The organism is Nocardia sp. NPDC041819, from assembly GCF_055590505.1.
Map to the genome: position 1 here is coordinate 837,860 of NZ_JBVJAP010000002.1, position 110,122 is coordinate 947,981.

Consider the following 110,122-nt stretch of genomic DNA (forward strand, 5'->3'; position numbering starts at 1 on the left):
GATCGGTTCGCAAGCGTAGCGGTCTGACACAACGTGAACTCGCAGATAGTTCGGGGGTATCGCTATCCTTGATTCGCAAGATCGAGCAGGGCGAACGCGACGACACCCGGATGCAGACGCTTCGGCGGCTCGCGGTGGCGATGAGCTGCCCACTCTCCGCGCTGCTCGGCCCCGACCCTCGCCTCCCTGAGAGCGGAAACGGGGAGCTTTGGCACCCGGCTCGGCAAGCGCTCGTCACCACCGCAGGGCCGCAATCGAACGATCCGCCGCCCGAGCGCAGTATGTACGAGTCTCTTGCCGCAGCGGTGAAGCTCTATCACGACAACGAGTACGAGCAGTTGGCCCGCGTGCTTCCACAGCTGATAGCCGACGGCCGCGAGGCCCCGCCGCTCATCCGCTCGCGCATCCTTCAGTTGGTCGGCTCTGTGATGGTCCAGACGCGGCAACTCCAGCCCGCAAGAACGGCACTGGAGCAGTCGCTTCGGGATGCCGAGGCGACAGGGAGTGTGCTCGATGCCGCCTCGGCGGTGATCACTCTGTGTTGGTTGCTGCTTGTCGAGCGACGGTTCGAGCAGGTCCGGACCCTGGCTGTGTCATGGGCAGACCGGATCGAGCCCCGCTTGTCGGTGGCCACGACGCGGGAACTTTCGACTTGGGGATGGTTGTTGCTGCGCGGCTCGGCCGCAGCGATCCGCGACAACCGCCCGGATGAAGCAGACGACATGATCCGCCTCGCGAACGCGGCAGCGGTGGCGGTCAAGCGGGATTCGGGTAGCTATCACCAATACTGGACGACTTTCGGGCCTGCCACGGTCGCTATGAAGCGTGTCGAAAATGCCATCGTCGACGACCGTCCCGACCTGGCATTGCGACTGGCAGGGGACGTGCCGCCGGGGCTCGGCCCGACGTCGGACAACCGCAACAGGCATCTGCTCGATGTCGCGGCAGCGCACATCGAACTTCGGGGCTATGACACCGCGTTCGACGTTCTGACTCAGCTGTCGCGGGAGGCTCGGCCTTGGCTGATCGAACAGCGATTCGCCAAAGACCTGCTCGGCCGGATCGTCACCAAGCGTCGCACCCTGACACACGAAATGCGAGAACTCGCAGACCTTATAAGGCTGGAATACTAGCTCCTTCAATGCATTACGCATTTACCGATGGCACTTTCAACCGGATGCCGCCGAGAGTGCCATTGTTGGACAGCTCCTCAGCCTGTGACGCTGACTCAGGCCCCGACGCCGGGGTGAGCGGGCCGATTCCTCATCTGCCGCGCCAGCACAGCTATGGCCGCTGGCTGGTGTATGCCCTCGGCGTCGGGTGCTTTCCAATCGGATCGCAGGGAGGCGCAGGGATATGGATGCGAGCAGTGACCAGGGGTTGTATTCGGCGGGTGTGGCCGAGTTGGAACGGATTGCGGCGTATCTGAGAGGCGAGTCCATGCCGCCGCGGGGGTTGCCGACGGTTGCGCCTGGTTTGTCGGCGATCGGGTTGCGGTGCCTATCGGTCGCGGGTGCGGAGGCGGCTAGCGATCAGGCCACCATTGAGGCGCTGGCACGTCGGCACGGCTATACGTTGTCGCACACGTATGTGGTTGCCCCGCAGACTATCTCGTTGGTCATTGTGACGGCTGTGCTGGAAATGGTGCACGTGGCGCGGGCCGGGGCGGTGATCGTTCCGGGGATGGCGCATCTGGGCGGGACGGTCCCGGCCGAGTTCGCGCGGGTGTGCAGCGTGGTTATGCCGGGGCATGTGATGCTCGGCCGCGCGCTGTATCCCACGTCCGCGCCTCCACCGCCCGGTGACCGTATCGACGGGGAGGTGCGGGAATAAGCGTGTGGAGTTTCGATCTGGCGACCCCGCACGGACGGTGCGCGTTCTACAAACTGGTCTGCCAGCTCCCGGCCGAGGCCGAACCGGTCAGGACGAGCCGATGAGCCGGCGCGGGATTGCCCACTGCGCTCGCACACGAGTTCTCGGCCATCGACGGGGCATCGGTGCCACTGTGGCGGCGGGTGTGTTGCGGGCGGCACGGTGACCGGCCCGGCTGGTTCTCCCCACCCGGAGGAGCCCGACGTTCACCTGTCGGTGTACCTGCACGACCAGCGCATGGACTTCGCCGCCTGCCTGACCGCCGCCCTGGTGTTCGTGCAGGAATGGAACGCCCATCCTCGCCCCGACGCGGTAACTGTGCTGCCCGGCGACCCGGCCGGGCTCCCGCGCTTACCCTGCGAACGGCTCTACCTCGAACCCTGAGCCAGGCGACGAACCCGGCGTCCCGCTAGGGCACGACCAGCAAGTAGACGGCGTTGCCTTTGCGGGTCTGGGTCGACGGCCAGGTGGCTCTCCACCCAACAAGCGCCACGGCTGAGCTGGCCGGACTTCGCTGGCCTTGCGGTATCCGGTAGATGCACCCGTCTGGTGCATCGGCGACATATCAGGCAAGCAGGTGTCTCGACCGGCTGCCCGTGTATGCCGGTTGATTATTTCGGCGCCGCTTCGAATTGTCCCATCTTGCGATTCAGATTTACTCGGGTGCGTAGAGTTCAGGCTCGAAGAGTGCTTTGGCGCCGGCACGGGTGTGGAGCTTCCGTTGCAGTGAGCGCAGGATCTGGATTGCTTCGGTATCGCGTATCGCGTTGACGAGTTGGAACTCCACGCCCGCGCCGAAGAGGTCACTGCCGAAGGCCGGTTCGCTCAGAAACAGCACCCTCGCGGTCTCGACCTCGGTCAGCATGGCTCCATCGCGGACCGCGCGACGGAGCCTGGCGGCTTCTTCATCGAAGCGGTCACGGTCGGCAAACCCCAGTGCGCGCACGGGGATCGGCGCGTTCGTCGATACTCCGACCCAGCTGGCCAGAGCTCCGTCCACGAAATCGCGTTCCGCGGGCGTCAGCTTCGACATATCGAATTCCAACAGTCTCTCTCCTGAAGTCGTTGTCGTTGCCTACCGATTTCCGCCGGGTTTTCCCGGGGGCGTCCCTCCGGTGCCGCCGGGGACCCTTGAAGGGTCCAGTCAGCGTGAACGATTGGCTGTGGACTCGTCGACAATGCTGGGCAATTCCGAAGCCGCGCTGCGCCGGGCGCGTTTCCCGATGCTGTGCATGCAGATGGAGCCGTGCTGGAGGTGTTCGACCGGCTGCACGAAACATCGTTGCGGGACCGCGCTGCTGCGGTACGCAGGAAATGGAATCCCGCCGCCCGCCGGATCGCGGCGGGCGGCGGGTGGTGGTTACGAGACGACGGGCAGGTAGACGGCGTTGCCTTTGCCCGCGAACTCGGCGGACTTCTCCGCCATGCCCGCTTCCAGCGCCTCGACCTCGTTCAGGCCGTGGCGCTCGGCGTATTCGCGCACGTCCGCCGAGATCCGCATCGAGCAGAACTTCGGGCCGCACATCGAGCAGAAGTGCGCGGTCTTGGCGGGTTCGGCGGGCAGCGTTTCGTCGTGGTACTCGCGGGCGGTGTCCGGGTCGAGGGACAGGGCGAACTGGTCACGCCAGCGGAATTCGAAACGGGCCTTGGACAGTTCGTCGTCCCGCTGCTGGGCGTGCGGGTGTCCCTTGGCCAGGTCGGCGGCGTGCGCGGCGATCTTGTAGGTGATCACGCCGACTTTCACGTCGTCGCGGTTGGGCAGGCCCAGGTGCTCCTTCGGGGTGACGTAGCAGAGCATGGCGGTGCCCGCCTGCGCGATGATGGCCGCGCCGATCGCCGAGGTGATGTGGTCGTAGGCCGGTGCGATGTCGGTGGCGAGCGGGCCGAGCGTGTAGAACGGCGCCTCCTCGCACCACTCCTCCTCGAGCCGGACGTTCTCCACGATCTTGTGCATCGGCACGTGACCGGGACCCTCGATCATCACCTGCACACCATGGGATTTCGCGATCTTGGTCAGTTCGCCCAGGGTGCGCAGCTCGGCGAATTGCGCCTCGTCGTTGGCGTCGGCGATGGAGCCGGGCCGCAGGCCGTCCCCGAGGGAGAAGGTGACGTCGTAGCGCGCGAGGATCTCGCAGAGTTCCTCGAAGTGCGTGTACAGGAACGATTCCTGGTGATGCGCCAGGCACCAGGCCGCCATGATCGACCCGCCGCGCGAGACGATGCCGGTCACCCGCTTGGCGGTCAGCGGGATGTAGCGCAGCAGCACGCCCGCGTGCACGGTCATGTAGTCCACGCCCTGCTCGCACTGCTCGATCACGGTGTCGCGGTAGATTTCCCAGGTGAGCGCGGTGGGGTCGCCGTTCACCTTCTCCAGCGCCTGGTAGATCGGCACGGTGCCGACCGGGACGGGGGAGTTGCGCAGGATCCACTCGCGCGTCTCGTGAATGTTCTTGCCGGTCGACAGGTCCATGATGGTGTCCGCGCCCCAGCGGGTCGCCCACACCATCTTCTCCACCTCCTCGGCGATCGAGGAGGAGACGGCCGAGTTCCCGATGTTCGCGTTGATCTTGACCAGGAATTTCTTGCCGATGATGGTCGGCTCGAGTTCCGGATGCTTATGGTTGGCCGGGATCACCGCGCGGCCCGCGGCGACCTCTTCGCGCACCAGCTCCGCCGCGACGCCTTCGCGCGCGGCGATGAAGCGCATCTCGGGCGTGACGATGCCCTCGCGGGCCCAGGCGAGCTGGGTGCGCGGGCCCGCCCCCTCGGATCTGGTCCAGGTGTCACGCAGCTTCGGTAGACCGCCTTCGAGATCGATCGTCGCCGTCTCGTCGGTGTACGGCCCCGAGGTGTCGTAGACGTCGAAGTGTTCGCCATTGGTCAGATTGATCCGGCGCACCGGTATGCGCAGGTCTTCGACTTCGAGATAGTGCTTGACGCTGCCCTCGATGGGGCCGGTGGTGACGCTGTCGACTGGTGCGGTTGCGCCATTGGACGCAGCGGCGGGTGCCATTTTTCCTCCCTACGCCGGCATTACCCGGTCAGGTTCATACGGTCGACGGCCCTGACGCCTCTCGGCTAGCCGTCCTCTCAGCCCGCTGGTGCGAGCCCCCGTTGGTTGTGAAATTTTCCCGCCCGACCATACCCGGACCGCCCGGCCGCGTGCCCGGCGATTCGCCGCGATCGAGCGAACTCCCAGGCACTGGCATCGGCGGCGAGGTGCCGAGGCGCGTGCCGGGATGAGGCGCTGCCGAATACCGGGAGACCGGTCAGGCGCTCGGGAAGGTATGGCGAAGGACTCCGCGCGACGGTCGAGATCACGAGTCTTCCGGTGTGGCCGAATGGCCGGGGGCGCCGCGGGTGCGGCGGGCTTCTTTCATCTCGGCTTCGTAGAGGTGGCGGCGACCGTCGAGCAATTCGTCTCGGGCGGCGCGTTCGATGTCGCGGAACAGGGCGTAGTAGCCGTCGTCGTATTCCTCGATGATCTGGAACGTCCAGCGTCCGGCCAGCACGTTGCGACCGATCAATTCGGTGGATATCCGGTCGGCGATGCGGGCATGGCCCGCCTCGCGGAACAGCTCCACGGCCTCGTCGAGCGCCAGGTCGGCGCCGCCGGTCAGCTGGTGGAAGGCGTACAGGTGACCGCGGGCGCGTTCGATGATCTCCAGGGCCTCCGAGAGTTTGCCGGTGGCGGCGATGGTGGCGTCGTCGACGCCGTCGGGCCTGCGGTGCGCTTCGTCCGGGCGATCGGTCATGACCTCGCTCCTTGTCTGGCGGATGCAACCGTAGCCGCGGCGTACCCGGAAGGGGACGAGCTCAAGCGCTGGAAGATTGCTGCTGCGCTCCGCCGGAGCGGGGGACTTTCGCCGCCCTCCACCCGGATCGGTGGAGAGCCTTCGGCGACGGCCGAACCGATGCCTAACGGCCGACGACACCCGCGGCACTACCGCTCGGTAGCGGGGCTCAGCGCGGATGCGCGGGACGGATGCGGCCGGTGACCTCGCCCAATCCGATGCGGGACATGCGGGGACCGGGGGCCGATGCCGTGATCGTCACTTCGTCGCCGTCTTCGAGAAAGGTGCGTTGCCCGTCGTTCACCGGAATCGGTTGAGTCCCACCCCAGGACAATTCGATGAACGACCCGCGCTGGTCCGGTTCGGGGCCGGAGATGGTGCCCGAGGCGTACAGATCACCGGGACGGGTGGAAGCTCCGTTCGCGGTGAGATGAGCGAGCATCTGCGCTGGTGACCAGTACATCCGGGCATAGGGCGGGTGCGCGACCGGTTGCCCGTTCCACGCCACGGTGAGATCGATGTCCAGGCCCCACGCCTCGCTACCCCGCAGGTAGGGCAGTGGCGCGGGCGACTGCTCGGGCAGCGGTATGCGCGCGGACTCCAGGGCGGCCAGCGGGGTGATCCACGGTGCGAGCGAGGTCGCGAACGACTTACCGAGAAAGGGCCCGAGCGGTTGATACTCCCAGGCCTGGATATCGCGTGCGGACCAATCGTTGACCAGCGCGACGCCGAAGACCCGGTCGGCGAACTCGTCGATGCCGACCGGCACGCCGAGCCGCGAGCCGACACCGATCACGAAGCCGAGTTCGGCCTCGATGTCCAGCCGCCGCGAGGGGCCGAACTCCGGCGCGCCGGATTCGGCTCGGCGCTGCCCGCACGGCCGCGCCACCTCGGTGCCCGACACCACCACGGTCCCCGCCCGTCCGTGATAGCCCACCGGCAGGTGACGCCAGTTCGGCAGCAGCGGGTCACCGTCCGGCCGGAACAGGCGGCCGAGATTCGTCGCGTGATCGATGCTCGCGTAGAAGTCCACGTAGTCGCCGATCCGTATGGGCAGCCGCAGTTCCACGTCGGACAGGGGATGGACGGCGGCGCTGTCCAGCTCGCCTTCGACCGCCTCGCGAATCCGGTCGCGGACCGCGCGCCAGCGTACGGGCCCCTGCGCCAGGAAGGCGTTCAGGCTCGGTTCGGCGAACACCGGATCATCCAGGAGCGCGAGCACATCGATGACGTGTTCGCCGAGCCGCACGCCCACCCGGTGGCTTCTTCCGCGCGGCGCGAACACCCCGTACGGCAGGTTGTCCGGACCGAACAAAGACTCCGGGGATACCTCGACCCTGGTCCTCACGCGGGGCCCCGCCCGGACCAGGTCCACGCGTAGGTCGGGTCCTCGCAGGCCAGGGCGCCTTCACCGAGTTCCAGCGGGCGGAAGGTGTCCACCATGACGGCCAGCTCGTCGAAGTAATCGATGCCGATGCTGTTCTCGTAGGCGCCGGGTTGCGGACCGTGGGCGTAACCGCCGGGGTGCACCGACACCGAGCCCTGAGTGATCCCGGAGCCCTTGCGCGCCTCGTAGTTGCCGCCGCAATAGAACATGACCTCGTCGGAATCGACGTTGGAGTGGTAGTACGGCACGGGGATCGACAGCGGGTGGTAGTCCACCTTGCGCGGTACGAAATTGCAGATGACGAAGTTGCCGCCCTCGAATGCCTGATGGACGGGCGGCGGCTGATGAATGCGCCCGGTGATCGGCTCGAAGTCGGCGATATTGAATGTGAACGGATACAGGCAGCCGTCCCAGCCGACCACGTCGAACGGGTGGGTGGCGTAGACCATCCGGGTGCCGACGACCTGCCCGCCGGCCCGGTGCTTGACCAGCACTTCCACCTCGGTGCCGGTCGCGGTGATCGTATCGGCCGGTCCGTGCAGGTCGCGCTCGCAGTACGGGGCGTGCTCGAGCAGCTGACCGAACTTCGACAGATAGCGCTTCGGCGGAGTGATGTGGCCGGCAGCCTCGATCACGTACGCCCGCAGCGGTTCCGGGCCGGTGGGCCGCCAGCGATGCGTGGTGGCTCGCGGAATGAGCACTTGATCGCCCTGCCGCGCGGGCAGTGCGCCGAACACGGTCTCGACCACCGCCGCGCCGGACTCCACGTACACCAGTTCGTCTCCGATCGCGTTGCGGTACAACGGCGATCCGCCCTTGGCGACGACGTAGGAGATGCGCACGTCGGCGTTGCCGAGCAGCAACCGCCGCCCGGTGACCGGATCGGTCTCCGACGGCGTGTCGCCGGGGAACAGGTTGTGCAGCCGCAGATGACGATGGCGCAGTGGATGATTCGGCGTGGTCCGCTGATCGGGCAACTCCCAGACCGTCGAATCGACCAGCGCGGGCGGCAGGCCGCGGTGATAGAGCAGCGAGGAGTCGCCGGAGAAGCCCTCCTCGCCCATCAGCTCCTCGTAGTAGAGCCGGCCCTGCTCATCCCGATGCTGGGTGTGCCGCTTCGGCGGTACCGCACCCACTTGCCGATAGAACGCCATGCCCGTTCCTCCGCCAGCCGGTGGTCGGATAGTTGATCACCATCGTAGTGCGGCCGCGTCGTCTATCAGGCGTTTCGCAGGGCGCGGTAGACCGCGGCCCCGACGAACGCGCCGAGATCCGCCGGTGTCCAGCCGTCCTGGTCCGCGAGCAGCGCGCGCACCGCCCCCTCGCCCGCGGAGACCCACTGCTCCACCAGCACGGGCAGCTTGCGCTCGGCGTCGGCGGTGCCCCAGGCGCGCAGCGTCGGTCGCAGAAGCTTGGCGCAGCGCTCGATGACCAGCTTGCGGCCGCGACCGAACGAGTTCGCCACGGCGGGGTCGGGGTTGCCGTAGACCAGCCGCCAGGCGTCGGGGCGGCTCGCGGCCTTCGTCAGCAGCGCGCGGAACCCCTCGACGAACACGGTCTCGTCCGCGTCCACGTCGCGCGGCTTCACCACCTCCAGCACGCCGCTGACCAGGTAGCCCTCCTCGCGTTGGATCAGCGCCTCGATCAGCTCGACCCGATCGGCGAAGCAGGCGTAGACCACCGGCCGGGTCACGTTCATCCGCTCCGCGATCGCGGCCATGGTGACCGCGGCGATGCCGTTGTCCACGGCGATGGCGAGCGCGGTGTCGAGTACCTGCGGGCGGCGGCGCTCCGGGCCGAGGTGCTGCGCCCGCTGCCGTTGCCCCATGGCCGAGTCGCTGTTCACCCCGCCCAGCCGGGCGCCGGTTGCCCGGTTCCCGCCGCGGCGGGGGAAGGGTGGCTGCGCGGGGCGGGTCACGAGGGCCCGGGATCGTCGGCGAATTCGGCGATCACCGGAGCGTGGTCGCTGGCGCCCTTGCCCTTTCGTGCCTCGCGATCGACCATCGCGTCCGTCACGGTGGCGGCGAGCGCGGGGGAGGCGAGGATGAAATCGATGCGCATCCCCTCTTTGCGCGGGAAGCGCAGCTGGGTGTAGTCCCAGTAGGTGTAGACGCCCGGCCCGGGCGCGAACGGACGCATGACGTCCGCGTACCCGGCGTCCACGACGGCCTGGAAGGCATCGCGTTCCGGTTTCGACGTGTGCGTCTTGTCGGCGAAGTACTCCACGGACCAGACATCGTCGTCGGTCGGCGCGATGTTCCAGTCGCCCACCAGCGCGATCTTGGCCTGCGGGTTCTCGGCCAGCCAGCGTGCGCCGTTGTCCCGCAGCGCGGCAAGCCATTCCAGCTTGTAGGCGTAGTGCGGGTCGGCCAAGGTGCGGCCGTTGGGCACGTACAGGCTCCACACCCGCACGCCACCGCAGGTGGCCCCGATCGCGCGGGACTCGACGACCGGCGTGCTGATCAGCGACTCGCCCGCGTCCTTGTCGAAACCGGGTTGACCGTGGAAGGCGAATTCCACGTCGGCGAGGCCGACCCGGGAGGCGATCGCCACGCCGTTCCACTGGTTGATGCCCAGGTGGGCCACTTCGTAGCCCAGTTCGTCGAAGCGCTCGAACGGGAACTGGTCGTCCCGGCACTTGGTCTCCTGAAGGGCAAGCACGTCGATGTCCTGGCGGTCGAGCCAGTCCGCGACACGGTCGAGCCGGGAGCGGATCGAGTTGACATTCCAGGTGGCGAGACGCACGGCGGCCTTCCTTCGCGCGGGTGACAGGTCTGTTCTACCGCAGGCCGCCGGGCCCGGCGAGTGGCTCCGGCGCGGCGTAGCGGTAGGCGTGGTGTTCGACGAAGCCCAGTTCGCGGTACATCGCTCGGGCCGCCTCGTTGGTGGCCTCCACCTGGAGGTAGGCGTGGGTCGCGCCGCGGTCGTGGCCCCAGCGCACCAGTGCGGCGCAGACCAGCGAGCCGAGCCCGTGCCTGCGATGCGCGGCGGCGACGGCCACACAGGTGAGGCCGACCCAGCGGCGCCCGTCCGGGGCGGTGGTGAGCGCGCCGCGGCCGATCGCGATGGGGCGCGGCAGGCCGAGCGAGGCGAAGCCGAGTTCGCCGTCGAGAACCGCGGTCAGCACCTCGGGATCCGGTGTGGCAATCGCCTGCCCGGTGTGAACTTCGCCGCCGTAACGGTGCATCTCCAGCCAGTCGGCGTCGGGGGCGCCGGCGATCCGCACCATCGAAGGACCCTGGGGCAGCACGAAATTGTCGATGTCGATGGCGAGCATGAGCGTTTCTCGCCAGCTGTGCCAGCCGGGCGGCACGGGGGCCAGCCGATCGGGCAGCGCGAGCTGCAACGGCAGGCCGTGCGCGGTGTACCACTCGCCGATACGGTGCAGCGTCTCCGCAGACACGGTGGCGGGCGCCTCGGAACTGCCCAGCGGCACAGCGGAGTTCGCCCGCCCGGTGTATCCACCGCCCGCCCGCGCCAGCCAGCCGTCGATCCACGCGTGTTCCACGCCCGGCCAGGCGTAGGCGGCCGCGGCCTCCAGCGCGCGGATCTCCTTGGTGCGAATCGGCCTTGGACCGAGCGCTTTCAGCGCCACCACGCGCTCCGGCGCCACCGAGACGACCGTGCCGTCGGCGCCGCGCACCGTCGGCGGATCCAGCGCGACGAGTTCGCCGATCACGTCGGTCAACGGTTGGGGATAACCCGCGGGCAACCGATAGCGCAGCACCACGCGGCGGCCGAGCGGAATATCGGGCAGGCCGGCGGCGGGGTCAGTCGTCATGCCCGAACGGGTCGGGATCGGTGCCGGGCAGCCAGCTCAAACCCGGTGTGCCCCAGCCGTTGCGTTTGATCGCCTTCTTGGCGGCCCGTGCGTTGCGGCCGATCAGCACGTCCACGTAGAGGAACCCGTCCAGGTGCCCGACCTCGTGCTGGAGCATGCGGGCGAAGAAACCCTTGCCCTCCACCTCGACCGGCTCGCCGTGCTCGTCGGTGCCGGTCACCTTCGCCCAGTCGGCGCGGCCGGTGGGGAACTGCTCGCCGGGCACCGACAGACAGCCCTCCTCGTCGTCGTCCGGGTCGGGCATCGACTCCGGGATCTGCGAGGTCTCCAGTACCGGGTTGACCACCACGCCGCGGCGCCGGGTCGCGGCACCGTCCGCGCCCAGGTCGGGGCAGTCGTAGACGAACAGGCGCAGCGGAACGCCGACCTGGTTGGCCGCGAGACCGACGCCGTGCGCCGCGTCGAGCGTCTCGTACATGTCCGCGATGAGCGGAGCCAATTCCTCCGGCGATCGGGTGACCCGTTCGGTCGGGTTGTGCAGAACCGGGTCGCCGACGATCACGATCGGGAGGATTGCCATGGGCCAATTATTGCCGTGGGTGCCACGTCACAGCGCTCCGGGTACCGCCGCTACCGGCAGGTAGGGAACACGCCGCGTCGTGGCCCGGGCGATTCCCGGGCTGCGTGGTTGAATGTTCCGCGACGTACAAGCACTATTTTCGTCTGGTGGTCACTCGGCGAGGGAGCGAGATGGACGGCGCAGCGGCACGGAATCTTTCCGAGAGCCAGGACGGCCCTTCCGCGAGCGAAGATGTCACGACAGGGCAGGCTCCGGCCGACCAGGCGGACGGCTCCGGGTTGAGCCGTCGCGAACTCGACATCCTGGCTTTCGAGCGGCAGTGGTGGAAGTACGCGGGGGCCAAGGAGGAGGCGATCCGCGAGCTGTTCGCCATGTCGCCGACCCGCTACTACCAAGTGCTCAACGCGGTGGTCGACCGGCCGGAGTCGCTGGCCGCCGACCCGATGCTGGTGAAGCGGCTGCGCAGGCTGCGCGCGAGCAGGCAGAAGGCGCGTGCGGCGCGGCGGCTGGGATTCCAGGTCTGACCCGGCGATGCGGACCCGGACCCGCCCCGTGCGACTAGGCTCGCGAGGGTGAGCTACCCGAATCCCACCTCCGGTGGGCCACCGTTGCGCGCCCTTGCGATGGTGCTGATCGCGTTGGCCATCGTCTTCGCCGGTCTGGGCGCGATGTCGTTGTCGAGTTCCGACGCCGACAGCGACGCCTCGGGGACCAGCGAATCGCCCACCTCGAGCGCGACGGCCGCGCCCCAGATTCCGGCGAGCACGACCACGCCCAAGGCGGCGACCTCGGTCGCGTCCTCGTCCACCGCGGTGGCGACGGTCACGCCGACCACGACCGCCGCGCCGACCACCTCCACGGCGGCCCGTTCGGTCCCGGTGCGCGTGCTGAACAACAGCATGGTGCCCGGACTCGCCGCCAAGACGGCGGGCCAGCTCTCGGCAAGCGGGTGGACGATCGCGGAAACGGGCAACTACCCCGGCGCGAGTATCTCGAAAACCACTGTGTACTACGGCACTTCGCCCGGCGACAAGGAGGCGGCGCAGGCCGTCGCGGACGAGCTCGGCGCGTCGGTGGCGCCGAAGTCGGACGGAATCGGGGACACCGGACCGGGTGTAACGGTGATCGTCACGGGTAACTGACCCGTGTGGCCGCTGTTCGCACGCTCGGACCGGCGAACGTGAGGTGAGGGCGCGCCGCCCTGTCGGGGACACGGCATGGCGGCGTGGCATCATCTTGTCCGGTAACGAACGTGTCCACCCAGCTTTACTCGTAAACTCGGTACTCGTAAAGGAGTTCCCCGATGGCCCCGTCCACAACTCGCCGCCCGTCCTGGCGGACTGTGACCCCGGTGCTCGCGGTCGCGGTGTTCGGCCTCGCCGCCTGCTCGAACAGCCAGGAGTCGAGTGACGTCCAGGGAACCACCCCGCCGATGTGGACCGGGTCCGCCGCCCCGGCCGGGCAGTCGAGCACCGAGCACGGCGCGCCGAGCGCGGAGCAGGGGGTGAACGTGCAGTTGAAAGACCCCTCGGGCGCCTCGGTCGGCACCGCGAACTTCGCCAAGGACGGCAACCACCTGCAGGTCACCGTCGAGGCGCACGGGCTGCGCCCCGGCTTCCACGGCCTGCATGTGCACCAGGTGGGCAAGTGCGAGCCGAACTCCGTCGCACCGACCGGCGGCCCGGCGGGCGATTTCCTGTCCGCCGGTGGTCATCTGCAGGTGGGCAGCGCCAACGCGCACCCGGCCAGCGGTGATCTGACCTCGCTGGAGGTGCGTGGCGACGGCGTCGCCAAGCTGGTCACCAGCACCGACGCGGTGACCCTTGACGATGTGAAGGGCAAGGCCCTGATTATCCACGCCGACGCCGACAACTTCGGCAACATCCCCAACCGTTACAACCGCGCCGATGGCGTCGCGGGTCCGGACGAGACGACCCTAGCGACGGGTGACGCGGGCGGCCGTGTCGCCTGTGGCGTGATCCAGTAGCGCGGTGGTATATGGCCGGGGCAGGAATCGAGCACGTTCCCTTCGAAGGTTCGCCCCGGCCCACGATCGGGGTCGAATGGGAGATCGCCTTGGTGGACAAGGTGACCCGCGACCTGTCGAACACCGCCGCCGCGGTGTTCGATTCACTCGGTGAGCTGCGGGCCCACGACGGCACACCGCAGGTGACCAAGGAGCTGCTGCGCAACACCGTCGAGCTCGTCACCGGCGTGCACGACACCGTGGGGGCGGCGGTGGAGGACCTGACCGGCACCATGAACACGGTGCGGCGCGCGGCCGACCCGCTCGGCGTCGACCTGTTCTGCGCGGGCACCCATCCGTTCGCGCAGTGGTCGGCCCAGCAGCTCACCCGGTCGGAGCACTACGACGAGCTGATCGAGCGCACGCAGTGGTGGGGTCGCCAGATGATGATCTGGGGCGTGCACGTGCACGTCGGAGTATCTCACCGCGACAAGGTGTTTCCGATCCTCAACTCGTTGCTGCTGTCGTATCCGCATCTGCTCGCGCTGTCGGCGGGCTCGCCGATGTGGTCCGGATCCGACACCGGCTACGCCAGCAACCGGACGCTGATGTTCCAGCAGTTGCCGACCGCGGGCCTGCCGTTCCAGTTCGAGAACTGGACCCAGTTCGAGCATTTCGTGCACGACGAGGTCAAGACCGGTGTGTTCACCCAGCTGGGCGGCATGCACTGGGACATCCGCCCGGCGCCCAAGTGGGGCACCATCGAGGTGCGGGTCTGCGACGGCATCTCCACGCGCGCCGAACTCGCCGCGCTGGCCGCGCTCATCCATTGCCTGATCGTCGACCTGGACCAGCGCGTCGAGAACGGCGAAACCCTGCCCACCCTGCCGCCGTGGCATGTGCAGGAGAACAAGTGGCGGGCCGCCCGGTACGGACTGGACGCGATCATCATCACCGATGCCGACAGCAACGAGCGCCTGGTCACCGACGACCTGGACGATCTGCTGAACCGGCTGGAGCCGACGGCGGCGCGACTGGGCTGCGCGGACGAGCTCGCGATGGTCGCCGAGATCCCCAAGCGGGGCGCGTCCTATCAACGGCAGCGCCGCGTCGCCGCGGCGTCGCAGGGCGACCTGATCGCGGTGGTGGATGCGCTGGTCGAGGAGCTGAGACAGTAACGTCCGGGCGCGGATAGGTCGGCTGTCGTTCAGCTGGCCAGGGGGATGGCGTTCATCCCCCGTTTACTATGGTCGGATGCTAGTCGAAGACCCGGGTGCCAAAGCAGGAAGCGCGGTATCGCGCCGTCCCGTACCGCGGACCCGGGTCCGGGTCACCGCGGCGGTGGCCGCGGTGCCTGTCCTGCTGATCGTATTGCAGGTCGTCGCCGTCTGGCAGGGGTTCGACGGCCCGCTGGAGAGCGTGGCGCGGGACTATATCGGCACTCCCAAGTCCATGTCGGTGCCCTGGGCCGGGCTGGTCCTTGCGCTGGTGGGCATCTCGGCCCGCCGCAGGCTGGTCGCGGTGGGCGCCGCTGTCGCCGTCGACGTGGCGTGGGCGGGCGCCCGCTTGTTGGCCGGAGAGCCGTTCGTGATCGGGAACGGACCGGTGACCGTGCTGACCGGCCTGGCATTGGTGGCCTGGCTGCGCTGGTCGGGCGCCGAACGGCGGAACGCGCTGCACGCGGCCGCGCTCGGCGCGCTGCTCATCCTGGCCACCAAGGTCGGCGATGTCTGGCTGCACGTCACCGTGATCGGCAGGCCGACGGTGCTCGACGAATACGTGATCCTGGCCGACCACGCGCTGGGCGATCCGTCGTGGGTGCTCGGCCGGGCGGTCGACGCGCTCGGGCCGGTGGTCTACGCGGTGCTGCACTGGGTCTACATCGAGCTGCCCGTAGCGGCCATCGTCGTGGCGGTGTGGCAGCTGCGCGGGGTGGTGTCGTCGGGCCGGTGGCCGTCGCACTATCTGGTGCGGACCTTCCTGGTGCTCGGATTGATCGGCCCCCTGGTGTACGTGCTGTTCCCGGTGGTCGGGCCGATGTTCGCGTTCGGACCGGACGGAAACGGGCTGCAATTGGGCAACTACTGGCCGGGTGTGGTGCCGCCGATCGACCGGAATCCGCTGCCGCTTCCGTTCGACGCGGCGATTCCGCGCAACTGCATGCCCTCGATGCACACGGCCTGGGCGCTGTCGGTGTTCCTGCACACCCGCCGCGACAGCGACGGCGAGCCGGCCCCGGCCTGGCTGCGCTGGGGCGGCGCGTTCTGGCTGCTGGCCACCCTCACCGCCACCCTCGGTTTCGGCTACCACTACGGTGTCGACCTGGTCGCGGGCGCGGTGCTGTGCCTCACCGTCGAATCGGCGCTGCGCGAGCCGGAGCGCGGCGGCTGGGGATGGTTCCGGGTCCGGCTGGTCGGCTCCGGTGTGGTCGTCCTGGCCGCGCTACTGCTGGCCTACCGCTACCTCGCGGTGCCGATGGCCGAGTACCCGGTGCTCGCGGGCACGGTGGTGCTCGGGCTGCTGGCCGGACTGGCGGCGGCGTTCCACGCGACGTGGTTCGTGACCGTGCGGCAACCGCTGCGGGCCGAACGAGAGGTCGAACCCGCCACGCCATGAGCCGCGGTCCGGCCGAGCCGGCAGGCGTGGGGTCGAGCCCGCCACGCGCTGAGCGGGGCTAATCGACGTCGTCGTCGCGCAAAGCGTTGACGCGCAACAGACCGTCACGGTAGCGCTGCTCGCGGTAGGCGGTGCGGCCGATGAGGTGGGCGATCACCGGGGCCGTGAGCAGCGTGAACAGCCCGACCAGCACCAGCGTCCAGACGTTGCCGTGCCCGCGCAGCTGGATCGCGGCGCCCGCCAGCACCAGGATCAGCCCGATGACCTGCGGTTTGGTGGCGGCGTGCATCCGGGTGAGCGTGTCGGGGAAGCGCACGATCCCGATCGCCGCAGTCAGCGCCAGCGTCGAGCCGAACAGGATCAGGGCGCCCGCGAGCGTGTGCCAGAGGTTCATTTGTCGTCCCGCACCCGGAATCGGGACACCGCGGCCGAGCCGAGGAATCCGACCAGCGCCAGCGCGACGATCGCCGGCACCACGGTGGTGTCGGCGCTGTAGGCCGCCCACACGGCCAGGCCGGAGGCGGCGATGGCCATCAGCGAGTCGACCGCGACGACCCGGTCCAGCGTGCTGGGCCCCATGACGACACGGTAGGTGGTGAGCAGCCCGGCCACGGTCAGGATGACGGCGGCGATTACGGCGACGACGGTCACGATGGCACCTCCGGGAGCGCGGCGCTCCGGGAGCGCGGCCAGCCGGTCGGACGCTCGAACGCATCGATCAGCAGGCGTTCCAGCCGCCGGGTGATCCGGTGGAACTCGTCCACGGCGGCGTCGCTGCCGACGTCGAGGACGTGGACGTAGACGACCCAGCGCCTGCGATCGATCTCCAGCACCATCGTGCCGGGGATCAGGTTGAGCACATCGGTCCACAGCACCAGCACCAGATCCGATCTCGTGCGGGCGTATACCCGCAGCACCCCGGACACCGGCATCGGAGCCGGGCGGATCGCGAACCAGGCGACCTGGAGGCTGGACTCCAGCGCGTAATACGCGCTCGACACGATCAACGCGACCAGCGGAAGCGGATTCAGCCGACCGGACACCGGCACGCGCGGCAGTGGCAGCGCAAGCATGATCAGGGCGGCGACCACCAGCCCGCCCAGCAGGTTCGCGACACTGAGATCGCCCCACAGGGCGAGCCAGACCATGGTGAGCCACGCGAGTACGCCGATCCGGACGACCGTCTCACGCCGTCGGCCGCGCCCGCTCTGCTCGACGCTCATCGCGGTTCTCCCCGATCGCCGCGCGAATCACCCAGTACCGCGCCGATGTACACGCCGGGGTCGCGCAGGTCGGCCGCGGCCCGGTCGGCGATCGTGAGAATCGGGCCGGCCAGCACGGTCAGGCACAACCCGACCGTCACGAGCGCCGCGGTGGACAACACCATCAGCGGCGGCATCCGGCCGGGGTCGGTGCGCTCGTCGTAGTGCACGTCGGTCGCATCCTCGATGAGCGTCGGAGGCTTCGCCGCCGTGAGATGGCCCTCCGGCGCGTCCGCGCGGGGCCGCCAGAACGCTTTGCTCCACACCCTGGCCACGGTATAGAGCGTGAGCAGGCTGGTGAGCACGGCGCCCCCGACCAGCACCCAGGCCAGCGCGCTGCCGCGCTCGGCGCCCGCCTGCAAGAGCGCGACCTTGCCGATGAATCCGGAGAACGGCGGTATTCCGCCGAGATTCAGCGCGGGGATGAGGAACAGCACCGCCAACAGCGGGCTGGCCGCGGCGAGCCCGCCCAGTCTGCGCAGCGAGGTCGATCCGGCTTGCCGCTCGATCAGGCCGGCCACCAGGAACAGCGCCGTTTGCACCAGAATGTGGTGCGCCACATAGAACACCGCGCCCGCCAGCCCGGACGCGGTGGCCAGCCCGACTCCGAACACCATGTATCCGATGTGGCTGACCAGCGTGAACGACAGCAGACGGCGGATGTCGCTCTGCGCGATGGCGCCGAGGATGCCCACGAGCATGGTGAGCAGGCCGCATACCAGCAGCACCGAGTCGAAGCCGCCGTCGGGGAACAGCAGCGAGTGGGTCCGGATGATCGCGTACACACCCACTTTGGTGAGCAGACCGGCGAACACGGCGGTGACCGGAGCCGGGGCGGTCGGGTAGGAATCGGGCAGCCAGTTCGACAGCGGGAAGACGGCCGCCTTGATGCCGAACGCCACCAGCAGCACCGCGAAGATCGCCGTGCGGGTGCCGTCCGGCACGGCGCCGAACCGGACGGCGAGCTGGGCGAGATTCAGCGTTCCGGTGGCCGCGTAGGTCAGCCCGATGCCGGTGAGGAAGATCAGCGACGAGACCATCGACACCATCACGTAGGCCACGCCCGCCCGGATGCGCTCGGTGGTCGCGCCCACCGTCAGCAGCACGAACGAGGCCGCGAGCAGGATTTCGAAGCCCACGAAGAGGTTGAACAGGTCACCGGCGAGGAAGGCGGCCGAGACACCGGCGGTCAGCACCAGATACGTGGGCCGGTAGATGGAGGTGGGCTGCCGTTCGTCGCCGTCGCGGATGTTCTGGCCCGCGCCGTAGAGGGCGACCGAGAGCAGCACGATGGACGAGACGACCAGCATCGCCGCCGAGAGCCGGTCCACCACCAGCGTGATGCCGATCGGGGCCGCCCAGTTGCCGACTTGCAACGCGGTGGTGCCGTCCCGGTCGGCCAGATACAGCAGCAACCCGCAGATCACCACGACGGCGGTGAGCGCGCCGAGGATGACCACGCTCTGGATGCGGGGCCTGCGGCCGAACACGAGGGTGGCGGCGGCGCCGAGCAGCGGAACGAGTACCGGCAGCGGCGCGAGGATCGGCAGCAGGCCGGGCGAGAGGTTCACGTCTCCGGATCCTCTCCGGCACGCCGCCGGGCGACATCCTCGTCTTCCTGGTCGTTGGCGACGTCGTCGCTGGTGGTGAGCATGTAGGCGCGGTAGGCGAGGGCGAGCACGAATGCCGCGATGCCCATGGTGATCACGATGGCGGTGAGCACCATCGCCTGGGCGAGCGGGTCGGCCATCTCCTCGGTCTCGGCCGCGCCGCGGATGGGCGGCTTGCCGTTGGCGCCGCCCGCGGTGAGGATCAGCAGGTTCACCGCGTTGCCGAACAGGATCAGCCCGAGCAGCATCTTCGACACCGCGCGTTCCAGGAGCAGATACACCCCGCACGCGACCAGGACGCCGATCACGATCAGCAGGGTCAGATTCGCCGTCATGCGCCGGAACCGCCCTTCGTGGCCGGGGTATCGGCGTCGGCCAGCTCGCTGTCCAGCCGCGCGCCGAGGCTGCGCAGGACGTCCAGCACCAGGCCGACCACGATGAGATAGACGCCGAGATCGAACAGCAGCGCGGTGACCACTTTGACGTGGCCGACCACCGGCAGCGAGACCTCGATGATCGCCGAGGACAGCGGCGGCGCGCCGAGTAGCAGCGACGAGACCGCGGTGCCCGCGGCCAAGGTGAGGCCCGCGCCGAGAACATGGCCCGCGTCGACGGGGAGCGCCTCGCCCAGTTCGTAGCGGCCGCCCGCGAGATACCGCAGGGTCAGCGCGAGCCCCGCGGTGAGTCCGCCCGCGAACCCGCCGCCCGGCGCGTTGTGGCCGGAGAAGAAGAAGTAGACCGACAGCACCATGACGGTCGGGAACACCAGCCGCGTGGTGATCTGCAGGACCATCGATCGATCGGCCCGGTCGACCAACCGGCCCGCAGGCAGCCAGCTCACCAGTTCCGGGTCGTAATCGGGGGAGTCCGCCGCGCGCGGGGCGCTGCCGAAACGCCTGCTGCGGAACACCAGGGAGGCCACGCCGGTGGCGGCTACGACGAGTACCGAGATCTCGCCGAGGGTATCCCACGCCCGCAGGTCTACGAGCAGGACGTTCAGGGCGTTCTTTCCACCACCGAATGTGTAGGCGGCCTCGGGAATCCGGGGCCAGACGGGTTCGGCGGTGCGTGCCGCGACGGCGAAACCGGCCAGGACCGCGACCACCGTTCCGGTCCCCGCGGCCAGAATCGCCCTGCGGATCTTGAACGCGGTCCTGCGGCGGGCCTCGATCCGCGCGGGGAATGCGCGCAGGACGAGGACGAAGATCACCAGTGTCAGCGTCTCCACCAGGAATTGGGTCAGTGCGAGGTCGGGTGCGCCGTGCAGCGCGAAGATCACGCCGCTGCCATATCCGGTCACGCCCACCACCAGCACGCTCGCCAATCGGTTGCGCAGCACTGTCGCGGCGAGCGCGGTCACCGCCATGATCACGCCGACGGCCGCTTGCAGCGGCGAATCCCACAGGCGCAGCGTGACGCCGGTGCGGGTGCCGAGGGCGAGCAGGACGGTCGGCAGGATGATCAGGGTGACCAGGATCGCCGCCTGGCTCAGCGGCAGCGATCCGCGTTGCACGGCGCCGGTCATTCGCAGCGAGAGGGTGTCCATCGCGCGCAGCGTGGCGTCGTAGGCGCGGTCGGCGTTGCCGAGGCGCGGGTGCGCCGATTCGGTGAAGCGGGCGCGCAGCCGGTACAGCCCGACACCGACCGCGACGATCAGCAGCGTCCACGCCAGCGCGGGGGTGAAGCCGTGCCACAGCGCCAGATGGGAAAGCGAGGGTCCGGCAAACGTTTCGGCATAGGGGCGCAACTGTGCGTCCAGCCAGGACGGCGCGAGACCGGCCGCGACGCTCGCGGCGGCGAGGATCACCGGTGCCGCCAGGAACAGCGCGCCCGGCGGGTGCCAGCGGAGGCGATCCTCGGATTCCCGCCCGGCGACGGGCACTTCGCTCGGATGGTGGGCCAGGGGCGCGGCGCCGGGAGGGGGGTCCGGCTCGACACCCTTGTCCGCGAACGCCCCCCAGACGAACCTGATGCTGTAGCCGACGGTCAGCATCGAGCCGAGCACCACCCCGGCGAACACCGCGCCGCGGGCGGGCGCGGCGAGTATGTCCGCGTCCAGCACGGCGCTCAGTGCGCTCTCCTTACCGACGAAGCCGAGCAGCGGCGGAATGCCCGCCATGCTGAGCGCGGCGAGGATCGCGGTGGCGCACAGCATCGGGGCCCGGCGGCCGAGACCGGACAACCGGCGTAGGTCGCGGGTTCCCGCACCGTGATCGATGATCCCGACCACCAGGAAAAGGCTCGCCTTGAACAGCGCGTGCGCGACGATCATCGTCACTCCGGCCAGCGCCGCGGCGGGCGTGCCGAGGCCGACCAGCACGATCAGGAAGCCCAGCTGGCTCACCGTGCCGAAGGCCAGCACCAATTTCAGATCCACGACCTGTAGTGCGCGCAGCCCGGCCAACAGCATCGACGCCAGGCCGAGGGTGAGCACCAGCGGGTGCCACACCGGGTTCTGCGCGAACGTCGGTGCGAGCCGGGCGATCAAGTACACACCGGCCTTCACCATGGCCGCGGCGTGCAGGTACGCGCTCACCGGCGTCGGCGCGGCCATCGCGCCGGGCAGCCAGAAATGCAAGGGCACCACGGCGGATTTGGTGAGCGCGCCCACCAGCAGCAGCGCCACCGCCACGTCGACGGCCGTCCCGCTCGGGGCGCCGGACAGCAGATCCGACAGCAGATAGCTGCCGTTCGCGGTGCCGAGCACGACGATGCCGGCCAGCATCGCCAATCCGCCGGCCCCGGTCACCAGCAGCGCCTGGATCGCGGCTCGTCTGCTGGCCGCCTGCTCGGCTTTGTGGCCGATCAGCAGGAACGACAGCACCGTGGTCGCTTCCCAGAACACGTAGAGCAGCACCATGTTGTCGCTGGTGACCAGCCCGAACATGGCCCCGGCGAACGCGACGAGCTCGGCGGCGAACACCCCCAGCCGCGGCTCGTCGTTCTCGAAGTACCTGGCGCAGTACACCAGCACCAGCGCTCCGATGCCCAGCACGAGCAGGCACAGGATGGCAGCGAGCGTGTCGAAACGCAGATCGATGTTCAGGCCGATGCTCGGCGCCCAGGTCAGCCGGACGCGCTGCGGCTCGGACCAATTCGCGATCACCCAGGCCGAACTGCCGAGCGGGACCGCGGCCAGCAGGTAGAAAGCATTGCGCCCCAGTGCCCGCACCCCCAGCGGAGCCACCAGGGCGGCTGCGGCGTGCACGAGCAGGATTGCGAGCAAACTTCACTCCGTCGAGTCGGGGCGGCGGGGTGTTCGGCACAAGCCTACGGAAAGCCTGCGTCTTTCGCGGCAGGGGTGAGTATGGCGTCCGCCATCCCCGCGAATCGGGGCTATATATCCGCTAACGATTTGCTTTCCGGTTGCCCTTTCGTTTGCGGCTTACAGCGCGGCCGCAATTTCCGCAGCATGATCAGTCCGATCGCACTGCCGATGACGATGGCCAGCGCGGTGCGCCCCGGCGTCGCGTCGTGTACCGCCACGTCCTCGCGCCAGTCCTCGACCCGGTCCGGCATCACCGACACCGCCGAAGGAAGGTAGAGCGCGGTGAGCGCGAGCACACCGCCGGGCGGGTAATGCGGCCGCACCGTCCCGCAGCAGTAACCCGCGGTCAACGCGATGATCGCGCTGATCACGGCGAAGGCGACGGTACCCGAGGACGTCGAGGTGACCTGGGCGAAGACCGTGATGCCGATGAGGAACAGGATGGCGAGAGCGGTCGAGGGCATCCGGGAGCCGATGAACAGTCCGGCGGCGGTCAACGCGATGAGTACCGCCGAGGTCCAGCCGGGCCGACCGCGTAGCCGACGGCGTCGACCGCCGCGCTGAGGCTCACGGCCAGGTACACGCCGGTGCCGTCGCGGCCGGGCAGCAGCATGGCCGCCGCTGTGGCGCTCACGATGGTCGCGGCGACGACGATCCCGATCTCGATCGCGTGACTCTCGGCGGGCAGTTTGCTGTACTGGCGGCCCAGCCATTCCGTGCCGGCCAGTACCACCAGCGCGAGCACCATGGCCGCGAGGATCGGCGTCACCGGCAGGGCGATCGCCATCCGCGGCGTCTTCGGCTCCTCGGTGCGCTTCCAGTTGTGCAAGGTGCTGATCACCAGCAGTGCCAGGGCGACGCCGATCATCCAGCGCGTCGGAGTCTCCAGCACCGCGTACGGATCCGCGTTGATGTCGAGCAGGTTCGCCAGATCGCCGAAGCCGAAGAATCCGACGCCGCCCACCGCGAACGCGGCGCCCGGCAACGGTCTGCGCAGCACAACGGCGCCCAGCGCGCCGAGCAGCACGGCGGCGCAGATCGAGTCGATGTAGTTCTGCGTGGTCAGCATCTCGGCCGTCGCCACGTGGCGTCCGGCGAAGTGATTGATCAGCTGGGCCAGCGCGGCGGCCGTCGCTGTGGCCCACCCGGTCAGCGGCCGCTTGGTCGTGGTGACCAGTACCGCGACCGCCACGGCGACGATCACTCCCAGCGCCGCGCTGCGCGGCACGCTGTTGAGCAGACCGGCGATCCGGTACGACGCGGACTGGCCTCGGGTGCTGACGGTGACCGGCAGGAACAGCGTGACACCCGCGACCGCGGCTCCCGTGAAGGCCGTGGCCGCGTCGACAATCTCGCCGACCCTGCGCACGGTTGTCGAACATACCCGTGGTGCGCGCGCGATCTAGCGATTGCCGAATATTCGCTCGAGAATGTCTCTCATAGGAAAATGGCGGATCAAACCAATTTGCCACAGATTGACTGTGGGGGGATGGCTGCTCGTTGCCTACCCGCGGCTGTCCGCATAGCGGCGCAACGTGTCGATCTGCGACGGATCCAGCGAGGGCCGGACCACCGTCTGGGCGGCCAGCACGTCCGCGGCGCTGACATCGGCGGCATGCATGTCCCGGCGCATCGCCGTGAGCGCGGACTCGCGCAGTAGCGCGGCGCAGTCGGCGGCGGAATAACCCTCCAATTCCTCCGCGAGGGCGTCGAGATCGACGTCGGCGGCCAGCGGCACCGCACGCCCCGCGGTGCGCAGGATCTCCCGTCGGGCGGCGGCGTCCGGCGGCGGTACGAAGACCAGCCGTTCGAGCCTGCCGGGGCGAAGCAGCGCCGGATCGATCAGCTCCGGCCGGTTGGTGGCGCCCAGCACCACCACGTCGCGCAGCGGCTCCACGCCGTCGAGTTCGGTGAGCAGCGCCGCGACCACCCGGTCGCCGACACCCGCGTCGGCACTTTGCCCGCGGCGTGGCGCCAGCGCGTCCACCTCGTCCAGGAAGATCAGCGACGGCGCGGAATCGCGTGCGCGCTGGAACAGTTCCCGCACCGCGCGCTCCGACGAACCCACCCACCGGTCCAGCAGTTCGGCGCCTTTGACCGCGTGCACGCTGAGCTGACCGGTACCGGCCAGCGCGCGCACCAGGAAGGTCTTGCCGCACCCGGGCGGGCCGTAGAGCAGCACCCCGCGCGGTGGCTCGATGCCGAGGCGGGCGAAGGAGTCGGGGTGCCGCAGCGGCCACAGCACCGCCTCGGTGAGCGCCTGCTTGGTTTCCGCCATGTCGCCGACGTCATCGAGGTGCAGGCTGCCGATGGCGAGTTCATCCATACCCGAGCGCGACAGCGGCCGGATGACCTCCAGCGCGCCGACCAGGTCGGGTTGGGTGAGCTGTGGATGGCCGTGCTCCCTGGCCCGCGATGCCGCGCGCAGCGCCGCCTCCCGGCACAGCGCCGCCAGATCGGACACCACGAATCCGGGTGTACGGGCCGCGATCTCCTCGAGTTTCAGATCCGCGGTCGGCACCCGGCGCAGCAGGTGCTCCAGCAGCGCCTTGCGCACGGCGGCGATGGGCAGCGGCAACGCGAGTTCGCGGTCGCACAGGTCCGGCGCCCGCAACCGCGGGTCGATGTCGGCGGGATGCGCCGTGGTGGCGATGAACGCGACGCAGGGTTCGGCGATCGCGGCCCGCAACTGGTCCAGGATGAGCGTGGCGACCGGCTCGGCGTCCGCGGGCAGCAGCGCGTCGATGTCGGTGATCAGCAGGACGCCGCCCTTGCCGCAGCCGATGTCGGCCACCGCCTCGGCGACCTCGCGCAGCCGCGCACCGCTCTCGGCGGCGCCGATGGTGGGGCCGTCCAGTTCCACTATGCGCCGCGGCGCCGCGACCGCGCGGGCCAGCGTGGCCTTGCCGACGCCGGCCGGGCCGGTGATCAGCACGCCGAGATGCGGTCGTGCGCCGAGGGTGCGCAACAGCTCCGGCTCGTCCAAGGCGAGGCTGAGCCACTCCTGGAGCTTCGCGGCCTGGGTGCGCGCGCCCGCCAGGTCTTCGACCGAGATGCTCGGTGTGACATCACCTGCCACCGCGACGCCGTCGGCACCCGTGACCACACGTGGGGCGACGGGTCCGCCCGCGCCGCGGGATGCCTCGTCCACCGTGAGCGGTGCTCCGGCCGAAGCCGGGATATCCCACCCGCCGACCGCGCCCGCACCCCAGGTCACCGAGGTATTCGGCTGCACGCTCACCGGGCCGCGCGGATCGGTGGCGGTGACGGTGAGCAGCTCTGTGGTCCAGGCGATGCCGAAGGTGCGCGACAGCGCCTGGGTGGCCGCCGCGGAGCTGATGTCGGGACCGAGGTCGCGCGGTAACAGGGAGACCGCGTCGCCGATCGTGACGACCTTCCCGAGCAACGCCTGCCGCAGCGTGGCGGCCGGAATCGTGCGGGTGGCGTGCAGCGAGCCGCTCACCGTGATCTGTTTCGCGCCGTAGACGGTCGCGGGGGAGACCACCACGGTCGCATCCTCGCGCAGCCCGGCGTTGGACAGCGTCACGTCGTCGAGCAGGGCGACTCCGGCGGGCGTTCCCTGCCGGGCGACGCCGACCACCGCGGCCGTGCGGCGGGAGCCGACCAGCATGATTCCGTCCCACTCGCGCAACCCGAGCGCGGTCAGCGCCTCCGGATGCAGCCGGACCACCCCGCGGCGGGCATCGGCGGCCGAGGGATTCAGGCGGGCGGTGAGTGCCAGTTCTGCCACTGTGCCATTCTGCCGCGCGGCCCGCGATCGGTCACGGTTCGTCGTCCCGCAATACGCGGACGGCTACTTCTTCACGATTCCGGCCGCGACCGCGACCGAGGTGTCGGCAACGCTCGGTGCCAGACAGACCAGCTTGGCGGTGCCCAGCGCGACGTTCGGGCTGCCGTCGAACGGGCCGCCGGGGTTCTCCGCCAGGATCTGCTCGATCAGCGCTTTCTCCTGGTCGGTGTCGAGCTTGCGGAACTCACCGCAGGTGGTGCTCGACGCGGGACCGAGGGAGGAATCGCGCTGCTTGGTCGTGACCGGGGCGTCGGTGTCCGACGGAGAACTCGGCGTCGCGGTGCCGGGAGCGGTCGTGGTGTGCGCGACCGAGGTGGATGTACTCGTGCTCGCGGCGCCTTTGCGCAATCCGTTCGCGTCGGCGGACTCGTCCCCTCCGCCGCAGCCTGCCAGCAGGAAACCCACCGTCCCGGCGATCAGGACGATGGCGGAAGTTCGTTTCATACCGTGCTTTCCCGGGTGGATCGTGGTGCCGGAGGCCCCGGCGTTCGCAGCAGCGTACCGGTTGCGGCGGGGTCAGTGGATGTGTGCCTGCCAATCCGCGGGAACCCGTTCGCGCGGGCCCGGCACGCCCTGATCCGCGGGATGACTGCGCGGTGGCGCCAATTCCGGTCCGCCGCTGTACATCTCTTCGGTCTCGAAGTTGTAGAACCACTCCTCGCCCGGTTCGAAACTCTGGATGAACGGATGGCCGGTGCTCTCGGCGTGCGCTGAGGCGTGCTGCGCGGGCGAGGTATCGCAGCACCCGATGTGCCCGCACTGCGCGCAGCGGCGCAGATGCACCCACCAGCCGGAGGTCTGCTCGCACTCCAGGCAACCAGGGCCGCTGGGTGGTACCGCGGGGTCGATGCCTGCGAATTGCTCGGTCATGACTGCCCTTCCGTATCGGTTGCGGCGACAGGCTCCTGTTCGGGGCGGCGCAGCGGCAGCCAGACGGTGAACCTGGTGTCGCCCGGCTCGGAGTCCACCCGGATGTCGCCGTTGTGCTTGTTGACCACGATGCGGAACGAGATGTCCAGCCCGAGGCCGGTGCCCTCGCCCATCGGCTTGGTGGTGAAGAACGGTTCGAAGATCCGGTTGCGGGCCTCCGGCGCGATGCCAGGCCCGGTGTCGCCGATCTCCACCACCGCGCAGTCGTTCTCGTGCCTGGTGCGGATGGTCAGCGTACCGGCGCCGTTCATCGCGTACACCGCGTTGTCGATCAGGTTGGTCCACACCTGGTTGAGCTCGGCCGCGTAGCACGGCACCTGCGGCAGGGCACGGTCGTATTCCTTGACCACGCGCACGCCGTCGCCGATCTTGCGGCTGAGCATCACCAGCGTGCTGTCCAGCAGGTCGTGGATGTCGACCACCTGGAACGGCGCACGGTCCATTTGCGAGTACTGCTTCGCGGCGCCGACCAGCGAGGAGATACGCGTCGTCGAGTCGGCGATCTCGTTCATCAGCAGCTCGGTCTCGATGGTGTAGTTCAGCCAGCGGATCGCCCCTTGGAACACCTGTTCCGGAGCGCCGTCCAGGGTGGCGGCCACCCGCTCGAGCCAGTCGGTGTCGAATCCGGCCTGCACGAAGTTCGGCGCGAGGTTCCAGCCGTCGGTGATCCCGTGCTCCTCGAGCCATTCGCCGAGCATGTCCTCGCGGTCGGCGGCCTCCATCGGCGTCAGTTCCGGCGCCTTCGCGACCTGGGCCGCCGCCTCCTCCTGCAGGCGCACCAAGGCGCCCAGGGACGCCGGGTCGAACTTGCCGTCCGCCATCATCGCCAGCTTGTGCCGCATGCCCGCGACCCGCTCGCGCAGGCCCGAGGTGGCGCGCACCGCGGCGGCGGCCGGGTTGTTCAGCTCGTGGGTGAGGCCCGCCGACAGCGAACCGAGCGCCAGCAGCCGTTCCCGCTCCCCGATGCGGGCGTTGGTGTTGCGGTTGCCGAAGAACACGCCCTCCAGCAGGTGCACTGCCATCGGGAACCACTCGTGCATCATCCGGGAGAAGACCTCGGCGTCGAGCACGTAGAACCGCGACGGCCGCGTCACCTGCATGGTCCCGCTATAGGTCTGGTCCACCTTCTCGCCGATATAGGACATCCAGGCGCCCGCGTAGGAACCCCGGTGCTCGGTGCGGACCAGCTCGATCTCCGCGCCGCCCGACTGTTTGGTGAGCACCACCTCGCCGTCCATCAGCACGTACAGGCAGGTGGCCGGCTCGCCCTCGCGGAAGACGAGGCCCGGTTCGATGGTCTCGATCCGCCCATCGGCGCACAGCCATGCCAGCTGCTCGTCGGTCAGCTTCTCGAACAGGAACAAACCGCGCAGCTCGGCGGGGTCGCACACCGACCGGCTGCTGCGGTCCGCGGTCTGGTTCGAAGTCATCTGCGGCCTCCTGGTTACGCGAGATAGCGGTGCACGAGCATGACGGCCATGGCGCCCTCGCCGACGGCGGAGGCGACGCGCTTGGCGGATTCGGCGTGCACGTCGCCCGCCACGAACACGCCGGGCACGCTCGTCTCGAGATGATGCGGTGACCGGGACAGCTCCCAGCCCGCGGGGCGCGCGCCGTCCACCATCAGGTCCGGCCCGGCGAGCACGTACCCGGCGCTGTCGCGGATGATCACGCCGTCGAGCCAATCGGTCTGCGGCGCGGCGCCGATGAACAGGAACAGCCGCTCCGCGTCGGCCTTCTCCTCGGCGCCGGTCTTGTTGTCGCGCAGCACGATCTGCTGCAGGTGATCGTCCCCGTCGGCGGCGATCACCTCGGTGTTGGTGTGCACCTCGATGTTCGCGATCTGCGCGATCTGCTGGATGAGGTAGTGCGACATCGACTGTTCCAGCGAATCCGCCCGGACCACCAGGTGCACCGTGCGCGCGTTGCGGGACAGGAACACCGCCGCCTGGCCCGCGGAGTTCGCGCCGCCCACGATGTAGACGTCGTGATCGGCGCACTCGGACGCCTCGGTCATCGCCGAACCGTAGTAGACGCCGCGCCCGGTGAAGTCGTCGACGCCAGGCGCCGGGTGGCGGCGGTAGTCGACACCGGTCGCGATGATCACGGTGTGCGCGCACAGGCTGCCGCCGTCGGCGAACCGCACGGTGCGCGCGGACCCGTTGACCTCCAGCCCGACCACCTCGCGCGTCGTGATCACCTCGGCGCCGAACTTCGCCGCCTGCCGCCGGGCCCGATCGGCCAGCTGCGCGCCGGACAGGCCGTCGGGGAAACCGAGGTAGTTCTCGATGCGCGAACTCTGCCCCGCCTGCCCGCCGGTGGCGGTCCGCTCGACGAGCACGGTGCGCAGACCCTCGGACGCGCCGTAGACCGCCGCGCCGAGACCGGCGGGGCCGCCGCCGACCACGATCAGGTCGTAGAACTCGCCCGCCGGATCGACGGTCAGGCCGACATTCTGGGCCAGTTCGCTGTCGGAGGGCTGGACGAGCGCCTCGCCCGCCGAAGTGATCACCACCGGACAGCGCTCGGGGTCGGCCCCCGCCGCTTCCAGCAGTCGCGCACCCTCGGGCTCGTCGGCCAGGTACCACCGGTAGGGCAGCTGGTTGCGGGCGAGGAACTCCCGCACCTGCGAGGATCGCGGCGACCAGCGATTGCCGATCACCTTGGTCTCGGTGACCGGCCGGTGCTCGCTGCTGCGCCAGGCGTCCAGCAGGCCGTCCAGCACCGGGTAGAGCTTCTCCTCCGGCGGGTCCCACGGCTTGAGCAGGTAATGGTCCAAGTCGACGACGTTGATCGCGTTGATCGCGGCGTTGGTGTCGGCATAGGCGGTCAGCAGCACGCGGCGCGCGTACGGGTGCAGGTCCATCGCCTGCTCCAAGAATTCGATGCCGTCCATGCCGGGCATCCGGTAGTCGGCGATCAGCACCGCGACGGGCTGGCCGCGCAGCTTCATCTCGCGCAGCGCGTCGAGCGCCTGAGCCCCCGATTCCGCGCGCAGAATCCGGTAATCGGCGCCGTAACGGCGGCGCAGGTCGCGGACGACCGCCCGGGAAACCCCCGGGTCGTCGTCGACGCTCAGGATGGCCGGTTTCGTAGCAGCGGGTGAAGTCACCTGACGAGTATGGAGCCTCTCGGCCCGGTCTGTCGTGGGCGTTCGCGCAGGGCTCAGAGCCGTCGACGCAAGACGAGATCCAGCTCACTCGGCGTGAGCAGACGCTCCAGGCGTTCTTCCGGGGCCGCGGCGCGAGCGCCGTGGGGGAACGCCGACCCGGCGCGCGCTGTCCGCCCGTCCTCGGGCTCGACAGCGGGAAGCAGCGGAACCTGGTCCGCGGGTTGCCGATGCAGCAGGGAGCGCAGTTTCACGGCCGATCACCTCACGTTGGTACGCCGAAATGTTGGAGGCAGTGTCTGTGCTTCGTGTATCTGTGATTGTGCGCCGTTCATTACAGCGGCCGGGGCGCGAGTAGCGGAAATGTGACGCAACTGCCCGTCCGTTTAAAATGTGCGCGACCAGTCCCACCGCGGTCGGACGGATGGCCGTCGGTCCGTCGCTCGTATCCCCGGAGGCAGCGTTGCCGAAAAACCTCGAAGCCAGCATCGACATCTCCGCACCCCCGGAGCGGGTGTGGGCGGTGGTCTCCGATCTGAAGCGGATGCCGGAGTTCAGCCCGCAGTGCGTGCGCATGCTGACGCTCGGCTCGCCCAAGGCGGGCGCCTGGACGCTCAACTTCAATCGTGACGGCAAGAAGTACTGGCCGACCACCTCGCGGATCGTGCGCTTCGAGCCGAACCGGGCGTTCGCCTTCCGGGTCAACGAGAACCGGACGGTGTGGAGCTACACCCTGGAACCGACCGAGTCCGGCACGCGGCTGATCGAGCGGCGGGACGTGCCCAACGGCACCACCTGGTTCTCCCGCAAGGCGATCGAGGCCGCGCTCGGGGGCGAGGCCCCCTTCGAGGAAGTGCTGGTGCGCGGCATGAACGAGACGCTGGGCAAGATCAAGACGGCGGTCGAAGCCGGCGCCTGAGCACGGGTCGCGCCAGGCGACCCGAATGCGCGTCACGCGGTGCTCGCCGCGATGTCACCGCGGCGAGCGCCGCGAGCGGCTCACTTCCAATGGGGCAGGTTCACGACCTGAGCCGCGTAGGACAGGCCGGCGCCGAACGCGATGAGCAGCGCGGTGTCACCCGGCTTGGACTCGCCCTTGCGCAGCAGCGCCTCCATGGCCAGCGGGATCGAGGCGGCCGAGGTGTTGCCCGCCTCCTCGATGTCGTTGGCCAGCGCGCAGTGCTCCGGCAACTTCAGCACCCGGGCCATGATCTCGATGATCCGGCCGTTGGCCTGGTGCGGGATCATCGCGTCCAGGTCCTCGGGGGACAGGCCCGCGCGGTCGATGGCGTCACGGCAGACCTTCTCCAGCGAGTGGGCGGCCCACCGGAACACCGCGGTGCCCTCCATGGCCAGATAGGGCCGCACCGCGTCCAGGCCCTTCTCGTCGATCTCGTGGAAGTACTCCATCCAGTCCTTGTCCTGCCGGATGGCGTGGTGCTGGGTGCCGTCCGAGCCCCAGACAGTGGGGCCGATGCCCGGCTCGTCGGAGGGGCCGACGATCACCGCGCCCGCGCCGTCGGCGAAGAGGAAGGCGGTGGAGCGATCGGTCGGATTGACCGTGTTCGTCAGTTTCTCCACGCCGATCACCAGCACATGCGCGGCGGTGCCCGCCCGGACCAGGTCCGACGCCAGCGCGATCGAATGGCAGAAGCCCGCGCAGCCCGCCGAGACGTCGAAGGCGGCGGCGCCGTTCATGCCGAGTTCGGTGGCGATGCGCGGGGCGGCGGCCGGCGTCAGCAGCAGATGGGTCGACGTAGCAACGATCACGCAATCGACTTGGTCCACCGCGATGCCCGACGATTCCAGCGCGCCGCGCGCGGCCGCGACGCTCATGCTCTGAATGGTCTCCGATTCGTCGGCGAACCGCCGGGTCTTGATGCCCGACCTGGTCCGGATCCACTCGTCGCTCGAGTTGATCGGACCCGCCACCTCGTCGTTGGTGACCACTCGAGCAGGGCGGTAAACGCCGAGCCCGAGGATCGCCGTGTGCTCTGCCCCGGTGGTCTGGGCGATTCGAGCAGCCATCTGCGTCTCCTATGTACCTGCGGCGGCGCCGCCGGGGATTCCCCGAAGCATCGAAATCGGTCCCTCATCAGCCACTGCCCATCAGCGGGATAGACATGAGGCTTCCTCATATTAGCTTGAAAGTCGCTCATCTGCCGCGCGTATTCCGACAATCGGTGGGTATCTCGTTCTCGCACGCCACCGCTGTACGAGGCGTGGCCCAACTAGGATGCGAGGACACCATGCTCGGTCTCGGGATTATCGGATGGATCATCATCGGCGGTCTTGCCGGATGGATCGCCAGCAAGATCATGAAGACGGACGCCCAGCAGGGCATTCTGCTCAATATCGTCGTCGGCGTGGTCGGCGGCCTGCTCGGTGGGTTCCTTCTGAAGTTGTTCGGAGTCGACGTCGAGGGCGGCGGGCTCTGGTTCAGCTTCTTCACCTGCCTGGCTGGGGCTGTCATCCTGCTGTTCCTGGTGCGACTGGTCACGGGGTCCCGGGTCAGGTCGTGACCGCGCGTGCCACAGGCTCCTTCCCGTAAGGTGTGAACGCTTGCGCCCGGCCTATCGTTGGGTAGGCGCAACCCGTTTGCATCGAGCACGAAAGAGGAGCCTGTGGCCCGCCGTCCCACCCCGCCCGGCACGCCTGAAACGACCGGAGTCGGCCATGTCGTCGACCTGGTCCGCAACGCGATCCCTCCGTTGCATCCCGCCGGGCTCCCGTTCGTCGCCGCACCTCTCGCGGTCGCCGTCGTCGGCGGCAAGCGCAAATGGGTGCGGCGTACTGGTCTGTTCGCCGCGGCGGCCTGCGCGACCTTCTTCCGGCACCCGCGTCGCGTGCCGCCGAACCGGCCGGGCGTCGTGGTCGCCCCCGCCGACGGCGAGATCGCGCTGGTCGACACCGCCGCTCCTCCCGCCGAGCTCGGTCTCGGTGACGCCCCGCTGCCGCGGGTGAGCATCTTCTTGTCCGTGCTGGACGTCCACGTGCAGCGCACGCCGGTCTCCGGCGTCGTGCGCACGGTGCTGCACCAGCCGGGCCAATTCCGTTCCGCTGACCTGCCCGAGGCGAGTTCGGTGAACGAGCGCAACAGCATGGTGCTGGAGACGCCGGAGGGCAGTCGGGTCGTGGTGGTGCAGATCGCCGGACTGCTCGCGCGCCGGATCGTCTGCGACGCCCAGGTCGGCGACGTGCTGACCATCGCGGACACCTACGGCCTGATCCGCTTCGGCTCGCGGGTCGACACCTACTTCCCGGCGGGCACCGAACTACTCGTGCAGCCCGGCCAGCGCACTATCGGCGGCGAGACCGTGCTCGCCGTGCTCGGCTCTCCCGCCGGCGCGTGATGGAAGCGGCGGTACCCACGCAGCGGCGCAGGCGGCGGAGCATCCGGCTGCTGCCCAGCATCGTCACCATCCTGGCGCTGTGCTCCGGGCTGTCCGCGGTGAAGTTCGGCCTGGACGGCAAACTCGGTATCGCGCTGGCCATGATCGGCGCGGCGGCCGTGCTGGACACCCTCGACGGCAGGCTGGCCAGGATGCTCGACGCCACCACCAAGATGGGCGCCGAGCTGGACTCGCTGTCGGACGCCATCTCCTTCGGCGTCGCTCCCGCGCTCGTCCTGTATGTGACGCTGCTCAGCAGCAACAGCGTGGGATGGATCGTCGCGCTGCTGTTCGCGGTCAGCATCGTGCTGCGCCTGGCGCGGTTCAACACCCTGATGGACGAGGACAACCGGCCGGACTGGGCGCGGGAGTACTTCGTCGGTGTGCCCGCCCCGGCGGGCGCGCTCATCGCGATGGTCCCGGTGGCGCTGTTCGTGCAGTTCGGCGACGGCTGGTGGGTCGGCTTCTACGAGGTCGCCGCGTGGACGGTGTTCGCCGCCGCGCTGGCGGTCAGCACCATCCCGACGCTGGCCATGAAATCGGTGTCGGTGGCGCCGCAGGCCGCGGCCGGGCTGCTGGTGCTGGTCGCGCTCGCCGCGGCGGCGCTGGTCACCTATCCGATCGTGCTGTTGCTGGTGCTGGTCGTGCTGTACCTGGGACATATCCCGTTCGCCTGGCATTCCCAGCGCTGGGTGGCCGCGCGTCCGGAGACGTGGACGCACAAACCCGCCGAGCGGCGTGCGCAACGGCGGGCGAGCCGGAGGCTGCCCGCGATCCGGCGTCCGGCCATCCCGCGTCCGGCGATCCGCGGCTCGGCGCGCCTGCGCCTGCGCCGCCCCGGGGCGAAGCAACGTGAGAACGGCCATCCGCCGCGGGACGCCGATTAGCCGGACGGACAATCGATCTCGTGAGCACATGGGTAACTCGCCGGGTACGCCCGAAGCCCGAGCGGCGCCGAACGCGGGACCTGCACGCGGATCTCGCGGCACCGACAGGTACGGCCTGAATACTCGGAGAGGCGGGACAGCGATGGAGTCCGACGGGTTGCGGGAATTCGAACTGCATCGGCCGCGCCTGTTCGCGCTCGCCTACCGGATGCTCGGCTCGGCGAGTGAGGCCGAGGACGCGGTGCAGGAGACCTACCTGCGCTGGGACGGCGTCGACCGAGCCGGTATCCGCTCCCCTGAGGCGTGGTTGACCACCGCGCTGGTGAATCTCTGCCGTACCTGGCTCGTTTCGGCGCGGGCGCGGCGGGAGAGCTACGTCGGGCCGTGGCTGCCCGAGCCGGTGCCGACCGCGCGCGGCGAACTCGGCCCGCTGGAGACCGTCGAGGAGCGCGAACAGGTCTCGCTCGCGCTGCTGACGGCACTGGAGCGGCTGACCCCGGTCGAGCGCGCCGTCTTCGTGCTGCGCGAGGCATTCGGATACGCGCATCGCGAGATCGCCGACATGCTCGACGTCACCGAGTCGAACTCGCAACAGATCTTCCGCCGGGCGGCCCAGCGCGTGCGAGAAGGCCGGGCCCGCTTCGGCATTCCGCCGGAGCATGCCCGCGAGCTGATCGAACGATTCCTGAAGGCGGCGCGCGACGGTGACATCGCGTCGCTGGAGCGGATGCTCGCTGCCGACGTGACCGCGACGGCCGACGGCGGCGGCAAGATCACCGCGGCGCGGCGGCCGATACACGGCGCGAATCAGGTGGCGCGGTACCTGGTGGGTCTGTCGCGCTGGGAGGTGCCGGGGACGCGGTTGCTCGTGGAAGAGGTCAACGGCGCGCCTGCCGTCGTCGCGCGGGTAAACGGTGCGCCGCTGGTCGTGCTGGGGATCGATGCGGCCGACGGCTCGGTCACGGCCCTGCGGTTGATCCTCAACCCGGACAAGCTGGCTTATTTCGCCGGCTCGGGCGGGTCGGTGGGGACGCTGCCGGACCGGCCGCGCCGTCCGCTGTGACGCGCTTCACGGCGCGGGACTGTCAGCAATCGGGGGGCCGTCCGGTCTGAAGGGTGTTGGCCGATCGAAAGGAGCCACATCATGACCGGACAGCATCGGATCGTCGTCCTCGGCGCCGGGTACGCGGGGCTGGCGGCGGCACGCAGGCTCGCTCGCACGGCGGGGGACGCCCGGATCACCGTGGTGGACGCCCACGCGTCGTTCGTCGAGCGAGTGCGACTGCACCAGCGGGCGGCCGGACAGCGGATCGCCACGTTGGACCTGCGGGAATCACTGCAACGCAGGGATATCGACTTCGTGCGCGCCCTGGCGACGGAGATCGACACGGCCGCGAAGCGCGTGGTGCTCGACGCGGGGCCCGCGGTCGAGTACGACGCCTTGGTCTACGCCCTCGGCAGCATCGCCGATGTCCAGAGCGTCCCGGGCGTCGCCGAACACGCGTATTCCATTGCGACGCAAGAAGACGTGCGCGACCTGTCCGATCTCGGCGGTCCGGTGGCGATCGTCGGTGCCGGAGCGACCGGCATTGAACTGGCGGCGGAACTCGCCGAATCCCGGCCCGGAACCCGGGTGCTGCTGCTCGGGTCGGAAGAGCCCGGCGCCTGGCTTTCGGCGCACGCGCAGGCGCACATCAGGCGGACGTTGGAGCGGCTCGGCGTCGAGATCGTGTCCGGCGCCAAGGTGATCGAAGTGACGCCCGAGGGGCCGCGCTCGGCCGACGGTTCCCTGGTCGAGGCCGCGGCGACGGTGTGGACCACGGGTTTCCGGGTGCCCGACCTGGCCGCCCGCTCCGGTCTGGCGGTCGATTCCGACGGCCGGGTGCGCACCGACGCCACCCTGCGTTCGGTGTCGCACCCGGACATCTTCGCCGCGGGTGACTCCGCCGTCGTCGCGGGGCCCGGCGGGCGAGATCTGCGCATGGCATGCGCCACGGCGTTGCCCACCGGCAAACACGCGGCCGATGCCGTCGTCGCGCGGATGCGTGGTCGCGAGCCGAAGGAGCTCCGGTTCCGCTATGTGCTCCATTGCCTCAGCCTGGGCCGCAGAGACGGAGTCGTGCAGGCCGTGCACGCCGACGACGCACCGGCTCGGACGGTGCTGACCGGGCGGACGGCGGCGTGGGTCAAGGAGCGCATCGTGCGCTTCGCGGCCGGGGCGGCGCGCCCCTGATTTCTATCGTCAACTAACGGTTGACGATAGGTCATCGTCAACTTATGGTTGACGTATGACCTCACAATTCCGCCTCGACGACCTGATCGACGGCATCAAGAAAGCCCGTCCCGACAACGTGCTCGAGCAACTGTCCGATGCCGTCGTCGTGGCGAATCACCTCGACGAAGTGGCCGACCACCTGATCGGCCACTTCGTGGACCAGGCCCGGCGCTCCGGCGCCTCGTGGACCGACATCGGCGCCAGCATGGGCGTCACCAAGCAGGCCGCCCAGAAGCGGTTCGTGCCCAAGGTGCCCGACCCGGCGGCGGCGGCGGCCATGGACCCGAACACGGGCTTCGCGCGCTTCACCCAGCGGGCACGCGCGGTCGTGATGGCGGCGCAGGAGGCGGCGCGCGCGGCGGGCAACCGCGAGATCGCGGTCGGGCACGTGGTGCTGGGGCTGCTCACTGAACCACAGGGCCTCGCGGTGCACGAACTCGTCCACCAAGGCGTCGCCGTCGACGTGATCTCCGCCGCCGCCTCCGCGTCCCTGCCACCGGCCGAGGGAGACGTCCCCGCGCTCGTGCCGTTCGGCGCGGAGGCCAAGAAGGTCCTCGAACTCACCTTCCGGGAGGCACTCCGGCTGGGGCACAACTACATCGGCACCGAGCACATCCTGCTCGCCCTGCTCGAGCAGGAGAACGGCGCCGGTCTGCTCAGCGATCTCGGCGTCGACAAGGCGAAGGCCGAAACGCATCTGAGCGAACTGCTCGCGTCCATCAGCTCCGAGAAATCCTGATCCGCGTGGGCGGTGGGAAGTTCCGTGCGCGGATCGCACTCGCCCTCGCGGTGTCCTCGCTGGTGATCGGTGTGGCCCGGCGATCGGCCAGGCACGGCATCCGCAACGTCGTCAACGGAGTGCGTGGCGCACGTGCCGCGCGGGCCCGTCATCGCCGGGCGCTGCGCACCCGGAGAGCCGGTATCGGCGGGCCGCGCCGGGCCGCGCCGGTAGAACACCACACGACCCGAGCGGCCTGATCACCCGCGCCCGGCCAGGCCGCCACCCCACCGTGGCCAGCGGGCCTGCGGTTTCGGCTCGGCGACCAGCGGCTCACGGTAGATGTCGGTGACGTAGAGGGGTAGTCGCGGTTCCAGCTCGGCGAGCAGGGGCAGTGCGCGTCCCCCTTGTGCCGCACGGTATTCCGGCATGGTCAGCCCGACGATCTGCAGGAACCGAAGGCGGCCGTTCGGGCTGTCGATGACGCCCAGTTCGGGATCGGTCGTGAAGCAGACGGCGTGACACGTGCAGTCGGGGTGGTCGGCCGCGATCGGCCCGTTCGTTTTGACGGTGTGTCCAGGTTCGAACCACTTGCCGGACTGGAAGACGTACCGGGCCAGGTCCTGCATGAAATTCGCCGGCCACGCGGGCGGTTCGGTGTCCTCGGGCCCGCGCGCCAGCCGGAAGGTGAATTCGAACCTCCAGCCGGACTCCGCCGGGTCGTCCCACTCCTTCTCGTGCAGCTCGGTCATCCCGTAGCTGATGTAATGCCAGTGCGGCACCGGGTCGGCGCGGGAGTACGCGCTGATCCCGTCGAGCGGGTCGGAACCGCCGAGGGACCACGGGTGGTCGGATGCCCAGTGGAAGGGCTCGATATCGCCGTACAGCGGCCGCAACGCATCATCGATCGCATCCCAGCCGGGTCGTTCACTCACGCAGCCACCATAGGCAGGGCGCATCCGGCCGTAGTCGGGGTGTCGAGCGCTGCGGCGCCTCAGGCATCCGGCACGTTGCGGGCGAGCTCCTCGAGCCAGGCCGCCGCGGACGCGTCGCTGGGCGCGCGCCAGTCGCCGCGCGGCGAGAGCGAACCGCCGGAGCCGACCTTCGGCGCGTTCGGCAGCGTCGAGCGCTTGAACTGGCTGGTCTGCACGAAGCGCAGCAGGAACTCACCCAGCCAGTGCTTGATCGTGGCGAGGTCGTAGGCGTTGCGCTGATCGGCGGGGACGAGGTCGGGCCAGCGGCCGGTGGCGGCATCGGACCAGGCGTGCCTGGCCAGATAGGCCACGCGGCTGGGGCGGTAGCCGAAGCGCAACAGGTAATAGAGGTGGAAATCCTGTAGTTCGTACGGGCCGACGGTGGCCTCCGAGCTCTGGCCAGGCGCGGAGGAGTCGGCGTTCGGGATCAGCTCGGGGGAGATCTCGGTGCGCAGGATCGACGAAAGCACCTCGCCCGCTTCCGCGCCGAGCTGCTCGGTGTCCACCGCCCAGGCGATCAGGTATTTGATCAGCGTCTTGGGCACCGACGCGTTGACGCTGTAGTGCGCCATATGGTCCCCGACGCCGAATGTGCACCAGCCCAGCGCCAGTTCGCTGAGGTCGCCGGTGCCCACCACCAGCGCGCCGTGCATATTGGCCAGCCGGAACAGATGCGAGGTCCGCTCACCGGCCTGCACGTTCTCGTAGGTGATGTCGTACCGCGGCGCGCCGTCGGCGGCCGGGTGGCCGAGGTCGCGCAGCATCTGCGTGGCCGAGGGGCGGATGTCGATCTCGCGCGCCGTGACGCCGAGGGCGGCCATCAGCCGGTGCGCGTCGGTCTTGGTCCTGGTACTGGTCGCGAAGCCGGGCATGGTGTAGGCCAGCACGTTCGCCCGCGGCAGGCCGAGCCGGTCCATCGTCTTGGCCGCGACGATCAGCGCCTGGGTGGAGTCCAAGCCGCCGGACACCCCGATCACCACGCGTTGCGTGCCGGTCGCGCGCAACCGCGTGCTCAGGCCCTCGACCTGGATGTGGTGCACCTCGGCGCAGCGCTCGTTGCGCAGCGCCGGGTCGGCGGGAACGTAGGGGAAGCGCTCGATCTCGCGCTCCAGCGCGACCGGATCCTCGGGGATCGGCAGCCGCACGTCGATGCGTCGCAGCGCGGCCAGCCGGTCGCGGTGGTCGTGCACGTTGTCGGCGAAGCTGGTGGTGCGCAGACGATCCGCGGCGAGGCGGCGCAGGTCCAGGTCGGCGGTGACCAGCTGGGGATGATCGCAGAACCGCTCCCCCTCCGCGAGCAGGTCGCCGTTCTCGCAGATCAGCGCCTGCCCGTCCCAGGCGAGATCGGTCGTCGACTCCCCGGTTCCTGCGGCGGAGTACAGATACGCCGCGAGGTAGCGCGCCGAATGCGAGGTGCACAGCGATCGCCGGTAGTCCGCCTTGCCGATCACGATATTGCTCGCGGACAGGTTGATCAGCACGGTCGCCCCGGCCAGCGCGGCGAAGCCGCTGGGCGGCAACGGAACCCACCCGTCCTCGCAGATCTCCAGGTGGAAGACGAAGTCGTCCAGATTGCTCGCCCGGAACAGCAGATCGGAGCCGAACGGCGCCCGGTGCCCGGCGACGGTGACGTGATCCTCCAGCACCTCCCGCGCCGCCGCGAACTGGCGTTTCTCGTAGAACTCCCGATAGTTCGGCAGGTAGCTCTTCGGTGCGACGCCCAGCACGATGCCACGGCAGATCGCGATCGCGCAGTTGAACAACCGGTGGTGAGCGCGCACCGGGGCGCCCACCACGAGCACCGTGTCGATATCCGTGCTCGCCGCGACGAGCCGGGCCAGCGCCGCCTCGACCGCGGCGTCCAGCGCGTCCTGGTGGAACAGGTCGTCGGCGGTGTACGAGGAGAGTCCCAGCTCGGGGAACACCGTCAGCACGGCACCGGCCGCCGCGGCCCGCCCGGCCAGCTCCACGGTCTGCTCGACGTTGTAGGCCGGGTCGGCCACCCGTACCCGGGGGACCGCGACCGCCACCCGCGCGAAGCCGTGCCGGTACAGCGAATCGAACGGCAGGTCGGTCACCCGCGTCCCCTTCCGGGATGAGGTCGATCATGATCCCCTCGGAATCTACGCCGCCGCGGGCGAGCGGGCGCGGCGGCGATTCTGCGGATGACCCGGCAGCGGCCTCGTGACCTGCACTTCTGCCGCTGGGGGCGGGAGGCGCGAATCGTCCGGCCGGAGATGTGAACCGCCGGCGGCTAAGCTATAGCAATGGCGGATGACACGGATTCCGACCTAATAGCGGGGGAACGGCGCGCAGATCTGCTGCGCGCGCTTTCGTATGTGTCCACCGAGTCCCAACCGGACGGCAGCTATGTGCTGAACGGCGACCTTCCGCCGGACGTCGCCCCGCCGTTCATTCGCGCCATCATGCGGGTGGAGGCGGAGTTGCTGCTGCACGATGCCGAGCTCGTCACCGTCGAGGGCGGAGAGCCCCGCACGCCGGAGGAACGGCGCACCGACGCGTTCGTCGCGCTGGTCTTTCGCGTGGACGACCGGCGCTAGCCCGGCGCGGACCTTGCACTCGCCACCCTAGAGTGCTAAGAATGCTTTTGGCACTCCCTATCGGTGAGTGCCAGGTCGGGACGGTGAGACCGGGTTCCGTAGACACCCTCGGTCGTCCGTCGCGGGCACCGAACCTGGCCAGCGTAACTGGGGCGACCCGACCAGCGGTCGTCCTGTGTGTCAGCCATCCACATGGAGGATCTCAACAACGCCATGGCCAAGACAATTGCGTATGACGAAGAGGCCCGCCGCGGCCTCGAGCGGGGCCTCAACAGCCTCGCCGACGCGGTCAAGGTGACGCTGGGCCCCAAGGGTCGCAACGTTGTCCTGGAGAAGAAGTGGGGCGCTCCCACGATCACCAACGATGGTGTGTCCATCGCCAAGGAGATCGAGCTGGAGGACCCGTACGAGAAGATCGGCGCCGAGCTGGTCAAGGAAGTCGCCAAGAAGACCGACGACGTCGCGGGCGACGGCACCACCACCGCGACCGTGCTCGCCCAGGCGCTGGTGCGCGAGGGTCTGCGCAACGTCGCGGCCGGCGCGAACCCGCTGGGCCTGAAGCGCGGGATCGAGAAGGCCGTCGAGGCCGTCACCGCCAAGCTGCTCGACACCGCCAAGGAGATCGACACCAAGGAGCAGATCGCTGCTACCGCGGGCATCTCGGCGGGCGACTCGTCCATCGGTGAGCTGATCGCCGAGGCCATGGACAAGGTCGGCAAGGAAGGCGTCATCACCGTCGAGGAGAGCAACACCTTCGGGCTCCAGTTGGAGCTCACCGAGGGTATGCGCTTCGACAAGGGCTACATCTCCGGCTACTTCGTCACCGACCCGGAGCGTCAGGAAGCGGTCCTCGAGGACCCGTACATCCTGCTGGTCGGCTCGAAGATCTCGACCGTCAAGGACCTGCTGCCGCTGCTGGAGAAGGTCATCCAGGCCGGCAAGCCGCTGCTGATCATCGCCGAGGACGTCGAGGGCGAGGCCCTGTCGACCCTGGTCGTGAACAAGATCCGCGGCACCTTCAAGTCCGTCGCCGTCAAGGCGCCCGGCTTCGGTGACCGCCGTAAGGCGCAGCTGGCCGACATCGCCATCCTGACCGGTGGCGAGGTCATCAGCGAAGAGGTCGGCCTCTCGCTGGAGAGCGCGGGCGTCGAGCTGCTCGGCCAGGCGCGCAAGGTCGTCGTCACCAAGGACGAGACCACCATCGTCGAGGGCGCGGGCGACCCGGAGGCCATCAAGGGCCGGGTTCAGCAGATCCGCACCGAGATCGAGAACTCCGACTCGGACTACGACCGCGAGAAGCTGCAGGAGCGCTTGGCCAAGCTGGCCGGCGGTGTCGCGGTGATCAAGGCGGGCGCGGCCACCGAGGTGGAGCTCAAGGAGCGCAAGCACCGCATCGAGGACGCCGTTCGCAACGCGAAGGCGGCCGTCGAGGAGGGCATCGTCGCCGGTGGTGGCGTGGCCCTGCTGCAGTCGGCTCCGGCGCTGGATGAGCTGAAGCTCACCGGCGACGAGGCCACCGGTGCGAACATCGTGCGGGTCGCGCTGTCGGCTCCGCTGAAGCAGATCGCGTTCAACGCGGGCCTCGAGCCCGGTGTGGTCGCCGAGAAGGTGTCGAACCTGCCCGCGGGTCACGGCCTGAACGCCGACTCGGGCGAGTACGAGGACCTGCTGGCCGCCGGCGTCGCCGACCCGGTCAAGGTCACCCGTTCCGCGCTGCAGAACGCGGCTTCGATCGCGGCCCTGTTCCTGACCACGGAGGCCGTTGTCGCCGACAAGCCGGAGAAGTCCGCCGCTCCCGCCGGCGACCCGACCGGTGGCATGGGCGGCATGGACTTCTGAGTCCCGCCACCCGGCAACACAGTTCGAACCGGAAGCCGGTCCACCGCGAGGTGGGCCGGCTTCCGGCGTTTTCGCGCGTCAGATTCCGTCGAGGGTGACGACCGTTGGCCGGAGATGCCGCCAGCGCCCTCGTGCAGCGGTGACTCGCCGACTCACCTTGGCACAGGCCAGAAACCAGTCTCGCCGATCGTGATCACGCAGGGCTGATTCAGCACCCCGGCCTTGTAGACGGCTTCATCGAGGTGGGTCGCCATCAGGAGCATCCATGTCTTCCACGGAGTACCCGCGCCCACCGGTTTTCCGGTATTCGCCGCGAGCCGTAGGTAGTAGTCATGGAGTTCCTGGTCGGTTACCGCGAAGGTCAGCGGGGGTTCCACAGGCGATTCATCGATTGCCGTGATCTGCAACCGACCAGTGTCATCGCGGCTGATCTGGTATCCGGACTCGGTCCCGGCACGAATAACCGACTCGGTGAGTTCTTCCACACTGGGCTCATGCTTTTCCACGACATCCTCCTCCAGGGAAGGCAGTGATCACTATCCCGCCCTCACTCACGATCACGGTGGGTTGGACGGTCTTGGCTATCGCTCCGGTAACGCGGTTGACCAGGTAGATCTGCCCCGTGTAACAGTACCGGCCGCCGCTCTGCGGGCCGTGCCAGTCGGGTGCGTCGTGAGCCTTGGCGATTGCCATATCGGCAATGTCGCGCCAGTTGCGGCCCTCGATTGCGGCGAGCCCTTCCCATTCGCTCATGTGACCGGCCTGGATATGCCGATACCCGTGGTCTTTATTCCCGCACAGCAGCTTCCATTCGCCGAAGGTTGTGACTACCTTGTCCTCGGGCGAGCTGATTCCACAAGCTCCCTACGGGAACGAGGCGTGAGCCACCGGACTCGGCATCAGGCCCATGACCGGCGCCACTGTTGCCGCTGTAGCTATTACAAGTGCCGATATCTTCAACTCGACCCCCCACGTCGCGCACCAATTGGTGCTTCTACCTATAACTTTGCTGCATCCGCCAATGAGGGCTTCGTCGTCAGCCAGGCGCACCCCGAGCCTCGAGCGGGATGGAGGAGCGCAATCCACGCCAACCGACCTCATTGCCTTACACCTGAATTCGACGCGTGCGGTGCGCTCCCGGTTCCATACCAACGGAGATCTTCTCGTTGCATCCGGCTTCCGGCGTTTTCGCGCGTCAGATTCCGTCGAGGGTGACGACGGCGAACGGCGTCCTCGGGTTGCCGGGCCCCATCGGGCCGCCCTTGTCGAATTGGGAGGAGACGATCAGGGTTCGGTCACCGGCGCGGGCCAGCGTCGTCGGGATGGACAGCGCCTCGTCGGTGCGCTGCTGTGCCAGCGTCACGGTGGAGCCGTCGTCGGAGACGGTCCAGCGGCTGATCGTGTTGGTCGTGTTGTGGACGGCCCACAGGGTGCCCTCGCGCAGTTCCAGTCCGTCGCCCTGCCGGAGATCGCCGCCGCGCAGGGCGACCTTGCTGATCGGATTCGCTTCCGGCGTCAACGCGATGCGGTACAGGTCACCGCGCGGCATGTCGACCGTGAGCAGGTAACGGCCCGCCGGATCGGCGACGATGCCGTTGAGGCTGAAGCCGCCCGGCTCGATCGGCGGCAGGATGGAGCGCAGGTCGAACTGCGGAGTCAGTTCCCCGCGCCCGCCCTGTGCTCTGGCGAGGGCCAGTTGATCGGGAGTGACGCGATAGACCACCGCCCGCGTGCTGTCGGTCAGATACGCCGTGCCATCCGGGGTGATGGCGAGATCGTTCACGAAGCGGGGATCGCTTCCGGGCACGGTGAAGTCTGCGAGCAGGGCGCGGGTCGCGACGTCGTACACCGCGACGCCCGTGGTCGAGTCCGTCACCCACAGCCGCCCGGCCGGGTCGACTTTCAGGCCGTTGGCGGTCTTGTGGTTGTTGGCGCCTTCGGGCAGGAAGACCTCGGCGCGATGGGCATCCGGTGTCGCGCGGTAGACGGCGCCGGTGGTGTAGGACCCGACGTAACTGTCTCCGGTGCGTGCGTCGACCGCGATCCCCTCCGGGTAGACGTGGTCGCCCGGCAGTTCGTAGGCGGTGTGGACGGGGCCGCTCGGCGTATCGCCGGTGCCGCAGGCCATGAGAGTGACGCAGGCGCTTCCTGCGGCCAGGCTCGACAGCAGGCGGGACAGGGCATGGGACATCGGTCTACCTCTTAGGGTTCGCTCTAACGAATTTGTTCACACTTGAGAATGAGCACAAATTTAAGTTAGAACTCTAATGATCGTCAAGGCTAGAACGATAAGTTGTGCGGATACCATGCGTTTATGACGTCCTTGCCCGCCGCCGAACGGATCGGTTCGTATCTCAAACGTGCCGAGCAGTCCCTCAACACGGCGAAGAACGCCGCGTTGAAGCCGGCGGGCGTCACCGTGCCGCAGTACGCCGCACTGCTGTTCCTCGCGGAGAACCCCGGCATCTCGGCCGCCGCCCTGGCCCGGCTCTGCGGCGTCACCCCGCCCTCGATGAACACCGTGCTGAGCAACCTCCAAGACCGCGGGCTGATCGAGCGCACGCAGCACCCGTGGCACAAGAACGTCTTGGAGACCACACTGACCGAGAAGGGCGCGGCGGTGATGCGCGACGCGGACGCCCGCGCGGTCCGCGTCGAACGAGCCCTGGCCGAGGCATTCACCGACGCCGAACGAGCTGCCTTGCAGGACTTGCTGATTCGATGCGCCGATCGGCTCGACTCGATCCGGCCCGATCCGGCCGCTTAGCCATCCACGGACAGAAATCGGGCGCACCCGCGACCGGATCGGCCGCTCACGGCCACGGAGTCGCCGAACGACGATGTTCGGCGCCCTCCGGTCGGTGGTGCGATGGGGCGACCGGCCGCTGTGGTGGAACCGTGGGAGTGGAGCGGATCGACTCACCGGCGGCGCGAGTCGTGGTCGCATCGCTGCTGGACAGGGCTATGCGGGAACCGGAGTTCGGACGGCGGGCCGAGCCTTCCGGAGCGCGAGGACGAGCGCCAGGCACGCGATGAGCGCGGATGTCCACGGCAACCACTGGCTACCGGAGGAATCCAGCACGGTCGCACCGACGATGGACCCGATGCCCGCGCCGAGGTAGATGGCCGATCCGTTCAGGCCGAGGGCGACGGTGGGCGCGTCGTGGGCGATGCCGAACAGGCGATGCTGCTGCGGTACCAGGATCGCCGCACCGAACAACCCGGTGACGGCGAGCACGACGAACACCGCCCAAGCGGCATGGACGGCCACGCCGAGCAGGGCCAGACCCGCCAGTGCGCCGAGCAGCCCCACCGTCAGCGTGCGCTGCGGGCCGTACCGGTCGACCGCGCGCCCGGCCTGCGCGTTGCCGATCACCTGGCCGATGCCCATCGCCAGCAGCAACCAGGCGAGCATGCTCTGCGGCACCGAGGTCGCGACCACCACCGGCAGGTAGACGATGGTGGTGTAGACGGCGGTGATCTGTGTGGTCGTCACGATCAGCACGCGCAGCACCGCCGGACGGGTCAGCACGCCGATCCGGTCGCGCAGGCCGGTGCTCGGCAGCGTCACCCGGGGCAGCAGGAGGACCAGCGCCGCCGCGACGGCTCCGCCGACCGCGATTCCCCACAGCACACCGCGCCAGCCGATCCAGCGCTCGGCGAAGATGCCGATCGGCACGCCCGCGACGCTGGACAGCGTGATGCCCGCGGTCACGATCGACAGCGCCCGTCCTCTATGGGCGTCATCGGCGACGACGCCCGCGACGGCGAACGCGTTGGCCTGGAAGGCCGCCGCTCCGATGGCCGCAACCACACGCGCCGCCGCCATGACACCGAAGCTCTCCGCGGCGGCCTGCCCGATCATGCCGAGCACGAAAAGCGCGGCGCCGCCGCCGAGTAGCCGTCGGCGATCCCAGGAGCCGGTCGCGGCGGCGATCAGGGGAGAGGCGATGGCGTAGGTCCAGGCGAACATCGTGGTCAGCTGGCCCGCGGTGGACACAGAGACGTGCAGGTCGGCGGCGATCAGCGGGAGCAGTCCGCTGAGCACGAAGCCGTCGGTGCCGAGCACGAAAGTGCCCACGGCGAGCGGTAGGAGCGATCGATACAGATTGTTAGATGATTGTCGAAGCATCATAGGATGAGGGTGGGATATGATTCGATTGTTGTCAAATGATCGGAGAATGGAGATGCGCCCGCTGCCGCAGCCGAGTACCGCCGACATCGACCTGGTCCGGGTGCTCAGCGCCCTCGCCGACCCGGTCCGGCTCGAACTGGTGCGCGCGCTCGCCGGCGAGCGCGAACCGCTGAGCTGCAATGTCCGGGAGTTCGACGTGGAGATCACGGCGGCGACCGCCTCGCACCACTGGAAGGTGCTGCGGGACGCGGGCATTACGACGACCTTCGTCTCCGGCCGCAACCGGCTGGTCGAATTACGGCGCGACGATCTGGAGCAGCGCTTCCCGGGCCTGCTGGACGCGGTCATCACCGGCGCCCAGCGCTGAACCGGCCGCGGCGCCTTCGGCGTGGATCACCCTGAGTCCGTGTGCCCGGCGGGCGGGCCGGTCGTACGCTGAACCCATGCCTGACCGCGGTCGGATCCGAGGCGTGCTCTACGACATCGACGGCGTCCTGGTGACCTCCTGGCGAGAGATCGAGGGCGCCGCCGCCGCGGTGCGCCGGATCGGTGAGAGTGGGCTGCGCCGCGCTTTCCTGACCAACACCACCTCGCGCACTTGCGCCGAGATCGCGCAGCGCCTGTGCGACACCGGTATCGAGGTCGAGCAGGCCGAGATCGTCACCGCCGCAAGGCTGACCGCCGAGTTCGTGCGCGGACGCTACCCCGAAGCCGCCGTCTGGGTGCTCAACCACGGCGACATCACGGCGGATCTCACCGGTCTGACGCTCGACGACGATCATCCGGACGTGGTCGTGATCGGCGGAGCGGGACCGGAATTCGATCACGCCGCGCTGAGCCGGGTGGTGGAACTGATGCTGGACGGTGTGCCCGTCGTCGCCATGCACAGCGGATTGACCTGGGCGACAGCGGAAGGGCTCCGCGTCGACGCGGGCGCCTACCTGCCCGGCCTGGAGGCGGCGGGCAATGCGCGCATCGAGGTGGTCGGCAAGCCCGCCGCGGCCGGTTTCCGGACCGCCGCCGCGCTGATGCGGCTGGACCCTTCGGAGGTCCTGATGATCGGTGACGATCTGTATTCGGATGTACTCGCGGCGCAGGACGCCGGGTTGACCGGGGTTCTGGTACGCACCGGTAAATTCCGTCCCGGCGTACTGGCGTCGGCCGAGCGCGCGCCCGATCACGTCATCGATTCCGTGGCCGCGCTGCCGAAATTACTGGCGGGGTCGGCGGAGTCGGGCGAACTCGCCGTAACCGACGAATCGGAATGAAACAAAAAATTCTACAGTTTCCCTCTAAAATTGCCCGCAAACGCGACGCTGCTAGGTATCGTCTGTTCCGGCAAATGGCCAGTGACAAGGAATGTCTCACGGACAGATCGGAGTTGCCGGATGCTCGATTCGCTGATGAGCGTGCTTGTGCGCAAACTACTATGGTCGCCGGGCTTCGGCTCGGCGACCGATCAATGAGGTAGCAACTGCTCAGCCAACTTTCGGCTAACGCGATGTAGGCCGCGGGTTGTAACGAAGGGCCCGATCGATGACGATGAGTTCGGGCCCTTCTGTATTGTCTGCCCCAATGTCACAGGATGCGAATACGGGTCGAATGTATGCCGGGCAACCCGTGGAGGACCGGCAGCGTCAGCGGCGTGCGCGTTTTCTGGAGTCAGGCCTGACGGTCTTCGCGCGGGACGGCTACGCCAACAGTTCGGTCGGCGCCATCTGTAAGGACGCCGGCCTGTCCTCGCGACAGTTCTACGAGGAGTTCACCGGTCGCGAGTCCCTGCTCCTAGAGCTGTACGAGCAGATCGACCGGGAGTCGCGCGATGCCGTGAAGAAGGCGTTGGACGCGAAGTCCGGCGCGAAGTCGCTGGACGTCATCGATGCCGCGGTTCGCGCGTACGTCGAATCCATCGGATCCGATCCGCGCAAGGCGCGCGTCGCCTTGGTCGAAGTGGTCGGCGCGGGCCCGAAGGTGGAGAAGTTCCGTCTCGCGGTGCGCCGGGAGTGGGGTTCGCTGCTGGCCGGCGCCGCCGAAGACGCGGCGCTGCACGGCGAGATACCCGCGGGCGACTACGAGATGCGGATGCTCGCCATCATCGGCGCCGTCAACTACGTCGTGGACTCGTGGAGCGGTGCGGAGCCGCGTCCGCCGCTCGACGACGTGATCCGGGTGCTGAGCAGAGTGATCATCGGCGCGGTCCGCGCATAGCGTCCCGGGCCTGCGGGACCGGCGGCGACGAGCGCGGTAGCGTGCGGGGATGCAGACAGTTCCGATCCAGATGCCGGACGGCACCACGGTTCCGGTGCGGTTGATCCCCGCCGGGGGCGCGCACCGGCACCCGGTCACCCCGGACGCGCCGCGTCCGGTGCTGGTGATCGTGCCCGGACTCGGTGTTCCGGGGGGTTACTACGAACTGTTCGCCTCGAGCCTGGCGGCGCGCGGGTTCGACGTGGCCATCGGTGAGCTGCGCGGCAACGGCGACAGCAGGCCGAAGCCGAGTTCCGCCAGCACTTTCGGCTACCACGAGCTGGTCTCGGTCGACTTCCCGGCGATCTTCGAGGTGGTCCGCGAACAATTCCCGGACAGCACGCCGTACCTGCTCGGCCACAGCATGGGCGGCCAGCTCGGCGTCATGTACGCCGCGCGCGTCCGCGGCAGGCTCGGCGGACTCGTCCTGGTCGCGTCCGGCACGCCGTATTACCGCGGCTATCGCGGACTTTCGGGCCCGGGCATGCTGGTGGGCACCGCGGCGATCTCGCTGACGGCCAACTTGGCGGGCTTCTGGCCCGGCGACCGGGTGTCGATGGGCTTCGGCCGCCAGTCCAAAGTGCTGATCTCCGACTGGGCCCGGCTCGCGCGCACCGGCCGGTTCGTCCCGGTCGGCGCGGACATCGACTACGAAGAGCGCATCGCGCGGCTGAAACTTCCGGTGCTGTCCATCACGATGACCGGCGACGACCTCACCCCGCCCAGCTCCGCCGAGCATCTGCTGGAGAAACTGCCCAACGCCGAGGTGACGCGCTGGCGACAGCCGGAACCGCTGGGCCACAACGGCTGGATCCGGCAGTGCGCCGGCACTGTCGACCAGATCGAGAAGTGGCTGCGCGACCGCTGAGGCGTACCTCCGCCTTCGCTGCGGCCATGCGCGGGCTGAGGATGGACTGCGTCCGCGGCGTCTATTGGGCGTACCTCCGCCTTCGCTGCGGCCATGCGCGGGCTGAGGATGGACTGCGTCCGCGGCGTCTATCGGGCGTACCTCCGCCTTCGCTGCGGCCGGCCATTGGTCAAGCGCGTCGCTCGATCAGCGTCTGGGTGAAGAACTCGTAGATCAGCGCCGCCTGGAAAGCCGACTGCTTGTTGTCGGCGGCGCCGCCGTGGCCACCCTCGATGTTCTCGTGGTACCAGAACTCGTGGCCCTGTTCCTCCAGCAGCGCGGCCATCTTGCGGGCGTGGCCGGGATGCACCCGGTCGTCCCTGGTCGAGGTGGTGAGCAGGATCGGCGGGTAGGCGCGGTCGGCGCGCACGTTCTGGTAAGGCGAGTACTTGCCGATGTACTCCCATTCCTCCGGCTTGTCGGGATCGCCGTACTCGGCCATCCACGAGGCGCCCGCCAGCAGCAGGTGGTAGCGCTTCATGTCCAGCAGCGGCACCTGGCAGACGATCGCGCCGAACAATTCGGGGTAGCGGGTCAGCATCACGCCCATGAGCAGTCCGCCGTTGCTGCCGCCGACCGCGCCGAGCTGATCCGCGGTGGTGATACCGCGCCCGACGAGGTCTTTCGCGATCGAGGAGAAGTCCTCGTACACCTTGTGCCGGTTGGCTTTCTGCACCGAGGTGTGCCATTGCGGCCCGTACTCGCCGCCGCCGCGGATGTTCGTCATCACCCAGGTGCCGCCGCGCTCCAGCCAGCCCATCCCCGATGCGCCGCTGTAACCCGGAGTGCGCGACACTTCGAAACCGCCGTAGCCGGACATCACCGTCGGGCCGGGCCGGTCCTTGCGGTCGCGATGACGGATCACGAAGTACGGCACCGGCGTGCCGTCATCGGACGTGGCGAAGAACTGCTCGGTCTCCACGCCGGCGGCGTCGAAGAATCCGGGCTCCTGCTTGAGCCGCTCGGTGCGCCCGCCGACCGCACTGGCCAGCAGCGTGGCCGGAGTAGTGAACCCGCTGGTGCTGAGCATGAACTCGTCGCCGCCCTCCAGTGGGTCGAGATTCAGCACGCTGGTGGTGGCCATCGGCGGGGTGTCGGTCAGCGGGTCGCGGCGCCAGCCGTCCGTCCCGGGGGTGAGTACGTAGAGCTTGGTCTGCACGTCCTCGAGCGTGACCAGCAACAGGTGGTTCTCGGTCCAGCCGTAGCCGTGCAGCGAGGTGTGCGCGTCCGGGGTGAAGATCACCTCGAAATCCCGTTCGCCCCCGAGGAACTTCTCGAAATCGATGGCCAGCAGCGCGCCTGCGGGGTAGCTCGCGCCGCCGACCTCCCACGGTGACTTCAGCCGCACCAGCAGCCAGTCCTTGTACCAGGACTCACTGGCGTCGGTGGGGATGTCCAGGTGCCGCAGGGTGCCGTCGTCCTCGAGCAGATAGACCTCCTCGTTGAAGAAGTCGGTGGCGCGGCCGACGTAGTGCCGTTCGTAACCCGGTGTGCGGTCGTAGCCCGCCGAGACCGCGACATCACCGGTCTCTCCCTCGAAAACGGTGGTCGCCTCGTCCAGAGCGGTGCCGCGCCGCCAGCGTTTCGCGATCCGCGGATACCCCGAATCGGTCAGCGAGCCGGGGCCGAAGTCGGTGCCCACGTACACCGAGTCGATATCGATCCAGCGGATCTCCGACTTCGCCTCGGGCAGGAAGAAGCCGCCGTCGGCCGGGTCGAGGAACACCCGCCGCTCGAGGTCGAATTCGCGGACCACCTTCGCGTCCGCGCCGCCGCGCGACAGGCTGATCAGCGCGCGGGACTGTTCCGGGCGCAGTACCGCGGCTCCGCCCCACACCCAGTTCTCGTCCTCGGCGGCGGCCAGTGCGTCGAGATCGATCAGCACGTCCCAGTCCGGCGAGTCCTCGGCGTACTCGGCGAACGTGGTGCGCCGCCAGAGGCCGCGCGGGTGCTCGGCGTCTCGCCAGAAGTTGTAGAGCCAGGGGCCGCGGCGAGACGGGTAGGCGATCTTCGTATCGGTGTCGAGCATGTCGAGGATGCGCCGCTCCAGCTCGCGGAAGCGATCGGAGTCGGCGAACCGGGAGTGCACGACGGCGTTGTGCGCGCGTGCCCAGTCCAGGGGCCGCTCGCCGGTCACTTCTTCCAGCCAGAGGTAGGGGTCGGTCACATTCTCCACACCGCTCATCCCCACATTGTGGACGAGCCGCCCGTGCGCGGAGTTACCAGGAGTGCGCTACGTCGACCACGATGCGCGATCCGCTACCCGGTCCGTCGAGGGTGTAGGTCTGGAACGGCAGCCGGGCGCGTGTTCCGAGACCGACCGTGGTCTGGCCTTCGAAAGAGCCGGCCCAGGCCACCTGACGGAAAGTCCGGTAGTCCCGCACCTCGGTGAGCTCGGCCCGGTTCGCGGGGTTGTAGGTGGGGGTGAACGAGTCGTCGTAGGCGGGGGCGTTGACGGTGATGCTCAGGTACGCCTCGCCGCGCAGCGGGACGGGTGCGCCGGAGCCGTCCATGGTCACCCGCTCGACGTAGCCGACGTGGTACCCCGTCACGGGCCCGGCGACGTCGAACACCAAGCGGTCGAAGCAGTCGTGCCGCCCGGCGCGGACCCCGGTCAGCGGCGTGAGCGTGCGGGCCTGGCTCGTCTTGGGCATCGAACCCCAACCGGACGCACACGCCGGGTCGGCGGAGGCCGGAGCGGGCGCGATCCAGAGACCGGCGACGGTCAGGAAGGAGAAGAAAAGGGGAAGCAAGCGAGGCATGGTCGCACCGCCTTCGTGGCACGGGGATTGATGTATTACGTGCATCGGTCGAGGTGAGCGCGCTGTTACCGACGATTTCGGCGAAAAGTGTTGGCGAACGGGATAACTCGTCCACCGCTGCCGAGTAGCGGCGGCTCGCCGTTCGCTGGGGGCCGATGCCCGCTCGGCGTGGACAAGTAGGATCGCTGCCGGCGAGGCCGATGCGAACAGGAGGTTCGAGGTTGCCACCGTTTCTCTGGGAGCAGCACTGCTGCCTGCCGCTCTCGCCCGCCGCGCGCATCGGCGACCTCGCGCGCTACCCGGCCGGATCGTACTTGTCGGTGAACGTGGGCTACTCCCGGCAGTCGACCGCGGACTCTCTGGCGTTGCTGGACCGATTCCGCCGCGAGGCGTCGGCGGACGGCCGGTTTCGCCTGGTGCGCGGCATCGATGACATCGGGGCGCCCGGCGCCATCGCGCTCGCGTTCGATCTGGAGGACTCCGGCCCGCTGGGCGGCGACCTGGACAACGTCGGGCGGTTCTACGACCTCGGCGTGCGGTCGTTGCTGCCCACCTACAACCACGCCAACGCCGCGGGCTGCGGATGCCTGGACACCGAGGACACCGGACTCACCGGGTACGGCCGCGATCTCGTCCACGCGCTCAACGAAGTCGGCATGTTCGCCGACGGCTCGCATTGTTCCCGGCGCACCGGGCTGGAAGTGGCCGAGTTGAGCGTCGTCCCGATGATCTACAGCCACTCGAACTTCGCGGCCCTATGGGACCATCCGCGCAACATCACCGACGAGCAGGCGCGGGCCTGCGCCGCGACCGGCGGCGTGATCGGAATCAACGGCGTCGGAATCTTCTTGGGCCGCAACGCCGCCCACGAACGCGCCGAGCGGATCGCGGCGATGGCGCGGCACATCGAGTACGGCGCCGAACTGGTCGGCATCGAGCACATCGGAATCGGCTCGGACTATTCCTTCGACGCCGAGGACTTCAACGCCGAACTGGCGAACAATCCGGACGCTTTCTCCGAGGCATACACCACATGGGGCGCGCTGCAATGGGTGCCGCCCGAGGATCTGACCGGGGCCGCCGACGTACCCGGCCTCGACGAGGTGCTCGCCGGTCGTGGTTTCACCACAGCGGACCGGGCAGCGGTCTTCGGCGAGAACTTCCGCCGCGTCGCCCGCCAGGTCTGGCGAACCCAGCCCACGAGTGGCACATAGCCGAGAGGTCTACTTGCGTTCGCCACCGCCATGTGCCACTTACGAGAACTTCACAGGCGGACGAGCATTTTGCCGGTGTTGGCGCCGGAGAGGACGCCGAGGAAGGCGGCGGGGGCCTGGTCCAGGCCGGTGTAGACGGTTTCCTTGGTGTGGATGGTGCCGTTCGCGAGCCAGTCGGCGGCCTTGGCGATGTATTCGCCGAAGAGTGGGAAGTAGCTGGTGACCAGCATGCCGCGCAGGGAGAGTTCTTTCGTCGCGGCGAGGTAGAGATCCGGGCCCGGCTCGGCGGTGGCGCCGTTGTAGCCGCTGATCGCACCGACCAGCGCGATACGGCCGCCCGGGCGCATGGCCTCCACCGCGACGCGCAGGTGTTCGCCGCCGACGCTGTCGAGGTACACGTCGATGCCCTCGGGCGCGGCCGCCGCCAACTGCCCCGCGAGGTCGCCTTTCCGGTAGTCGACGGCGGCGTCGAAGCCGAACTCGTCGAGCAGCAGTTCCGTCTTGGCCGCGCCGCCCGCCGACCCGATGACCCGCGCTGCGCCGAGCGTCTCGGCGATCTGCCCCGCGACACTGCCGACCGCGCCCGCCGCCGCGGAGATGAACACCGTATCGCCCGGCTCGACCCGCGCCACGTTCGTCAGCGCCGCGTACGCGGTCAAGCCGGTGGTGCCGAGCGCGCCGAGGTAGTGCTGCGGTGCGGCCAGCGAGGTGTCGACGGGTGTGGCGGTGGCGGCGTCGATCACCGCGTAGTCGCGCCACCCGGCGAAATGGGTGACGGTCGTACCCAACGGAAGATTCGGCGCGGCCGACGCGATCACCTCGCCGAGAGCCGACCCCTCCAGCGCCTCGCCCACTTGGAACGGGGGAATGTAGGACGGACGATCGTCCATCCGTCCGCGCATGTACGGGTCCACCGACATCCAGGTGTTGCGCACCAGGACCTGTCCGTCGGAGAGCTCGGGGACCGGCCGCTCGACCAGCGCGAAGTTCGCGGCGGTCGGTGCGCCGACCGGCCGCGCGGCGAGTTGGAACTCACGCGAGGTGATCGGGAGGGTCGAGGTGGTCTCGGTCATGACGGTGCCTTTCCGAAGCTCCGTGGAGCGACTTCCTTCGGGACTCGCACGGGTGCGATCCGGTACCGATGACGCTATGAGCGCTCCGCTTCCGTTCCCAGGTCCTGCGCCGCCACCAACCGGTCCTTGCGCGCCGAACCGCTGCGCGACGTGGCAGGTCTGTCGCGGGACCCAGTGCCGCGACCGGTGTCCGTGACTACGGGCTGGTACTGGTTCGCGGTTGCCGGTTTCGATGCGGGCGCTATCGCCGTCTGGCCTGAGAGGGCGGCGAGCCGCTCCACCGTCGATAGGCCTTGCGCAATGCGCGGTCGTCGGTGAACCCGAGCCGCCCCGCGATCGCGGCGGTGGTCAATCGTCCCTCGGCGAGCAAGGCACGCGCGCGCTCGTAGCGGGCGCGGTCGTATTCCTCGCGCCACGTGGTGCTCTGCTCGGCAAGGTGGCGTTGCAAAGTGCGGGTGCTCACCGCCAGTCTGCGAGCCACGGCCCCGAGCGAGGGTTCGCCGTCGGCGATCGCCGAGGCGAGCGCGAGCCGGAACGATTCCAGTGGTCCCGGGATCGGTCGGGCGGTGGCCAGTACCAATTCGGCGTGGCTGCGCAGCAGGTCCGCCAGCAGGGGGTCGGCGCGGACCAGCGGTGCGGTGGCGTCGGCCTCGGTGAAGGTGATCTCGTCGACCGGGGCGCCGAAGTCGATGCGGTCGGTGCCGAAGGCTTCGGTGAGGACGCGGTGGTCGGGCGGCGCGGGGCGACTGAAGGCGACCCCTTCGGGGATGACGGGGCGACCGGTGGCTTCGCGGGCCCTGCGCAGGTAGTAGGCGAGCACGTATTCGTTGATCACCGCGACCGCCTCCGGGTCCGGCGCGGTGGTGCGGAAGCCGACGGTCAGGGCGCGGTCGTGCGTCAGGTCGAAGCCCTCCTCGGCCGCGGTGACCAGGCGGTGAAACGGCTGTGCCGTGCGCAGCGAATCCGCCAGCGTCGAACCATTGGCGAGCAGGTAGTCCCAGGTGTTGAGGGTGCCGAGCGGTGCGGCGGCGGCGACGGCCAAACCGGCGCCCGGCCCGGTTCTCGTCCGGGCCAGCAAGGCCCACAACCGCGCCAGAGAGTGCAGGGGTATCCGGTTCAGTTCGCTCGCCAGCGCTGCGTCGTCGGTACCGGGGACGGCGGCCAGCCGGTCGGCGGGGACTCCGGCGGCTCGGGCGGCGTCGCGGACCAACCGGGTCAGGTGGGTGGAGGCAGTCCCGTCCAGCGGGTTCGGCGGTGTCGCGCTGCCGCCGGAAGACATCTGCGAGACCGGATCGACACCGCTGTTCACGGGGCATGCTAACCGCACAGGTGCACCCCGTTCTTCCCGCTCGAGGGAGCCCGCCGTTCGGGTGTGGCCCACGCCTCACCAGGGTGGGGGATGGGTGGGTGAACATACCGCTGCGGAGTTAGGCTCGGTTCGTGACTTCCCACTACGATGTCGTCGTTCTCGGTGCTGGTCCCGGCGGATACGTCGCCGCGATCCGCGCCGCTCAACTCGGCCTGCGAACAGCGATCGTCGAGCAGAAATACTGGGGCGGTGTGTGCCTGAACGTCGGCTGCATCCCGTCCAAGGCGCTCCTGCGAAACGCCGAACTCGCCCACATCTTCACCAAGGAGGCGAAGACCTTCGGCATCTCCGGCGAGGTGAACTTCGACTTCGGGGTCGCCTTCGACCGCAGCCGCAAGGTCGCCGACGGCCGGGTCAAGGGCGTCCACTTCCTGATGAAGAAGAACAAGATCGACGAGTTCGACGGCAAGGGCACCTTCACCGGCCCGAACTCGCTCTCGGTCGAGCTCTCCAAGGGCGGCACCGAGGCGATCACGTTCGACAACGCGATCATCGCGGCGGGCACTGTCACCAAGCTGCTGCCCGGCACCCAGCTCAGCGCGAACGTGGTCACCTACGAGGAGCAGATCCTCACCCGTGACCTGCCCGGCTCGATCCTCATCGTGGGTGCGGGCGCGATCGGCATGGAGTTCGGCTACGTCCTGAAGAACTACGGCGTCGACGTGCGCATCGTCGAGTTCCTCGACCGCGCGCTGCCGAACGAGGACGCGGACGTCTCCAAGGAGATCACCAAGCAGTACAAGAAGCTCGGCATCACCATCGCCACCGGTGCGGCCGTGCAGTCCATCGAGGACGACGGCGCCAAGGTCACCGTCGCGATCAAGGACAACAAGTCCGGCTCGGTCGAGACCGTCACCGTCGACAAGGTGCTGCAGGCCGTCGGCTTCGCACCGCGCGTCGACGGCTACGGCTTGGAGACCACCGGCGTGGTGGTCACCGACCGCGGCGCGATCGGGATCGACGACTACATGCGCACCAACGTGCCGCACATCTACGCGATCGGCGACGTCACCGGCAAGCTGCAACTCGCGCACGTCGCGGAGGCCCAAGGCGTGGTCGCGGCCGAGACGATCGCGGGTGCGGAGACCGTCACCCTCGGCGACTACCGGATGATGCCGCGCGCCACCTTCTGCCAGCCGCAGGTCGCCAGTTTCGGTCTGACCGAGCAGCAGGCCCGGGACGAGGGCTACGACGTGAAGGTCGCGACCTTCCCGTTCACCGCCAACGGCAAGGCGCACGGCCTCGGCGACCCGACCGGTTTCGTCAAGCTCATCGCCGACGCCAAGTACGGCGAGCTGATCGGCGGGCACCTCATCGGTCCGGACGTCTCCGAGCTGCTGCCCGAGCTCACCCTCGCGCAGAAGTGGGACCTCACGGTCAACGAGCTGACCCGGAACGTGCACACCCACCCGACGCTCAGCGAGGCCCTCCAGGAAGCCTTCCACGGCCTGGCCGGGCACATGATCAACTTCTGATCCGGTCGCGGAGAGAGGGCGTGCGATCGTAGATCGCACGCCCTTTTCATTTGTCGGCCAATGGTTTCCGCCTCGGTAGGGCCGCTGGAGGTCGGCGCGGGCGCGGGCGGTCTGCTATACAGCGTGCATGCTTCGCAGGTGGTTGATCGGAAGTGTGCCGGTGCTCGTCGTGGTGCTGCTGCTGGGGACGGGCACCTTCTACCTGATGAACGCGCGCACCTTCCAGTTGGCCGGTCACGTGGTCAGCAGGGTGGACACCGACGCGCGAGTCGTCGCGCTGACGTTGGACGACGGGCCGTCCGATCGCGCTCCCGAGGTTCTGAAAGTCCTTGCTGACGCGCGAGTTCCGGCCACGTTCTACCTGAACGGGCGTGATCTCGCCGCGCGTCCGGAGCACGGCAGGGCGATCGCGGCCGCGGGCCACGAGATCGGCAACCACACCTATTCGCATCGGCGGATGGTGTTCGTCACACCCGGCACGGTGCGGGACGAGGTGGAGGGGACGGACGCCGAAATCATGAAGACCGGTTACGCGGGCCCTATCACCTTCCGGCCGCCCTACGGCAAGAAATTGTGGATGCTGCCGCATTATCTCGCCGAGCACGACCGGGTGACCGTGACGTGGGACGTCGAGCCCGATTCGGGCCGGGCGGACGTCACCGCCGACGACATCGTCGCCGAGACGCTCGGCAAGGTCCGTCCGGGGTCGATCATCCTCTTGCACGTCATGTACGGGAACGCCGAGGCGTCGCTCGCCGCCATCCCCCGCATTGTCACCGAATTACGCGCCGCGGGCTATCAATTCGTCACCGTGTCCGACCTGATGTCCCGCTGATCCGTCCGGTGCGCCGAGCCGGTCGACCGGTGGATCGGAGCCGCGTCGCAGCGGCCGCCACTCGGTCGTAGTCGCTGCGGACCCCGGCCGGTCTGCTAACCGGCGGCCGGGAGCATGCCGTAGGCGTGGGTGGGGGTGAACAGGACCAAGGCGCGGCGGTCGGTGACCATCGCGGCGCGGTACTCGTCCCAGTCGGGGTGCTCGCCGTTGGCGGTGCGGTAGTAGTCGACGAGCGCGTCGACGGTGGGGTCGCCGGGCGCTGCGGCGACCGGAGTGAGTTCCACCGTGCCTTCGAGCACGGCGTAGGCGAAGAAATCCTCGCGGGTCACGTGCAGTGCCGCCCATGGATCGCGCACGAGGTTGTGATACTTCGCGCGGTCGGCGGTGATGGAGATGCGGATCCGGCCGTCGGCGCCGACGACGTGCAGCACGTTGGACAGTTGCGGGCGTCCGTTGCGGCGGATCGTGGTGAGCACGGACCTGCGATGTTCGCGTGCGAAATCGACGGCGGCGGCGAGTTCCATGTCCGTGTAACCCGCGGCGCGGGGAGTCTCTTCCCCGGTCAATCGCGGTGGTAGGCCGCCTGTGCCTCGCGTACGCGAGGCATGTTGGTCTCCAGCACCTGGATCAGCGATTCCAGGTGCGCGGCCACTTCCGCGCCCAATTCGGTGAGGGTGTATTCGACGCGCGGCGGAATCGTCTCCTGCACCTCGCGGTGCACCATGCCGTCGCGTTCCAGCGCTTGCAGAGTCTGCGACAGCATGCGTTCGCTCACGCCGTCGACCCGTCGCCGCAGGGCGCTGAACCGGTACGGGCCTTCACGCAGCGCGACCAGCGCCAGGGTGCCCCAGCGACTGGCCACGGTTTGCAGGACCGGCCGTGAGGTGCAGTTGCGCGCGAAGACGTCGGCTTCCAGCGTCGGGTCGTCGGCCTCCGCCGAGCCGGTGTGCTGGGTCGTCATGACCATCATCGTACCCAACTTGACCGCAGTGGGTGCGGAATGCATAGTACTTACGAATAGTTAGTGCATATAAATCAGTACACACTCTGGAGGTAGTCATGACCATCGCCGTAACCGGAGCGAGCGGGCAGCTGGGCCGACTCGTAGTGGCGGAGTTGTCGCGCGCGGGATCGACGCCCGTCGCGATCGTGCGTGATCCGGGGAAGGTCGCCGATCTGGCCGAACGTGGCGTGGACGTACGCGGGGCCGCCTACGACGACCCGGCCGCGCTGGAGCGCGCACTCGACGGCGTCGACCGGGTGCTGCTCATCTCGGGCAACGAGTTCGGCGCGCGAGTGGCGCAGCACACCAATGTCATTCGCGCGGCCGAACACGCCGGCGTGGAACTGCTCGCCTACACGAGCATTCCGGGCGCTACCGACAACCCGCTGATCCTCGCGCAAGAACACAAGGGCACCGAGGCGGTGCTCGCCGAATCGGCCGTGCCGCACGTCCTGCTGCGCAACGGCTGGTATTGGGAGAACTACGTGGGCGGTCTCGCGCACGCGGTGGAGTCGGGCGTACTGCACGGCGCCGCGGGCGAGGGGCGCGTGGCGGGCGCGGCGCGCGCCGACTACGCCGAAGCGGCCGCCCGGGTGCTCACCACCGATGGTCACGCGGGCCGGGTGTACGAACTCGGCGGTGGCGAAAGCCTCACCTATGCCGAACTGGCGCAGGTGATTTCGGAAGCCGCGGGCAAGCCGGTGCGCTACGAGAACCTGCCGGAGGCGGACTACGCCGCCGCGCTGATCCAGGCCGGGTTGCCGGGGGCCTACGCCGAGGCGCTCGCCGACGCCGACGCGGGCATCGCCAATGGCATCCTCGACGTGCGCTCGGGGGACCTGGAGAAATTGCTCGGCCGACCGGCTACCCGGGCTGTCGAAGTCTTCCGTGCGGCGCTGGGCTGACACACTGATCGCTGCGTGTAGAGCCACCGCCTCGCGACGGTCGCGGGTGCGGCAACGCCATCGCAGGCGGGACAAGATGCTCTGTGATCCGGTGGCTCGGACGTGGACGACCGTGTGCCGGTTGATCTCCGAATACGAACGGATCGTTGATCGGGGTATTCGGTACGCCGAGGGTCGGGTCGGCCGCTACCCCGACGGCCGAGGTCTTCCGGGGCGAATCGACCCGGCCGGGCATCCGGTGGAGTTGCCCTGTAGCGCCGATCGGGATCGAAAGTAACGGTCGCGGGTGGCATCGCGCGTCGAAGGGCCGGATGCGGCGGCCTGTTTCCACGCCGACACATCCGGCCGGGCTACCGGTTCCAGCGAAGCTCGAGTGCTACACCCACTGCACCAGCTGGATGATGATCCCGTTCGGATCGCTCATCTGGAAGTACCGCTCGCCCCACTCCTCGGTTTCGATGGGCGTCACGATCGGCACCCCCTCGTCCCGCAACCGGGTGTATTCGGCGTCGATGTCGTCGACGACGAAGGCGACGAGCAACCCCTCGCCCGCGCTGCCCGCCTTGCTCTTCGGCTTGAAGCTCGCCAGGCCGGTGCGCAGGTAGACGACGTTCAGGCCGGCGTCGCTCCGGTCCAGTGAGACGAACCCGTCGGCCGACATCTTCTCCTCGAAGCCGAGGTGGTCGATGAGGAACTTCGCCGAGGCGACCGGGTCGGGGACGTTGAGCGAGATGGCGGAAGCGGTGATGTTCATAGGCCCTCCTCGGTGATTAAATCTGTACTAAGTACACTGTACTTTGTAGAGGTTTTTCGGGCGACCCGCATTATGAGCTGAGTCACACCGATACCATCGGTGGTTCGAGGTGGTCGAGGAGGCAGCGGTGGGACAGCCGAAGGAACGCAGCAGCGCGGGTGACCCGGTGCGCACGCTGGAACTGCTCTGGCGGATCCCGCCGGAATCGGGCACCGGCCGGGGCCCGAAGCAGCGCAGCAGCGTCGAGGCCGTCGTCACCGCCGCGATCGAGATCGCCGACGTGGAGGGGATCGGAGCGCTCACGATGCGCGCGGTCGCCAACCGGCTCGGCCTGACCCCCATGGCCACCTACACGTATGTGCCGGGCAAAGCCGAGTTGATCGACTTGATGCTGGACACGGTGTTCGCGCGGATGGAGCGCGCGGACCTCACCGGTCTGCCCTGGCGTGAGCGGGTCGTCCGGATCGCGGCCGAGAACCGCGCCATGCTCGCCCGCCATCCGTGGGTGGCGTATCTGCCGACCACCCGGCCGCCACTCGGACCTGGCCTCGCCGCCAAGTACGAACACGAGCTAGGGGCCTTCGCGGACCTCGGACTCGACGACGTCGCGATGGACGCCGCGCTCACGTTCGTGCTCGGGTTCGTCACCTCCGTCGCCCGTATCGCCATCGACAGCGCGCGGGCGGCGTCGGACAGCGCGCTGTCCGACGGGCAGTGGTGGGAACGGGCCGCGCCCGTGCTGGCGCAGGTGTTCGACGCGGAGCGCTACCCGCTCGCAGCCCGTGTCGGCACGGCCGCGGGCCAGGCGTACGACGCCGCCTACAGCGCCGACCACGCCTACGAGTTCGGGCTGACGCTGGTGCTCGACGGCTTGGCGCGCCGCATCGAGGGGCCGTCCGCTGGGGTCTAGACGCCGTCGCGCTGGATGCGCAGGGCGGTGATCGTCGCGGCCAATCCGTCGTATTGGTTGATCAACAGCACGATTTCGATGAGGCTGCGCTCGTCGTAGTGCTTCGCCAGCTCGGCCCAGGTGTCGTCGTCGAGGTCGCGAGTCTCGACCAGTCGGTCCACCGCGGCCAGCAGCGCGCGGTGCTTGTCCGACCAACCCGCCGCTTCGGGGCCCTTGCGCAGCCGCTCGAGGATTTCGGTGGTCACCCCCGCGCGGCGACCGAGCCGGATGTGATGATCCATTTCGTAGTCGCAGCCGCGCAGATGCGCGACCCGGATGATCACCAGTTCCGACTCGTGGCGCGGTAGCCGCCCGCCCGGCATGAGTTTGCCCGAGTAGTGCAGCCAGCCGCGGAACAGTCCGCGGGTGCGGCCGAGGGTGCTGAACAAGTGGGCGTCGCCGGTGCCCGCGGCGCGGGAAAGCACCTGCCAGACAACCCAGTTGAGCGGGCCGAGTTCGCGCAGCCGTCCGGGCGAGATGCGTGGTTGCAGCGCTGAAACCATCGTGGTTGCCACCTCCGCGTGGTCTGTGCGGCCGGCGTCGGTGCCGGCCGAGAAAGAGCCTACTCGGCAGTATCCCGCGCGGCGCCCGCCATTCTTTTGCTTTCGGAGTGGTTTTCGGCCGGGTACCCCGTCATCATCAGTACCGGTGCGGGTCACCGCGGCCGCGATGAGTTGGCGCGGCGTCAGGTGTGGACAACAGGTCGGCAGGGGAACAGATGCTGGTGAGGATCAGGCCCGGAGCGGAGCTTTCCGGCGCCGAGCGGGAATTCGTCGCGTGCCTGCGGTCGTATCCGACCACCGGTTTCGCCGTGATCGATCTCGAGGCGGACAACCGGCGCGTCGACGCGGTGGTGTGCACCCCGCGGGGCCTGACCGTGCTGGAGGTGCACGGATTCCAGCGCAGGCAGAGCGGCATTCTGAGCACACCGGCCGAAGGGCCGTGGAAGATCAGCGACGCGCCGGTGGAATTGGACGACCCGGAATCCGGGAGCCCCGCCGAGCGCGTGGAACACGGCATCTACGCGGTCAAGCACATGCTCCAGCGGGCGTTGCAGGACCCGGGGCACATCAGCGGCGCCGTGGTGCTCGTCCCGTTCCGCGGTGCCGTGGTGCGTCCGGCGCGCACGAACCTGCGGCCGGGGTTGGACGTGGTGGTCGGAAATGTCACCGACGCGACCGAGTTGCGCATCTACCTGGAGGGATTCTCCGCGGGACCGCGCGACTGGACCGCGGACCGGGTGATCGGCGCGTGCGGCGCGCTCGGGCTGGCGGAGATCGCCCCGACCCGCGCCGAACTCCTCGAGGCGGGCTTCGAGGAGAACGCGCCGGAGCCGGTCACGACCATTCCGCGCACACCGAAGCCGCGGGTCGAGCCGAAGCCCGGCGCCGCGACGAAGAGCCAGGCCTACGCGGGCTGGTCGGTCGTCGTGATCGCCGTGGTCGGGGTCCTGTTCGTGCTCGGCGTGATCGCCACCGCGCTGGCGCACGACTCGGCGCAGCCGATTCCGGCGACCGGTACGACGACTACCACCCCGTCGCCGCCGTCGCACCGGCCCACCGAATGCTTCCCCTTCCAGCAGAACTGCTGATCCCTCAATCCCGCACGGCGCGGCCCAGTTTGGTCAGGCGCAGTGCGTGCTGGGCGCGAGCCAGCACGTGTGTTCGGGAGGTGTCGATATGGGCGGTGAGGGTCTGCGCCGCCGCGTCCACCGCACCCGACACCAGGAGTTCGGCGACCGCGATGTGCTCGGCGGTCATGGTGGCGATCCGCTCCGGAGTCGGCATGTCCAGCGTGCGCACCGGGCGCACCCGGATGTGCACGGCGGTGAGCGCCTCGGCGAGTGCGGCGTTGCCCGCGGCGGCGAGCAAGGTGGTGTGGAAGCGTTCGTCGGCGGCCACCAGCGCCGGTCCCGGTTCGGGCGGGTCGTCGCGCAGCGCGCGCCAGGCGTCGAGCTCCGCGCGCACGAGATCCAGATCGTGCGCGGGCGCCTCACCGGGCGCCCGCACGCGTTGCATCCCCCTGGCTTCCAGCACCAGCCGCAGCTCGTAGAGGTGATCGAGTTCGTCGAGCCGGGGCCGGTACGGGTAGAGGCCGTCGGCGAGCCGCTCGACCAGGCCGTCGGCCTGCAACCGGGCCAGCGCCTCGCGCACCGGGGTGCGCGACACCCCGTAGGCCTCGGCGAGGCGTTCCTCGCCGAGCCGTTCGGTCGGCACGATCGCTCCGGTGGCCAGATCCCGCCGCAACGAGTCGTACACCTGCTCGCGCAATGGAATCCGACCCCTGTCGCGGGTCACGGCGGCGCTCAGATCGCCATCGCCGAGCGGACTTCGCTCTCGGCGCCCGCGCCACCCGCGCCCGTGGAGGTCACCCGGCCGGACCGCAGCACGTAGTAGCGCTGCGCCGCCTGCAACGCGAAGCCGATGTGCTGTTCGACCAGCAGCACGCTCAGCCCGCCCCGGCGGGTGAGATCGATGATGGTGTGCTCGATCTCGGCCACCACCGACGGCTGGATGCCCTCGGTCGGCTCGTCCAGGATGAGCAGCTTCGGCTCGGTGATCAACGCCCGCGCGATGGCCAGTTGCTGGCGCTGGCCGCCGGACAGCAGGCCCGCCTTCCGTGCGAGCAGTTCGCGCAGCGCGGGGAACAGATCGAGCGATTCGTCGATCAGCGCCTTGCCGCGTTTACGGCCGTCCGCGACCACCTGCAGATTCTCCGCGGTGGTCAGTTGCGGGAAGCTCTGCTGTCCCTGCGGCACATACGCGATCCCGCGACGCACCCGCCGCGACGGCGACAGTTTGGTGATGGCCTCACCGTCGAACTCGATCCGGCCCGACTTGGTGCCGATCAGGCCGACGGCCGTGCGCAGCAGCGTGGTCTTTCCCGCGCCGTTGTGCCCCATGACGGCGACCACGCTGTCGTCCGGGACGGTCACCGAGACGCCGTGGATGACTTCGGTGCGGCCGTAGCCGGCGTGGATATCGGTGAGTTCAAGCATCGCTGTCCCCTTTCCGGGGTGACTCCGGGCTCGGCGCGGTCGAGGCGTCCTCGAGTTCGGTGCCGACGGCCGCGGCGGTGCCGAGGTAGACCTCCTGGACCTTCGGGTCCGCCTGCACCTGTTCGACGGTCCCCTCGCTGAGCACCTTGCCGCCCGCGAGAACGGTGACCGAGGTGGCGAAGGCACGCATGAAATCCATGTCGTGCTCGACCACCACGACCACCCGGTCGCCGCCGATGCGGCGCAACAGGTTTCCGGTCTCCTCCCGTTCCTCGGCGCTCATGCCGGCCACCGGCTCGTCCAGCAGCAGCACCGACGCGTTCTGCACCAGGAGCATGCCGATCTCGAGCCATTGCTTCTGCCCGTGCGCGAGTACCCCGGCGGGCTTGTCGCGCAGGCCGGTCAGACCGGTGGTCTCCAGCGCCTCCTCGATCACGGGGAGCACCGATTTGCGGCGGCGCAGCATGGTGAGCGCCGAACGGCCCGCACCCGCGGCGATGTCGAGATTTTGCAGCACGCTGAGCTGCTCGAACACGCTCGCGGTCTGGAATGTCCTTCCGACGCCGAGCCGGGCGATCCGGTGCACCTTCTTGCCGAGCAGTTCCACGCCGGTCTTCTGCGCCGACCCGGTCGCCGGGACCAGACCGGTGATCGCGTCGATGAGCGTCGTCTTGCCCGCGCCGTTGGGACCGATGAGGAAGCGCAGATCGCCCTGCAACACCGTCAGATCGACATCGGTGACGGCCTTGAATCCGTCGAAACTCACCGACAGTCCACGGATCTCCAGGTACTCGCTGGACATTCCCGCGTTGCCGCCGAGCTTCGGTTCGTGCGTCGTCTCGGTCATCGCGATTCCACCTTCTCCGTCGCGGGTTCCGGCAGCGCCTCGACCATCGCGGCGGCAGGCGGGTCGGCGGGCCGCCGCAACCGGTTACCCAGCACACCTTTCAGCAAGGGCCACAATCCGGCGAGGCCCGCGGGCACGAAACCGACCACCACGATGAACAGCACGCCTTGCAGATACGTCCACCCCGAGGGGAACTCCTCGGACAGCGCCGTCTGCGCCCATGCCACGCCGATCGCGCCGAGCACCGGCCCGAGCAGGGTGGTCCGGCCGCCGATCGCGACGCCGATGAGAAACGCGATGGACGGAACGACGCCGATGTCGGCGGGGGAGATGATGCCGACGATCGGTGTGAACAGCGCGCCGGCGACGCCGGCGAAGAACGCCGCGACCACATAGGCGACGATCTTCACGTTCGCCGGGTCGTATCCCAGGAAGCGCACCCGCTCCTCCTGGTCGCGCACCGCGACGAGCAACTCGCCGTACCTGCTGTGCATCAGCTGTCGCACCAGCGCGACCACCACCAGCAGCGTGCCCGCCGCGATGAAGAACAGCATCTGCCGGTTGACCGGGTCGGACAGCTTGAACCCGAAGAATGCGCGGAAATCCGACAGACCCGTGAATCCGCCGATGGCCTGCTGGCCGGTCAGCAGGATGGCCAGCGCGGCGGCGAGCGCCTGACTGAGGATGGCGAAGTACGCGCCCTTCACGCGGCGCTTGAACACGCCGTAACCGAGCGCCGCCGCGATCAGCGCGGGCACCACGAGGATGCCGAGCAGCGCCACGGGAGCGGACGCGAACGGCGTCCAGAACGACGGCAATTCGCGAATGCCCGCGATCTCCATGAACTCCGGCACGTCGTTGCCGAGCCGGGCGGCGTCGGCCATCTGCAGATGCATGGCCATGATGTAGGCGCCGATGCCGAAGAACACGCCCTGCCCGAGGGTGAGCATTCCGCCGCGTCCCCAGGCCAGCCCGATGCCCACCGCGACGATCGCGAAGCACAAGAACTTCGCCAGCAGGTTGAGCCGGAAATCGCTGAGCACCGCGGGCGCGACCGCGAACAACAGGACGGCGGCGACGGCGAACCCGGCCAACGCGGTGAGCGACGGATGCGCGCGCCACCGTTGTACGAGTGTGGTCATGCCAAACTCCTGGTCCGGACGGTGAACAGGCCCTGCGGACGGACCTGCAGGAAGATCACGATGACGACGAAGACGACGACTTTCGCGATGGACGCGGTGGTCGAGTATTCGATGTAGGAATTGAGCAGGCCGAGCGCGAACGCCGCGATCACCGTGCCCTTGATCTGGCCCAGCCCGCCGATGACCACCACGAGGAACGCATCGATCAAGTAGCTCTGGCCGATGGTCGGGCTGGTCGAGCCGATCAGGGTGAGCGCGACGCCGGCCACGCCCGCCAGACCCGAGCCGATGAAGAACGTGCTGATATCGGTGAAACGGCTGGACACGCCCGAGGTTTCGGCCAAGCCGCGGTTCTGCACCACCGCGCGGATCCGGCGGCCGAGCGGAGTCGCCGCGAGCACCGCGGCCAGCGCGGTCACCGCGACCACCGCCAGGACGAGGATGAAGATGCGCGTCTTCGGCACCACCGCGCCCAGGATCGTGACGCCGCCGCTGAGCCACTCCGGCGCGATGACGTTCTTGGCGGGCGCGCCGAAGATATCGCGGGCCAGCTGTTGCAGCACCAGCCCGACGCCGAAGGTGACCAGCAACGTGTCCAGCGGCCGGTCGTACATCCAGCGGATCAGGCCCATCTCCAGCGCGGCGCCGAGCAGGCCGCCGACCAGGAAACCGATCAGCAGCGAGACGATGAGCGAGACGCCCGCCGAGGAGATGACCTTCTGCACGACGTAGGTCGTGTAGCAGCCGGCCATGATGAACTCGCCGTGCGCCATGTTGATCACGCCCATCTGCCCGAAGGTCAGCGAGAGGCCGAGCGCGGCGAGCAAGAGAATCGATCCCAGACTCAGCCCGGTGAAGAGCTGTCCGATCACAACGTCCATGCGAGCTCCTGTGTTTGATCTGCGGCCGGGCCGCGAACGGAACATGTTCGGTCTCGATTCGCTCGAAACCGGGAGTCGAGGCGCTCGGGGGCGCGTTGGTGTCCGATGCTGTCCGCGGCCCCCCTCATTACGCGCTCCGCGTGATCGCCGCGGCGACTGGGTCGCCGGGCGGGCACCGGTAGCTGGGCCGCGGACAGCTGCGGACTACTTCAGGCCCTTGGCCCAGTCGTAGGACTTCAGGTAGGGGTCCGGCGTCACGGCCTTGCCGGAGTCCCACACGGTGTAGATGAGTCCGTCGGGACGGATCTCGCCGATGCGGGCGGTCTTGGTGATGTGGTGGTTGGAGCCGTCGATGGTGACCAGGCCCTCCGGCGCCTCGAAGCTGACGCCGTCGGCGGCGGCCTGGATGTCCTCCACCTTGAACGACTTCGCCTTCTCGACGGTGTTCTTCCACAGGTAGACCGACGCGTAGGCGGCTTCCATCGGGTCCGAGGTCGGCTTGTCGGCGCCGAAGGCGGCCTTGTAGTCGGCGACGAACTTCTTGTTCACCGGAGTGTCCACGGTCTGGTAGTAGTTCCACGCGGTGAGCTGCCCGGCGATGTGCTGCGCGCCGATGCCCGCGACCTCTTCCTCGGCGATGGACACCGAGATCACCGGCATCTCCGCGGCTTTGAGGCCCGCGTTGCTGTACTCGCGGAAGAACGCGACGTTGGAGTCGCCGTTGAGGGTGTTGAACACCGCGCCCGCCTTGGCGGAGCGGACCTTGTTCACGATGGTGGAGAAGTCGGTGGAGCCGAGCGGGGTGTAGTCCTCGCCCTTGATCTCGATGCCGTTGGCGGCGGCGTACGCCTTGATCTCGCGATTGGCGGTCTGCGGGAAGACGTAGTCGCTGCCGACCAGGTACAGGGAGGTGATGCCCTTCTGCTTGAGGTAGTCCAGCGCCGGAATGATCTGCTGGTTGGTGGTCGCGCCGGTGTAGAAGATGTTCTTGCTGTCCTCCAGGCCCTCGTACTGGACCGGGTAGTAGAGCAGCGAGTTCAGGCTCTCGAATTTCGGCTTCATGGCCTTGCGGCTCGACGAGGTCCAGCCGCCGAACACCGCGGCGACGCAGTCGGAGCTGATCAGCTTCTCCGCCTTCTCCGCGAAGGTCTTCGGGTCCGAGGCGCCGTCCTCCAGAACCAGATCGATCTTCTTGCCGAGCACGCCGCCCGCGGCGTTGATCTGGTCGACGGCCAGCTTGGTCGAGTTGGCGACGGTGACCTCGGAGATGGCCATCGTGCCGGACAGCGAGTGCAGCGAACCGACCTTGATCGTGTCCTTCGAGGTGTCGACGCAGGAGGCGGCGCCGGAGCCGGTGGTCGAGGCGTCGTCCTTGGCGCCGCAGGCGGTCAGCAACAGGCCGGCGAGCGCGAGCGCGGTGGGCACCGCCACCGCTCGGACCAAACGCCTGGAGCGATGGGTGGCACGGGAATCTGGCATGGGGCGAACCCTCTCCTCATCAGGTGTTGCGGCGGCGTCGGCAGGGCGCCGCATCGAATACCGCCGTCTTCGCCCCGCTCACGGCTGTAGACGGGGCTGTATACAACGGCTGTATTCGTGATGCGAACGGTAGACAGAACTTGTTGCGCCGGAATATCTCTCGATGACAAGTCCGTTTCGTCTGTTTCGCTCGTGTGAACCTTTCCCGTAACCGGACGGTGAACGGTTGTGAGATCCGGGCAAACACGCTGGCCGGGGCGGATGTGGCTACGGTTGCGTAGCGTCGCCGCGATGCGGCACGCTTCGATTCGTACGACATCTGAACGTCCCAAGCCGCGGCGGCGGGCCGCGGACTCGAGTCGAGGAGGACCAGATGGGCCACTACAAGGCGAACTTGCGGGACATCGAGTTCAACCTGTTCGAAGTGCTCGAGCTGAACAAACTCCTCGATACCGGCGCCTACGGCGACCTCGATTCCGACACCGCCCGGGAGATCCTCTCGGAGGTTCGGCGACTGGCCGAGGGACCGGTGGCGGACTCCTTCGCGGTGGCCGATCGCGATCCGGTGACCTATGACGTGACCACCTTCTCGGTCTCTGTTCCGGAGCCGCTCCGTAGGACCGTCGCCGCCGTGCGCGACGCGGGCTGGAGCAGGCTGGGCATGCCGGAGGGCATGGGCGGTACCCCGGCGCCCGCGGCGCTGGTCTGGGCCGTCGCCGAGATGATCACCTGCGCCAACCCCTCGGCGTCGTTCTTCAACATGGGGCCGGTCATGGCGTCCGTGCTGTACAACGTCGGCACCGAGCGGCAGCGGCACTGGGCCACGCTCGGCTTCGAGAAGGGCTGGCAGGGCACCATGGTGCTGACCGAGCCCGACGCCGGATCCGACGTCGGCGCGGGACGCACCAAGGCGATCGCGCAAGAAGACGGCACCTGGCACATCGAGGGCGTCAAGCGGTTCATCTCCGGCGCGGAGGTCGGCGACACCGCCGAGAACGTCTTCCATCTGGTGCTGGCCCGGCCCGAGGGTGCCGGACCGGGTACCAAGGGCCTGTCGCTGTTCTACGTGCCGAAGTTCCTTTTCGACCCCGAGACCTTGGAACTCGGCGAGCGCAACGGCGTGTACGTCACCGGGGTCGAGCACAAGATGGGCCTGAAATCCTCGCCCACCTGCGAGCTGACCTTCGGCGGCCACGGCGTCCCGGCCAAGGGTTGGCTGGTCGGCGAGGTGCACAACGGCATCGCGCAGATGTTCCAGGTGATCGAGAACGCGCGCATGATGGTCGGCGTCAAATCCTCCGGCACCTTGTCGACCGGTTATCTCAACGCGCTCGACTACGCCAGGGAACGGGTCCAGGGCGCGGATCTGACCCAGATGACAGACAAGGCCGCGCCCCGCGTGGCCATCACCCGGCATCCGGATGTGCGTCGTTCACTGGCGATGCAGAAGGCGTACGCCGAGGGCCTGCGCGCGGTGTACCTGTACACCGCCGCCCACCAGAACGCCGATGTGGCCCAGCTCGTTTCGGGCGCAGACGCCGATCTGGCGCACCGGGTGGATGATCTGCTGCTGCCGATCGTCAAAGGGGTCGGTTCCGAGCGGGCCTACCAGTTCCTCACCGAGTCGTTGCAGACCTTGGGCGGTTCCGGTTATCTCCAGGACTACCCGATCGAGCAATACATCCGCGACGCGAAGATCGACTCGCTCTACGAAGGCACCACCGCCATCCAGGCGCAGGACTTCTTCTTCCGCAAGATCATTCGCGACAAAGGTGCGGCGCTCGGGCACGTCAGCGCGCGGATCGCGGCGTTCCTCGACGCGAAGACCGGACGGTTCGACACCGAGCGCGACCTGCTGCGCACGGCCGCGGAGGACGTGCAGGCGATGGCCGCCTCGCTCACCGGCTTCCTGATGGCCGCGCAGCAGAAGCCCACCGAGCTGTACAAGGTCGGCCTCGGTTCGGTGCGCTTCCTGCTCGCCGTCGGCGACCTGCTCATCGGCTGGCGCCTGCTGGTACAGGCGGAGATCGCGGCCGCCGCACTGGCCACCGACGCGCCGGAGAAGGATCGCGCCTTCTACGCCGGAAAGGTCGCCGTCGCGAGCTTCTTCGCCAAGAACGTGCTGCCGAAGCTGGCGGCGGTGCGCGGGATAATCGCCGCACTCGACGACGACATCATGAACCTGGACGAAGCCGCGTTCTGAGCTGTTTTCCAGCGCCTGCGGCGCTGGGTGTTCGCGGCCCCCTCTTGGCTCGCGCCCGAGCGACCACCGCTTGCGACTTCGTCGCGGACGCGGCGGCCACTCGGACGCGAGCCGGGCTGTGTCGGTTTTTCCAGCGCCTGCGGCGCTGGGTGTTCGCGGCCCCCTCTTGGCTCGCGCCCGAGCGACCACCGCTTGCGACTTCGTCGCGGACGCGGCGGCCACTCGGACGCGAGCCGGGCCGCGAACGGCGGATGCTCGGTCTCGCTTCGCTCGAAACCTGCGGTTGAGGTGCGCCGGGCGCGTCGCCATTCGAGGTCCGGATGAAGTGCGCGCCCGGCGGATGAAGATCGATCGACTCGACCGGTATCGAGCGCGCGGGCGGGTGGTTGCATCCGGGTTGGTAGTTGCGGTGACAGGGTGGTCGGCGGCCGGTTCGAGTGACGTTGCCGCGCACGTGCGGATGGGCGTCGAGTCAGGCGTCGGGCTGGGAGAGCAGCTTGAGCACGACCGGGCGGGACAGTGTGCCCGATACCAGTCTGGCGAGCTGGTTGGCGCTCGTGCCCGCGGCGTGGGCGGCCTTCAGGGCGGTGGCGAGTTCGGTGCGGGCGGCTTCGGCGGCGGCTTGGGCGTCGCGTAGTCGCTGGGCTGCGCGGTCCACATCGGGCGGCTCGTCGCTGGTGGTCAATTCATTGACCAGTTCGACCTCCGGGAGACGGGCTTCCCGCTCACCCGGGGCAGCGTCACGGCGCATCGCCGCCCTGGCGAACTCCATCAGGAACGCGCGGGTGGCGTCCTTGTCCTCCGCGGCGGCCTCGCCGAGCAGCAGTCTGGTGGTCTGCGGGACGGCGTGCGACCAGTTGGCCAGGCCGCACAGGGCCAGCAGCAGGCGGCCCGCGTTCGCGGAGTCCACGTCGAACTGTTCCTGGGCGCGGTCGAATTTGCGCACGTAGTGCGCGGCGCGCCAGCCGTCGATGTCGTGCGCGTCGGCGCCGCGGTGCAACGCCTCCCAGAGCATCAGGCGCAGCAGATGCGGGTTGTCCCGGTGATAGTCGAACAGCTTGCCGACGTAGGCCCCCGGTTCGGTGTCGGCCAGCGGTTGCACCACGTCGATGAACTCGCGCAGCGTGTCGATCAGGATGACGTCGAACAGCTTGTCCTTGCTGCCGAACAGTCCGTAGATGCGCTCCTTGTTGACGCCCGCCGCCTCGGCGATCCGGTCGACCCGCGCGCCGGCCAGCCCGTACTGCGCGAATTCTTCGCGGGCGGCGCGCAACAGGGCCTGCCTGGTCGCGTCACTGCGTTTGATCGTGGCCGTCATGACCGACACTTTACCATCTCATTAAACCAACTATTTGGTTGACAGACGGCCTGCCGCAGGCCTACCTTCGAGCCATGGCAATGTCCACCTTCCAGTCCGCGGCTCCGGCCCGGACGCGTGGCCGAGACACCTCGGCGCGAGCCCACACCGGGCGCACCCTGCCTTTCTTCGTCCTCGCCGCACTGCTGGCCACCGGTCAGATGTACGTTCCCATCCCGCTTTTCACCGCCATGCGGGCCGACTGGGGTGTCGGCTCGGCGGCGATGACCTGGATCATCAGCGCGTTCGCCTTCGGCTACGCAGGCGGTTTCGTCCTGTTCGGGCCGCTGTCGGATCGCTACGGTCACCGCCGGGTGCTGGTCACCGGCATGCTGGCGGCCGCAGTGGTCACCCTGTTGACCGGATTGGCGTTCAGCGCCCCGCTGGCCGTGGCCCTGCGGGTGGCGCAGGGCTTGGTGGTCGGCTCGATTCCGCCCGCGATCATGGCTTATGTGGCGACCCGGATCACCCCCGCGCACCGTGCCGTGGCCACCATGTCCGTGGCAACGTCGTTCCTCGCGGCGACGGTGGTCGCGCAGATCGTGTCGCAATGGATGGTCGGCGCGTTCCCGTGGCGCACGGTGTTCGTCGCCTCCGCGATCGTGTTCGCCGTCCTCGCGCTGGCGTTGCGGTCGGCGTTGCTGGCCGACGCGCCCACCGGCCGGGACAAGCCGCTGCGGCACAGCTACGCCGCGATTCCCGCGGTGCTGCGCATCCGGGCGCTGGTGCCGATGCTGATCGCGGGCGCGATGAGCATGGCGGTGATGGTCGGGGTGTACACCGGCCTGGAACTGACCGGGGTGGTCCGCGGCTCGGGCGAACTGCTCGCGCTGCGGGCGGGCGCGCTGCCGGTGATGATCGCGCTGCCCCTGCTCGCGGTGCCGCTGGCCCGGCTGTCCAAGCACGGCCAGATCGTGCTCGGCGTGCTCATCGCCGCGACGGCGATGGTGGTCGCGACCTTCGAGGGAACCCATCCGCTCGTGCTGGCCGTCCTGCTGGCCGTGCTGGTCGGCGGACTCGGCATCATCGCTCCGGCCGTGCTGCAGAGCGCGGGCGAACTGGGCGGCGAATCCCGCGCCGCCGCCATGTCGGTCGCGATGTTCAGCTTCTACGTGGGCGCGACCATCGGCCCGCTGGTCGCCGCCGCCGCGGCGCCGCACGGCTTCGCCACCCTCGCCTGGACGCTGGCGCTGTTGCTCGTCGCCGCACTGGGTATGACGGTGGCCGGTCTGCGGATGCAGCGAAAGGCGCAGGCCGCCTGACCGAACACCACGTCCGGCCGGTATCGGTAATCCGATACCGGCCGGACGCACGTTCATCCCGCGCCGCCGGTTCGCCTCGCCGGAATCACCCGGCCGACTACTTCAGTACATACGGCGAAACCGAGCTGCGGTGCTCACTGATGTCGAGCACCTTGCCCAACGGCGGGAACGCGCGCTGCGGGCAGTTGGCCCGTTCGCAGACCCGGCAGCCCGCACCGATCGGCGTCGGCTGCACTTCGTCGAGGTCGATGCCGTCGGCGTAGATCACCCGGGCCGCGTGCCGCAGTTCGCAGCCCAGTCCGATGGCGAAGGTCTTGCTCGGCTGGCCGAAACGGGTGGCGCGGCGTTCGACCGTGCGAGCCACCCATAGGTATTTGCGGCCGTCGGGCATCTGGGCGATCTGCGTCATGATCTTGCCGGGATAGGCGAAGGTCTCGTAGACGTTCCACAGCGGGCAGGTCCCGCCGCTGGCGGAGAAGTGGAAACCGGTGGCCGACTGGCGCTTGGACATGTTGCCCGCGCGGTCGACCCGCACGAACGAGAACGGCACGCCGCGCAGCGAGGGTCGTTGCAGCGTGGATAGCCGGTGACAGATGGTCTCGTAGCTCTGCGTGAAGAACGCCGACAGCCGCTCGATGTCGTAGCGGAAGTCCTCGGCCACCTCGTGGAAATGCGTGTACGGCAGCACCGTCGCCGCGGCGAAGTAATTGGCCAGCCCGAGCATGGCCAGTTTGCGGGCGTCCTCGGACGCGAAATTGCCCTCCTCGACCAGCTTCTCCAGCAACCCTTCGCATTCGAAGTAGGCCAGTTCGGCGGCCAGTTTGAAGGTGCGCTGCCCACCGGAGAGATGCGGCGCGATCTCCAGGTTGCGGGTCTGCGGGTCGTATCGGTGCAGCACGCCTTCGCCGAGATCGATGCGCTCGGTGATCCGCACGTCGTGCGCGCGCAGGATCCTGGCGATCTCGCTGTTCACGTCGCCGCCGTGGAAACGGATGCGCGCGGTGAGCTCCTCCGCGGCGGTGTCCAGCTCGTGGATGTAGTTCTGGCGCTGGTAGAAGTAGTCGCGCACTTCCTCGTGCGGCTTGCTGATCGCGCCGCTGCCCGCGCTGTCGGCGAACCGGTCCTCGGTGGCCGCCGCCAGCTGGGCGGAGGTGTTGCGGTAGCGGTTGTGCATGTTGACCAGCGCGCGGGCCATGCTCGGATGCGCCGAGACCATGTCCGCGATCTCCTGGGCGTCGGCCTCGATGCCCAGCTCCTGGTCCATCACGACCTCTTGGAGTTCCGCGATGAGCCGGGTGTCGTCCTGCGCGGAGAAGAAGGTCGCGTCGACGCCGAACACGTCGCTGATCTTCAGCAGCACCGGGACGGTGAGCGGGCGCACGTCGTGCTCGATCTGGTTGAGGTAACTCGCCGAGATCTCCAGCTGCTGGGCCAGCGCGATCTGGCTCAGCCCGCGTTCGGTCCGCAGCTGACGCAGCCGAGCGCCGACGTAAGTCTTGGCCATGCGTCCAGCTTATGGCCGGGTTCGCATCCGTGCCAATTACGCATTAACACTCCTCGCAGACATGTGTCGTACCCGGCGGCTACCGTCGGCAGGGTGTTGTTCTCGGATGTCGTCCTGGCCTCGGAGACCGTGCGCGCGACCAGGTCACGCAAGACGAAGATCGCCACGCTGGCCGGGCTGCTGACCTCGGCCGCCGCCGACGAGCTCGCGCCCGTCGTCGCCTGGGCGTCCGGCGGGCTACCGCAGGGGCGGATCGGCACGGGGTGGCGCACGCTCACCACGCTCGACAGCCCGCCCGCGCCGGTCGCGACGCTGACCGTCGCGACCGTGCACGCCGCGCTGAGCGAGCTGGCCGGTACCTCCGGCGCCGGATCCGCCGCCCGGCGCAAGGAGCTGCTCGGGGCGCTGTGGTCCGCGGCGACGGCGGATGAGCAGAGTTTCCTGGTGCGCCTGCTCACCGGGGAACTGCGCCAAGGAGCGCTCACCGCCGTGGTCGCCGAAGCGGTGGCCGTCGCCGCGGGTGTGCCGCCCGATCTGGTCCGCCGGGCGTACATGCTGTCGGGCCGATTGCCGGTCACCGCCGTCGCGGCGCTGACCGGCGGCGCTGCCGCGCTCGCGGAGTTCCGGCTCGAAGTCGGCCGCCCGATCCAGCCCATGCTCGCCTCGCCCGGTGCGACGCTGGACGAGGCGCTGATCGAGTTCGAGGGCGAGGTGAGCGTCGAGCACAAGCTGGACGGCGCCCGCATCCAGGTGCACCAGGACGGCGACCGGGTCCGCATCTTCACCAGGACGCTGCGCGATATCACCGCGGGCGTGCCCGAACTGGTCGAGCTGGTCGCCGGCCTGGATTGCACGAGCGTCGTCCTGGACGGGGAGACGCTGGCGCTCACCGACGCGGGACGGCCACGTCCGTTCCAGGAGACCATGAGCCGCTTCGCCGAGGTGAGTTCCACCCGGGAGTTGCTGCTGCATCCGTACTTCTTCGACTGTCTGCACCTGGACGGCCGGGACCTGCTCGACGCTCCGCTGTCGGAGCGGCGCGCCGCGCTGACGAAGGTGGCGGGCACGCACACCATTCCCGCGTTGCTGCGGCCGGATGCCGAAGCGGCCGCTGAATATTTCGACGGCGCGCTGGCGGCGGGCCACGAGGGCGTCATGATCAAGTCGCTGACCGCGCCGTACGCGGCGGGCAGGCGGGGCAGGGCCTGGCAGAAGGTCAAGCCGACGCACACCCTCGACCTGGTTGTGCTCGGCGCGGAATGGGGCTACGGCCGTCGCACGGGTTACCTGTCGAACCTGCATCTCGGCGCGCGCGACCCGGACAGCGGCGAGCCGGTCATGGTAGGCAAGACCTTCAAGGGACTCACCGACGCGCTGTTGCAGTGGCAGACCACCGAATTCCCCCGCCACGAGCGCTCGCGCGATCAGCACACCGTGTATCTGTGGCCGCGACTGGTTGTGGAGATCGCTTTGGACGGCGTGCAGGTCAGTCCGCGCTATCCCGGCGGGGTCGCGTTGCGTTTCGCTCGGGTGGTGCGCTACCGCCCCGACAAAGAGCCCGCCGACGCGGACACCATCGACACCGTCCGCGCGCTACTGCCGTGATAGTCGCCGCGATGTGAAGCGCGCTTGCTCCCGCGCCGGGTGCGTGTCGAGCGTGCGCGGCGAATCGGGCCACTGTAAGTATGGGCAGCGCAAGGTTCCGGATGGCCGCCACACTGCAATGGTCCGGCCGGATCGTACCTCCGGACAAGGAATCGGCGGGCGGGTGCGACGATGCGAATTGGGCTGTGCGGACGCTATGTCCGGCTGGTGGCGGCGTTGCTGGGCGTCTTGGCGGTGAGTGCGGTCGGCACGCCCGCGCAGGCGAATCCGATCGAGCAGTTCCTCACGCCTTCGCGTGAATACTCCGGGATCCTGCCCACGCCGCTGGGCGACCCGTTCTACACCCCGCCGCCGGAATTCGAGAACACACCGCCGGGAACGGTTCTGGCGTCCCGTCCGGGCGGCACCGGCCTGACCGCGTTCCCGGTGCACTCGACCGAACTGCTGATCCGGTCCACCGATTCCAAGGATTACCCGGCCCCCGTGGTCGCGACGTTGCTCTTGCCGCGGACGCCGTGGACCGGGCCGGGGCCGCGACCGGTGCTGTCGCTCAATCACGCGATCGACTCGCTCGGGCATCGGTGCGCACCGTCCTACGAGCTCAAGAACCCGTTGTGGGCCGAGATGTGGGCCGCCCAGATTCCGTTGTCCAAGGGATACGCCGTGCTCGTGCCCGACCATCAGGGCCCGCGGCAGGCGTACGGGGCGGGACTGATGGCCGGGCACGCGGTGCTCGACTCGATCCGGGCGGCGGTCCGAACGCCGGAACTCGGGTTGCGGCCGGACGCTCCGACGCTGGTCACCGGATACTCCGGCGGCGCCATCGCCAGCGGATGGGCCGCCCAGCTGGCCCCGGCGTACGCGCCCGAGCTGAATCTGGTGGGTGCGGCGTTCGGCGGTGTTCCCGCCGACTTCGGCATGCTGCTGTCCACCATGAACGGCCGCAACGCCGCGTCCGGGGTCTTCTTGGCCGCGACGCTCGGATTGGCGCGGGAGTATCCAGAGCTGCTGGGCCTGATGAACGACAACGGCTGGCGACTGGCCCAGCTCGGCAAGGACATGTGCATGACCGGGGAGGAGTTCGGCGGTGTCGTGGCGCCGATTCCGGTGCAGGCGCTCACCCATGCCGCCGCGCCCACCGAACTGCCGATGGTCAAGGAGATCCTGGCCGCCAATCGGCTGGGCGCGAGCGCGCCGACGGTGCCGGTGTTCCTCTATCACGCGACGCACGACCCGTGGGTGCCGTTGGCCGGGGCGGAGAAGTTGTACGCGGACTGGTGCGGCGCCGGGACACCGGTGGACTTCCAGGTCTATCTCGGCGAACACTTCCTGGTCGGCCTCAGCGGCATCCCCGGTGCGAACTCGTGGATCGATGATCGGTTCGCAGGCCGTCCGGTCGCCGCGCGGTGCACTCGATCCGGCTGAGCAGGGCGAACCAGAGTAGTCCATGTCGGTGGGCGGAACTTTCGGTGACCGACCTGGCTCTGCCATCCGGGGGTGCAGCACACTGGAGGCGTGACCGTCGAATTACTGGTTCTCCTGATCGTCATCGTCACGGCGCTCGCATTCGATTTCACGAACGGCTTCCACGACACCGCCAACGCGATGGCGACCTCGATCGCCACCGGTGCGCTGCGGCCGCGGGTGGCGGTGGCGCTCTCCGCGGTGCTGAACCTGGTCGGCGCGTTCCTGTCGGTGGCCGTCGCCGCCACCGTGGCGAAGGGCATCGTGCGCCTCGATGCCGTCGGCGGCCAGGACCTGATCGTCATCGTGTTCGCCGGTTTGGTCGGCGGGATCCTGTGGAACCTGCTCACCTGGCTTTTCGGCCTGCCGTCGAGTTCGTCGCACGCGCTGTTCGGCGGTCTGATCGGGGCGACGCTGGCCGCGCTGGGCTGGAGCGGGGTGATCTGGGCGTCCGGATCGGACGGCGTGATCACCAAGATCATTCTTCCCGCCGTGCTCGCGCCCATCGTCGCCGCGCTGGTCTCGGCGATCGGCACCTGGCTGGTGTACCGGATCACCCGCGGCGCCGACGAAGGGAAGGTCACCGAGGGCTTCCGGTGGGGGCAGATCGGCTCCGCCTCGCTGGTCTCGCTGGCGCACGGCACGAACGACGCGCAGAAGACGATGGGCGTGATCTTCCTGGCGCTCGTCGCACACGGCACGCTCACCAAAGACGACGACCTGCCGCTCTGGGTGATGGCCGCGTGCGCCGTGGCCATCGCGGCGGGCACCTACCTCGGCGGCTGGCGGATCATCCGGACGCTGGGCAAGGGCCTGGTCGAGATCGACTCGCCGCAGGGCCTCGCTGCGGAATCCGCCTCGGCCGCGATCATCTTGACCTCGGCCCATTTCGGGTTGCCGCTGTCCACCACGCAGACGGCCACCGGCGCGATCCTCGGCACCGGTCTCGGCAAGGGCGCCGAGGTGCGCTGGGCCGTGATGGGGCGGATGGTGGTCGCATGGTTGCTCACGCTGCCGCTGGCCGCGGTCGCGGGAGCGATCTGCTGGGCCATCGCCCACGTCATCGGCGGGCTGGCCGGTGTGCTCGTGGTCTTCGGCATCCTGATCGGGCTGTCGACGCTGATGTACCTGCGGTCGCGGCGTGATCCGGTGCACACCGGCAACGTCAACGAGTGGCCGGGCGACGGGAACGATCCGCCCACCGCCGCGCCGCCCGCCACGTCGGCGGACAAGAACCGTTCGGCCCAGGTGTAGGAGGACCAGGCGTGCACACTCTCGTCACGAATCTGAACGCGCTGTGGAAAGTCGTCGCGGCCGGCTTGGTGCTCGGCGCGGGCCTGCCGATGATCTTCGCGATCGGGGTGCGGTTCTGGTCGACGACCGTGACGACCGACGCGGGAACGGGCGCGGTGCGGCGCAATTACCCCGCCCTCGCGGTCGCGGTCGCGTGCTTCGCGCTGGTTGTCGTGGCGATCGTCAGCGGCATCCTGTACACGGCGAAAGCGTTCATCGCCGCCAGATTCGGCATCCATTTGTTCGGGCAGGCGTGAGGAGTGCCAGCGTGACCGATCCAGTGAAACCAGCTCCGCTCCGGCCGAAGCTGCTCGGCAAAGTCGTGGGCTGGCTGCGCGCGGGGTATCCGCAGGGCGTCCCGCAGGCGGATTATGTGGCCCTGTTCGCCGTGCTGCACCGGCACCTCACCGACTACGAGGTGGTCGCGATCGCCGAGGAGCTGGTCGCTTCGAATCCGGACAGCACGATCACCCACGCCGAGATCGAGCAGGCCATCGCCCGGTTCGCCATGGAGCAGCCGGCCGAAGGCGACGTCGCTCGCGTCGCCTCCCATCTGGCCGCGGGCGGCTGGCCGCTGGCCGATCCGCCCGCCGATTCCGACTGACCGAGCCGCCGCCGATGCCACCCTTCCTGCACGCGATCATCGGCTGGCTGCGGGTCGGATATCCGGACGGCGTGCCGGAGTCCGACTACATCCCGCTGCTCGCGCTGCTGCGCCGTCGCCTGTCCGACGAAGAGGTGGCCAGGATCGCCGCCGAGCTGACCGGCTTCGGTGGGGCGGACATCGACCAGACCGACATCCAGGTGATGATCACCAAGATCACCAACGACATGCCCTCCGAAGCCGACGTGGCCCGGGTGCGCGCCCGGGTCGAGGCCAATGCCTGGCCGGATCCGGACGTCGAGTGAGTCACGGCTGATCGCGCGGGCCGCTGAGGTAGGGCAGGCGGCGCACGCCCGCCGCGACCTCGTAGGCGAGATCCTCGTAGCCGAGCGCGAGTTCGGCGAGGCGCTCCCAGGCATCGTGCACGGCCCACTCCGGGGCGCCGGAGAGGATCTCGTGGGCGCAGGCGGAGAACTGGGCGAGCCGGTCGACCACCATGCCCACTGTTTCGGTGTGCATGTGCGCGCCGCCGTGTGGCAGCGGCGCCTCGGTGGCGACCCAGCGGTCGATCGCGAGGACGAGGCGGGCGCGGTGCCCATCGATGTCCTTCGTCCCGCCCAGGCCATGGCGCAGGCGGCGTTGATGCAATCCCGCGAGTAAGTGGGCCGATTCCAGGATCGGGTGCGCGCGGCGGGGCGCGGTGTGGCAGGCCTGCAAGATGAGCTCTTTGGTCGGCAGTGGTTCCACTGCGATAACCCCCTGGATCGAATGGTCGCGGCGGGCGTCACACGAGACGCGAAGGATCATCGACGATGCCGCCCGCCCGGACGCGGCAATCGGTGCCGCTTGCGCGACGGCCCGGTGTCCCACGGCGATTCGAGGACGACGAGACCAACGGCCTCCAGCGGCGTGAGCCCGATGCGGCGCACCAGCTCCTCCGTCAGGGCAACCATCTCCGCCGCTTGGATCGCCGCAGTCGCCTGCTCTGTGGACACCATCCGGCCACGCAGATAGGACACCACCCACGCGTCGTCACTGACCCGCCGCGCCTGATGCGGCGTCTGATCACTCACGATCCACATCCGGTCGACGACATGCACCGACATCGGAACCCCCTTCATCCCCGCCGAGCGGGCTGTTCCATCAGCCCCGCTGTGATGCGCAACACAAGCAGGGTAGGTGCGGGACCGCTGACAAGTCAACTTGACCAGTCAATTTGACAAACTTGCCCCGCTGTGGATGCGGGTACGGTCATCTGCACGAACAGCCGGAAGGACTCATCGGACGATGGCACCACTTTCGCCCACGGTCGCGCGCTGGGAGCTCATGCTCCGAATCAAGCGCCGCCGCACGGAGTTCGACGTGTCCGCGTCCGTCATCGCCAAGGAACTGGGCTTCACGCTGTCGTACTGGTCGAAGGTGGAGAAAGAACGCGTCCTGGCCGAGGACAAACTGCGGAATCTGATGAGCCTGCTCGAATTCGACCCGGCCGAACGCGAGGAGATGTTGCGGCTGCGCGACATCGCGAAGCAGCGCGGGTGGTGGTCGGAGTACGCGGGGCTGCTGTCGGACGAGGTGATACGCCTCTATGGATTGGAGCACGGGGCGCGGAGCGTACGTAGTTACGCGAGCATCCTGATTCCCGGCCTTTTGCAGACCGAGGACTACGCGCGGGCGGTGATCGCCAACGACCGGGCGCGGGTTCGGCAAGTGGAAATCGAGCGCTTGGTCGAAGTTCGCATGCGACGTCAGCAGCGGCTCACCGGATCGGAGCCGCTTCAGGTCACAGCGATCGTCAACGAGGCCGCGCTGACCCAGCGCACCGGGGGTGTGGCGGTCCTGAAAAATCAGCTTTCACACCTGCTGTCGATTACCGAGACGCACGCCGACACAGTCGACGTTCGGGTCGTGCCCTTCGACGCGCCAGGTGGTGTACTGCTGACCGGTGCGTCGTTCCACCTGCTCGGGTTCGACAGCGCACTCCTACCCGACGTGGCGTGGACCGAGACGCTGGTCCATCTCGGAGTGATCGAGGAGAGCGAACCGGTGCGTCACCTCGCGACCATGTTCGCCACCACTCTCGCCGACCACGCGCTTCCACGGAACGAGTCGATAACGTTGATCGAACGCAGGCTCGCCGCGCTGTAGCGTGATCGGCATGGGGAGCGCGGCCGGCTGGTTCAAGTCATCACATTCGAACGACAGCACCGCTTGCGTAGAGGTGTGCTTCGACGGTGGTCGGGTCCTGGTTCGAGACAGCAAGTTTCAAGGGTCGCCGGACGCATCGCCCATCCTGGCGTTCACGCCGACCCAGTGGGCGGCGTTCACCACGGCGCTCCGCGCAGGAGCCTGACCGCTATGGGCGGCGCGGCGGCTGGTTCAAGTCGTCCTACTCCAGCGACAGTCAGGCCTGCGTAGAAGTGCACTTCGACGGCGGTCGAGTATTGGTCAGAGACAGCAAGTCCGGGGACCATCGGACGCATCGCCCACGTTGGCGTTCACTTCGACCCAGTGGGCGGCATTCACCACGGCGCTCCGCACCGAACTTGCCTGACACATCTCCCAGCCGACTCTCAGCTTCACGACACCGAGCACTCAGCTCCACCGGCAAGAGTATCCCCGTCGATGCGAAGCGATCCATCGATAGCTCCACCGGTGGGCAACTGCCCTGCCCGCCACCCGAACCGGCCGACGGCGCGCAAACCCTCGCACGCGCCGCCGGCCGTTTCCTTGCCGCGAGTGGGTGTCGACTTCGGTGTGTCGAAGTCAATCTCCGAGGGTGCTGGAGCCGGCGAGGAGGTGGAGGAAGTGTTCGACTTCCGATTGGACGGCCGCGCGGGCGGGGGTGAGGTACTTGCGTGGGTCGGAGAGGTCGGGGGCGTTCGTGAGGTGATCGCGGATGGCGGACGTCATTCGGATGTTGAGGCGGGTGGCGATGTTGATCTTCGTCATGCCGTGTTCCACGGCGGCGCGCAGGCCGTGATCGGGGACGCCGGAGGAGCCGTGCAGCACCAAGGGGACGGGGACCTTCGCGGCCAGGTGGGCGATCAGGTCGTTGTCGAGTTCGGCGGTGCGAGTGTGCATGGCATGTGCGGAGCCGACGGCGACCGCGAGTGCGTCGACGCCGGTGGCGCGCACGAACTCCACCGCCTCGTCGGGATCGGTGCGCGCGCCGGGCGCGTGGGCGCCGTCCTTGCCGCCGACCGCACCGAGTTCGGCTTCGATGTGCACGCCGCGCTCGTGGCACCACGCGGTGACCGCGGTGGTGGCGGCGACGTTGTCGGCGTAGTCGAGGGCGGAGCCGTCGTACATGACCGAGCGGATGCCGAGATCGACCGCGGTATGGATCAGTTCGGCGGTGGTGGCATGGTCGAGATGGACCGCGACCGCTGCGTCGCTGTCGGCGGCGATGCGCAGGCAGGCGAGGGCGAGCGGGGCGATGCCGCGGTGGTAGAGCGCGGTGTTCTCCGACAGTTGCAGGACCACCGGCCGTTTCGCCGATTCCGCGGCGGCCGCGATCGCCTCGGCGTGCTCGAGGGTGATCACGTTGAACGCGCCGAGTCCGCCCGGACGGGCCGCGGCGATCAGGTCGGGGATCGAGGTCAGCGGCATAGCGCGGGCTCTGTCGGCTCGCAGGGCCGGTGGCCGGCCGGATCGGTGTGCTGGGCGGTCACGAGGCAGCCTCCTGCGGTGCTGGTAGATCCAGTTCTCGAATCCGGACGGTCGGGGTGAGGCGGGTGCGCAGACCGCGGTCGATCTCGCCGGCCACCGGGACGACCACGGCGGCCGCCGAGGTCGCGACCGCGTCGGCGAGCAGGGCGGGCCAGTCGGTGCGCGATGCGGACGAGAGGGCGGCGATCACGGCCGCCACCGCGGCATCGCCCGCGCCGGTGGGATTTCCGCCGAGCGGTTCGGCGAGCGCCGCCGACCACGCGCCGTCGGCGGTCACGGCGGTGAGCCCCTCGGGGCCGCGGGTCGCGATCACGGCGCGCACGCCGTGCGCGATCAGCGGCTGGACGGCGCCGACGACGTCGTCGGCGGTCGTCGGCTCCGCACCGGTGAGACGCTGGAGTTCGCTCTCGTTCGGGGTGAGCACGATGCCGGGCACCTGGGCGGCCAAGCGCAGCGCCTCGCCGTCGACGTCGCAGATGGTGGGCAAGTCTGCCGCGATGGCGGTGCGGGCGATCTCGGCGGGCAGCGAGGGGTCGATGCCGCCCGGCAGCGAACCGGAGATGACCAACCCGGCGATATCGGGTAGCAGGCCCGCCACCCGGACCGCCAACTGCTCCGCGGCGTGCGGATTGGAGACCCGGGCGCCCGGCTCCCAGAGCGCGGTGGCGGTGCCGTCCTCGGACTCGCTGATCACCACCGTGCGGCGCACCCAGGGCAGCGCGTGCACGAAGTCGACCGGCAACTCGAGTTCGGCGGCCGCCGCGAAGGCGTGATCGGAGAACCCGGTGGCCCTGGCGTATTTGCCGAGCTGATTCAGCACGCGGGTCACGTTGATGCCCTTGCCGCCGATGCGTTGTTCCACCGACCGGACCCGGTGGGCCTGCCCGCGTTCGAAACGTTCGACGCGATAGGTCATGTCGTACGCGGGATTCATTGTCACGGTGAGGATCACCTCAACCACTGTCCACGTCTGAGCACCCCGCGCAAGTGGAGATTGTCACTGACTGTCAATATGTCGGCGAATTGGCCGGGCCGCAGGTCACCGACGTCGGCGAGCCCGAGCGCGGCGGCCGGAACCGAGGTGGCCGCGAGTACCGCGTCCCGCAGCGGGACACCCGATTCGCGCACGGCGCGCGCGAGGCATTCCAGCAGGGTGCTGACGCCGCCCGCGATGGATCCGCCTGCGACGCGCGCCACCCCGTCTCGCACCGTCACCGGCTGCGGACCGAGCTGGTATTCGCCGTCACCGAGGCCTGCGGCCTGCATGGCATCGGTGACCAGCGCGACGCGTCCCGGCGCGGTCGCGAACACCAGCGCGGCGAAGCCCGGGTCCACGTGCACGCCGTCGCCGATCAATTCGACGATGGCGTCCCCGGCCGCCGCGGCCACCAGCGCCGCGGCGACCGGGCCTGGGTGGCGGTGGTGCAGCGGCGGCATGCCGTTCGCCAGATGGGTGACGACGCTCGCCGGTCCATTCGGGCGCAGAGCATTCCGAAAGGACGTGTAGTCGGTGTCGCTGTGGCCGAGTGCGATCACCACGCCGCTGTCGGCCAGGCGCCGTGCGACGGCCGCGTAGCCGGGGCGCTCCGGCGCGAGGGTCATCGCGCGCAGATGTCCGCCGCCCGCCGTCAGCAGCCGGTCGGTCAGTCCAAGATCAGGGTCGCACAGGAATCGCGGGTCCTGGGCTCCGCAGCGCGCCTCGGACAGGAACGGCCCCTCGACGTGGACACCGCCGAGCACGCCTTCCTCGGCGAGCTCGCGCAAGGCGGCGGTCTGCGCCACCATCTCCTCGGCGGGACCGGTGACCACGCTCGCCACCACCGTGGTCGAGCCGCGCGCATGGTGCGATTGCGCCGCCGTCCGCGCCTGCGCGCCGTCCACGGTATCGAACCGATACCCGAATCCACCGTGGTTGTGAATATCCACAAGCCCCGGCAGCAGGGTGCCGGAAAATGGCGGCTCAGGTAAATCGCGATGCGCCGCGCGCCACTGCGCGAACGATCGCACCGCCTCGATCCGGTCCCCGGAGATCATCACCACGCCGTCGTCCAGCGCGACGCTCGCCGAGACGATGCGGCCCCGGATCATCAGCTCTGTCATGTCAGTCCTCCTCGGCCCGCGATTCGGATGGCGTCCGCCGGGAGGGAGCAGTCGGCGGAGTTCGCGCGTGGTGGCGGCTTTGAGTTTCGTCATCTCGTCGACCGTGCGTGAGCACGGACTGGACGTGGACGGAGATCACGCTCGGCATCGGCCCGGCCGCCTCGGCTACGGGATCGAACCGGAAGGGGTTGTGGGATTCGCCGGTGGCGGGCTTTCGGTGTGGCGTCATGTCAATGCTCCGCGTCGTGCGAAGAGGGCAGCGCCCGCGAGGCCCGCGCGAGCGCCGAACTCGCCGAGCACCACGCGGGGGGTGGGGACCAAGCGGAGCCGCTCGGACAGCGCCCGGTGCAGGGGTTCGGTGAGCGCCGCGCCGGCCCCGGCGACCCCGCCGCCGAGGACGATCAGTTCGGGGCACGCCGCGTGCACGATGCCGACCAGCCCGTCGGCGAGCGCGTCGACCGCGTCCTCGACCACGGCGGCCGCGTCCGGATCGCTGGACATCAGCGCGAAGACTCGCGCCGCGCCACCGATCTCGCGCCCGGTGCGCCGGGTGTAGGCCCGCGCGATCGCCGCACCCGAGGCGACGGTCTCGACGCAGCCGGTGTTGCCGCACGGGCAGGGCAATCCGCCAACACGCCGCACCGGCACGTGCCCGTACTCGCCGACCTGCCCGTAGCCGCTGCGCACCAGCCGCCCGCCGACCGACAGCGTCCCGGAGATGCCGGTGCCGAGAATGACGACGCACACGTTCTCGTAACCCTGCCCGGCGCCGTACCGCCATTCCGCCCAACCGGCCACGGCCACATCGTGTTCGATGAGTGTCGGCACGCCCCAGCGCTCGGCGAAGCGGTCGCCCACGTGCACGTCCCGCCAGCCGACATTGCTGCTGAACACCGCGACCGATCGGGCGGTGTCCACGATGCCGGGCAGCACGACAGCCGCCCGGCGCACTCGGCGGCGGTCGGCTTCCGGCAGTTCGGACAGCAACCGCTCGCCCAACTCGCCCATCGCGTCGAAGGCGGCCGGGCCGTGCGGCGTGGCGACCGTGCCCACGGCCAGTGCCGTGCCCCCGGCATCGGTGACCTCGCCTTTGATGGTTGTGCCGCCGACGTCCAATCCGAGGACGAGCGCGTCGTCGGGCAGGTCGGCCGCTGCGCCCACGATGGACTCGCCCGCCGATGTCCGCGGCTGATCGGTACCCATTCTCGGCACAGTAGTTCGTGCCGCCTCCCGCGCCGGTGCCCACGCGGCCTGCGACGACGTCGTGCCATGGTGCGGGGACTCGGGTCCCGTGCCCGGGCCGGTGCTTCCAAGCGATTTCTGCGCGGATGCGGGCGCGGCGTGGGGTGGCGCGCCGACGATGAGGCGCGCGGCGGTGCGCGCGGTCGCGAGCGGCGGGAGCATGGCGACGACGGACCCCACGGTCCGCGGTGAGGGACGGCGGGCCCGGTTTCGCAAGGATGTGTCCGACACCCGCGCGACGAAGGGGACCCGGCCGACGTTCACCGCTCGCCCTCGCTCATGACTTCAGGACCACCGAGCGATTGAGGCCGCGTGGGTGGTCGGGGTCGAGTCCGAGGTCGGCGGAGCGCAGGAGGCAGAGCCGGTGTACTCGGACCAGGTCCGCCATCGGGTCGATGTCGCGGTGTTCCAGATGGGCGCCGGTGGCGGTGACGTCGGCGGCGAAGCCGGGCTCCAGCGCTCCGAAGGCCCAGACCGCGCGGCCGGGCGCGGAGATGGCGATCGGGCCGTGGCGGTACTCGGTCGCCGGATACGCCTCCGTCCAGGACTGGCAGGATTCGCGCAGCTTGAGCGCCGCCTCGTCGGCGATGGCGGCCGCGAATCCCATGCCGACGAAGCTGATCTGCTCGGCGCCGCGCACCCCGGCCAGCGATTCGCCGGCATCCTCGGCGAGCACCGCCCGAGCTTGGGCGATCACCGGCGCCAGATCCTCGCCCAGGTGACTGCGCAGGATGGCGAGGGCGGTCGTCGCGAAACGCGTCTGCACCACCGACCGCTCATCGACCTGGTCGATCAGGATCGGGTCACCCAGTTCGAGGACGGGTGTGCCGGGACTGGAGCAGATCACCGCGCGGGGGATGTGCGCCGGGATCTCCCGCATGGCGCGCACCACCTCGGTGGTCGTGCCGGAACGGCAGATCACCAGGTAGCGGTCGTAGTCGCGAGCGCGGACCGCGCTGGCGGGCCAGGCGTCGGTGACGCCGGCGCCCGCCCCCTCCCGGAGTTCCGCGATCGCACGCGACATGAAATACGAAGTACCGCAACCGATCACCGCGACGCGCTCGCCCGGCCTCGGTAGCGCGGCGTGATGATCGGCGGCGATGGTCGCGGCGTGCGTCCAGTCGTCCGGCTGGGTGGCCACCTCGGTGGCCAGATGCGGCTGCGGCGTGCGGGCAGGCGTGGGCACCAGAACAGCCTCATCTTTGTGATCGTTTATGTCAAATTTACGAGCAAACCGGTCACATATGATCACGATCCGGGCTAGATTGACCTGCACGGACCGTGCGTCCTCCCATCATCGGCGCCTGGGCTGGCGCCGGGTGGGTAAATCTGAAAGGTTCTGCTCGTGAAAAGACCATTTCGTCGCGTGCTTGCCGGAGTCGCGATGGTCACCGGCGTCGCGCTGACCCTCTCGTCCTGCGGGTTCGGTGCCAAAGACGCCGCGGACTCCGCCACCACGATCAATTTCCTCGCCCCCTCCTACAGCGACGGCGCCACGGGCACCAAGGCGCTGTGGGACGGCATCATCGCCGAATTCCAGAAGCAGAACCCGGGCGTCACCGTCAACTTGCAGATGGAGTCGTGGAACTCGATCAACGACGTGGTGCGCACCAAGCTCCAGTCGCCGTCGACCACTCCGGACCTGCTCAACATCGACGCCTACGCCAGCTTCGCGGGCGACGGCCTGCTCTACCCGGCCACCGACATCGTCTCCGCGCCGGTGCTGGCCGACATCCAACCGGCTTTCGCCCAGAACGCGGCACTCAACGGCACGCAGTACGCGCTGCCGCTGTTCGCCTCCACCCGCACCCTGTTCTACAACGCCGAATTGTTCGAAAAGGCGGCCATCGCCCGGCCGCCGAAAACCTGGGCCGAGCTGACCGACGCGGCGAAGAAGATCCAGGCGCTCGGCGGCGGCGTCTCCGGGTACGGGCTTCCGCTGGGCAGCGAGGAGGCGCAGGGCGAGACGTCCATCTGGACCTTCGGCGCGGGTGGCTCCTGGGCCGACGGCGACCGGATCACCGTGGACACCCCTGAGAACCTGGAGGGCGTGCGAGCCATGCGTGACCTCATCGATGCCGGTGCGACCCAGCCCAATCCGGGCGCGACCGACCGCAAGGACGTGATCAACGCCTTCATCCAGGGCAAGATCGGCATGATCGAGGCGCTGCCGCCCACGATCGGCCAGATCCTCGCGAAGAACCCCGGCCTGCGCTACGCGACCGCGCCCTCGCCCACCAAGACCGGCACGCCGGTGACGCTCGGGGTGGCCGATCACCTGATGGCGTTCAAGAAGGACGGCGCCAAGGCCGAGTCGATCAAGAAGTTCCTCGACTTCTTCTACTCGGCCGCGGTGTACGCGGACTTCGTCAAGCACGAGGGTTTCATCCCGATCACCCACAGCGCCGCGACCGCGCTCGCCGAAGACCCGGTGACCAAGGCGTTCGCCGCCACGCTTCCGGTGGCGCGGTTCTATCCGAGCAACAATCCGAAATGGGCCGCGGCGCAAGGCGCCATCCGTCAGCAGATGGGCACCATCGGGCAGGGAGCTGACCCGGCTCAGGTCTTGCGCCGGATCCAGGAAGCCGCGAACTGACGTGCGGCGCAGAGGAATAGCGGCGGCGTTGCCGTGGATCGGGCCTTCGCTGGTCCTGATCGCGGCCGTCGTCGCCTTCCCCGCCTGCTACATGGTGTGGACCAGCACCAGGGACCTCAGCGCCTACGGCCAAGACCGCGGCAACGCCGGACTGGCCAACTACCGGACCCTGTTCGTGATCTCCGAACTCGGCTCGGTGCTGGCTCACACGGTGGTCTGGGTCGTCGGCGTCGTGCTGATCACCCTGGTGCTGTCCGCGGCGCTGGCTCAGTTCCTGAACAAGGATTTCCCCGGACGCACCGCGGTGCGGATGGCGATCCTGGTGCCGTGGGCGGCGTCGGTGGTGATGACGACGACGATCTTCTACTACATGCTCGACCCGGACGTCGGCATCGCGAACCGGTTCCTGGTCGACATCGGGCTGCTCGACCGCGGTTACGGTTTCACCAAGCAGCCGACGCAGGCGTTCCTGGTGGCGATGGGCGTGGCGGTGTTCGTCTCCGTGCCGTTCACGACCTACACGATTCTGGCCGGGCTCCAGTCGATTCCGGCGGAGATCGACGAGGCGGGGCGGGTCGACGGCGCGGGGGCGTGGCAGCGCTACCGCTACCTCACCCTGCCGCAGCTGCGTCCGGCGATCGCGGTGGCGACCATCATCAACATCATCAACGTGTTCAACTCGCTGCCGATCCTGCAAGTGATCACCGGCAGCATCGCCGGGTTCTCGGCGGACACCACCACGACGCTCACCTTCAAGCTGATCCGGCAGAACCAGCAGATCGACACCGCCGCGGCGATGAGCGTGCTGAATTTCGCGCTGATCATCGCCGTCATCGCGATCTACGTTCGGCTGGTCCGCCCGACCCGGGAGATCGACCGATGACGGCGCGGGCCGAGGGCATCGAGCAGGCAGGCCCGGCGGACACCCGCGCCGGACGACGCCGCTGGGAGCTCACCGCGGTCGGAGCGATACTCGCCGTGGTGTTCCTGCTGCCATTCGTCGTGATGGTGCTCGGTTCACTGAAGAGCAGAGCCGAGATCCTGCGCATCCCGCCGACGTATCTGCCGCAGTCCTGGCATCCGGACAACTACGCGACGATGTGGGACACCCCCGAGACGCCGTTGCCGTTCAACCTGGTCAGCACGATCATCATCGCGGTCTGCGCCACCGCGCTGGTGCTGGCCGTGGCGATACCGGCGGGGTACTACACGGCGCGGCACCGCTTTCCGGGGCGCGCGGTGTTTCTCGGCGTGGTGCTGGTGACCCAGATGTTGCAGCCGACGGTGCTGGTCACCGGGTTGATCCGGGAGTTCTTCGCGCTCGGCATCAACGACACCTGGCTGGCGATGATCCTGGTGAACGCGGCGTTCAACCTGTCGTTCGCGGTGTGGATCCTGCACAGTTTCTTCGCCGCGATCCCGGTGGAGATCGAGGAGGCAGCGATGCTCGACGGACTCGGCCGCGCGCAGACGCTGCTGCGGGTGAGCCTGCCGCTGGTCTGGCCCGGCGTCGTCACGGCGACGATCTTCGTGGTGGTGGCCTGCTGGAACGAATTCGCCGCCAGCCTGGTCGTGCTGACCACGCCGGAGAACCAGCCGCTGTCGGTGGCGCTGACCAAGTTCGTCGGCCAGTACGACACCGCCTGGCAGTACGTGTTCGCGATCTCCACCGTCGGCATCATTCCGGTGGTGCTGCTGTTCGCGCTCATCGAGAAGCGCCTGGTGGCGGGACTGACCGCGGGCGGCGTGAAATAGCGTGCGAGCGCCGGACCGCCCGGACGACGGAATCGCCACGGCACCAGCGCTCGACGCGCTGGGGGAAGGTAACCGCGCGGTAGCATCTAACGGTGACACGGCGGGATCACGGACCCAAGGACGGTCGCAGCTACGGCGGGCTGTCCAAGGAACAGCGGGTTGCCCAACGGCAGACCCGCCTGATCGACGCCGCCCTCGAACTATTCGGCACCCAGGGTTACGCGGCCACCTCGATCGAACGGCTCTGCGCCCTGGCGAACGTCTCCACACGCAGTTTCTACGAGGACATGGGCAGCAGAGAGGCTCTGCTCATCGCCTTGGCGAATCGCGTCACCTCCCGTGCGCTGGAATACGCGCTCGCGGCCCTTGCGGCGACCGAGAACGAGCCCTTGCCCGTACGCGTGGTGGCGAGTTTCCGCGCGTACCTGGGCGTCACGTGTGCCGATGCCCGGAGCGCGCGAGTGTGTTACGTCGAAGTGGTCGGCGTGAGCGCCGCGGTGGAGGAGTGGCGCAGGCAGCAGCGTCGCCTGCTGTCGGCGTTGCTGATCAGCGAGGCCGAGCGCGCCGTCGGCCGCGGCGAGACCGGCCCGCGGCGTTTCGATCTCTTCGCGCTGGCCGTGATCGGCGCGGTCACCTCGCTCGCCCAGGAATTGGTGCAGAGCACGGAGCCGGAGGCGACGGTGGGCCTGGACGAGATCTGCGCGGAGATCGCCTACTTCGTGAATTCCGGTCTCTCCGGCACGCGGCTCGATCCGCCGACGGAAGACGGGGCCGGACGAATTCCCCTCGCGCGGCAGGAGCGGCCCACAGTCGAGGCCGATGTGTCCTGAGCCGGTCCGCCCCGGTCGTGGGGGATCGCTCCGAGCGGCACGCGCGTGTGGTCATATTGTTCGCGTGCTCGCCGAAACAGCAGGTTTCCCGCGCGACCGGGGCGGTGTGAGATGACCGGACCGACAGATCGGCCGCAACGGTGGAATCGGTTGCTGGAACTGCTCGCCGAATCCGGGCGGCTCTCGGTGGAGGAGGCCGCCGATCGGCTCGGCGTATCCGCCGCGACGGTGCGCCGGGACTTCACCGCGCTCGCCGAACAACAGCTGGCCACCAGAACGCACGGCGGCGTGGTGGCGACCACGGTGGCCTACGACCTGCCCGCGCGGTACCGGCAGAGTGCGGGCGAGGCCAAGCAGCGCATCGCCGAACACGCGGCGTCCCTGGTCGATCCGCACGCGGTGGTGGGGATGAACGGCGGCACCACCACCACGGCGGTGGCCAGGGCGCTGGCCGGGCGCACGGATCTCGGGTCGGCCGGGGACGAGCGGCTGACCCTCGTCACCAACGCGCTGAACATCGCGGGGGAGATGGTGCTGCGGCCGCACATGCGTACGATCGTCCTCGGCGGGGTGGCCCGGCGGGAGTCCTACGAATTGCACGGGCCGCTGGCCGAACGGGCGCTGGCCGAATTGCGGCTCGACGAACTCGTGCTCGGCGTGAACGCGATCTCCGTCGCGGGCGGCGCCCAGTGCAGGCATATCGACGAGGCCGGGGTGACCACCGAGATGGTGCGGCGTTCCGGCCGGGTGATGGTGGTGGCCACCGGCGAAAAGCTCGAGCGCACCGCGCTGGCCCGCATCTGCGGCATCGAGCAGGTGCAGGTGCTGGTCACCGACACCGACGCGAATCCGGCCGCGGTGGAGACGATCCGCGCGGCGGGCGTGCGGGTCGACGTGGTGTAGGCGGATCTAGTTCGCGGTGGCCTGCGCCCGCGGCCGCGATACCTCGGCGGGGCGGATGCCGCGCCGCCAGACCAGGAACCCCCAGGCCACGAAGCCCGCGTAGACCAGATACAGGGCGGCCGACGGATAGTAACCCGCCCGCACCAGCAGCGGAATGCCGACCAGGTCCACCGCGATCCAGATCAACCAGAATTCGGCCAGCCCCCGGGCCATCCCGTATGTGGCGAGCACCGAGCCGGTGAAGATCCACGCCTCGGCCCACGGGCCGTACGAATCCAGCCACGCGAAGAGCTCCGCGAACACCGCCGTGCCCGCGAGCATCGCCGCCACCAGGGCGACCCGCTCGCGCCCGCCCGCCCAGCGCGGGTCGACGCCACGGTGTTCGAGCCCGGTCTCGCGCGCCGCGTGCCGGTGCCAGCTCCACCAGCCGTAGACGCTGACCGCGACGAACATCAGCTGACGTCCGGCCTGCCCGGCCATATTCAGTTGCTGCGGGGTGTGGAAAACGCCGCCGACGAACACGGTGAACAGCAGCGCGTTCCCGGCGATGCCGACCGGCCATGCCCACACGCGCCGCCGCATGCCGCCGATCGCGGAGGCCAAGCCGAAGCCGTTGCCGATCACTTCGCGCCAGAGGATCTCCGAGCCCGCGATGTGCAGCTTGGCGTCGAGCAGCGTGGGGATCGGGTTCACCTGTCGTGTAACCCGCGGCGGGGCGCATCTCATCCGATCGGCTCGCCCCGATTCGAAATCGACCCCGCCGCGGTCGGTGCGGACCGTAACGATTGCGCAATCCGGCGACGCGATTCGCAATGTCCGCGCAATGAGGTGCTCTTATCGTGGCCGTCATGAGCACGGAGAGCGGTACCGCCGGGGGGACCGGAATTCATCTCAGCGGATTGACCAAGACCTTCCGGGTCGGGCGGAAAACCGTGCAGGCGTTGGCGAGCGTCGACCTGCACACCGAGCAGGGCACGTTCCTGTCGCTGCTCGGCCCGTCCGGCTGCGGCAAGTCGACGGTGCTGCGGATTCTCGCGGGCCTGGAGGCGCCGACCGCGGGCACGGCGCTGATAGATGGCATGACGCCCGCGCAACTGCGCGGCAGGCACGGGCTCGGCATCGCGTTGCAGGATTCGGCGCTGCTGCCGTGGCGGTCGGTGGCCTCGAATATCGCGCTGCCGTTGCAGGTCGCGGGGATCAAGCCGGAGCGGGGGCAGATCGATGACCTGATCCGCCTGGTCGGACTGGACGGCTTCGAGAAGGCAAAGCCCGCGCAGCTGTCGGGCGGTATGCGCCAGCGCGTCTCGATCGCGCGGGCGCTGGTGGTGAAGCCGACCGTGCTGCTGCTGGACGAACCATTCGGGGCGCTCGACGACATGACCAGGCAGCGGCTCAATCTGGAGTTGCTGCGGATCTGGACCGAGAAGCCTGCGACGACGCTGATGGTCACCCACGGCATCGCGGAAGCGGTGTTCCTGTCCGATGTGGTGGCCGTGCTGAGCCCGCGGCCGGGGCGGGTGCTCGAGCTGGTCGAGATCGACCTGCCGCGCCCCCGGCTGCCGGAGATGATGCGAACACCGGAGTTCCACAAGCTGCACGACTATCTGTCGGAGCTGCTGTTCGGGAAGTCGGGAAAGGGAGGAGTCGCATGAGCATGAAGCGCTTCGCAGGCGTGCTCGGCGTACTCGGACTGGTCGCGGCGTGGTGGGCTCTCGCCGCGTTCGAGGTCGCCGGCGGCACCATACCCAGCCCCTGGCAGGTGCTGCACACCATGTACACCGACGGGTGGGACCTGTACGGCCCCAATTTCCGGATCACCGCGCTCGGCGCGCTGCGGGGATTCGTCTGGGGCAACGGCCTGGCCGTCGCGCTGGCCGTCCTGATCGTGCTGGTCCCGCCGATCGAGTCGCTGGCCACCCAGCTGGCGATCCTGAGCTATTGCACGCCGCTGCTCGCGCTGGGCCCGATCATCCTGGTGGTCTTCGGCGGACGCACCCCGACGGTGTTCCTCGCCGCGATGTACTGCTTCTTCACCACGATGGTCGGCACCGTCGCCGGGTTGCGCTCGGCCGACCGGACCAGCCTGGATCTGGTGCGCGCCTACGGTGGCGGGCGGTGGCAGCAGCTGTACCGGGTGCAGGCGATCTCGGCGCTGCCGAGCACGTTCGCCGCGTTGAAGATCGCCGCGCCGTCGGCCGTACTCGGCGCGATCATCGGCGAGTACCTCGGCGGCGTCGACAGCGGAATCGGGGTGGCGCTGACCGCAGCGCAGACCTCCTACAACGTGCCGCGCACCTGGGGCATGGCGCTGGCCGCCGCGGCGCTGGCCGGACTCGGCTACGCGCTGGTGGCGCTGGCCGCCCGGCTGGCCGCGCCCTGGACCGGGCGGGAGGCGCGATGAACCTCCTGCGACGGATCGGGATCTTCCTGTTCCCGCTGGGCACCTCGCTGTTGCTGATGCTGGCGATCTGGTACGTCTTCCTCGAGGCGTTCCCGCAGGTCGGTCCGCGGGTCGGCAAGACACCCGGCGATATCTGGACCTACTTGGTGACGGCGCCCAACGCCGCCACGGCGCGGCAGGCGATCCTGGACGACTTGCAGATCACGTTGCGCGACGCGGCCATCGGGTTCGGTGCGGGGATGCTCGCCGCGCTGGTGGTCGCTGCGCTGTTCGTGTCGTTCGCCGCGGTGGAGCAGACCTTCCTCCCGGTGGCGATGCTGCTGCGCTCGGTGCCGCTGGTGGCGCTCACGCCGATCATCGTGCTGGTGTTCGGCCGTGGCCTGGCCGGGGTCGCGGTGCTCGCCGCGATCGTGGTGTTCTTCCCCGCCTTGGTCATGATCACGGCGGGGTTGCGCGCCGCGCCGCGGCAGGCGCTGGAACTGGTGGCCGCGTACGGCGGTTCCCGCTGGACCGGATTGCGCATGGTGGCCGTACCCGCGGCGCTGCCTTCGGTGTTCGCCGCGGCGCGGATCTCGGTGCCGGGCGCGCTGATCGGCGCGTTGCTGGGGGAGTGGCTCGGCAGCGGCACCGGTCTGGGCGCCGGCCTGATCCGGGCGATCCCGACGTTCCAGTACAGCAAGTTGTGGGCCTCGATCGTCATCGTCACGCTGGTCTCGGTGGTGCTCTACGCGATCGTCGGCGTCGTCGAGAACCTCGTGCTCGCGAGGTTCGGACCGGAAGCGGGACGACTCTGACCGAACGACCCCGTCCCGGCGAAGTACAGGCGAATTCTCGCTCGGAACGCCAAAGTAAAGAAAATGAAACGCGCTACACCTAGATTCGGCCCATGACACCCGCGCAACGCTCCACGTTCGGGCACCTGAACCGACGCTCGTTTCTCCGATACTCCGCGTTCGCCGGCGCCGCGCTCGGCGGTGCGGGGGCGCTGGCCGCCTGCGGCGGGAATTCCGGCGGCTCGTCGGGCGGCACCACCGAGGACGGCTCGAAATACGGCAGCGTCGCGGTGCAGCTGTCCTGGCTGAAGAACATCGAATTCGCGGGCGAATACTTCGCCGACTCGAAAGGCTATTTCAAGGAAGCCGGTTTCGGCTCGGTCGACCTCGTCGCGGGCGGCGCGGCCAGCACGTCGGTGGAGGCCGGATTGGACACCGGGAAGGTGTGGCTGGGACTGTCCGCGCCGCAGACCACCGCACCGGCGATCCTGGAGGGGCTGCCCGCCAAGATCGTCGCCACCACCTATCAGAAGAATCCGTTCGCGATCGTGTCCGCCGCCGCGAGACCGCTCCAGTCGCCGCAGGACATGAAGGGCCGCAAGATCGGTGTGCAGGACACCAACCAGTTGATCTTCAACGCGCTGCTCACCGCCAACGGGCTGAAGCCCGGCGATGTCACCGTCGTACCCGCGCAATACGATCCGACCCCCTTGGCCAACGGCGAGGTCGACGGATGGGTCAGCTACGTGACCAATGAGCCGATCACGCTGGCGGCGAAGGGTTTCCAGAACACGCACTTCTTGTTCGCGGACTTCGATCTCCCGCTGGTCGCGGAGACGCTCACGGTCGCGCAGTCCACCATCGACAAGGAGCGCGACAAGCTGAAAGCGTTCCTGGCCGCCGAGATCAAGGGCTGGAAGGACGCGGTGGCCGACCCGGCCGAATCGGCCCGGCTCGCGGTCGAGGTGTACGGCAAGGATCAGAAGCTCGATCTCGCCGAGCAGACGAACGAGGCGAGCGCTCAGAACGAGCTGGTGGTCTCGGCGGACACGGCCGCCAATGGTCTGCTCTCCATGACCGACGCGCTGATCGAGCAGAATATCGCCGCGCTGCGCGCCGCGAAGATTGACATCAAGGCCGCCCAGCTGTTCGACCTGTCCGTGCTGCGCGAGGTGTATGCCGAGAACCCGGGCTTGAAATGATCAGATGCCGAGTCCCACAGCGGTTCGCGACGGGATAGGGAATTCGCCACTGTACGGGTCGGGCGCTCGCACCGGTTGGGCGGCGCGGGCGGCCAGCAGTTCGGCGGCGATCGCCACGGCCATCTCGGGCGCCGTGCGCGCGCCGATGTCCAATCCGGCGGGCGAGTGCAGCCGTGCGAGTGTCTCCGCGCCGAAACCGCCTGCCTGCAGATCCTCGATCCGCCGGATATGCACCTGGCGGGAGCCCATCGCGCCGAGATACCCGAGCTCGGGTAGTCGTAGCGCCACGGTGAGCAGCGGGATATCGAATGTGGGATCGTGCGATAGCACGACTATGGCTGTGCTGCTGTCGATCTCACCGGCCGCGGACAGCGTGTTGAGGTAGCGGTGCGGCCAGTCGACCACCACTTCGGCGCCGGGAAACGATTCCGGCGTAGCGAAATTGGGGCGCGAGTCGCAGATCGTCACCCGGTAACCGAGCAACTCGGCCTGCACGGTGAGTGCGGCGGCGAAGGAATTGGCGCCGAAGATGAGCAGGCGCGGCGGCGGGGCGAACGAGGAGACGAAGACGTCCGAATCCGGTAGCGCGACCAGTTCGGTGGCATGTTTCTTGTCGGTGATCAGGTGCTGGCCGATCAGGTCGGAATCGGAGTTCCAGACCACCGTGAAGACGGTGACCCTGCGGTGCGCCGCGATCTCGGCGGCGACATCCGGGAACTCCGGGAAGTGTCTTCGCGAGAACGGCTCGGTGAAGACGTCCATCATCGCCTCGCCGTTCCCGCCCGCCTCCAGGCCGCCGGCCACGCCGAAGCGGTGCATCGCGCGACGGCCGGTGCGCGCCGCCTGGAGTACCGCCTCGTACGCGATCTCCTCCAGCCCGCCCGCGGCCACCGACCCGTAGACGCCCCCGTCGGGACCGACCAGCATCGCCGAGCCCACCGGTAACGGGGCGGCGCCCACGGTGCGCACGATGGTGCCGAGTCCGCCGGTCCGGCCCGAGTGCCACACCCGCAACAGGTCGTCGACGATGTCCCGCATCAGCTAGCTCCGATCACCGTGCGGTCGTGGCCGGGAAGTCACGATCGACGCCCGTCGCCAAATCGTCGCACGTGACGCACACCATATCGTTTCTGCCGGTCAAATAGGTGCGGGCGCCGGAATCTCCTGCTGCCGACCCACAAACCGCATTCCAGTGCTTGTGGGCTATAACAACGGGGTGCCCTGGTGTGTCGTGGAACACAGCGCGAGCCAGACCGCTGGGAGACGCCAGCGCGGCGGCGAGCACCCGGGCGACCACGTCGGCGCCGACATCGGGGGTGTCCACCGGCATGATCGCGGCGTAGCGCGCGGGGGTGCCCGCCGCGGCGATCAGGCCCGCCCGCAGCGATGCGCTCATACCGGTGGCCCAGTCCGCGGCCCACACGTGCCGCACGCCCGGCGGCAGATCGACGATTCGCGGCGTCGGGCCGGTCGCGCCGAGCACCACGATGACCGGGTCGCAGCCACCGTCGCGCAGCGCGGTGACGGTCGCCCGCAGCCAGGCGCCGCCCTCGGCGAGCACCTTGGGTTTTCCGTAGCGCGTGCCCGCGCCCGCGGCGAGCACGACGCCGGCGCAGGGCGCGACGGCGGGACGATCAGGGTCGACCATGCCTAAACGGTAATACCGCCCGGTCTGCGCCGCATGAGGTGAAACCGGTGCCGGGACGTGCTTCCGAGAGCGACACGCCGAAGGTGATCCATTCCTTTCCGGTGGCGGCTCACGGGGTCTTATCCGATGCTGGTCCGATGACGGATCGGCGACCCGGGATCGCGGCGTTCGACGCGCTGTCCGGCGACGCGGCCTACCGGGCGGTGCTCGGCTGCTGCTCGTCGCCGGGCTTCGCGCGGTCGCTGGTCGCGGGCCGTCCGTACCGCAGCGTCGAGGCGCTGCTCGACGCGGCGGACGAGGTGCTGGCCGGGCTGCCGGAGTGCGAACTCGACCTGGCCCTGGCGGGGCATCCGAGGATCGGGGAGCGGCCGCACTCCGCGGCTTCGGCGCGGGAGCAGGCGGGGGTGGCGGGGGCCGCCGACGCGGTACGCGCGGCGCTCGCCGAGGGCAACCGCGCTTACGAGCAACGGTTCGGGCACATCTATCTGGTGTGCGCGAGCGGAAGGTCGGGCGAGGAGCTGCTCGCGCTGCTCACCGCCCGGCTGCGCAATGATCCCGAGACCGAAAGGCGAGTCGTGCGAACAGAATTGGGCAAGATCAACCGGATCCGGCTGCGCGCGCTGCTGGCGGAGCGGTCGTGAGTGGGCGTAGCGAGGGAACGGTCGGCACAGCCACGTTCGTGGTCATGGCACAGCCGAGCGCCCGCGAGACGCGGTCATGAGCACGCTGAGCACGCACGTGCTGGACGCGGTGCGCGGCGCACCCGCCGCGGGCGTCACCGTGACGTTGCATCAGGGGGACCGGCAGCTCGATTCGGGCGAAACGGATGCCGATGGACGGATCGGGGCACTGGGCGAAGCGCTCGAACCCGGAACCTATCGGCTGGTGTTCGATACCGGCGCCTACTTCGCGCGCCGGGAGGCCGAGACCTTCTATCCCGAGGTGAGCATCGCGTTCGCCGTGACCGAGGAGCGGCACTATCACGTCCCATTGCTGTTGTCGCCCTTCGCGTTTTCCACCTATCGAGGGAGCTGAGCCGAGCATGGAACTGACCGGCCCGATCGTGCTGACCGACCACCGATACGGCAAGGCGGAGAACCGGATCGTCCGGATCCACCGGCAGACCGCGCGTCATGAGATCCGCGACGTGAACGTGTCCACGGTGCTGCGCGGCGACTTCGCCGACGCGTACGTCGCGGGCGACCAGGCGAAGGTGCTGCCCACCGACTCACAGAAGCAGACCGCCTACGCCTTCGCGAAGCGGCCGGGACTGCGAGCCATCGAGGACTACGCGCTCGCGCTGGCCGATCATTTCGTCGCCGAGATCGAACCGGTGCGCAGCGCGCGCGTCGAGGTCGACGAATACGCCTGGCAGCGCGTCTCGGTCGGCGGCGTGGAGCACGACCACACCTGGGTGCGCCAAGGCCCCGAAGTGCGCACCGCGGCGGTCACCGTGGCCGGAAGCGGCGCCGAGCGGCGGGCCTGGGTGGTGGGCGGGGTGAAGGACCTGACCATCCTGAAGTCGACCGGGTCGGAGTTCGCGGACTTCCTGACCGACGACTTCACCGTGCTCGCGCCGACCCACGATCGGATGCTGGCCACCGCACTGGTCGCCGAGTGGCGGTTCGCCGACAGCGCGGGCGTCGACTGGGACGAGGTCTACACCGGCGTGCGGGCGCGGTTGGTGGAGACCTTCGCGACACTGCACTCGAAGGCCATGCAACAGACGCTGTTCGAGATGGGCAAGGCCGCGCTGACCGCGTACCCGGTGCTGGCCGAGATCCGGCTCGCGGCGCCGAACAAGCATCACTTCGACTACGACCTGGGCCGCTTCGGCATCGAGAATCGCGGCGAGGTGTACCACGCCGACGACCGGCCCTACGGGCTGATCCACGCCACCGTGGCGCGCGCCGACGCGCCGGAAGCGGGGCCCGCGTGGACCAGGTGACCGTCATCGCGGACTGCGCCGTCGCGACGGTCGACGCGCTCGGCACCGAGCACGCCCGCGGCCACGTCGTCGTGCGCGGCAACCGGATCGACGCGGTCGGCGCAGGGGACCCGCCGGAAATCCCGGATGCTCGGCGCATCGACGGGCGCGGCTGCCTGCTGACCCCCGGGCTGGTGAACACCCACCACCACCTCTATCAATGGATCACCCGCGGCCTGGCCACCGACCACACGTTGTTCGAATGGCTGACCACGCTCTACCCCGTTTGGGCGGGTATCGACGAGGACGCGGTGCGTGTGGCGGCCACGGGTGCGCTCGCGGCCCTCGCGCGCACCGGATGCACCACCACCACCGATCACCACTACGTGTTCCCACGCGACGGCGGCGACCCGCTCGCGGCCGAGATCACCGCGGCGGCGCAGGTCGGCCTGCGGTTCCACCCCTGTCGCGGCTCCATGGATCTAGGGGCGAGCGCGGGCGGATTGCCGCCCGACCACTTGGTGGAGAGCCTGGACGACATCCTCACCGCGAGCGCGGCGGCCATCGCCCGCTGGCACGACCCGTCATTCGACGCCATGCTGCGGATCGCGCTGGCGCCGTGCTCGCCGTTCTCGGTCACGGCGGACCTGCTGCGCGAATCGGCGGCGCTGGCCCGCGCCACCGGCGTCCGGCTGCACACCCACCTCGCCGAGACCCTCGACGAACAGGATTACTGCGCCGAGACTTTCGGCTGCACGCCCGCGCAGTGCATGGAGCGGCTCGGCTGGTTCGGTTCGGACGTCTGGTACGCGCACGGCGTCCACCTCGACGATGACGCGATCGGCGCCATGGCGGCGACCGGCACCGGCGTGGCGCATTGCCCGACGTCGAACGCGCGGCTCGGCGCGGGCGTCGCCCGCACCGCCGACCTGGTGCGCGCGGGCGTCCCGGTGGGCCTCGGCGTCGACGGGGCGGCGAGCAACGAGGCCGGTTCGATGATCGAGGAGCCGCGCCACGCGTTGCTGTGGGCGCGCAACCGCGGCGGCCCGCGCGCGATGACCGTGCGCACCGCACTGGAACTGGCCACCATGGGCGGCGCGCGAGTGCTGGGCCGGGCCGCCGAGATCGGCTCGATCGAGGTGGGCAAGCTGGCGGACCTGGCGTTGTGGCGCCTGGACACGGCCGCGCACGCCGGAATCGAGGATCCGGTGACCGCGCTGGTGCTCGGCTCGGCCCCGCCGCTGGTCGCGCTGCTGGTGAACGGACGCGAGGTGGTGCGCGACGGCGAGGTGCGCACGGTGGACACGGATGTGGTCGCGCGCGAGGTGGCGCGGGCGCAGGCGGCGTTGGTCGCGAAAGCGGGGTGATCGCTGCGCGGATGTGGGCGAGGTGTCGTGCCTGGTCAGGCGGGACGAGCAATACTGAACCAGTGTCGGCTCCGGCAGTCGTCGAGGCGGGTGGAGCCGTGGTGTCGTGGATGGCACGCCCGCTCGGCAGAGTGGTTCCCGGCCGCGGGTGGCCGTCGTGCGGCGAGGTAACGGCCGCGCAACCCGGCGGGCGTCGCAGGCAATGTGGCGGCAATCGACTGGCTCTACGGTGACGGAGAGGCAGGAACGAGGTGAGACGTGGACCTGGACACGATCCGCGAGGTGGTGATCGCCCGCGAGCGGGAAGACCTGGCAGTGCTCGGCGCTTCGACCGCGGTGCTCGCCGGAGGGACGTTCCTGTTCTCCGAGCCGCAGGATCAGCTGGTGCGCCTGGTCGACATCACCGGCCTGGGCTGGCCCGCGTTCGAGATCGGGGACGACGGACTGGAGATCGCCGCGACCTGCACCCTGGCCGAGTTCGCCGGGGCAGCGCCGGGACGTGAGCTGGGGATGCCGGTGTTGCACGACCCGTGGCCGGGGACCGCGCTGTTCGCCCGGTCCTGCCGGGCGCTGCTGGCCTCGCACAAGATCTGGCGCACCGCCACCGTCGGCGGCAACGTCTGCCTCGCGCTGCCCGCGGGCGCGGTGCTCGGCGCCCTGGTCGCGCTGGACGGGACGGCGGTGGTGTGGACGACGGACGGCGCCGATCGGTGTATCCCGTTGCGCGAGTTCGTCCTCGGTCCTGGACGCACGGTGCTGCGGTCCGGTGAGGTGCTGCGCTCGATCCGCCTGCCGCGGTCGAGTCTGCTGGCACGCACCAGCTTCCGGAAGATCGCGCTCGCTCCGCTCGGCCGGTCCGGCGCCGTGGTGATGGGGCGGCGGGAGCGGGACGGCCGCAGCGCGGTCACCATCACCGCCGCCACCGCCAGGCCCGTCGTCCTGGATTTCGCCGCACCGCCCACCGACGGTGCGATACGCGACGCGCTGGGCACGATCGATCCCGCGCTGTGGTTCGACGATCCGCACGGTTCGCCGGAGTGGCGCCGGCACGTCGCGGGAGTGCTCGCCCGCGAGGTCGCCGCGGAATTGCGGGAATACTGATGCGGTTCGAGGTGGACGGCAGGACCGTCGACATCACGGCGCGGCCGGGCCAGTGCCTGCGGACGGCGCTGCGTGAGAGCGGCACCCTCGCGGTGAAGAAGGGATGTGACACCGGCGATTGCGGGGCCTGCTCGGTGCTCGTCAACGGAATGACGGTGCACTCCTGCGTCTTTCCCGCCTATCGCGCCGCCGGTCGTTCCGTCACCACCGCCGCCGGGCTCGGAACGCCAGAGCACCCGCACCCCGTGCAGCGCCGGTTCGTCGACAACGCCGCGTTCCAATGTGGTTTCTGCACCGCGGGCATGGTGGTCACGGCCGCGGGGCTGGGGTGTGGGGACGACGAGCGGGTCGCCGTGCCGGGCGACGAACTCGCCGAATTGATGAAGGGAAATCTCTGCCGCTGCACGGGCTACCGCGCCATCCGCGCCGCGCTGGGCGAGCCGCTCGATCCCGGCGACCCTACGGCTTCTGGTGACTCCGCCGCTTGCGCTCCCGAGCGGCCGGTAAGGACCAGTGGAGCGGATGCCGGAATCGGTGCGTCGGCCGGTTCGCGCACTGTTCCCGGCGGCGAGCCACGCCCTCCCGCCGGGGTTGCCGCCTTGGCTTCCGATCGAACCGCGACGACCGCCGCAGGCGCTGGAGCCGGAGTCGGCGCGTTGGCCGGGCCGCGCATCGTCTCCGGGAGTGAGCCGTTCACGCTGGATCTGCCGCAGTTCGGGTCCCCGGCGGAGGACCGGCCGCGAACGAGCGATGCCGCCACCGCGCCGCCGACCGCCCCGCTGCACATCGCCGTGTCGACCAGCCCGTATTCCCACGCGCGCATCCGCTCGATCGAAACCGCCGCCGCCGAGGCACTGCCGGGTGTGCACGCCGTCTTGACGTCTGCCGACGCACCGGACGTGCCGTTCTCCACCGCGCGGCACGAACTGCGCACCGACGATCCCGACGACACCTACGTGCTCGACCGGACCGTCCGGTTCGTGGGGCAGCGGGTGGCCGCGGTGGTGGCCGACAGCGTCGCGATCGCCCGGGAGGCCTGCCGTCTGCTGGAGGTCGACTACGAGGTCCTGCCCGCGGTGTTCGATCCGCGCGACGCGCTGCGCGCCGAGGCGCCGAAACTACACGGGGACAAACCGGCATCGGCCCGGATCGCCGATCCCGGCCGCAACCTCGTCGCCGAACTGCACGGCGAGGTGGGCGACGTCGCGGCGGGACTGGCCGCCGCGGCCCACGTCGTGCGCGGCGTCTGGCATTCGCCGCGTGGGCAGCACGTGCACCTGGAGACGCACGGTGGGGTCGGCTGGCTGGATGACGCCGGGCGGCTCGTCATCCGGTGCAGTACTCAGGTCCCGTTCCTGGTCCGGGATGAACTGTGCCGCTTGTTCGGGCTGTCGCCCGCGCAGGTGCGGGTGTTCGCGGCCAGGGTCGGCGGCGGATTCGGCGCGAAACAGGAAATGCTGGCCGAAGACCTGATCGCGCTGGCCGTGCTGCGGACCGGCAGGCCGGTGCAGTACGAGTTCACCCGCGCCGACGAGTTCACCTCGGCGACCTGCCGCCACCCGATGCGAGTCGAGGTGACGGCCGGTGCCGACGCCGGTGGCGTGCTCACCGCCTTGGCCGTCGACGTGCTCGCCGACACCGGCGCCTACGGCAATCACAGCGGCGGGGTGATGTATCACGGCGTCGGCGAGTCGGTGGAGCTGTACCGCTGCGCCAACAAACGGGTCGACGCGCGAGCGGTGTACACCAACAATGTCCCTTCCGGCGCGTTCCGCGGTTACGGTCTCGGCCAAGTGATCTTCGCGGTGGAGTCGGCGTTGGACGAGCTCGCGCACGCGCTCGGCATGGACCCGTTCGAACTGCGCCGCCGCAACGTGGTGGGGCCCGGCGACCCGTTCGTCGGCGCCGCGGTGAACGAGAGCGACCTCATGTTCGGCAGCTACGGTCTGGACCAGTGCCTGGACCTCGCCGAACGGGCGCTGCTGCGCGGCAACGACGTGCACGCGCCCGGCCCGCAGTGGCGGGTGGGCACCGGAATGGCCGCCGCGATGATCGCGACCGTCCCGCCCCGGGGCCACCGGTCGACGGCGACGGCCTCGCTGCTGCCCGACGGCCGCTACGAGATCAGGGTCGGCACGGCGGAATTCGGCAACGGCACCACGACGGTGCACGCGCAGCTCGCGGCCACCGCGCTGGACACCGAGGTCACCCGCATCGTGATCCGGCAGGCCGACACCGATCTGGTGGAGTACGACACCGGCGCGTTCGGCTCCACCGGCATCGTGGTCGCGGGCAAGGCCGTGTACGAGGCGGCGTGCGCGTTGCGCGGGCTCATGCTGGCCAGGGCGGCCGAACTGACGGGAGTTCCGGAGCGGGACTGCGTGCTCGGCACCGGTGGCGTGCACTGCGCGGACCGGCTGCTCACCGCGGCCGAACTGCTGACCGGCGGCGATCTCACCGCGCACGCCGAGCACGGGGGCAGCCCACGGTCGGTGAGCTTCAACGTGCACGCCTTCCGCGTCGCCGTGCATCCCGGCACCGGAGCGGTGCGCATCCTCCAGTCGATCCAGACCGCCGACGCGGGCACCGTGCTCAATCCGGTGCAGTGTCGTGGGCAGGTCGAGGGCGGTGCGGCGCAGGCCGTCGGCACAGCGCTGTACGAGGACATGCGCAGTGCGGACGGAGTGGTGGGCGCCCAGACCCTGCGGCACTACCACGTACCGCAATTCGCCGACGTGCCGAGCACGGAGGTCTACTTCGCCCGGACTTCCGACGCGCTCGGCCCGCTGGGCGCCAAGTCGATGAGTGAGTCGCCGTACAACCCGGTCGCCCCCGCGCTGGCCAACGCGATCCGCGATGCGGTCGGCGTGCGGCTGTACCGGCTGCCGATGACCGCGGACCGGGTATGGGCCGCGCTGCGGGAGAAGGGATCACGATGACGAAGGTGCCGGAGAACGTACGCGGGCGGATCGAGTCGATGCTCGACGCGGTCGATACCGAGCTGCGCCGCAGGTATCCCGGGTCGAACGGCCGCTCGCAACCGATCCACACCGTGTACGTCCCGGCCGATCGGGTCACCGAGGAGACGCCTGAGGAGTGGGGCGCGGCCGCGGTCGGACTGCTCGACCGGCACCACGATCTGCTGGCCACGCTCGACGCGACCGGCTCGCTGCCCGACGTGCGCAAACGACTGGAAGCGGACCCGGTCCAGGATCTGCGCATCGACTTCGAGGACGGCTACGGCCTGCGCGCCGACGCCGAGGAGGACCGCGCGGCCACGGCGGCGGGTGCGGTGCTCGCGGCCTGGGCGCGGCGCTCCGGAGGCCCGGCGAACAGCGGCATCCGGATGAAGGGCTTGGGCGGCGGCGAGCGTCGTCGTGCGCTGCGCACGCTGGATCTCGTGTTGGAGGGCGTGGGGGGTGTGCCTGCGGGCTTCGTCTTCACGGTGCCGAAAATTCGTGCGGTGCAGCAGGTTTCGGCATTGGTACAGCTGTGTGTCGGGCTGGAGCGCGCGTACGGCATCGCCGAGGGCAGCCTGCGTTTCGAACTACAGATCGAGAGCCCGCAGGCGATCCTGGCGGCAGATGGCACCGCCCCCGTGGCCGCCATGCTGACACTCTCCGAAGGGCGTTGCACCGCATTGCATTTCGGTACCTACGACTACACCGCAGCACTCGGTGTCGCCGCGCCGGACCAAGCGCTCGACCACCCGGCCGCCGATTACGCCAAGGCGGTCATGCAGGTCGCGGCCGCGCAGACCGGGGCGTGGGTGTGCGACGGTTCCACCCAGGTCGTGCCCGACGCCGAGCCGGAGGCCGCGCTGCGCAACCATCACCGCCTGGTCGCCCGGTCGTTGCGGCGGGGGTACTACCAAGGCTGGGACATGCATCCGGGCCACCTGATCACCCGCTGGTTGGCCACCTACGACTTCTTCCGCCAGGCGATCGATGTCGCGGTGCCGCGCCTGCGCGACTATCTGGCCCGGCGCGGCGGCGACATCGTCGACGAGCCCGCCACCGCGGAAGCGCTGGCCGCCACCGTGCTGCGCGGCATCGAGTGCGGCGCTCGCTCGGACGCGGGGGCCGCGGAGCTCACCGAGCCGGTCCTGCGCGCGCTGGCGACCCGCGCGCCGATCCCGACGGCGGCGACGTGATCGGCCATCCGAACGGTGCGGTCCCGAAAGACACAGGAGACGCGATGCGGGGCGACGACGAAGAGATCACGCTGTTGCCGGATCTGGCGGTCCGGCCGCTCGGCGGCTCGGTGATCTGGGCGAACGACGAGTTCTTCGCCGAGAAGGAAAATCTGATCAGCCCCGGTCCCGCGCAGTACCGGCCGTCCAGCTTCGGCCACAAAGGCCAGATCTACGACGGCTGGGAGACCCGCAGGCACCGCGGTCGGCCCGGCGAGGACTCCGCGATCGTGCGGCTCGGCGTGCCGGGCGTGATCCGCGGGATCGTCGTGGACACGGCGTGGTTCAAGGGCAACTACCCACCCGCCGTCTCGGTGTCGGCGCTGGAGATCGAGGACTACCCGCCCGCGGAGACCATCGCCGCGCGGGATGATTGGGTGCTGCTGGTCGACCGCTCTCCGGTGACGGGCGACAGCCGCAACCTGTTCGCGGTCGATAACGAGAAGCGCTGGACGCACGTGAGACTCACCATGCATCCCGACGGCGGCGTGGCCAGGCTGCGGGTGCACGGCGAGGGGCGGCCCGATCCGCGCCTGCTCGGACTCGGCCCGCTGGATCTGGCCGCGCTGGAGAACGGCGCGCTGGTGCTGGACTGCTCCAACCGCTTCTACAGCTCGCCCAACCAGTTGCTGTACCCCGGCCGGGCCCGGTCCATGGGCGAGGGGTGGGAGACCGCCCGCCGCCGGGACGAGGGCAACGACTGGGTGCGCATCCGCCTGGCCGGACCGGGACTGATCCGGCTCGCCGAACTCGACACCTCCTACTTCCTCGGCAACAGCCCGGGCGCTGCCCGGCTCACCGGCCGCACCAACGACGGCACCGAGCTGGAGTTGTTGCCACGCACCGCATTGCAACCCGACACCAGGCACCGGTTCCCGATCGCGCCGATGGCCGCGTCCGTGGAAGAGGTGCGCCTGGACATCTACCCGGACGGCGGGCTGGCACGGCTGCGCCTGTACGGCGAGCTCGGCGCATGAGCGTGCGGAAGTCGATACCGCGCGTCACGCCCGCCGGAGTCGAGCGTCGTCCGGGCACGGTGGTGAGCGGCCCGGCGCGAAGGCGCGAGCCGAGCGTCGACGAGGCGCAGTCGTGAGCAAGCAGGACCGAGGGCGGCGGCGGAGCGTGACAGGTGAGGGCGCGAGGGATTTCGTCGGTTACGGCCCGAATCCGCCGGACCCGCGATGGCCGGGCGCGGCGCGGATCGCGGTCCAATTCGTGCTCAACTACGAAGAGGGCGGGGAGAACAACGTCCTCGACGGTGACGAACACTCCGAGACGTTCCTATCGGAGATGACGCCCGCCGAAGCGTTCCCGAACCGCCATATGAGCATGGAGTCGCTCTACGAATACGGCTCACGCGCCGGGCTGTGGCGGGTGCTGCGCGTCTTCGAACGGCGCGGGCTGCCGCTGACGATCTTCGCGGTCGCCCGCGCCGCGCAACGCAATCCGGAAGCGGTGGCGGCCTTCCGGGAACTGGGCCACGAGATCGCCTGCCATGGTCTGCGCTGGAAGTC

The 110,122-nt window shown here is 69.2% G+C and carries 114 protein-coding genes and 1 pseudogene (2 of these 115 cut by a window edge); 58 read left to right on the top strand and 57 right to left on the bottom strand.

The genetic code is table 11. The features are described from left to right. From ACZ6DL_RS10590 to ACZ6DL_RS10600, 3 genes are all read left to right on the top strand, one after another. Window positions 1-1,133, top strand: the 3' portion of a protein-coding gene (locus tag ACZ6DL_RS10590) for a helix-turn-helix domain-containing protein (protein ID WP_466050272.1). Its footprint begins 28 nt before the window's first position; the window shows 1,133 of its 1,161 coding nt (coding positions 29-1,161); its start codon lies beyond the left edge, outside the window; it ends in the stop codon at window positions 1,131-1,133. Window positions 1,134-1,356: 223 nt separating this feature from the next. Then, the gene (locus ACZ6DL_RS10595) at window positions 1,357-1,833 is read left to right on the top strand and encodes a hypothetical protein (RefSeq protein ID WP_466050273.1); all 477 of its coding nucleotides are present in this window, start codon (window positions 1,357-1,359) and stop codon (window positions 1,831-1,833) included. 201 nt (window positions 1,834-2,034) lie between these two features. Next, on the top strand, window positions 2,035-2,256 hold the full coding sequence (locus tag ACZ6DL_RS10600) for a hypothetical protein (RefSeq protein ID WP_466050274.1): 222 nt from the start codon (window positions 2,035-2,037) through the stop codon (window positions 2,254-2,256). A 271-nt stretch (window positions 2,257-2,527) separates the two neighbouring features. Here ACZ6DL_RS10600 and ACZ6DL_RS10605 read toward each other — a convergent pair whose 3' ends face one another. The 9 genes from ACZ6DL_RS10605 to ACZ6DL_RS10645 all read right to left on the bottom strand — a co-directional run bounded on the left by ACZ6DL_RS10605 (window position 2,528) and on the right by ACZ6DL_RS10645 (window position 11,414). Beyond that, complete coding sequence (locus tag ACZ6DL_RS10605) at window positions 2,528-2,917, bottom strand: hypothetical protein (protein WP_466050275.1); 390 nt, start codon at window positions 2,915-2,917, stop codon at window positions 2,528-2,530. 315 nt (window positions 2,918-3,232) lie between these two features. Then, on the bottom strand, window positions 3,233-4,885 hold the full coding sequence (gene thiC, locus ACZ6DL_RS10610) for a phosphomethylpyrimidine synthase ThiC (RefSeq protein ID WP_466050276.1): 1,653 nt from the start codon (window positions 4,883-4,885) through the stop codon (window positions 3,233-3,235). Between the two features lie 304 nt (window positions 4,886-5,189). After that, the gene (locus ACZ6DL_RS10615) at window positions 5,190-5,627 is read right to left on the bottom strand and encodes a hypothetical protein (protein WP_466050277.1); all 438 of its coding nucleotides are present in this window, start codon (window positions 5,625-5,627) and stop codon (window positions 5,190-5,192) included. A 208-nt stretch (window positions 5,628-5,835) separates the two neighbouring features. Then, window positions 5,836-7,014, bottom strand: coding sequence for a fumarylacetoacetase (gene fahA, locus ACZ6DL_RS10620; protein WP_466050278.1), 1,179 nt, complete (start codon window positions 7,012-7,014; stop codon window positions 5,836-5,838). Continuing rightward, on the bottom strand, window positions 7,011-8,207 hold the full coding sequence (locus ACZ6DL_RS10625) for a cupin domain-containing protein (RefSeq protein ID WP_466050279.1): 1,197 nt from the start codon (window positions 8,205-8,207) through the stop codon (window positions 7,011-7,013). The genes fahA and ACZ6DL_RS10625 overlap by 4 nt, the downstream gene beginning before the upstream one ends. Before the next feature lie 65 nt (window positions 8,208-8,272). Further along, window positions 8,273-8,881 (bottom strand): TetR/AcrR family transcriptional regulator, encoded by a 609-nt coding sequence (locus ACZ6DL_RS10630; protein ID WP_466050504.1) that lies wholly within the window; start codon window positions 8,879-8,881, stop codon window positions 8,273-8,275. A gap of 86 nt (window positions 8,882-8,967) precedes the next feature. Further along, window positions 8,968-9,798, bottom strand: coding sequence for an exodeoxyribonuclease III (locus tag ACZ6DL_RS10635; protein ID WP_466050280.1), 831 nt, complete (start codon window positions 9,796-9,798; stop codon window positions 8,968-8,970). A 34-nt stretch (window positions 9,799-9,832) separates the two neighbouring features. Continuing rightward, entirely contained in the window at window positions 9,833-10,834 is a 1,002-nt protein-coding gene (locus ACZ6DL_RS10640; protein WP_466050281.1) for an N-acetylglutamate synthase, CG3035 family, read from the bottom strand. Beyond that, the gene (locus ACZ6DL_RS10645; RefSeq protein WP_040870645.1) at window positions 10,824-11,414 is read right to left on the bottom strand and encodes a peptide deformylase; all 591 of its coding nucleotides are present in this window, start codon (window positions 11,412-11,414) and stop codon (window positions 10,824-10,826) included. The genes ACZ6DL_RS10640 and ACZ6DL_RS10645 overlap by 11 nt, the downstream gene beginning before the upstream one ends. A gap of 170 nt (window positions 11,415-11,584) precedes the next feature. Between ACZ6DL_RS10645 and ACZ6DL_RS10650 the strand changes: the two genes are divergently transcribed. After that, complete coding sequence (locus tag ACZ6DL_RS10650) at window positions 11,585-11,938, top strand: DUF3263 domain-containing protein (protein WP_040870643.1); 354 nt, start codon at window positions 11,585-11,587, stop codon at window positions 11,936-11,938. Window positions 11,939-11,991: 53 nt separating this feature from the next. Here the strand turns inward: ACZ6DL_RS10650 and ACZ6DL_RS10655 are convergent, their stop codons facing one another. Continuing rightward, the gene (locus ACZ6DL_RS10655) at window positions 11,992-12,315 is read right to left on the bottom strand and encodes a hypothetical protein (protein WP_393232557.1); all 324 of its coding nucleotides are present in this window, start codon (window positions 12,313-12,315) and stop codon (window positions 11,992-11,994) included. Window position 12,316: 1 nt separating this feature from the next. Between ACZ6DL_RS10655 and ACZ6DL_RS10660 the strand changes: the two genes are divergently transcribed. The 4 genes from ACZ6DL_RS10660 to ACZ6DL_RS10675 all read left to right on the top strand — a co-directional run bounded on the left by ACZ6DL_RS10660 (window position 12,317) and on the right by ACZ6DL_RS10675 (window position 15,996). Further along, the gene (locus ACZ6DL_RS10660; RefSeq protein WP_466050282.1) at window positions 12,317-12,556 is read left to right on the top strand and encodes a LytR C-terminal domain-containing protein; all 240 of its coding nucleotides are present in this window, start codon (window positions 12,317-12,319) and stop codon (window positions 12,554-12,556) included. 161 nt (window positions 12,557-12,717) lie between these two features. Continuing rightward, window positions 12,718-13,401 carry a superoxide dismutase[Cu-Zn] gene (gene sodC, locus ACZ6DL_RS10665; RefSeq protein ID WP_466050283.1) on the top strand — a complete coding sequence of 228 codons (684 nt, stop codon included), beginning with the start codon at window positions 12,718-12,720 and terminating at the stop codon, window positions 13,399-13,401. A gap of 11 nt (window positions 13,402-13,412) precedes the next feature. After that, complete coding sequence (locus ACZ6DL_RS10670) at window positions 13,413-14,558, top strand: glutamate--cysteine ligase (RefSeq protein WP_391461727.1); 1,146 nt, start codon at window positions 13,413-13,415, stop codon at window positions 14,556-14,558. A gap of 76 nt (window positions 14,559-14,634) precedes the next feature. After that, window positions 14,635-15,996: a DUF5933 domain-containing protein gene (locus ACZ6DL_RS10675; protein WP_466050284.1), complete on the top strand. Its 1,362-nt coding sequence runs from the start codon at window positions 14,635-14,637 to the stop codon at window positions 15,994-15,996. Between the two features lie 58 nt (window positions 15,997-16,054). Here the strand turns inward: ACZ6DL_RS10675 and mnhG are convergent, their stop codons facing one another. The 14 genes from mnhG to ACZ6DL_RS10745 all read right to left on the bottom strand — a co-directional run bounded on the left by mnhG (window position 16,055) and on the right by ACZ6DL_RS10745 (window position 30,240). Next, complete coding sequence (gene mnhG, locus ACZ6DL_RS10680) at window positions 16,055-16,390, bottom strand: monovalent cation/H(+) antiporter subunit G (protein WP_466050285.1); 336 nt, start codon at window positions 16,388-16,390, stop codon at window positions 16,055-16,057. Beyond that, complete coding sequence (locus tag ACZ6DL_RS10685) at window positions 16,387-16,647, bottom strand: monovalent cation/H+ antiporter complex subunit F (RefSeq protein WP_466050286.1); 261 nt, start codon at window positions 16,645-16,647, stop codon at window positions 16,387-16,389. The genes mnhG and ACZ6DL_RS10685 overlap by 4 nt, the downstream gene beginning before the upstream one ends. Continuing rightward, entirely contained in the window at window positions 16,644-17,219 is a 576-nt protein-coding gene (locus ACZ6DL_RS10690; RefSeq protein ID WP_466050287.1) for a Na+/H+ antiporter subunit E, read from the bottom strand. Before ACZ6DL_RS10690 ends, ACZ6DL_RS10685 begins: the two co-directional genes overlap by 4 nt. After that, window positions 17,216-18,829, bottom strand: coding sequence for a Na+/H+ antiporter subunit D (locus ACZ6DL_RS10695; protein ID WP_466050288.1), 1,614 nt, complete (start codon window positions 18,827-18,829; stop codon window positions 17,216-17,218). The genes ACZ6DL_RS10690 and ACZ6DL_RS10695 overlap by 4 nt, the downstream gene beginning before the upstream one ends. After that, the gene (locus ACZ6DL_RS10700; RefSeq protein WP_466050289.1) at window positions 18,826-19,203 is read right to left on the bottom strand and encodes a Na(+)/H(+) antiporter subunit C; all 378 of its coding nucleotides are present in this window, start codon (window positions 19,201-19,203) and stop codon (window positions 18,826-18,828) included. Before ACZ6DL_RS10700 ends, ACZ6DL_RS10695 begins: the two co-directional genes overlap by 4 nt. Beyond that, window positions 19,200-22,094, bottom strand: coding sequence for a Na+/H+ antiporter subunit A (locus ACZ6DL_RS10705; RefSeq protein WP_466050290.1), 2,895 nt, complete (start codon window positions 22,092-22,094; stop codon window positions 19,200-19,202). The genes ACZ6DL_RS10700 and ACZ6DL_RS10705 overlap by 4 nt, the downstream gene beginning before the upstream one ends. Window positions 22,095-22,204: 110 nt before the next feature. After that, a complete protein-coding gene (locus ACZ6DL_RS10710; RefSeq protein WP_466050291.1) occupies window positions 22,205-22,633 on the bottom strand; it encodes a hypothetical protein in 429 nt (142 codons plus the stop codon). Then, a complete protein-coding gene (locus ACZ6DL_RS10715; protein ID WP_466050292.1) occupies window positions 22,630-23,505 on the bottom strand; it encodes a hypothetical protein in 876 nt (291 codons plus the stop codon). The genes ACZ6DL_RS10710 and ACZ6DL_RS10715 overlap by 4 nt, the downstream gene beginning before the upstream one ends. 135 nt (window positions 23,506-23,640) lie before the next feature. Continuing rightward, window positions 23,641-25,887, bottom strand: coding sequence for an AAA family ATPase (locus tag ACZ6DL_RS10720; protein ID WP_466050293.1), 2,247 nt, complete (start codon window positions 25,885-25,887; stop codon window positions 23,641-23,643). A gap of 63 nt (window positions 25,888-25,950) precedes the next feature. Continuing rightward, on the bottom strand, window positions 25,951-26,391 hold the full coding sequence (locus ACZ6DL_RS10725; RefSeq protein WP_040870630.1) for a hypothetical protein: 441 nt from the start codon (window positions 26,389-26,391) through the stop codon (window positions 25,951-25,953). A gap of 72 nt (window positions 26,392-26,463) precedes the next feature. Then, window positions 26,464-26,817: a UBP-type zinc finger domain-containing protein gene (locus ACZ6DL_RS10730; RefSeq protein ID WP_062967972.1), complete on the bottom strand. Its 354-nt coding sequence runs from the start codon at window positions 26,815-26,817 to the stop codon at window positions 26,464-26,466. Further along, entirely contained in the window at window positions 26,814-28,307 is a 1,494-nt protein-coding gene (locus tag ACZ6DL_RS10735; protein WP_466050294.1) for an ATP-binding protein, read from the bottom strand. The genes ACZ6DL_RS10730 and ACZ6DL_RS10735 overlap by 4 nt, the downstream gene beginning before the upstream one ends. A gap of 14 nt (window positions 28,308-28,321) precedes the next feature. Further along, window positions 28,322-29,989 carry an NAD(P)/FAD-dependent oxidoreductase gene (locus ACZ6DL_RS10740; protein ID WP_466050295.1) on the bottom strand — a complete coding sequence of 556 codons (1,668 nt, stop codon included), beginning with the start codon at window positions 29,987-29,989 and terminating at the stop codon, window positions 28,322-28,324. A 53-nt stretch (window positions 29,990-30,042) separates the two neighbouring features. Next, on the bottom strand, window positions 30,043-30,240 hold the full coding sequence (locus ACZ6DL_RS10745; RefSeq protein ID WP_466050296.1) for a hypothetical protein: 198 nt from the start codon (window positions 30,238-30,240) through the stop codon (window positions 30,043-30,045). Between the two features lie 209 nt (window positions 30,241-30,449). On the opposite strand from ACZ6DL_RS10745, the gene ACZ6DL_RS10750 reads away from it, so the two are divergent. Continuing rightward, entirely contained in the window at window positions 30,450-30,905 is a 456-nt protein-coding gene (locus tag ACZ6DL_RS10750; protein ID WP_393232603.1) for an SRPBCC family protein, read from the top strand. Between the two features lie 80 nt (window positions 30,906-30,985). On the opposite strand, the gene ACZ6DL_RS10755 is transcribed toward ACZ6DL_RS10750, so the two are convergent. Further along, on the bottom strand, window positions 30,986-32,014 hold the full coding sequence (locus ACZ6DL_RS10755) for a beta-ketoacyl-ACP synthase III (protein ID WP_393232605.1): 1,029 nt from the start codon (window positions 32,012-32,014) through the stop codon (window positions 30,986-30,988). A gap of 221 nt (window positions 32,015-32,235) precedes the next feature. On the opposite strand from ACZ6DL_RS10755, the gene ACZ6DL_RS10760 reads away from it, so the two are divergent. The 7 genes from ACZ6DL_RS10760 to ACZ6DL_RS10790 all read left to right on the top strand — a co-directional run bounded on the left by ACZ6DL_RS10760 (window position 32,236) and on the right by ACZ6DL_RS10790 (window position 37,518). Continuing rightward, window positions 32,236-32,508 (top strand): GlsB/YeaQ/YmgE family stress response membrane protein, encoded by a 273-nt coding sequence (locus ACZ6DL_RS10760; protein WP_062967980.1) that lies wholly within the window; start codon window positions 32,236-32,238, stop codon window positions 32,506-32,508. Window positions 32,509-32,610: 102 nt separating this feature from the next. Beyond that, on the top strand, window positions 32,611-33,339 hold the full coding sequence (locus ACZ6DL_RS10765) for a phosphatidylserine decarboxylase (RefSeq protein ID WP_466050297.1): 729 nt from the start codon (window positions 32,611-32,613) through the stop codon (window positions 33,337-33,339). Then, window positions 33,339-34,265, top strand: a complete 927-nt coding sequence (locus tag ACZ6DL_RS10770; RefSeq protein WP_062967984.1) for a CDP-alcohol phosphatidyltransferase family protein — start codon at window positions 33,339-33,341, stop codon at window positions 34,263-34,265. The genes ACZ6DL_RS10765 and ACZ6DL_RS10770 overlap by 1 nt, the downstream gene beginning before the upstream one ends. 142 nt (window positions 34,266-34,407) lie before the next feature. Then, window positions 34,408-35,328, top strand: a complete 921-nt coding sequence (locus ACZ6DL_RS10775) for an RNA polymerase sigma-70 factor (RefSeq protein ID WP_466050298.1) — start codon at window positions 34,408-34,410, stop codon at window positions 35,326-35,328. 81 nt (window positions 35,329-35,409) lie between these two features. Continuing rightward, on the top strand, window positions 35,410-36,498 hold the full coding sequence (locus tag ACZ6DL_RS10780; protein WP_466050299.1) for an NAD(P)/FAD-dependent oxidoreductase: 1,089 nt from the start codon (window positions 35,410-35,412) through the stop codon (window positions 36,496-36,498). Between the two features lie 55 nt (window positions 36,499-36,553). Further along, window positions 36,554-37,279 (top strand): Clp protease N-terminal domain-containing protein, encoded by a 726-nt coding sequence (locus ACZ6DL_RS10785; protein WP_466050300.1) that lies wholly within the window; start codon window positions 36,554-36,556, stop codon window positions 37,277-37,279. 5 nt (window positions 37,280-37,284) lie between these two features. Beyond that, window positions 37,285-37,518 carry a hypothetical protein gene (locus tag ACZ6DL_RS10790; RefSeq protein ID WP_466050301.1) on the top strand — a complete coding sequence of 78 codons (234 nt, stop codon included), beginning with the start codon at window positions 37,285-37,287 and terminating at the stop codon, window positions 37,516-37,518. On the opposite strand, the gene ACZ6DL_RS10795 is transcribed toward ACZ6DL_RS10790, so the two are convergent. Together ACZ6DL_RS10795 and ACZ6DL_RS10800 are read right to left on the bottom strand one after the other, a co-directional pair. Further along, a complete protein-coding gene (locus ACZ6DL_RS10795) occupies window positions 37,519-38,193 on the bottom strand; it encodes a suppressor of fused domain protein (protein ID WP_466050302.1) in 675 nt (224 codons plus the stop codon). Window positions 38,194-38,252: 59 nt separating this feature from the next. After that, on the bottom strand, window positions 38,253-40,310 hold the full coding sequence (locus ACZ6DL_RS10800) for an NAD(+) synthase (protein WP_466050303.1): 2,058 nt from the start codon (window positions 40,308-40,310) through the stop codon (window positions 38,253-38,255). A gap of 189 nt (window positions 40,311-40,499) precedes the next feature. Between ACZ6DL_RS10800 and ACZ6DL_RS10805 the strand changes: the two genes are divergently transcribed. After that, window positions 40,500-40,793: a hypothetical protein gene (locus ACZ6DL_RS10805; RefSeq protein ID WP_466050304.1), complete on the top strand. Its 294-nt coding sequence runs from the start codon at window positions 40,500-40,502 to the stop codon at window positions 40,791-40,793. Window positions 40,794-41,006: 213 nt separating this feature from the next. After that, window positions 41,007-42,632 (top strand): chaperonin GroEL, encoded by a 1,626-nt coding sequence (groL, locus tag ACZ6DL_RS10810; protein WP_062968339.1) that lies wholly within the window; start codon window positions 41,007-41,009, stop codon window positions 42,630-42,632. Window positions 42,633-42,784: 152 nt separating this feature from the next. On the opposite strand, the gene ACZ6DL_RS10815 is transcribed toward groL, so the two are convergent. The 3 genes from ACZ6DL_RS10815 to ACZ6DL_RS10825 all read right to left on the bottom strand — a co-directional run bounded on the left by ACZ6DL_RS10815 (window position 42,785) and on the right by ACZ6DL_RS10825 (window position 44,823). After that, complete coding sequence (locus tag ACZ6DL_RS10815) at window positions 42,785-43,138, bottom strand: hypothetical protein (RefSeq protein ID WP_157113847.1); 354 nt, start codon at window positions 43,136-43,138, stop codon at window positions 42,785-42,787. Further along, window positions 43,125-43,385, bottom strand: coding sequence for a hypothetical protein (locus ACZ6DL_RS10820; protein WP_357109251.1), 261 nt, complete (start codon window positions 43,383-43,385; stop codon window positions 43,125-43,127). The genes ACZ6DL_RS10815 and ACZ6DL_RS10820 overlap by 14 nt, the downstream gene beginning before the upstream one ends. 442 nt (window positions 43,386-43,827) lie before the next feature. After that, window positions 43,828-44,823 (bottom strand): SMP-30/gluconolactonase/LRE family protein, encoded by a 996-nt coding sequence (locus ACZ6DL_RS10825; RefSeq protein WP_466050305.1) that lies wholly within the window; start codon window positions 44,821-44,823, stop codon window positions 43,828-43,830. Window positions 44,824-44,946: 123 nt separating this feature from the next. Here ACZ6DL_RS10825 and ACZ6DL_RS10830 point away from each other — a divergent pair, with 123 nt between their 5' ends. Then, complete coding sequence (locus ACZ6DL_RS10830) at window positions 44,947-45,399, top strand: MarR family winged helix-turn-helix transcriptional regulator (RefSeq protein ID WP_466050306.1); 453 nt, start codon at window positions 44,947-44,949, stop codon at window positions 45,397-45,399. Between the two features lie 195 nt (window positions 45,400-45,594). On the opposite strand, the gene ACZ6DL_RS10835 is transcribed toward ACZ6DL_RS10830, so the two are convergent. Continuing rightward, window positions 45,595-46,713 (bottom strand): MFS transporter, encoded by a 1,119-nt coding sequence (locus ACZ6DL_RS10835; RefSeq protein ID WP_466050307.1) that lies wholly within the window; start codon window positions 46,711-46,713, stop codon window positions 45,595-45,597. Window positions 46,714-46,813: 100 nt separating this feature from the next. Between ACZ6DL_RS10835 and ACZ6DL_RS10840 the strand changes: the two genes are divergently transcribed. The 4 genes from ACZ6DL_RS10840 (at window position 46,814) to ACZ6DL_RS10855 (ending at window position 49,882) form a co-directional block, all read left to right on the top strand. Further along, window positions 46,814-47,134 (top strand): ArsR/SmtB family transcription factor, encoded by a 321-nt coding sequence (locus ACZ6DL_RS10840; protein ID WP_201298008.1) that lies wholly within the window; start codon window positions 46,814-46,816, stop codon window positions 47,132-47,134. 76 nt (window positions 47,135-47,210) lie between these two features. Then, the gene (locus tag ACZ6DL_RS10845; RefSeq protein WP_466050308.1) at window positions 47,211-48,035 is read left to right on the top strand and encodes an HAD-IIA family hydrolase; all 825 of its coding nucleotides are present in this window, start codon (window positions 47,211-47,213) and stop codon (window positions 48,033-48,035) included. Window positions 48,036-48,342: 307 nt separating this feature from the next. Next, window positions 48,343-48,975, top strand: a complete 633-nt coding sequence (locus ACZ6DL_RS10850; protein WP_245659782.1) for a TetR/AcrR family transcriptional regulator — start codon at window positions 48,343-48,345, stop codon at window positions 48,973-48,975. A gap of 49 nt (window positions 48,976-49,024) precedes the next feature. Further along, complete coding sequence (locus ACZ6DL_RS10855) at window positions 49,025-49,882, top strand: alpha/beta hydrolase family protein (RefSeq protein ID WP_466050309.1); 858 nt, start codon at window positions 49,025-49,027, stop codon at window positions 49,880-49,882. Window positions 49,883-50,051: 169 nt separating this feature from the next. On the opposite strand, the gene ACZ6DL_RS10860 is transcribed toward ACZ6DL_RS10855, so the two are convergent. Next, window positions 50,052-52,106 carry a prolyl oligopeptidase family serine peptidase gene (locus ACZ6DL_RS10860; protein ID WP_466050310.1) on the bottom strand — a complete coding sequence of 685 codons (2,055 nt, stop codon included), beginning with the start codon at window positions 52,104-52,106 and terminating at the stop codon, window positions 50,052-50,054. Between the two features lie 34 nt (window positions 52,107-52,140). Further along, window positions 52,141-52,683 (bottom strand): AMIN-like domain-containing (lipo)protein, encoded by a 543-nt coding sequence (locus ACZ6DL_RS10865; RefSeq protein ID WP_466050311.1) that lies wholly within the window; start codon window positions 52,681-52,683, stop codon window positions 52,141-52,143. Between the two features lie 221 nt (window positions 52,684-52,904). On the opposite strand from ACZ6DL_RS10865, the gene ACZ6DL_RS10870 reads away from it, so the two are divergent. Then, window positions 52,905-53,897 carry a dipeptidase gene (locus tag ACZ6DL_RS10870; protein ID WP_466050312.1) on the top strand — a complete coding sequence of 331 codons (993 nt, stop codon included), beginning with the start codon at window positions 52,905-52,907 and terminating at the stop codon, window positions 53,895-53,897. Between the two features lie 50 nt (window positions 53,898-53,947). On the opposite strand, the gene ACZ6DL_RS10875 is transcribed toward ACZ6DL_RS10870, so the two are convergent. Both ACZ6DL_RS10875 and ACZ6DL_RS10880 read right to left on the bottom strand, forming a co-directional pair. Continuing rightward, window positions 53,948-54,970, bottom strand: coding sequence for an NADP-dependent oxidoreductase (locus ACZ6DL_RS10875; RefSeq protein ID WP_466050313.1), 1,023 nt, complete (start codon window positions 54,968-54,970; stop codon window positions 53,948-53,950). Between the two features lie 241 nt (window positions 54,971-55,211). Beyond that, entirely contained in the window at window positions 55,212-56,279 is a 1,068-nt protein-coding gene (locus ACZ6DL_RS10880; protein ID WP_466050314.1) for an AraC family transcriptional regulator, read from the bottom strand. 131 nt (window positions 56,280-56,410) lie between these two features. Between ACZ6DL_RS10880 and lpdA the strand changes: the two genes are divergently transcribed. Both lpdA and ACZ6DL_RS10890 read left to right on the top strand, forming a co-directional pair. After that, entirely contained in the window at window positions 56,411-57,814 is a 1,404-nt protein-coding gene (lpdA, locus tag ACZ6DL_RS10885) for a dihydrolipoyl dehydrogenase (protein WP_466050315.1), read from the top strand. A 127-nt stretch (window positions 57,815-57,941) separates the two neighbouring features. Further along, window positions 57,942-58,649: a polysaccharide deacetylase family protein gene (locus ACZ6DL_RS10890; RefSeq protein ID WP_466050316.1), complete on the top strand. Its 708-nt coding sequence runs from the start codon at window positions 57,942-57,944 to the stop codon at window positions 58,647-58,649. A 95-nt stretch (window positions 58,650-58,744) separates the two neighbouring features. Here the strand turns inward: ACZ6DL_RS10890 and ACZ6DL_RS10895 are convergent, their stop codons facing one another. Next, on the bottom strand, window positions 58,745-59,173 hold the full coding sequence (locus ACZ6DL_RS10895; protein ID WP_466050317.1) for a PPOX class F420-dependent oxidoreductase: 429 nt from the start codon (window positions 59,171-59,173) through the stop codon (window positions 58,745-58,747). A 38-nt stretch (window positions 59,174-59,211) separates the two neighbouring features. Then, window positions 59,212-59,610 (bottom strand): winged helix-turn-helix transcriptional regulator, encoded by a 399-nt coding sequence (locus ACZ6DL_RS10900; RefSeq protein WP_040870863.1) that lies wholly within the window; start codon window positions 59,608-59,610, stop codon window positions 59,212-59,214. A gap of 98 nt (window positions 59,611-59,708) precedes the next feature. On the opposite strand from ACZ6DL_RS10900, the gene ACZ6DL_RS10905 reads away from it, so the two are divergent. Next, the gene (locus ACZ6DL_RS10905) at window positions 59,709-60,557 is read left to right on the top strand and encodes an SDR family oxidoreductase (protein ID WP_466050318.1); all 849 of its coding nucleotides are present in this window, start codon (window positions 59,709-59,711) and stop codon (window positions 60,555-60,557) included. Between the two features lie 376 nt (window positions 60,558-60,933). Here ACZ6DL_RS10905 and ACZ6DL_RS10910 read toward each other — a convergent pair whose 3' ends face one another. Further along, on the bottom strand, window positions 60,934-61,311 hold the full coding sequence (locus ACZ6DL_RS10910) for a VOC family protein (RefSeq protein ID WP_466050319.1): 378 nt from the start codon (window positions 61,309-61,311) through the stop codon (window positions 60,934-60,936). 127 nt (window positions 61,312-61,438) lie between these two features. Here ACZ6DL_RS10910 and ACZ6DL_RS10915 point away from each other — a divergent pair, with 127 nt between their 5' ends. After that, window positions 61,439-62,221, top strand: a complete 783-nt coding sequence (locus tag ACZ6DL_RS10915) for a TetR/AcrR family transcriptional regulator (protein WP_466050320.1) — start codon at window positions 61,439-61,441, stop codon at window positions 62,219-62,221. On the opposite strand, the gene ACZ6DL_RS10920 is transcribed toward ACZ6DL_RS10915, so the two are convergent. After that, window positions 62,218-62,751 (bottom strand): carboxymuconolactone decarboxylase family protein, encoded by a 534-nt coding sequence (locus tag ACZ6DL_RS10920; RefSeq protein WP_466050506.1) that lies wholly within the window; start codon window positions 62,749-62,751, stop codon window positions 62,218-62,220. The two genes, ACZ6DL_RS10915 and ACZ6DL_RS10920, sit on opposite strands and share 4 nt — an antisense overlap. A 227-nt stretch (window positions 62,752-62,978) precedes the next feature. Here ACZ6DL_RS10920 and ACZ6DL_RS10925 point away from each other — a divergent pair, with 227 nt between their 5' ends. Then, window positions 62,979-63,851 carry an NERD domain-containing protein gene (locus ACZ6DL_RS10925; protein WP_466050321.1) on the top strand — a complete coding sequence of 291 codons (873 nt, stop codon included), beginning with the start codon at window positions 62,979-62,981 and terminating at the stop codon, window positions 63,849-63,851. A 4-nt stretch (window positions 63,852-63,855) separates the two neighbouring features. Here the strand turns inward: ACZ6DL_RS10925 and ACZ6DL_RS10930 are convergent, their stop codons facing one another. The 6 genes from ACZ6DL_RS10930 to urtA all read right to left on the bottom strand — a co-directional run bounded on the left by ACZ6DL_RS10930 (window position 63,856) and on the right by urtA (window position 69,607). Further along, window positions 63,856-64,557, bottom strand: a complete 702-nt coding sequence (locus tag ACZ6DL_RS10930) for a GntR family transcriptional regulator (RefSeq protein WP_466050322.1) — start codon at window positions 64,555-64,557, stop codon at window positions 63,856-63,858. Between the two features lie 8 nt (window positions 64,558-64,565). After that, window positions 64,566-65,258 (bottom strand): urea ABC transporter ATP-binding subunit UrtE, encoded by a 693-nt coding sequence (gene urtE, locus ACZ6DL_RS10935; protein WP_466050323.1) that lies wholly within the window; start codon window positions 65,256-65,258, stop codon window positions 64,566-64,568. Beyond that, complete coding sequence (gene urtD / locus ACZ6DL_RS10940; protein ID WP_040870582.1) at window positions 65,251-66,105, bottom strand: urea ABC transporter ATP-binding protein UrtD; 855 nt, start codon at window positions 66,103-66,105, stop codon at window positions 65,251-65,253. Before urtD ends, urtE begins: the two co-directional genes overlap by 8 nt. Beyond that, window positions 66,102-67,247 (bottom strand): urea ABC transporter permease subunit UrtC, encoded by a 1,146-nt coding sequence (urtC, locus tag ACZ6DL_RS10945; RefSeq protein ID WP_466050324.1) that lies wholly within the window; start codon window positions 67,245-67,247, stop codon window positions 66,102-66,104. The genes urtD and urtC overlap by 4 nt, the downstream gene beginning before the upstream one ends. Next, window positions 67,244-68,128: an urea ABC transporter permease subunit UrtB gene (urtB, locus tag ACZ6DL_RS10950; protein ID WP_466050325.1), complete on the bottom strand. Its 885-nt coding sequence runs from the start codon at window positions 68,126-68,128 to the stop codon at window positions 67,244-67,246. The genes urtC and urtB overlap by 4 nt, the downstream gene beginning before the upstream one ends. Before the next feature lie 204 nt (window positions 68,129-68,332). Next, entirely contained in the window at window positions 68,333-69,607 is a 1,275-nt protein-coding gene (gene urtA, locus ACZ6DL_RS10955; RefSeq protein WP_466050326.1) for an urea ABC transporter substrate-binding protein, read from the bottom strand. A 373-nt stretch (window positions 69,608-69,980) separates the two neighbouring features. Here urtA and ACZ6DL_RS10960 point away from each other — a divergent pair, with 373 nt between their 5' ends. Beyond that, window positions 69,981-71,810, top strand: a complete 1,830-nt coding sequence (locus tag ACZ6DL_RS10960) for an acyl-CoA dehydrogenase (RefSeq protein ID WP_466050327.1) — start codon at window positions 69,981-69,983, stop codon at window positions 71,808-71,810. Between the two features lie 472 nt (window positions 71,811-72,282). Here the strand turns inward: ACZ6DL_RS10960 and ACZ6DL_RS10965 are convergent, their stop codons facing one another. Next, on the bottom strand, window positions 72,283-73,128 hold the full coding sequence (locus ACZ6DL_RS10965; RefSeq protein ID WP_466050328.1) for a TetR/AcrR family transcriptional regulator: 846 nt from the start codon (window positions 73,126-73,128) through the stop codon (window positions 72,283-72,285). Window positions 73,129-73,202: 74 nt separating this feature from the next. On the opposite strand from ACZ6DL_RS10965, the gene ACZ6DL_RS10970 reads away from it, so the two are divergent. Next, window positions 73,203-74,429, top strand: a complete 1,227-nt coding sequence (locus tag ACZ6DL_RS10970; RefSeq protein WP_466050329.1) for an MFS transporter — start codon at window positions 73,203-73,205, stop codon at window positions 74,427-74,429. Window positions 74,430-74,526: 97 nt separating this feature from the next. Here the strand turns inward: ACZ6DL_RS10970 and ramB are convergent, their stop codons facing one another. After that, a complete protein-coding gene (gene ramB, locus ACZ6DL_RS10975; protein ID WP_466050330.1) occupies window positions 74,527-75,933 on the bottom strand; it encodes an acetate metabolism transcriptional regulator RamB in 1,407 nt (468 codons plus the stop codon). 93 nt (window positions 75,934-76,026) lie between these two features. Here ramB and ACZ6DL_RS10980 point away from each other — a divergent pair, with 93 nt between their 5' ends. The 6 genes from ACZ6DL_RS10980 to ACZ6DL_RS11005 all read left to right on the top strand — a co-directional run bounded on the left by ACZ6DL_RS10980 (window position 76,027) and on the right by ACZ6DL_RS11005 (window position 81,204). Continuing rightward, the gene (locus ACZ6DL_RS10980; protein WP_466050331.1) at window positions 76,027-77,538 is read left to right on the top strand and encodes an ATP-dependent DNA ligase; all 1,512 of its coding nucleotides are present in this window, start codon (window positions 76,027-76,029) and stop codon (window positions 77,536-77,538) included. Between the two features lie 171 nt (window positions 77,539-77,709). After that, window positions 77,710-78,963, top strand: a complete 1,254-nt coding sequence (locus ACZ6DL_RS10985; protein ID WP_466050332.1) for a lipase family protein — start codon at window positions 77,710-77,712, stop codon at window positions 78,961-78,963. A gap of 90 nt (window positions 78,964-79,053) precedes the next feature. Continuing rightward, on the top strand, window positions 79,054-80,256 hold the full coding sequence (locus tag ACZ6DL_RS10990; RefSeq protein WP_466050333.1) for an inorganic phosphate transporter: 1,203 nt from the start codon (window positions 79,054-79,056) through the stop codon (window positions 80,254-80,256). Between the two features lie 11 nt (window positions 80,257-80,267). After that, on the top strand, window positions 80,268-80,552 hold the full coding sequence (locus tag ACZ6DL_RS10995) for a hypothetical protein (protein ID WP_357034654.1): 285 nt from the start codon (window positions 80,268-80,270) through the stop codon (window positions 80,550-80,552). An 11-nt stretch (window positions 80,553-80,563) separates the two neighbouring features. After that, window positions 80,564-80,899 carry a DUF3349 domain-containing protein gene (locus tag ACZ6DL_RS11000; protein WP_357131225.1) on the top strand — a complete coding sequence of 112 codons (336 nt, stop codon included), beginning with the start codon at window positions 80,564-80,566 and terminating at the stop codon, window positions 80,897-80,899. 14 nt (window positions 80,900-80,913) lie between these two features. Continuing rightward, window positions 80,914-81,204, top strand: coding sequence for a DUF3349 domain-containing protein (locus ACZ6DL_RS11005; RefSeq protein ID WP_357034650.1), 291 nt, complete (start codon window positions 80,914-80,916; stop codon window positions 81,202-81,204). A gap of 1 nt (window position 81,205) precedes the next feature. Here the strand turns inward: ACZ6DL_RS11005 and ACZ6DL_RS11010 are convergent, their stop codons facing one another. Together ACZ6DL_RS11010 and ACZ6DL_RS11015 are read right to left on the bottom strand one after the other, a co-directional pair. Next, on the bottom strand, window positions 81,206-81,646 hold the full coding sequence (locus ACZ6DL_RS11010) for a DUF4254 domain-containing protein (RefSeq protein WP_466050334.1): 441 nt from the start codon (window positions 81,644-81,646) through the stop codon (window positions 81,206-81,208). Window positions 81,647-81,702: 56 nt separating this feature from the next. Continuing rightward, window positions 81,703-82,005 (bottom strand): hypothetical protein, encoded by a 303-nt coding sequence (locus tag ACZ6DL_RS11015; protein WP_466050335.1) that lies wholly within the window; start codon window positions 82,003-82,005, stop codon window positions 81,703-81,705. A 181-nt stretch (window positions 82,006-82,186) separates the two neighbouring features. Here ACZ6DL_RS11015 and ACZ6DL_RS11020 point away from each other — a divergent pair, with 181 nt between their 5' ends. The 3 genes and pseudogenes from ACZ6DL_RS11020 to ACZ6DL_RS11030 form a co-directional block, all read left to right on the top strand. Next, window positions 82,187-83,047, top strand: coding sequence for a helix-turn-helix domain-containing protein (locus ACZ6DL_RS11020; RefSeq protein WP_466050336.1), 861 nt, complete (start codon window positions 82,187-82,189; stop codon window positions 83,045-83,047). Window positions 83,048-83,057: 10 nt separating this feature from the next. Then, entirely contained in the window at window positions 83,058-83,252 is a 195-nt protein-coding gene (locus ACZ6DL_RS11025; RefSeq protein WP_466050337.1) for a DUF397 domain-containing protein, read from the top strand. Between the two features lie 31 nt (window positions 83,253-83,283). Next, window positions 83,284-83,748, top strand: a pseudogene (locus ACZ6DL_RS11030) (DUF397 domain-containing protein); the annotation flags it as partial. On the opposite strand, the gene ACZ6DL_RS11035 reads toward ACZ6DL_RS11030, so the two are convergent. The 5 genes from ACZ6DL_RS11035 to ACZ6DL_RS11055 form a co-directional block, all read right to left on the bottom strand. Beyond that, complete coding sequence (locus ACZ6DL_RS11035) at window positions 83,666-84,511, bottom strand: class II fructose-bisphosphate aldolase (RefSeq protein WP_466050338.1); 846 nt, start codon at window positions 84,509-84,511, stop codon at window positions 83,666-83,668. The pseudogene ACZ6DL_RS11030 and the gene ACZ6DL_RS11035 sit on opposite strands and share 83 nt — an antisense overlap. A 58-nt stretch (window positions 84,512-84,569) precedes the next feature. Further along, complete coding sequence (locus tag ACZ6DL_RS11040; protein ID WP_466050339.1) at window positions 84,570-85,511, bottom strand: hexose kinase; 942 nt, start codon at window positions 85,509-85,511, stop codon at window positions 84,570-84,572. Window positions 85,512-85,519: 8 nt separating this feature from the next. Next, the gene (locus ACZ6DL_RS11045) at window positions 85,520-86,671 is read right to left on the bottom strand and encodes an N-acetylglucosamine-6-phosphate deacetylase (RefSeq protein WP_466050340.1); all 1,152 of its coding nucleotides are present in this window, start codon (window positions 86,669-86,671) and stop codon (window positions 85,520-85,522) included. A gap of 225 nt (window positions 86,672-86,896) precedes the next feature. Then, a complete protein-coding gene (locus ACZ6DL_RS11050; protein ID WP_466050341.1) occupies window positions 86,897-87,874 on the bottom strand; it encodes an ROK family protein in 978 nt (325 codons plus the stop codon). A gap of 316 nt (window positions 87,875-88,190) precedes the next feature. Then, window positions 88,191-89,099: an SIS domain-containing protein gene (locus ACZ6DL_RS11055; RefSeq protein ID WP_466050342.1), complete on the bottom strand. Its 909-nt coding sequence runs from the start codon at window positions 89,097-89,099 to the stop codon at window positions 88,191-88,193. 159 nt (window positions 89,100-89,258) lie between these two features. Between ACZ6DL_RS11055 and ACZ6DL_RS11060 the strand changes: the two genes are divergently transcribed. From ACZ6DL_RS11060 to ACZ6DL_RS11080, 5 genes are all read left to right on the top strand, one after another. Next, complete coding sequence (locus tag ACZ6DL_RS11060; RefSeq protein ID WP_466050343.1) at window positions 89,259-90,509, top strand: extracellular solute-binding protein; 1,251 nt, start codon at window positions 89,259-89,261, stop codon at window positions 90,507-90,509. A 1-nt stretch (window position 90,510) separates the two neighbouring features. Further along, window positions 90,511-91,392, top strand: coding sequence for a carbohydrate ABC transporter permease (locus ACZ6DL_RS11065; RefSeq protein WP_466050344.1), 882 nt, complete (start codon window positions 90,511-90,513; stop codon window positions 91,390-91,392). Then, window positions 91,389-92,264: a carbohydrate ABC transporter permease gene (locus tag ACZ6DL_RS11070; protein WP_466050345.1), complete on the top strand. Its 876-nt coding sequence runs from the start codon at window positions 91,389-91,391 to the stop codon at window positions 92,262-92,264. The genes ACZ6DL_RS11065 and ACZ6DL_RS11070 overlap by 4 nt, the downstream gene beginning before the upstream one ends. A gap of 92 nt (window positions 92,265-92,356) precedes the next feature. Beyond that, window positions 92,357-93,094, top strand: a complete 738-nt coding sequence (locus tag ACZ6DL_RS11075) for a TetR/AcrR family transcriptional regulator (RefSeq protein WP_466050346.1) — start codon at window positions 92,357-92,359, stop codon at window positions 93,092-93,094. A gap of 111 nt (window positions 93,095-93,205) precedes the next feature. Then, entirely contained in the window at window positions 93,206-93,997 is a 792-nt protein-coding gene (locus ACZ6DL_RS11080; protein WP_040870550.1) for a DeoR/GlpR family DNA-binding transcription regulator, read from the top strand. 6 nt (window positions 93,998-94,003) lie between these two features. Here the strand turns inward: ACZ6DL_RS11080 and ACZ6DL_RS11085 are convergent, their stop codons facing one another. Beyond that, window positions 94,004-94,723, bottom strand: coding sequence for a nicotinamide mononucleotide transporter family protein (locus ACZ6DL_RS11085; protein ID WP_466050347.1), 720 nt, complete (start codon window positions 94,721-94,723; stop codon window positions 94,004-94,006). 122 nt (window positions 94,724-94,845) lie between these two features. Here ACZ6DL_RS11085 and ACZ6DL_RS11090 point away from each other — a divergent pair, with 122 nt between their 5' ends. The 4 genes from ACZ6DL_RS11090 to ACZ6DL_RS11105 all read left to right on the top strand — a co-directional run bounded on the left by ACZ6DL_RS11090 (window position 94,846) and on the right by ACZ6DL_RS11105 (window position 98,373). Next, the gene (locus ACZ6DL_RS11090; RefSeq protein WP_466050348.1) at window positions 94,846-95,649 is read left to right on the top strand and encodes an ABC transporter ATP-binding protein; all 804 of its coding nucleotides are present in this window, start codon (window positions 94,846-94,848) and stop codon (window positions 95,647-95,649) included. Between the two features lie 2 nt (window positions 95,650-95,651). Further along, the gene (locus ACZ6DL_RS11095) at window positions 95,652-96,398 is read left to right on the top strand and encodes an ABC transporter permease (RefSeq protein ID WP_466050508.1); all 747 of its coding nucleotides are present in this window, start codon (window positions 95,652-95,654) and stop codon (window positions 96,396-96,398) included. Continuing rightward, window positions 96,395-97,192: an ABC transporter permease gene (locus ACZ6DL_RS11100; protein ID WP_466050349.1), complete on the top strand. Its 798-nt coding sequence runs from the start codon at window positions 96,395-96,397 to the stop codon at window positions 97,190-97,192. The genes ACZ6DL_RS11095 and ACZ6DL_RS11100 overlap by 4 nt, the downstream gene beginning before the upstream one ends. A 92-nt stretch (window positions 97,193-97,284) precedes the next feature. After that, window positions 97,285-98,373 carry an ABC transporter substrate-binding protein gene (locus ACZ6DL_RS11105; protein WP_466050350.1) on the top strand — a complete coding sequence of 363 codons (1,089 nt, stop codon included), beginning with the start codon at window positions 97,285-97,287 and terminating at the stop codon, window positions 98,371-98,373. Here the strand turns inward: ACZ6DL_RS11105 and ACZ6DL_RS11110 are convergent, their stop codons facing one another. Continuing rightward, window positions 98,374-99,411, bottom strand: coding sequence for an XdhC family protein (locus tag ACZ6DL_RS11110; RefSeq protein ID WP_466050351.1), 1,038 nt, complete (start codon window positions 99,409-99,411; stop codon window positions 98,374-98,376). It abuts the gene before it with no gap. 13 nt (window positions 99,412-99,424) lie between these two features. Next, complete coding sequence (locus tag ACZ6DL_RS11115; protein WP_466050352.1) at window positions 99,425-100,021, bottom strand: nucleotidyltransferase family protein; 597 nt, start codon at window positions 100,019-100,021, stop codon at window positions 99,425-99,427. A gap of 137 nt (window positions 100,022-100,158) precedes the next feature. On the opposite strand from ACZ6DL_RS11115, the gene uraD reads away from it, so the two are divergent. The 9 genes from uraD to puuE form a co-directional block, all read left to right on the top strand. After that, entirely contained in the window at window positions 100,159-100,662 is a 504-nt protein-coding gene (gene uraD, locus ACZ6DL_RS11120; RefSeq protein ID WP_466050353.1) for a 2-oxo-4-hydroxy-4-carboxy-5-ureidoimidazoline decarboxylase, read from the top strand. Between the two features lie 76 nt (window positions 100,663-100,738). Next, complete coding sequence (gene uraH / locus ACZ6DL_RS11125) at window positions 100,739-101,056, top strand: hydroxyisourate hydrolase (RefSeq protein WP_466050354.1); 318 nt, start codon at window positions 100,739-100,741, stop codon at window positions 101,054-101,056. Between the two features lie 7 nt (window positions 101,057-101,063). Continuing rightward, window positions 101,064-101,969, top strand: coding sequence for a factor-independent urate hydroxylase (gene pucL, locus ACZ6DL_RS11130; RefSeq protein WP_396982779.1), 906 nt, complete (start codon window positions 101,064-101,066; stop codon window positions 101,967-101,969). After that, window positions 101,957-103,315, top strand: coding sequence for an 8-oxoguanine deaminase (locus ACZ6DL_RS11135; RefSeq protein WP_466050355.1), 1,359 nt, complete (start codon window positions 101,957-101,959; stop codon window positions 103,313-103,315). Before pucL ends, ACZ6DL_RS11135 begins: the two co-directional genes overlap by 13 nt. Window positions 103,316-103,573: 258 nt before the next feature. Next, window positions 103,574-104,416 (top strand): FAD binding domain-containing protein, encoded by an 843-nt coding sequence (locus ACZ6DL_RS11140; protein ID WP_466050356.1) that lies wholly within the window; start codon window positions 103,574-103,576, stop codon window positions 104,414-104,416. Beyond that, window positions 104,416-107,355 (top strand): molybdopterin-dependent oxidoreductase, encoded by a 2,940-nt coding sequence (locus tag ACZ6DL_RS11145; protein ID WP_466050357.1) that lies wholly within the window; start codon window positions 104,416-104,418, stop codon window positions 107,353-107,355. The genes ACZ6DL_RS11140 and ACZ6DL_RS11145 overlap by 1 nt, the downstream gene beginning before the upstream one ends. Continuing rightward, entirely contained in the window at window positions 107,352-108,569 is a 1,218-nt protein-coding gene (locus ACZ6DL_RS11150) for a DUF6986 family protein (protein WP_466050358.1), read from the top strand. Before ACZ6DL_RS11145 ends, ACZ6DL_RS11150 begins: the two co-directional genes overlap by 4 nt. A gap of 44 nt (window positions 108,570-108,613) precedes the next feature. Next, the gene (gene alc / locus ACZ6DL_RS11155; RefSeq protein WP_466050359.1) at window positions 108,614-109,585 is read left to right on the top strand and encodes an allantoicase; all 972 of its coding nucleotides are present in this window, start codon (window positions 108,614-108,616) and stop codon (window positions 109,583-109,585) included. A 112-nt stretch (window positions 109,586-109,697) separates the two neighbouring features. Further along, a protein-coding gene (gene puuE, locus ACZ6DL_RS11160) for an allantoinase PuuE (RefSeq protein WP_466050360.1) crosses the window boundary here: on the top strand, window positions 109,698-110,122 show its start. The gene runs 526 nt beyond the window's last position; 425 of the gene's 951 nt are visible here — the first part of the coding sequence; its start codon is at window positions 109,698-109,700; its stop codon lies beyond the right edge, outside the window.

What these genes read in the sequence shown, in the direction of transcription:
- ACZ6DL_RS10850 (WP_245659782.1), top strand. Translation starts at nt 48,343, where the DNA reads ATGTCACAGGATGCGAATACGGGTCGAATGTATGCCGGGCAACCCGTG.
- ACZ6DL_RS11115 (WP_466050352.1), bottom strand. Translation starts at nt 100,021, where the DNA reads ATGGTCGACCCTGATCGTCCCGCCGTCGCGCCCTGCGCCGGCGTCGTG.
- urtD (WP_040870582.1), bottom strand. Translation starts at nt 66,105, where the DNA reads ATGACCGAGACGACGCACGAACCGAAGCTCGGCGGCAACGCGGGAATG.
- ACZ6DL_RS10770 (WP_062967984.1), top strand. Translation starts at nt 33,339, where the DNA reads ATGGAAGCGGCGGTACCCACGCAGCGGCGCAGGCGGCGGAGCATCCGG.
- ACZ6DL_RS10970 (WP_466050329.1), top strand. Translation starts at nt 73,203, where the DNA reads ATGGCAATGTCCACCTTCCAGTCCGCGGCTCCGGCCCGGACGCGTGGC.
- ACZ6DL_RS11015 (WP_466050335.1), bottom strand. Translation starts at nt 82,005, where the DNA reads ATGTCGGTGCATGTCGTCGACCGGATGTGGATCGTGAGTGATCAGACG.
- ACZ6DL_RS11105 (WP_466050350.1), top strand. Translation starts at nt 97,285, where the DNA reads ATGACACCCGCGCAACGCTCCACGTTCGGGCACCTGAACCGACGCTCG.
- ACZ6DL_RS10830 (WP_466050306.1), top strand. Translation starts at nt 44,947, where the DNA reads ATGACGTCCTTGCCCGCCGCCGAACGGATCGGTTCGTATCTCAAACGT.
- ACZ6DL_RS11070 (WP_466050345.1), top strand. Translation starts at nt 91,389, where the DNA reads ATGACGGCGCGGGCCGAGGGCATCGAGCAGGCAGGCCCGGCGGACACC.
- ACZ6DL_RS10625 (WP_466050279.1), bottom strand. Translation starts at nt 8,207, where the DNA reads ATGGCGTTCTATCGGCAAGTGGGTGCGGTACCGCCGAAGCGGCACACC.
- ACZ6DL_RS10650 (WP_040870643.1), top strand. Translation starts at nt 11,585, where the DNA reads ATGGACGGCGCAGCGGCACGGAATCTTTCCGAGAGCCAGGACGGCCCT.
- ACZ6DL_RS10700 (WP_466050289.1), bottom strand. Translation starts at nt 19,203, where the DNA reads ATGACGGCGAATCTGACCCTGCTGATCGTGATCGGCGTCCTGGTCGCG.
- ACZ6DL_RS11145 (WP_466050357.1), top strand. Translation starts at nt 104,416, where the DNA reads ATGCGGTTCGAGGTGGACGGCAGGACCGTCGACATCACGGCGCGGCCG.
- ACZ6DL_RS10655 (WP_393232557.1), bottom strand. Translation starts at nt 12,315, where the DNA reads ATGCTGTTGTTCAGCACGCGCACCGGGACCGAACGGGCCGCCGTGGAG.
- ACZ6DL_RS10905 (WP_466050318.1), top strand. Translation starts at nt 59,709, where the DNA reads ATGACCATCGCCGTAACCGGAGCGAGCGGGCAGCTGGGCCGACTCGTA.
- ACZ6DL_RS10780 (WP_466050299.1), top strand. Translation starts at nt 35,410, where the DNA reads ATGACCGGACAGCATCGGATCGTCGTCCTCGGCGCCGGGTACGCGGGG.
- ACZ6DL_RS11050 (WP_466050341.1), bottom strand. Translation starts at nt 87,874, where the DNA reads ATGGGTACCGATCAGCCGCGGACATCGGCGGGCGAGTCCATCGTGGGC.
- ACZ6DL_RS10985 (WP_466050332.1), top strand. Translation starts at nt 77,710, where the DNA reads ATGCGAATTGGGCTGTGCGGACGCTATGTCCGGCTGGTGGCGGCGTTG.
- ACZ6DL_RS10735 (WP_466050294.1), bottom strand. Translation starts at nt 28,307, where the DNA reads ATGACTTCGAACCAGACCGCGGACCGCAGCAGCCGGTCGGTGTGCGAC.
- ACZ6DL_RS11020 (WP_466050336.1), top strand. Translation starts at nt 82,187, where the DNA reads ATGGCACCACTTTCGCCCACGGTCGCGCGCTGGGAGCTCATGCTCCGA.
- ACZ6DL_RS10675 (WP_466050284.1), top strand. Translation starts at nt 14,635, where the DNA reads ATGCTAGTCGAAGACCCGGGTGCCAAAGCAGGAAGCGCGGTATCGCGC.
- ramB (WP_466050330.1), bottom strand. Translation starts at nt 75,933, where the DNA reads ATGGCCAAGACTTACGTCGGCGCTCGGCTGCGTCAGCTGCGGACCGAA.
- ACZ6DL_RS10615 (WP_466050277.1), bottom strand. Translation starts at nt 5,627, where the DNA reads ATGACCGATCGCCCGGACGAAGCGCACCGCAGGCCCGACGGCGTCGAC.
- thiC (WP_466050276.1), bottom strand. Translation starts at nt 4,885, where the DNA reads ATGGCACCCGCCGCTGCGTCCAATGGCGCAACCGCACCAGTCGACAGC.
- ACZ6DL_RS11110 (WP_466050351.1), bottom strand. Translation starts at nt 99,411, where the DNA reads ATGCGGGACATCGTCGACGACCTGTTGCGGGTGTGGCACTCGGGCCGG.
- ACZ6DL_RS11100 (WP_466050349.1), top strand. Translation starts at nt 96,395, where the DNA reads ATGAACCTCCTGCGACGGATCGGGATCTTCCTGTTCCCGCTGGGCACC.
- ACZ6DL_RS11085 (WP_466050347.1), bottom strand. Translation starts at nt 94,723, where the DNA reads ATGAGATGCGCCCCGCCGCGGGTTACACGACAGGTGAACCCGATCCCC.
- ACZ6DL_RS10965 (WP_466050328.1), bottom strand. Translation starts at nt 73,128, where the DNA reads ATGACGGCCACGATCAAACGCAGTGACGCGACCAGGCAGGCCCTGTTG.
- ACZ6DL_RS10960 (WP_466050327.1), top strand. Translation starts at nt 69,981, where the DNA reads ATGGGCCACTACAAGGCGAACTTGCGGGACATCGAGTTCAACCTGTTC.
- ACZ6DL_RS10630 (WP_466050504.1), bottom strand. Translation starts at nt 8,881, where the DNA reads ATGGGGCAACGGCAGCGGGCGCAGCACCTCGGCCCGGAGCGCCGCCGC.
- ACZ6DL_RS10840 (WP_201298008.1), top strand. Translation starts at nt 46,814, where the DNA reads ATGGAGATGCGCCCGCTGCCGCAGCCGAGTACCGCCGACATCGACCTG.
- ACZ6DL_RS10895 (WP_466050317.1), bottom strand. Translation starts at nt 59,173, where the DNA reads ATGGAACTCGCCGCCGCCGTCGATTTCGCACGCGAACATCGCAGGTCC.
- ACZ6DL_RS10595 (WP_466050273.1), top strand. Translation starts at nt 1,357, where the DNA reads ATGGATGCGAGCAGTGACCAGGGGTTGTATTCGGCGGGTGTGGCCGAG.
- ACZ6DL_RS11025 (WP_466050337.1), top strand. Translation starts at nt 83,058, where the DNA reads ATGGGGAGCGCGGCCGGCTGGTTCAAGTCATCACATTCGAACGACAGC.
- alc (WP_466050359.1), top strand. Translation starts at nt 108,614, where the DNA reads ATGCGGGGCGACGACGAAGAGATCACGCTGTTGCCGGATCTGGCGGTC.
- ACZ6DL_RS10900 (WP_040870863.1), bottom strand. Translation starts at nt 59,610, where the DNA reads ATGACGACCCAGCACACCGGCTCGGCGGAGGCCGACGACCCGACGCTG.
- uraD (WP_466050353.1), top strand. Translation starts at nt 100,159, where the DNA reads ATGACGGATCGGCGACCCGGGATCGCGGCGTTCGACGCGCTGTCCGGC.
- ACZ6DL_RS10670 (WP_391461727.1), top strand. Translation starts at nt 13,413, where the DNA reads ATGGCCGGGGCAGGAATCGAGCACGTTCCCTTCGAAGGTTCGCCCCGG.
- ACZ6DL_RS10805 (WP_466050304.1), top strand. Translation starts at nt 40,500, where the DNA reads ATGGCGGATGACACGGATTCCGACCTAATAGCGGGGGAACGGCGCGCA.
- ACZ6DL_RS10645 (WP_040870645.1), bottom strand. Translation starts at nt 11,414, where the DNA reads ATGGCAATCCTCCCGATCGTGATCGTCGGCGACCCGGTTCTGCACAAC.
- urtA (WP_466050326.1), bottom strand. Translation starts at nt 69,607, where the DNA reads ATGCCAGATTCCCGTGCCACCCATCGCTCCAGGCGTTTGGTCCGAGCG.
- mnhG (WP_466050285.1), bottom strand. Translation starts at nt 16,390, where the DNA reads ATGAACCTCTGGCACACGCTCGCGGGCGCCCTGATCCTGTTCGGCTCG.
- ACZ6DL_RS10640 (WP_466050281.1), bottom strand. Translation starts at nt 10,834, where the DNA reads ATGACGACTGACCCCGCCGCCGGCCTGCCCGATATTCCGCTCGGCCGC.
- urtB (WP_466050325.1), bottom strand. Translation starts at nt 68,128, where the DNA reads ATGGACGTTGTGATCGGACAGCTCTTCACCGGGCTGAGTCTGGGATCG.
- ACZ6DL_RS11045 (WP_466050340.1), bottom strand. Translation starts at nt 86,671, where the DNA reads ATGACAGAGCTGATGATCCGGGGCCGCATCGTCTCGGCGAGCGTCGCG.
- ACZ6DL_RS10690 (WP_466050287.1), bottom strand. Translation starts at nt 17,219, where the DNA reads ATGAGCGTCGAGCAGAGCGGGCGCGGCCGACGGCGTGAGACGGTCGTC.
- ACZ6DL_RS10875 (WP_466050313.1), bottom strand. Translation starts at nt 54,970, where the DNA reads ATGACCGAGACCACCTCGACCCTCCCGATCACCTCGCGTGAGTTCCAA.
- ACZ6DL_RS11035 (WP_466050338.1), bottom strand. Translation starts at nt 84,511, where the DNA reads ATGCCGCTGACCTCGATCCCCGACCTGATCGCCGCGGCCCGTCCGGGC.
- ACZ6DL_RS10910 (WP_466050319.1), bottom strand. Translation starts at nt 61,311, where the DNA reads ATGAACATCACCGCTTCCGCCATCTCGCTCAACGTCCCCGACCCGGTC.
- pucL (WP_396982779.1), top strand. Translation starts at nt 101,064, where the DNA reads ATGGAACTGACCGGCCCGATCGTGCTGACCGACCACCGATACGGCAAG.
- ACZ6DL_RS10925 (WP_466050321.1), top strand. Translation starts at nt 62,979, where the DNA reads ATGCTGGTGAGGATCAGGCCCGGAGCGGAGCTTTCCGGCGCCGAGCGG.
- urtE (WP_466050323.1), bottom strand. Translation starts at nt 65,258, where the DNA reads ATGCTTGAACTCACCGATATCCACGCCGGCTACGGCCGCACCGAAGTC.
- ACZ6DL_RS10825 (WP_466050305.1), bottom strand. Translation starts at nt 44,823, where the DNA reads ATGTCCCATGCCCTGTCCCGCCTGCTGTCGAGCCTGGCCGCAGGAAGC.
- ACZ6DL_RS10845 (WP_466050308.1), top strand. Translation starts at nt 47,211, where the DNA reads ATGCCTGACCGCGGTCGGATCCGAGGCGTGCTCTACGACATCGACGGC.
- ACZ6DL_RS10725 (WP_040870630.1), bottom strand. Translation starts at nt 26,391, where the DNA reads ATGAAACGAACTTCCGCCATCGTCCTGATCGCCGGGACGGTGGGTTTC.
- sodC (WP_466050283.1), top strand. Translation starts at nt 12,718, where the DNA reads ATGGCCCCGTCCACAACTCGCCGCCCGTCCTGGCGGACTGTGACCCCG.
- ACZ6DL_RS11150 (WP_466050358.1), top strand. Translation starts at nt 107,352, where the DNA reads ATGACGAAGGTGCCGGAGAACGTACGCGGGCGGATCGAGTCGATGCTC.
- ACZ6DL_RS10730 (WP_062967972.1), bottom strand. Translation starts at nt 26,817, where the DNA reads ATGACCGAGCAATTCGCAGGCATCGACCCCGCGGTACCACCCAGCGGC.
- ACZ6DL_RS10755 (WP_393232605.1), bottom strand. Translation starts at nt 32,014, where the DNA reads ATGGCTGCTCGAATCGCCCAGACCACCGGGGCAGAGCACACGGCGATC.
- ACZ6DL_RS10760 (WP_062967980.1), top strand. Translation starts at nt 32,236, where the DNA reads ATGCTCGGTCTCGGGATTATCGGATGGATCATCATCGGCGGTCTTGCC.
- ACZ6DL_RS10855 (WP_466050309.1), top strand. Translation starts at nt 49,025, where the DNA reads ATGCAGACAGTTCCGATCCAGATGCCGGACGGCACCACGGTTCCGGTG.
- ACZ6DL_RS10890 (WP_466050316.1), top strand. Translation starts at nt 57,942, where the DNA reads ATGCTTCGCAGGTGGTTGATCGGAAGTGTGCCGGTGCTCGTCGTGGTG.
- ACZ6DL_RS11080 (WP_040870550.1), top strand. Translation starts at nt 93,206, where the DNA reads ATGACCGGACCGACAGATCGGCCGCAACGGTGGAATCGGTTGCTGGAA.
- ACZ6DL_RS10775 (WP_466050298.1), top strand. Translation starts at nt 34,408, where the DNA reads ATGGAGTCCGACGGGTTGCGGGAATTCGAACTGCATCGGCCGCGCCTG.
- ACZ6DL_RS10785 (WP_466050300.1), top strand. Translation starts at nt 36,554, where the DNA reads ATGACCTCACAATTCCGCCTCGACGACCTGATCGACGGCATCAAGAAA.
- groL (WP_062968339.1), top strand. Translation starts at nt 41,007, where the DNA reads ATGGCCAAGACAATTGCGTATGACGAAGAGGCCCGCCGCGGCCTCGAG.
- ACZ6DL_RS11090 (WP_466050348.1), top strand. Translation starts at nt 94,846, where the DNA reads ATGAGCACGGAGAGCGGTACCGCCGGGGGGACCGGAATTCATCTCAGC.
- ACZ6DL_RS10820 (WP_357109251.1), bottom strand. Translation starts at nt 43,385, where the DNA reads ATGAGCGAATGGGAAGGGCTCGCCGCAATCGAGGGCCGCAACTGGCGC.
- uraH (WP_466050354.1), top strand. Translation starts at nt 100,739, where the DNA reads ATGAGCACGCTGAGCACGCACGTGCTGGACGCGGTGCGCGGCGCACCC.
- ACZ6DL_RS10860 (WP_466050310.1), bottom strand. Translation starts at nt 52,106, where the DNA reads ATGAGCGGTGTGGAGAATGTGACCGACCCCTACCTCTGGCTGGAAGAA.
- urtC (WP_466050324.1), bottom strand. Translation starts at nt 67,247, where the DNA reads ATGACCACACTCGTACAACGGTGGCGCGCGCATCCGTCGCTCACCGCG.
- ACZ6DL_RS11005 (WP_357034650.1), top strand. Translation starts at nt 80,914, where the DNA reads ATGCCACCCTTCCTGCACGCGATCATCGGCTGGCTGCGGGTCGGATAT.
- ACZ6DL_RS10865 (WP_466050311.1), bottom strand. Translation starts at nt 52,683, where the DNA reads ATGCCTCGCTTGCTTCCCCTTTTCTTCTCCTTCCTGACCGTCGCCGGT.
- ACZ6DL_RS11095 (WP_466050508.1), top strand. Translation starts at nt 95,652, where the DNA reads ATGAAGCGCTTCGCAGGCGTGCTCGGCGTACTCGGACTGGTCGCGGCG.